The sequence below is a fragment of the Paraburkholderia diazotrophica genome, from assembly GCF_038900755.1.
In the GTDB taxonomy this organism is placed as follows: Bacteria; Pseudomonadota; Gammaproteobacteria; order Burkholderiales; family Burkholderiaceae; genus Paraburkholderia; species Paraburkholderia diazotrophica_A.
On record NZ_JBBPEN010000002.1, the window covers coordinates 229,027 to 342,921 of the forward strand.

101 protein-coding genes, 1 tRNA gene and 1 riboswitch (2 of these 103 cut by a window edge) are annotated in these 113,895 nt (G+C 64.1%); of the genes, 56 read left to right on the plus strand and 46 right to left on the minus strand.

What is annotated here, in order from left to right; all coding sequences use genetic code 11:
• A protein-coding gene (locus AABE10_RS06330) for an aminoglycoside phosphotransferase family protein (protein WP_342932449.1) crosses the window boundary here: on the minus strand, positions 1 to 1,004 show its 5' portion. Its footprint begins 91 nt before the window's first position; only the first 1,004 of its 1,095 coding nucleotides appear in the window; the start codon lies at positions 1,002 to 1,004; its stop codon lies off the left edge, out of view.
• Between the two features lie 226 nt (positions 1,005 to 1,230).
• Between AABE10_RS06330 and AABE10_RS06335 the strand changes: the two genes are divergently transcribed.
• From AABE10_RS06335 to gloA, 6 genes are all read left to right on the plus strand, one after another.
• Positions 1,231 to 3,597 carry an LPS-assembly protein LptD gene (locus tag AABE10_RS06335; RefSeq protein ID WP_342932450.1) on the plus strand — a complete coding sequence of 789 codons (2,367 nt, stop codon included), beginning with the start codon at positions 1,231 to 1,233 and terminating at the stop codon, positions 3,595 to 3,597.
• Between the two features lie 258 nt (positions 3,598 to 3,855).
• Positions 3,856 to 5,235, plus strand: coding sequence for a peptidylprolyl isomerase (locus AABE10_RS06340; RefSeq protein ID WP_342932451.1), 1,380 nt, complete (start codon positions 3,856 to 3,858; stop codon positions 5,233 to 5,235).
• 14 nt (positions 5,236 to 5,249) lie between these two features.
• Complete coding sequence (gene pdxA, locus AABE10_RS06345; protein ID WP_342932452.1) at positions 5,250 to 6,251, plus strand: 4-hydroxythreonine-4-phosphate dehydrogenase PdxA; 1,002 nt, start codon at positions 5,250 to 5,252, stop codon at positions 6,249 to 6,251.
• 20 nt (positions 6,252 to 6,271) lie between these two features.
• Entirely contained in the window at positions 6,272 to 7,102 is an 831-nt protein-coding gene (gene rsmA / locus AABE10_RS06350; RefSeq protein ID WP_342932453.1) for a 16S rRNA (adenine(1518)-N(6)/adenine(1519)-N(6))-dimethyltransferase RsmA, read from the plus strand.
• Between the two features lie 205 nt (positions 7,103 to 7,307).
• Positions 7,308 to 8,435: a porin gene (locus tag AABE10_RS06355; protein WP_342932454.1), complete on the plus strand. Its 1,128-nt coding sequence runs from the start codon at positions 7,308 to 7,310 to the stop codon at positions 8,433 to 8,435.
• Positions 8,436 to 8,544: 109 nt separating this feature from the next.
• Positions 8,545 to 8,931 carry a lactoylglutathione lyase gene (gene gloA, locus AABE10_RS06360; RefSeq protein WP_342932455.1) on the plus strand — a complete coding sequence of 129 codons (387 nt, stop codon included), beginning with the start codon at positions 8,545 to 8,547 and terminating at the stop codon, positions 8,929 to 8,931.
• A gap of 44 nt (positions 8,932 to 8,975) precedes the next feature.
• Here gloA and AABE10_RS06365 read toward each other — a convergent pair whose 3' ends face one another.
• From AABE10_RS06365 to AABE10_RS06420, 12 genes are all read right to left on the minus strand, one after another.
• Positions 8,976 to 9,833 carry a SprT family zinc-dependent metalloprotease gene (locus AABE10_RS06365; RefSeq protein ID WP_342932456.1) on the minus strand — a complete coding sequence of 286 codons (858 nt, stop codon included), beginning with the start codon at positions 9,831 to 9,833 and terminating at the stop codon, positions 8,976 to 8,978.
• Positions 9,834 to 9,902: 69 nt separating this feature from the next.
• Positions 9,903 to 10,661, minus strand: a complete 759-nt coding sequence (locus AABE10_RS06370; RefSeq protein ID WP_342932457.1) for a lysophospholipid acyltransferase family protein — start codon at positions 10,659 to 10,661, stop codon at positions 9,903 to 9,905.
• A 37-nt stretch (positions 10,662 to 10,698) separates the two neighbouring features.
• Positions 10,699 to 11,259 (minus strand): D-glycero-beta-D-manno-heptose 1,7-bisphosphate 7-phosphatase, encoded by a 561-nt coding sequence (gmhB, locus tag AABE10_RS06375; RefSeq protein WP_342932458.1) that lies wholly within the window; start codon positions 11,257 to 11,259, stop codon positions 10,699 to 10,701.
• Between the two features lie 10 nt (positions 11,260 to 11,269).
• Positions 11,270 to 13,369 carry a glycine--tRNA ligase subunit beta gene (glyS, locus tag AABE10_RS06380; protein ID WP_342932459.1) on the minus strand — a complete coding sequence of 700 codons (2,100 nt, stop codon included), beginning with the start codon at positions 13,367 to 13,369 and terminating at the stop codon, positions 11,270 to 11,272.
• Between the two features lie 15 nt (positions 13,370 to 13,384).
• On the minus strand, positions 13,385 to 14,392 hold the full coding sequence (glyQ, locus tag AABE10_RS06385) for a glycine--tRNA ligase subunit alpha (protein WP_342932460.1): 1,008 nt from the start codon (positions 14,390 to 14,392) through the stop codon (positions 13,385 to 13,387).
• A gap of 240 nt (positions 14,393 to 14,632) precedes the next feature.
• Positions 14,633 to 16,354, minus strand: coding sequence for an apolipoprotein N-acyltransferase (gene lnt / locus AABE10_RS06390; protein WP_342932461.1), 1,722 nt, complete (start codon positions 16,352 to 16,354; stop codon positions 14,633 to 14,635).
• A 37-nt stretch (positions 16,355 to 16,391) separates the two neighbouring features.
• Positions 16,392 to 17,288, minus strand: a complete 897-nt coding sequence (locus AABE10_RS06395; RefSeq protein WP_090865491.1) for an HlyC/CorC family transporter — start codon at positions 17,286 to 17,288, stop codon at positions 16,392 to 16,394.
• Positions 17,289 to 17,569: 281 nt separating this feature from the next.
• A complete protein-coding gene (locus AABE10_RS06400; protein WP_342932462.1) occupies positions 17,570 to 18,223 on the minus strand; it encodes a gamma-glutamylcyclotransferase in 654 nt (217 codons plus the stop codon).
• Positions 18,224 to 18,323: 100 nt separating this feature from the next.
• The gene (ybeY, locus tag AABE10_RS06405; RefSeq protein ID WP_342932463.1) at positions 18,324 to 18,785 is read right to left on the minus strand and encodes an rRNA maturation RNase YbeY; all 462 of its coding nucleotides are present in this window, start codon (positions 18,783 to 18,785) and stop codon (positions 18,324 to 18,326) included.
• A 30-nt stretch (positions 18,786 to 18,815) separates the two neighbouring features.
• The gene (locus AABE10_RS06410) at positions 18,816 to 19,901 is read right to left on the minus strand and encodes a PhoH family protein (protein ID WP_342932464.1); all 1,086 of its coding nucleotides are present in this window, start codon (positions 19,899 to 19,901) and stop codon (positions 18,816 to 18,818) included.
• A gap of 33 nt (positions 19,902 to 19,934) precedes the next feature.
• Positions 19,935 to 21,305 (minus strand): tRNA (N6-isopentenyl adenosine(37)-C2)-methylthiotransferase MiaB, encoded by a 1,371-nt coding sequence (gene miaB, locus AABE10_RS06415; RefSeq protein WP_342932465.1) that lies wholly within the window; start codon positions 21,303 to 21,305, stop codon positions 19,935 to 19,937.
• A 181-nt stretch (positions 21,306 to 21,486) separates the two neighbouring features.
• Complete coding sequence (locus AABE10_RS06420; protein WP_342932466.1) at positions 21,487 to 22,512, minus strand: LysR family transcriptional regulator; 1,026 nt, start codon at positions 22,510 to 22,512, stop codon at positions 21,487 to 21,489.
• A gap of 115 nt (positions 22,513 to 22,627) precedes the next feature.
• On the opposite strand from AABE10_RS06420, the gene AABE10_RS06425 reads away from it, so the two are divergent.
• From AABE10_RS06425 to ribB, 4 genes are all read left to right on the plus strand, one after another.
• The gene (locus AABE10_RS06425) at positions 22,628 to 23,023 is read left to right on the plus strand and encodes a VOC family protein (protein ID WP_342932467.1); all 396 of its coding nucleotides are present in this window, start codon (positions 22,628 to 22,630) and stop codon (positions 23,021 to 23,023) included.
• 20 nt (positions 23,024 to 23,043) lie between these two features.
• Positions 23,044 to 24,222: an MFS transporter gene (locus AABE10_RS06430; protein WP_342932468.1), complete on the plus strand. Its 1,179-nt coding sequence runs from the start codon at positions 23,044 to 23,046 to the stop codon at positions 24,220 to 24,222.
• A gap of 321 nt (positions 24,223 to 24,543) precedes the next feature.
• The gene (locus tag AABE10_RS06435; protein ID WP_342932469.1) at positions 24,544 to 25,302 is read left to right on the plus strand and encodes an XRE family transcriptional regulator; all 759 of its coding nucleotides are present in this window, start codon (positions 24,544 to 24,546) and stop codon (positions 25,300 to 25,302) included.
• A gap of 75 nt (positions 25,303 to 25,377) precedes the next feature.
• A riboswitch (FMN riboswitch) is annotated at positions 25,378 to 25,546 on the plus strand.
• A 170-nt stretch (positions 25,547 to 25,716) separates the two neighbouring features.
• Positions 25,717 to 26,454 carry a 3,4-dihydroxy-2-butanone-4-phosphate synthase gene (gene ribB, locus AABE10_RS06440; protein ID WP_342932470.1) on the plus strand — a complete coding sequence of 246 codons (738 nt, stop codon included), beginning with the start codon at positions 25,717 to 25,719 and terminating at the stop codon, positions 26,452 to 26,454.
• A gap of 110 nt (positions 26,455 to 26,564) precedes the next feature.
• Here ribB and AABE10_RS06445 read toward each other — a convergent pair whose 3' ends face one another.
• From AABE10_RS06445 to glpD, 3 genes are all read right to left on the minus strand, one after another.
• Entirely contained in the window at positions 26,565 to 27,251 is a 687-nt protein-coding gene (locus tag AABE10_RS06445) for an HAD family hydrolase (RefSeq protein ID WP_342932471.1), read from the minus strand.
• A gap of 166 nt (positions 27,252 to 27,417) precedes the next feature.
• Positions 27,418 to 28,917, minus strand: coding sequence for a glycerol kinase GlpK (glpK, locus tag AABE10_RS06450; protein ID WP_342933077.1), 1,500 nt, complete (start codon positions 28,915 to 28,917; stop codon positions 27,418 to 27,420).
• Between the two features lie 138 nt (positions 28,918 to 29,055).
• Positions 29,056 to 30,600, minus strand: a complete 1,545-nt coding sequence (gene glpD / locus AABE10_RS06455) for a glycerol-3-phosphate dehydrogenase (protein WP_342932472.1) — start codon at positions 30,598 to 30,600, stop codon at positions 29,056 to 29,058.
• A gap of 204 nt (positions 30,601 to 30,804) precedes the next feature.
• Between glpD and AABE10_RS06460 the strand changes: the two genes are divergently transcribed.
• Positions 30,805 to 31,194: a hypothetical protein gene (locus AABE10_RS06460; RefSeq protein WP_342932473.1), complete on the plus strand. Its 390-nt coding sequence runs from the start codon at positions 30,805 to 30,807 to the stop codon at positions 31,192 to 31,194.
• 236 nt (positions 31,195 to 31,430) lie between these two features.
• Here AABE10_RS06460 and AABE10_RS06465 read toward each other — a convergent pair whose 3' ends face one another.
• Together AABE10_RS06465 and AABE10_RS06470 are read right to left on the minus strand one after the other, a co-directional pair.
• Positions 31,431 to 31,628, minus strand: a complete 198-nt coding sequence (locus tag AABE10_RS06465; protein ID WP_342932474.1) for a hypothetical protein — start codon at positions 31,626 to 31,628, stop codon at positions 31,431 to 31,433.
• A 359-nt stretch (positions 31,629 to 31,987) separates the two neighbouring features.
• Positions 31,988 to 32,767, minus strand: a complete 780-nt coding sequence (locus AABE10_RS06470) for a DeoR/GlpR family DNA-binding transcription regulator (RefSeq protein ID WP_342932475.1) — start codon at positions 32,765 to 32,767, stop codon at positions 31,988 to 31,990.
• Between the two features lie 543 nt (positions 32,768 to 33,310).
• On the opposite strand from AABE10_RS06470, the gene AABE10_RS06475 reads away from it, so the two are divergent.
• Complete coding sequence (locus AABE10_RS06475) at positions 33,311 to 34,138, plus strand: ferritin-like domain-containing protein (protein ID WP_087734049.1); 828 nt, start codon at positions 33,311 to 33,313, stop codon at positions 34,136 to 34,138.
• Between the two features lie 172 nt (positions 34,139 to 34,310).
• On the plus strand, positions 34,311 to 34,835 hold the full coding sequence (locus tag AABE10_RS06480; protein WP_342932476.1) for a hypothetical protein: 525 nt from the start codon (positions 34,311 to 34,313) through the stop codon (positions 34,833 to 34,835).
• 56 nt (positions 34,836 to 34,891) lie between these two features.
• On the opposite strand, the gene AABE10_RS06485 is transcribed toward AABE10_RS06480, so the two are convergent.
• From AABE10_RS06485 to AABE10_RS06500, 4 genes are all read right to left on the minus strand, one after another.
• On the minus strand, positions 34,892 to 36,466 hold the full coding sequence (locus AABE10_RS06485) for a DEAD/DEAH box helicase (RefSeq protein ID WP_342932477.1): 1,575 nt from the start codon (positions 36,464 to 36,466) through the stop codon (positions 34,892 to 34,894).
• 195 nt (positions 36,467 to 36,661) lie between these two features.
• On the minus strand, positions 36,662 to 37,282 hold the full coding sequence (gene trhA, locus AABE10_RS06490; RefSeq protein ID WP_342932478.1) for a PAQR family membrane homeostasis protein TrhA: 621 nt from the start codon (positions 37,280 to 37,282) through the stop codon (positions 36,662 to 36,664).
• 191 nt (positions 37,283 to 37,473) lie between these two features.
• Positions 37,474 to 38,772: a c-type cytochrome gene (locus tag AABE10_RS06495; protein ID WP_152755479.1), complete on the minus strand. Its 1,299-nt coding sequence runs from the start codon at positions 38,770 to 38,772 to the stop codon at positions 37,474 to 37,476.
• Between the two features lie 21 nt (positions 38,773 to 38,793).
• On the minus strand, positions 38,794 to 39,525 hold the full coding sequence (locus tag AABE10_RS06500; protein WP_152755480.1) for a c-type cytochrome: 732 nt from the start codon (positions 39,523 to 39,525) through the stop codon (positions 38,794 to 38,796).
• A gap of 50 nt (positions 39,526 to 39,575) precedes the next feature.
• Here AABE10_RS06500 and copC point away from each other — a divergent pair, with 50 nt between their 5' ends.
• Entirely contained in the window at positions 39,576 to 40,391 is an 816-nt protein-coding gene (copC, locus tag AABE10_RS36375; protein WP_428983267.1) for a copper homeostasis periplasmic binding protein CopC, read from the plus strand.
• A complete protein-coding gene (locus AABE10_RS06510; RefSeq protein ID WP_342932479.1) occupies positions 40,388 to 41,317 on the plus strand; it encodes a CopD family protein in 930 nt (309 codons plus the stop codon). The genes copC and AABE10_RS06510 overlap by 4 nt, the downstream gene beginning before the upstream one ends.
• A 110-nt stretch (positions 41,318 to 41,427) precedes the next feature.
• Here AABE10_RS06510 and dgoD read toward each other — a convergent pair whose 3' ends face one another.
• Complete coding sequence (gene dgoD, locus AABE10_RS06515) at positions 41,428 to 42,576, minus strand: galactonate dehydratase (RefSeq protein ID WP_342932480.1); 1,149 nt, start codon at positions 42,574 to 42,576, stop codon at positions 41,428 to 41,430.
• Positions 42,577 to 42,840: 264 nt separating this feature from the next.
• Here dgoD and AABE10_RS06520 point away from each other — a divergent pair, with 264 nt between their 5' ends.
• Positions 42,841 to 43,533: a FadR/GntR family transcriptional regulator gene (locus tag AABE10_RS06520; protein WP_342933079.1), complete on the plus strand. Its 693-nt coding sequence runs from the start codon at positions 42,841 to 42,843 to the stop codon at positions 43,531 to 43,533.
• 19 nt (positions 43,534 to 43,552) lie between these two features.
• Here AABE10_RS06520 and AABE10_RS06525 read toward each other — a convergent pair whose 3' ends face one another.
• On the minus strand, positions 43,553 to 45,091 hold the full coding sequence (locus AABE10_RS06525; protein ID WP_342932481.1) for a DHA2 family efflux MFS transporter permease subunit: 1,539 nt from the start codon (positions 45,089 to 45,091) through the stop codon (positions 43,553 to 43,555).
• Between the two features lie 137 nt (positions 45,092 to 45,228).
• On the opposite strand from AABE10_RS06525, the gene AABE10_RS06530 reads away from it, so the two are divergent.
• Positions 45,229 to 45,672 (plus strand): MarR family transcriptional regulator, encoded by a 444-nt coding sequence (locus AABE10_RS06530; protein ID WP_342932482.1) that lies wholly within the window; start codon positions 45,229 to 45,231, stop codon positions 45,670 to 45,672.
• A gap of 612 nt (positions 45,673 to 46,284) precedes the next feature.
• Here the strand turns inward: AABE10_RS06530 and AABE10_RS06535 are convergent.
• From AABE10_RS06535 to AABE10_RS06550, 4 genes are all read right to left on the minus strand, one after another.
• A tRNA-Met gene (locus AABE10_RS06535) sits at positions 46,285 to 46,361 on the minus strand.
• Positions 46,362 to 46,444: 83 nt separating this feature from the next.
• Positions 46,445 to 48,103, minus strand: a complete 1,659-nt coding sequence (locus AABE10_RS06540) for an MFS transporter (protein ID WP_342932483.1) — start codon at positions 48,101 to 48,103, stop codon at positions 46,445 to 46,447.
• Between the two features lie 227 nt (positions 48,104 to 48,330).
• The gene (locus tag AABE10_RS06545; RefSeq protein ID WP_342932484.1) at positions 48,331 to 49,878 is read right to left on the minus strand and encodes a sensor histidine kinase; all 1,548 of its coding nucleotides are present in this window, start codon (positions 49,876 to 49,878) and stop codon (positions 48,331 to 48,333) included.
• Between the two features lie 9 nt (positions 49,879 to 49,887).
• Positions 49,888 to 50,679, minus strand: coding sequence for a response regulator transcription factor (locus AABE10_RS06550; protein WP_342932485.1), 792 nt, complete (start codon positions 50,677 to 50,679; stop codon positions 49,888 to 49,890).
• A gap of 248 nt (positions 50,680 to 50,927) precedes the next feature.
• Between AABE10_RS06550 and recA the strand changes: the two genes are divergently transcribed.
• The 8 genes from recA (at position 50,928) to AABE10_RS06590 (ending at position 59,598) form a co-directional block, all read left to right on the plus strand.
• Positions 50,928 to 52,007 (plus strand): recombinase RecA, encoded by a 1,080-nt coding sequence (gene recA / locus AABE10_RS06555; RefSeq protein ID WP_342932486.1) that lies wholly within the window; start codon positions 50,928 to 50,930, stop codon positions 52,005 to 52,007.
• A gap of 7 nt (positions 52,008 to 52,014) precedes the next feature.
• Positions 52,015 to 52,824, plus strand: a complete 810-nt coding sequence (gene recX / locus AABE10_RS06560; RefSeq protein ID WP_342932487.1) for a recombination regulator RecX — start codon at positions 52,015 to 52,017, stop codon at positions 52,822 to 52,824.
• Positions 52,825 to 53,033: 209 nt separating this feature from the next.
• Entirely contained in the window at positions 53,034 to 53,783 is a 750-nt protein-coding gene (locus AABE10_RS06565) for a DUF2889 domain-containing protein (RefSeq protein WP_342932488.1), read from the plus strand.
• A gap of 55 nt (positions 53,784 to 53,838) precedes the next feature.
• The gene (gene sucC / locus AABE10_RS06570; protein ID WP_090865524.1) at positions 53,839 to 55,008 is read left to right on the plus strand and encodes an ADP-forming succinate--CoA ligase subunit beta; all 1,170 of its coding nucleotides are present in this window, start codon (positions 53,839 to 53,841) and stop codon (positions 55,006 to 55,008) included.
• A gap of 110 nt (positions 55,009 to 55,118) precedes the next feature.
• Complete coding sequence (gene sucD, locus AABE10_RS06575) at positions 55,119 to 56,000, plus strand: succinate--CoA ligase subunit alpha (protein WP_342932489.1); 882 nt, start codon at positions 55,119 to 55,121, stop codon at positions 55,998 to 56,000.
• A gap of 159 nt (positions 56,001 to 56,159) precedes the next feature.
• Positions 56,160 to 56,882 (plus strand): TerC family protein, encoded by a 723-nt coding sequence (locus AABE10_RS06580; RefSeq protein WP_342932490.1) that lies wholly within the window; start codon positions 56,160 to 56,162, stop codon positions 56,880 to 56,882.
• 138 nt (positions 56,883 to 57,020) lie between these two features.
• Positions 57,021 to 57,638, plus strand: coding sequence for a pilin (locus tag AABE10_RS06585; RefSeq protein WP_428983268.1), 618 nt, complete (start codon positions 57,021 to 57,023; stop codon positions 57,636 to 57,638).
• Positions 57,639 to 57,804: 166 nt separating this feature from the next.
• Entirely contained in the window at positions 57,805 to 59,598 is a 1,794-nt protein-coding gene (locus tag AABE10_RS06590; RefSeq protein ID WP_342932491.1) for a PglL family O-oligosaccharyltransferase, read from the plus strand.
• A 49-nt stretch (positions 59,599 to 59,647) separates the two neighbouring features.
• Here the strand turns inward: AABE10_RS06590 and moaC are convergent, their stop codons facing one another.
• The gene (gene moaC, locus AABE10_RS06595; protein WP_342932492.1) at positions 59,648 to 60,124 is read right to left on the minus strand and encodes a cyclic pyranopterin monophosphate synthase MoaC; all 477 of its coding nucleotides are present in this window, start codon (positions 60,122 to 60,124) and stop codon (positions 59,648 to 59,650) included.
• A gap of 229 nt (positions 60,125 to 60,353) precedes the next feature.
• On the opposite strand from moaC, the gene AABE10_RS06600 reads away from it, so the two are divergent.
• Complete coding sequence (locus tag AABE10_RS06600) at positions 60,354 to 62,042, plus strand: M48 family metalloprotease (RefSeq protein ID WP_342932493.1); 1,689 nt, start codon at positions 60,354 to 60,356, stop codon at positions 62,040 to 62,042.
• On the opposite strand, the gene AABE10_RS06605 is transcribed toward AABE10_RS06600, so the two are convergent.
• The 6 genes from AABE10_RS06605 to AABE10_RS06630 all read right to left on the minus strand — a co-directional run bounded on the left by AABE10_RS06605 (position 62,039) and on the right by AABE10_RS06630 (position 67,045).
• Positions 62,039 to 62,653, minus strand: a complete 615-nt coding sequence (locus AABE10_RS06605; protein WP_342932494.1) for a DUF2946 family protein — start codon at positions 62,651 to 62,653, stop codon at positions 62,039 to 62,041. The two genes, AABE10_RS06600 and AABE10_RS06605, sit on opposite strands and share 4 nt — an antisense overlap.
• A complete protein-coding gene (locus AABE10_RS06610) occupies positions 62,646 to 63,731 on the minus strand; it encodes a hydrolase (protein WP_342932495.1) in 1,086 nt (361 codons plus the stop codon). Before AABE10_RS06610 ends, AABE10_RS06605 begins: the two co-directional genes overlap by 8 nt.
• A 66-nt stretch (positions 63,732 to 63,797) precedes the next feature.
• Positions 63,798 to 64,244: a nuclear transport factor 2 family protein gene (locus AABE10_RS06615; protein WP_090865533.1), complete on the minus strand. Its 447-nt coding sequence runs from the start codon at positions 64,242 to 64,244 to the stop codon at positions 63,798 to 63,800.
• A gap of 394 nt (positions 64,245 to 64,638) precedes the next feature.
• Positions 64,639 to 65,664: a lipopolysaccharide heptosyltransferase II gene (gene waaF / locus AABE10_RS06620; RefSeq protein WP_342932496.1), complete on the minus strand. Its 1,026-nt coding sequence runs from the start codon at positions 65,662 to 65,664 to the stop codon at positions 64,639 to 64,641.
• Positions 65,665 to 65,849: 185 nt separating this feature from the next.
• Positions 65,850 to 66,044: a zinc-finger domain-containing protein gene (locus tag AABE10_RS06625; protein WP_007590092.1), complete on the minus strand. Its 195-nt coding sequence runs from the start codon at positions 66,042 to 66,044 to the stop codon at positions 65,850 to 65,852.
• Between the two features lie 77 nt (positions 66,045 to 66,121).
• Positions 66,122 to 67,045 (minus strand): branched-chain amino acid transaminase, encoded by a 924-nt coding sequence (locus AABE10_RS06630; RefSeq protein WP_342932497.1) that lies wholly within the window; start codon positions 67,043 to 67,045, stop codon positions 66,122 to 66,124.
• Positions 67,046 to 67,329: 284 nt separating this feature from the next.
• Here AABE10_RS06630 and AABE10_RS06635 point away from each other — a divergent pair, with 284 nt between their 5' ends.
• From AABE10_RS06635 to AABE10_RS06675, 9 genes are all read left to right on the plus strand, one after another.
• Positions 67,330 to 68,076, plus strand: a complete 747-nt coding sequence (locus AABE10_RS06635) for an AzlC family ABC transporter permease (RefSeq protein WP_342932498.1) — start codon at positions 67,330 to 67,332, stop codon at positions 68,074 to 68,076.
• Positions 68,073 to 68,396 (plus strand): AzlD domain-containing protein, encoded by a 324-nt coding sequence (locus tag AABE10_RS06640; protein WP_087738778.1) that lies wholly within the window; start codon positions 68,073 to 68,075, stop codon positions 68,394 to 68,396. Before AABE10_RS06635 ends, AABE10_RS06640 begins: the two co-directional genes overlap by 4 nt.
• Positions 68,397 to 68,602: 206 nt before the next feature.
• Positions 68,603 to 69,796: a phosphoglycerate kinase gene (locus AABE10_RS06645; RefSeq protein WP_342932499.1), complete on the plus strand. Its 1,194-nt coding sequence runs from the start codon at positions 68,603 to 68,605 to the stop codon at positions 69,794 to 69,796.
• A 527-nt stretch (positions 69,797 to 70,323) separates the two neighbouring features.
• A complete protein-coding gene (gene pyk / locus AABE10_RS06650; RefSeq protein WP_342932500.1) occupies positions 70,324 to 71,760 on the plus strand; it encodes a pyruvate kinase in 1,437 nt (478 codons plus the stop codon).
• A 249-nt stretch (positions 71,761 to 72,009) separates the two neighbouring features.
• A complete protein-coding gene (fba, locus tag AABE10_RS06655; RefSeq protein ID WP_152755506.1) occupies positions 72,010 to 73,074 on the plus strand; it encodes a class II fructose-bisphosphate aldolase in 1,065 nt (354 codons plus the stop codon).
• Between the two features lie 164 nt (positions 73,075 to 73,238).
• On the plus strand, positions 73,239 to 74,129 hold the full coding sequence (locus AABE10_RS06660; protein WP_342932501.1) for a phosphoribosylaminoimidazolesuccinocarboxamide synthase: 891 nt from the start codon (positions 73,239 to 73,241) through the stop codon (positions 74,127 to 74,129).
• 28 nt (positions 74,130 to 74,157) lie between these two features.
• Complete coding sequence (gene purE, locus AABE10_RS06665; protein ID WP_342932502.1) at positions 74,158 to 74,676, plus strand: 5-(carboxyamino)imidazole ribonucleotide mutase; 519 nt, start codon at positions 74,158 to 74,160, stop codon at positions 74,674 to 74,676.
• A gap of 97 nt (positions 74,677 to 74,773) precedes the next feature.
• Entirely contained in the window at positions 74,774 to 75,982 is a 1,209-nt protein-coding gene (locus AABE10_RS06670) for a 5-(carboxyamino)imidazole ribonucleotide synthase (RefSeq protein WP_342932503.1), read from the plus strand.
• Between the two features lie 11 nt (positions 75,983 to 75,993).
• Positions 75,994 to 77,037 (plus strand): L-threonylcarbamoyladenylate synthase, encoded by a 1,044-nt coding sequence (locus AABE10_RS06675; protein ID WP_342932504.1) that lies wholly within the window; start codon positions 75,994 to 75,996, stop codon positions 77,035 to 77,037.
• A 183-nt stretch (positions 77,038 to 77,220) separates the two neighbouring features.
• On the opposite strand, the gene AABE10_RS06680 is transcribed toward AABE10_RS06675, so the two are convergent.
• The 3 genes from AABE10_RS06680 to dacB form a co-directional block, all read right to left on the minus strand.
• Positions 77,221 to 78,423, minus strand: a complete 1,203-nt coding sequence (locus tag AABE10_RS06680; RefSeq protein ID WP_342932505.1) for an SGNH/GDSL hydrolase family protein — start codon at positions 78,421 to 78,423, stop codon at positions 77,221 to 77,223.
• Positions 78,424 to 78,542: 119 nt separating this feature from the next.
• Positions 78,543 to 79,481 (minus strand): sterol desaturase family protein, encoded by a 939-nt coding sequence (locus AABE10_RS06685; protein ID WP_342932506.1) that lies wholly within the window; start codon positions 79,479 to 79,481, stop codon positions 78,543 to 78,545.
• A 203-nt stretch (positions 79,482 to 79,684) separates the two neighbouring features.
• Positions 79,685 to 81,310 carry a D-alanyl-D-alanine carboxypeptidase/D-alanyl-D-alanine endopeptidase gene (gene dacB, locus AABE10_RS06690; RefSeq protein ID WP_342933081.1) on the minus strand — a complete coding sequence of 542 codons (1,626 nt, stop codon included), beginning with the start codon at positions 81,308 to 81,310 and terminating at the stop codon, positions 79,685 to 79,687.
• A 398-nt stretch (positions 81,311 to 81,708) separates the two neighbouring features.
• Between dacB and AABE10_RS06695 the strand changes: the two genes are divergently transcribed.
• The 6 genes from AABE10_RS06695 (at position 81,709) to AABE10_RS06720 (ending at position 87,693) form a co-directional block, all read left to right on the plus strand.
• On the plus strand, positions 81,709 to 82,371 hold the full coding sequence (locus tag AABE10_RS06695) for a response regulator (protein WP_152755514.1): 663 nt from the start codon (positions 81,709 to 81,711) through the stop codon (positions 82,369 to 82,371).
• Positions 82,372 to 82,375: 4 nt separating this feature from the next.
• Positions 82,376 to 83,677 carry an ATP-binding protein gene (locus AABE10_RS06700; protein WP_342932507.1) on the plus strand — a complete coding sequence of 434 codons (1,302 nt, stop codon included), beginning with the start codon at positions 82,376 to 82,378 and terminating at the stop codon, positions 83,675 to 83,677.
• Positions 83,678 to 83,791: 114 nt separating this feature from the next.
• Positions 83,792 to 85,306, plus strand: a complete 1,515-nt coding sequence (locus AABE10_RS06705; protein ID WP_342932508.1) for a DegQ family serine endoprotease — start codon at positions 83,792 to 83,794, stop codon at positions 85,304 to 85,306.
• 236 nt (positions 85,307 to 85,542) lie between these two features.
• Positions 85,543 to 86,040 carry a carboxypeptidase regulatory-like domain-containing protein gene (locus AABE10_RS06710; protein ID WP_342932509.1) on the plus strand — a complete coding sequence of 166 codons (498 nt, stop codon included), beginning with the start codon at positions 85,543 to 85,545 and terminating at the stop codon, positions 86,038 to 86,040.
• A gap of 408 nt (positions 86,041 to 86,448) precedes the next feature.
• Positions 86,449 to 86,913 carry a DUF427 domain-containing protein gene (locus tag AABE10_RS06715; protein WP_342932510.1) on the plus strand — a complete coding sequence of 155 codons (465 nt, stop codon included), beginning with the start codon at positions 86,449 to 86,451 and terminating at the stop codon, positions 86,911 to 86,913.
• 33 nt (positions 86,914 to 86,946) lie between these two features.
• A complete protein-coding gene (locus AABE10_RS06720) occupies positions 86,947 to 87,693 on the plus strand; it encodes a CoxG family protein (RefSeq protein WP_342932511.1) in 747 nt (248 codons plus the stop codon).
• Between the two features lie 55 nt (positions 87,694 to 87,748).
• Here AABE10_RS06720 and AABE10_RS06725 read toward each other — a convergent pair whose 3' ends face one another.
• Positions 87,749 to 88,801, minus strand: a complete 1,053-nt coding sequence (locus AABE10_RS06725; RefSeq protein ID WP_342932512.1) for a helix-turn-helix domain-containing protein — start codon at positions 88,799 to 88,801, stop codon at positions 87,749 to 87,751.
• Positions 88,802 to 88,949: 148 nt separating this feature from the next.
• Between AABE10_RS06725 and AABE10_RS06730 the strand changes: the two genes are divergently transcribed.
• Positions 88,950 to 89,579: a cysteine hydrolase family protein gene (locus AABE10_RS06730; RefSeq protein WP_342932513.1), complete on the plus strand. Its 630-nt coding sequence runs from the start codon at positions 88,950 to 88,952 to the stop codon at positions 89,577 to 89,579.
• Between the two features lie 127 nt (positions 89,580 to 89,706).
• On the opposite strand, the gene AABE10_RS06735 is transcribed toward AABE10_RS06730, so the two are convergent.
• A complete protein-coding gene (locus tag AABE10_RS06735; protein ID WP_342932514.1) occupies positions 89,707 to 90,342 on the minus strand; it encodes a TetR family transcriptional regulator in 636 nt (211 codons plus the stop codon).
• A gap of 427 nt (positions 90,343 to 90,769) precedes the next feature.
• On the opposite strand from AABE10_RS06735, the gene AABE10_RS06740 reads away from it, so the two are divergent.
• The 5 genes from AABE10_RS06740 (at position 90,770) to AABE10_RS06760 (ending at position 97,886) form a co-directional block, all read left to right on the plus strand.
• A complete protein-coding gene (locus tag AABE10_RS06740) occupies positions 90,770 to 92,020 on the plus strand; it encodes an efflux RND transporter periplasmic adaptor subunit (protein WP_342932515.1) in 1,251 nt (416 codons plus the stop codon).
• Between the two features lie 18 nt (positions 92,021 to 92,038).
• On the plus strand, positions 92,039 to 95,233 hold the full coding sequence (locus AABE10_RS06745) for an efflux RND transporter permease subunit (protein ID WP_342932516.1): 3,195 nt from the start codon (positions 92,039 to 92,041) through the stop codon (positions 95,231 to 95,233).
• Between the two features lie 10 nt (positions 95,234 to 95,243).
• Entirely contained in the window at positions 95,244 to 96,761 is a 1,518-nt protein-coding gene (locus AABE10_RS06750) for an efflux transporter outer membrane subunit (protein ID WP_342932517.1), read from the plus strand.
• A 235-nt stretch (positions 96,762 to 96,996) separates the two neighbouring features.
• Complete coding sequence (locus AABE10_RS36380) at positions 96,997 to 97,383, plus strand: hypothetical protein (RefSeq protein WP_428983269.1); 387 nt, start codon at positions 96,997 to 96,999, stop codon at positions 97,381 to 97,383.
• Positions 97,362 to 97,886 carry a DNA-binding protein gene (locus AABE10_RS06760; RefSeq protein WP_342932518.1) on the plus strand — a complete coding sequence of 175 codons (525 nt, stop codon included), beginning with the start codon at positions 97,362 to 97,364 and terminating at the stop codon, positions 97,884 to 97,886. The genes AABE10_RS36380 and AABE10_RS06760 overlap by 22 nt, the downstream gene beginning before the upstream one ends.
• A 113-nt stretch (positions 97,887 to 97,999) precedes the next feature.
• Here the strand turns inward: AABE10_RS06760 and AABE10_RS06765 are convergent, their stop codons facing one another.
• Positions 98,000 to 99,415: a nucleobase:cation symporter-2 family protein gene (locus AABE10_RS06765; protein WP_342932519.1), complete on the minus strand. Its 1,416-nt coding sequence runs from the start codon at positions 99,413 to 99,415 to the stop codon at positions 98,000 to 98,002.
• A 444-nt stretch (positions 99,416 to 99,859) separates the two neighbouring features.
• Here AABE10_RS06765 and AABE10_RS06770 point away from each other — a divergent pair, with 444 nt between their 5' ends.
• The 3 genes from AABE10_RS06770 to fghA all read left to right on the plus strand — a co-directional run bounded on the left by AABE10_RS06770 (position 99,860) and on the right by fghA (position 103,465).
• Positions 99,860 to 101,284: a xylulokinase gene (locus tag AABE10_RS06770; protein ID WP_342932520.1), complete on the plus strand. Its 1,425-nt coding sequence runs from the start codon at positions 99,860 to 99,862 to the stop codon at positions 101,282 to 101,284.
• Between the two features lie 217 nt (positions 101,285 to 101,501).
• A complete protein-coding gene (locus AABE10_RS06775) occupies positions 101,502 to 102,608 on the plus strand; it encodes an S-(hydroxymethyl)glutathione dehydrogenase/class III alcohol dehydrogenase (RefSeq protein WP_007581381.1) in 1,107 nt (368 codons plus the stop codon).
• An 11-nt stretch (positions 102,609 to 102,619) separates the two neighbouring features.
• Positions 102,620 to 103,465 carry an S-formylglutathione hydrolase gene (gene fghA / locus AABE10_RS06780; RefSeq protein ID WP_342932521.1) on the plus strand — a complete coding sequence of 282 codons (846 nt, stop codon included), beginning with the start codon at positions 102,620 to 102,622 and terminating at the stop codon, positions 103,463 to 103,465.
• Between the two features lie 70 nt (positions 103,466 to 103,535).
• Here fghA and AABE10_RS06785 read toward each other — a convergent pair whose 3' ends face one another.
• Genes AABE10_RS06785 through AABE10_RS06800 form a run of 4 tightly spaced genes read right to left on the minus strand, consistent with a single transcriptional unit; the run spans position 103,536 to position 106,751 of the window.
• On the minus strand, positions 103,536 to 104,327 hold the full coding sequence (locus AABE10_RS06785) for a metal ABC transporter permease (protein ID WP_342932522.1): 792 nt from the start codon (positions 104,325 to 104,327) through the stop codon (positions 103,536 to 103,538).
• Entirely contained in the window at positions 104,320 to 105,261 is a 942-nt protein-coding gene (locus tag AABE10_RS06790; RefSeq protein WP_342932523.1) for an ABC transporter ATP-binding protein, read from the minus strand. The genes AABE10_RS06785 and AABE10_RS06790 overlap by 8 nt, the downstream gene beginning before the upstream one ends.
• Entirely contained in the window at positions 105,258 to 106,187 is a 930-nt protein-coding gene (locus tag AABE10_RS06795) for a metal ABC transporter solute-binding protein, Zn/Mn family (protein WP_342932524.1), read from the minus strand. The genes AABE10_RS06790 and AABE10_RS06795 overlap by 4 nt, the downstream gene beginning before the upstream one ends.
• Before the next feature lie 54 nt (positions 106,188 to 106,241).
• Positions 106,242 to 106,751 carry a Fur family transcriptional regulator gene (locus tag AABE10_RS06800; protein ID WP_342932525.1) on the minus strand — a complete coding sequence of 170 codons (510 nt, stop codon included), beginning with the start codon at positions 106,749 to 106,751 and terminating at the stop codon, positions 106,242 to 106,244.
• A gap of 279 nt (positions 106,752 to 107,030) precedes the next feature.
• Between AABE10_RS06800 and AABE10_RS06805 the strand changes: the two genes are divergently transcribed.
• From AABE10_RS06805 to AABE10_RS06830, 6 genes are all read left to right on the plus strand, one after another.
• Complete coding sequence (locus AABE10_RS06805) at positions 107,031 to 107,813, plus strand: L-iditol 2-dehydrogenase (RefSeq protein WP_342932526.1); 783 nt, start codon at positions 107,031 to 107,033, stop codon at positions 107,811 to 107,813.
• Positions 107,814 to 107,905: 92 nt separating this feature from the next.
• Positions 107,906 to 109,228: a sugar ABC transporter substrate-binding protein gene (locus tag AABE10_RS06810; protein ID WP_342932527.1), complete on the plus strand. Its 1,323-nt coding sequence runs from the start codon at positions 107,906 to 107,908 to the stop codon at positions 109,226 to 109,228.
• 183 nt (positions 109,229 to 109,411) lie between these two features.
• Positions 109,412 to 110,356 carry a sugar ABC transporter permease gene (locus AABE10_RS06815; RefSeq protein ID WP_342932528.1) on the plus strand — a complete coding sequence of 315 codons (945 nt, stop codon included), beginning with the start codon at positions 109,412 to 109,414 and terminating at the stop codon, positions 110,354 to 110,356.
• On the plus strand, positions 110,353 to 111,219 hold the full coding sequence (locus AABE10_RS06820; protein ID WP_342932529.1) for a carbohydrate ABC transporter permease: 867 nt from the start codon (positions 110,353 to 110,355) through the stop codon (positions 111,217 to 111,219). Before AABE10_RS06815 ends, AABE10_RS06820 begins: the two co-directional genes overlap by 4 nt.
• A complete protein-coding gene (locus AABE10_RS06825) occupies positions 111,216 to 111,911 on the plus strand; it encodes an HAD family phosphatase (protein ID WP_342932530.1) in 696 nt (231 codons plus the stop codon). The genes AABE10_RS06820 and AABE10_RS06825 overlap by 4 nt, the downstream gene beginning before the upstream one ends.
• Before the next feature lie 153 nt (positions 111,912 to 112,064).
• The gene (locus AABE10_RS06830) at positions 112,065 to 113,174 is read left to right on the plus strand and encodes a sn-glycerol-3-phosphate ABC transporter ATP-binding protein UgpC (RefSeq protein ID WP_342932531.1); all 1,110 of its coding nucleotides are present in this window, start codon (positions 112,065 to 112,067) and stop codon (positions 113,172 to 113,174) included.
• A 297-nt stretch (positions 113,175 to 113,471) separates the two neighbouring features.
• Here the strand turns inward: AABE10_RS06830 and AABE10_RS06835 are convergent, their stop codons facing one another.
• On the minus strand, positions 113,472 to 113,895 hold the 3' end of the coding sequence (locus tag AABE10_RS06835; protein ID WP_342932532.1) for a sugar-binding transcriptional regulator. The gene runs 554 nt beyond the window's last position; 424 of the gene's 978 nt are visible here — the last part of the coding sequence; the start codon falls outside the window, past its right edge; it ends in the stop codon at positions 113,472 to 113,474.

Below are 113,895 nucleotides of genomic sequence, written 5' to 3' on the forward strand. Positions count from 1 at the left end.
TTGCGCGCATAGCCGATGAAGCGCGGCAGGTCGGCCATGTAGTGCGGCTTGCTATCGCGATAGTTGATCCGGCAGAAAAGACCGAGCACCTTGATATGCCGTTGCAGACCCATCCATTCGATCTGGCGATAGAACTCGCCGAAATCGGCATCGACGGGCAGGCCGGCCTTCTTCGCGCGCTCCCAGTAGTACGCGAAGCAGTCCAGCTCGAACTCTTCGTCCCAGCTGATAAACGCATCGCGAAGCAGCGACGCGACGTCGTAGCTGATCGGCCCGTACACCGCATCCTGGAAGTCGAGCACGCCCGGGTTCGGGCTCGCGATCATCAGGTTGCGCGGCATGAAATCGCGCAGCATGAATGCCTGCGGCTGTGCGCGCGCGCTCGCGATCAGCAGCGCGAACGTGCGGTCGAGCACGCCGCGCGTGTTGTCGTCGACCTCGCGCCCGAGGTGCCGGCCGATGAACCACTCGGGCATCAACTCCATCTCGCGGCGCAAGAACGCTTCGTCGAACGGCGGCAGCACGTCTTCGCGCGAGGAAAGCTGCCAGCGGATCAGCGCGTCGAGCGCATCGCGCATCAGTTTTTTCGCGTCGCCGGGGCTGCCTTCCTTGAGCGCGCCCAGATACGACTGCGTGCCGAGATCCGTCACGAGCATGAAGCCCGCATCGAAATCGACTTCGAGCACGCGCGGCACATGCACGCCCGCATCGGCCAGCAGATGCGCGACCTGAACGAATTCACGGCATTTCTCGGGCGGCGGCGCATCGACGGCGATCACCGTCGCGCGGGCCGGATCGTTCGCGCCAAGGTCAGCGCCGCTGCCCGCGAGGCGGAAATAGCGGCGAAAGCTGGCATCGGCGGAAGCGGGCGCGAGCGTCGCGAGCTCGAGCCCGTAGCGGTCGGCGTGGGTGCGCAGCCAGGCGCTCAGAAGATCGAGGCGCTGATCCGCGCGCGAAGCTGCGGAGGCGGCAGAAAAAGCGGAAGAAGCAGGGGGAAGCGTCATGAAATGCTGGTGACAAAATCGGGGTGGGCAACGTCTTGCCATATAATACCCCACGACTTTTTTGACGCGACTCGCGTCAGTTCTTGCGCATCTCCCGGATCGCCCGCCTTACCGCTGCATGAATCGTCAATAGTTGTGCATTCGAAGCCCGACTGCACAGGCGGCAGCTTGTGATCGATGAGCCGGGTGGATGAACTGACCGCAGAGCCGATACGCCAAACGATACATGCCGCCTAACAAGCTTTTCCCAACCACTCCCTCCTCTGACGGCCTGCCGCGCAGAAGGCGGCTCGCAGCGGCGCTGGTCGCCGTGCCGGGCCTGCTGCCCGCGCTCTCGCACGCGCAGCTGGCGGGAGAGGCGGCGCAGGCGCAGCCGATAGACGCGCCGTGGGGCCTGCGGCTTGCTCCACAACTCGAAGAACACCCGACGCCCAACGGTCAGAGCCCCGCGACCTTCGTGCTCGGCGACTCGACGACGGGCACGGCCGATCAGGACATCGCCGCAAAAGGCTCGGCAGAAGTTCGCCGCGGCTATTCCGCGCTCAAGGCGGACGCGCTTCATTACGATCAGGATACGGACATGGCCGACGCTTACGGCAATGTCCATCTGTCGGGCAACGGCAGCGTGTTTACGGGGCCGGAAGCGCACATGAAGGTGGAGTCGAGCGAAGGCTTCATGACTTCGCCTAAGTACCACTTCAACGCGACGGGCGGCTCGGGCAGCGCGGAACGCGTCGATCTGCTCGACAACGAGCGCTCGGTGTTCACGCGCGGCACGTACACGGCGTGCCAGTGCACGGACGATCCGGCGTGGTACATCAAGGGCAGCGAGTTCGATTTCGATTCGGGCGCCGACGACGGCGTCGCGCACAACGGTGTGCTGTTCTTCCAGGGCGTGCCCGTGTTCGCGAGCCCGTGGCTGTCGTTCCCGCTGTCGGGCGCGCGGCGCAGCGGTCTGCTGCCGCCGACGGCGTCGCTCAGTTCGACCAATGGTTTCGAGCTGTCGCTGCCGTACTACTTCAACATCGCGCCGAACCGCGATCTGACGCTGACACCGCGCATCCTGTCGAAGCGCGGCGTGCAGACGCAAGCGAATTTCCGCTATCTGTCGCCCACCTATAGCGGGTCGATCACGGGCGAGTTCCTGCCCGACGACAAGATCACGAAGACGAACCGCTACGCGCTGTACATCCAGCACAACCAGAACTTCGGTTCGGGCTTCGGCGGGTACATCTACTACAACAAGGTCTCGGACAACACGTATCCGGAAGACCTGTCGTCGACGACGAACCAGTTCCTGAACGGCACGCAACTGCTGTATCAGCAGGAAGCGGGTCTCACGTACAACAACGGTCCGTGGTCCGTGCTCGCGCGCGAGCAGCACTGGCAGACGCTGCCGCCGTCCACTGCGCCGTACGGCCGCGAGCCGCAGTTGAACGTGAAGTACACGAAGTACAACGTCGGCGGCTTCGACTTCGGCGCGGAAGCGGACTACACGCGCTTCCGGATCACGACGGCTGACTCGACGGAAGGCGATCGCGTCGTCTTCAATCCGTATCTGTCGTATTCCGTCGTCGGGCCGGGCTACTTCGTCACGCCGAAGGTGCAGTGGCACTTCGCGTCGTACGACCTGAGCAACATCGGCACGGGCGCGCCCGCTGGCCAGCCGAAGAACTTCACGGAGTCGGTGCCGACGTTCTCGTTCGATACCGGCCTGATCTTCGACCGCTCGGTGCGCATCTTCGGCGAGGACTATATCCAGACGCTGGAGCCGCGTCTGTACTACGTCTACACGCCGTATCGCAACCAGAACTTCGCGCCGCTGTTCGATACGGCCGAGTCGGACTTCGGCCTCGCGGAAATCTTTACGCCGAACACGTTCGTCGGCAACGACCGCATCGCCGATGCGAACCGCCTGACGGCCGCGCTGACCACGCGTTTCCTGAACCCGGCGACGGGCGACGAACGCGCGCGCTTCGTGATCGCGCAGCAGTACTATTTCCGCGATCAGCGCGTGACGCTGAACCAGACGCAGACGACCGAACAGGCGACGCATTCGGACCTGATTCTCGGCGCGTCGCTGAAGCTCGGAGCCGGTTTCGCCTCCGAAACGGCGTTCCAATATAATGCGGACAACAACCAGCTGGTCAAAACCAGCGTCGGCTTCGGGTACAGCCCGGAGTCCGGTAAAGTCATCAACGTCGGATACCGCTACACGCGCGCCAACACGACGCTGGACAACCAGCCGATCAACCAGCTGCTGATCTCGGGCCAATGGCCGCTGACGCACCGCTTCTACGGCGTCGGGCGGATCAATTACGACCTGAAGGGACACCGCGCCGTCGACGCGCTGCTCGGCGTGCAATACGACGCGGATTGCTGGACGCTCGGCGTCGGCTTCCAGCGCTACGCAAACGGGATCAACTCGACGGGCGGCCAGTCGGCGGGCACGCGGGTGCTTGCGCAGTTGACGTTCAAGGGACTGTCGAGCGTCGACAATGGACTGATGTCCGCGTTCCGCGCGAGCGTGGCGGGCTATACGCCGCTGCCGCCTCCGCCACCGCCCGAATCGCAGTTCAACAACTACGAGTGACCGGGTCGCGAGCGATTGGGTCGCGAATGACCGGGTCGCGAACGACGGATGCCGCGTCGTTCGCAGAAGGGAAAGGCAACTGTGTTGCATAGGATCGGAGTAAGACGCTGGAGCGCCCACTTCCGTCGACCGCAACCGCGTTGCATGGGATCAGAGCAAGGCATGCGACGGGAATACGCGCCAAAGCGCCGACGTCCGCCGACACGCCGGCTCTGGTCGACAGACGGGCCGAGCGTGCCCGACATCATTGGAGTATCTGTGGCAATCATGAAAAAGCTTCGCCTGGCAACGTTCGCGACCGGCCTCGCTGCGGCCGCATCCATTCTGTTGGCGGCACCGGCGCACGCGCAGGCGCTGAGCAACGGCAACAACGCGCAAACCGTCGATACGATCGCGGCTGTCGTCAACAACGGCGTCATCACGCAGCGCGAGCTGGACATGCGCGTCGGCCTGATCACGAAGCGGCTGAACCAGCAGCACGCGCCGATTCCGCCCGCCGACCAGCTGCGTCAGCAGGTGCTCAACCAGATGGTGCTGGAGCGCATCCAGCTGCAAAAGGCGCGCGAAGACGGCATCACCATCGACGACGCGACAGTGCAGCGCACGCTCGAACGTCTCGCGCAGGCGAACAACATGCCGCTCGAAATGTACCGCGCGCGCATCGAGGCGCAAGGCGTGCCCTGGACGACGTTCACGGGCGACGCGAAGACCGAGCTGATCCTGTCGCGTCTGCGCGAGAAGGAAGTGGACAGCAAGATCACAGTGTCGGATGCCGAAGTGGCGAACTACATTGCGAGCCAGCGCGGGCCGACGGCGGGTCTCACGTCCGACCTGCACTTCGAGCACATCTTCCTGAAGGCGCCGCTCAATGCATCGCAGACGGACATTGAGGCCGCGCAGGCCAAGGCGAATTCGCTGCTCCAGGAAGCGTCGAACGGCGGCAACTTCGCACGGCTCGCGAAGGCCAATTCGCAGGCGCCGGACGCCTCGAAGGGCGGCGACATGGGCTTTCAGCCGCCGTCGAAACTGCCGGCTGAATTCGTGACGGCGGCTTCGACGCTGCGTCCGGGCCAGGTCAATCCGTCCGTGATCCGCACCAACGACGGCTTCGAGATCGTGCGCCTCGTCGAGCGCCGTTCGGGCCAGGGCGCCGCGACCGCCGATTCGACGAAGCTCGTGCAGACTCACGTGCGCCACATCCTGCTGCGCGTCGGCGAAGGCATGTCGGAACCGCAGGCACGCGAGAAGCTGGTCGAAATCAAGCGCGACATCCAGTCGGGCCAGGGCGACTTCGACAAGTTCGCGCGCACCTACTCGCAGGACGGCTCGTCGTCGCAAGGCGGCGATCTGGGCTGGATCAGCCCGGGCGAGACGGTGCCCGAGTTCGAGCGTGCGATGAACGCGTTGCAGGACGGCCAGATCAGCGAACCCGTGCGAAGCGAATACGGCTACCACCTGATCCAGGTGCTGGGCCGCCGCGAAGCGGAAGGCTCGGTTGCGCAGCAGATGGATCTCGCGCGTCAGGCCATCGGCCAGCGCAAGGCGGAACAGGCCTATGCCGACTGGCTGCGTGAACTGCGCGACACCGCGTATGTCGACTACAAAGTAGGCCCTGTCACGGGCACATCGATGCAATAAATTCCGGAGCCGTCATGACCGCTGACCAGCCCTCGAACGCACCGCTGAACATCGCGATTACCACGGGCGAGCCGGCCGGCGTCGGTCCTGAACTGACGGCACTGGCGCTCGCCGCGGCGGGCGCGCACTGGCCCGATGCGCACTTCACGGTGCTCGGCGACAGCGGCCTGCTGGCCGAGCGCGCGAAGGCCGTCGACATCGACTGGGCGGCGCAGCAGGGGCGCCGCATCGCGACGCAGCATCACGCGCTCGCCGTGCCCGCGCAGGCCGGCAAGCTCGATGCGAAAAACGGTCCGTATGTGCTCGGCCTGCTCGATGCCGCAATCGACGGCGCGCTCGCCGGCACATTCGATGCCATCGTCACCGCGCCGCTGCAAAAGAGCACGATCAACGATGCAGGCGTGCCCTTCACCGGCCACACCGAATATCTCGCCGAGCGCACGCACACGCCGCGCGTCGTGATGATGCTCGCGGGCACGGGCGCGCGGCCGCTGCGCGTCGCGCTCGCGACCACGCATCTGCCGTTGAAGGACGTATCGGCGGCATTGACCGTCGACGGGCTCGTCGATACGTTGCGCATCATCGATCACGATCTGCGTCATCATTTCGGCCTGCCCGCGCCGCGCATTCTCGTCACGGGCCTGAATCCGCATGCGGGCGAAAACGGCTATCTCGGCCGCGAGGAAATCGACGTGATCTCGCCCGCGCTGAAGCTCGCCAACGAGCAGGGCGTCGACGCGCGCGGACCGTATCCCGCCGATACACTGTTCCAGCCGCGCTATCTGAACGAAGCCGATTGCGTGCTCGCGATGTTCCATGATCAAGGCCTGCCCGTGCTCAAATACGCGACGTTCGGCGAGGGCATCAACGTGACGCTGGGCTTGCCCATCATCCGCACTTCCGTCGATCACGGCACGGCGCTCGATCTTGCGGGCACGGGCCGCGCGGATGCGGGCAGCCTGATCGCCGCGATCGACACCGCGGTTTCCATGGCGCGCAACCGCCGCGCCGCGTGATTTTTTCTTAAGCTTCTTCGATGTCCAACAGTTCAAGCAGACAGCACCAGGGCCACTTCGCGCGCAAGCGCTTCGGACAGAATTTTCTCGTCGACCTCGGCATCATCGATTCGATCGTCGACGTAATCCGTCCGCAACGCGGCGAACGCATGGTCGAAATCGGGCCGGGCCTGGGCGCGCTCACCGGGCCGCTGATCGAGCGTCTCGCGACGCCCGAAGCGCCGCTGCATGCAGTCGAACTGGACCGCGATCTGATTGGGCGTCTGAAGAAGAAGTTCGGCGATCTGCTCGAACTGCACGAAGGCGACGCGCTCGCATTCGATTTCGGTTCGCTCGCGGCGGAAGGCGACCAGCCGACGCTGCGCATCGTCGGCAATCTGCCGTACAACATCTCGAGTCCGCTGCTGTTCCATCTCGCCACGTTCGCCGGGCGGGTGATCGATCAGCACTTCATGCTGCAGAACGAGGTGGTCGAGCGCATGGTCGCGGAGCCGGGCAGCAAGGCGTTCAGCCGGCTTTCGGTGATGCTGCAGTACCGCTATGTGATCGACAAGCTGCTCGACGTGCCGCCCGAATCGTTCCAGCCGCCGCCGAAAGTGGATTCGGCCATCGTCCGCATGATTCCGTATGCGCCGCACGAACTGCCCGTCGTCGATGAGAAGACGCTCGGCAACCTCGTTACGGCGGCGTTCTCGCAGCGTCGCAAGATGCTGCGCAACACGCTGACGAGCTATCGCGATGTCGTCGATTTCGAGGCGCTCGGCTTCGATCTGCAACGCCGCGCCGAAGACGTGCCCGTAGAAGAATACGTAGCCGTCGCGCAGGCCGTCTCGCGCGCAGCGGGCGGTTAGCCGGAAGATCGTGCAACGCCCTCGTTGCATCGGCTCGGATCAGTGTAGACAGCCCGCAACACGCGGGCTTTCTTTTATCTTTCTGACGCATCGCACGGATTAATCTTACGCATTTGCCTGCGCTCGCCATTCGCGCTGGCCGCCGCACCGCTTGATGACTTTCCCGGGCAATTCAATTCGAATGCATGCTGGTTGAGGAGACGGTATGACGATGGTGAGCAAGAGGCTTCTGTTTAGCGCCTGCGCGGCGCTTGCGCCCGTATTGACGGCTACGACGGCGCACGCGCAATCGAGCGTCACGCTATACGGAATCGTCGACGAAAGCGTCCGCTATATGACGCACGTGAACACGAAGGGAGATTCGAGCGTGGGCCTCGGCAACGGCGGCATGTCGGAGAGCCGCTGGGGCTTGCGCGGCGTCGAGGACCTGGGCGGCGGCTGGTCCACCTTCTTCAAGATCGAAAATCGCTTCTTCATCAACAGCGGCCAGAGCGATCCGACGCTGCCGTTCTTCAACGAAGCGCAGATCGGCGTTCAGTCGTCGTCGTATGGCAAGCTGATCTTCGGGCGCATGCCGAACGTGCTGATCGAGGGCATCACGATCGGCGGCTACGGCAGCAATCCATGGATTCCGTACGACTTCAGCTTCCAGCCGGAAGTGACGATGTCGGGCGGCATCTGGACGAGCAATCAGGTGCACTATCAGGCACGCACGCATGACCTGATGTTCGCAGCGGCCTATGCGTTCGGCGGCGTCGCGGGGCATCCGTCGTATGGCTCGCAGTTCGGCGCGGCCGCCGCCTATGCGCCGCACGGCGGGCCTGTGAATCTCGGCGGCGCGTACGAGGAGACGCGCGATTCGGTGAACGGCAGCACCGCCAAAGCCTGGACGTTCGGCGCGTCGTACACATGGGATCAGACGCGCTTCGCGCTCGGCTATATCGTCAACCGCAACGACCCGGGCTTTTCGAACTTCGCGAACGGCCCGTTCACGGCGCCCGTGCTGGCCGCGCTCAAGTACACGGACTTCTCGCGCCGGCGCATGATACTGGGCGGCATTACGCAGCAGGTGGGCGCCGCATGGCATTTCGCCGCGAACGTGTGGCGGACCTTGCAGGACGGCAAGACGCATGCGCAGGACGGCTCCGCGTGGCAGTATCAACTGGTCGCCGACTACAACCTGTCCAAACGCACGGACGTCTATCTCGAAGCTGATTACGCGCTGTATCGCGGCGATCTGATCGGCGCGCAATTGCAGGGCGTCAACGGCGTCGGCCTCGCGCAGAAGGGCTCGCAGATCGGCATGATGGCGGGGCTGCGTCACCTGTTCTGAGCACGCGGCGCACGAGCGAGGATAGCGCCGTCATTGCATGGTCAGCGGGCGCGCGGGTTTTTCTGTAAATTGACGTCCTCGACATCATCAAGCAACAGGGGAGTACACGATGCGCCTTCTTCACACGATGCTTCGAGTCGGCAATCTCGACCGCTCGATCAAGTTCTACACGGAGCTGCTCGGCATGAAAGTGCTGCGCCGCAATGACTATCCGGAAGGCAAGTTCACGCTCGCCTTCGTCGGCTACGAAGACGAAAAAGACGGCACGGTGATCGAGCTCACCCACAACTGGGACACCGAGTCGTACGACCTGGGCAACGCATTCGGCCACCTCGCCGTCGAAGTCGACGATGCGTACGCCGCATGCGAGAAGATCAAGCAGCAGGGCGGCACGGTGGTGCGCGAAGCCGGTCCGATGAAGCACGGCACCACGGTGATCGCGTTCGTCACCGACCCGGACGGCTACAAGATCGAGTTCATCCAAAAGAAGTCGTGATGTAAAAACGAAAGCGCCGGATGATGAGTCCGGCGCTTTTTGCTTTACAGCGTAGGCAGCAATTCGGGCGGATGATGCTTGAGCGTCTGCCGCGCTTCCTTGAACTCGGGGAAGATCGATTCGACCGTCTGCCAGAAACGCGGACTGTGGTTCATCTCGCGCAGATGCGCGAGCTCATGCGCGGCCACATAGTCGATGATCGACAGCGGGAAGTGAATCAGCCGCCAGTTGAGCCGGATCTTGCCGTCGCTCGAACAGCTGCCCCAGCGCGTCGCCGCCGATGACAACGCATACGCGCGATACGTGACGCCCAGCTTCTGCGCATACACATTGAGACGCTCGCCGAAGATGCGCTTCGCCTCGCCTTGCAGCCAGCCTTGCACGCGGTCTTTGATCTGCTGCGGATCGGCGTGCGCGGGCAACGGCAACGCGAGCACGTTCTGTTTCGCATCGAATGCGACGAGGCCGTTCGGCGCGGCGAGCGTCACGCGCACGGTCTGTCCGAGATAGGGCAGCTCGGCGCCGTCTTTCCAGTCGACGCGCGGCATCACGCGCTGTTCGGTGCGCGTCTGCCATTCGGTGAGCTTCGTGAAAATCCAGCGCTGCTTTTCGGCGATTGCCGTTTCGATGTCGGCGAGTGTGACCCAGCGCGGCGCTGTGATCGTGAGCCCGGTGCTGTCGATCGCAAAGCCGATCGAGCGGCGCGACGAGCGCTTCAACGCGTAATACAGCGTGCGCGCGCCGAGCGTGACGCTACGCAGTTTCGAACCGTCGGGAGCAAGGGGAACGGCGGGCCTGGACTGCGGCGGCGCGGCAGACTGGCCCGGCTCGTCGAAGAGCGGCAGATCGAGTTGCCGGCTATCGAGCGCTGCAGCAGGCTGCGGCTTTGAAGACTTCTGCATCGGACTCACTTCGCGCTGATACGTCGCGCGGGGCACACATGCTGCACGTGCCCGTTGCGGCGTGGCGCGTCAGATACGGGCGGCGGCGGGCGTGTTCTGCTCGACGCCATAAGCGGCTGGATCGATGCGGCGCATTTCAGCTTCGATCCACGTTTCGACGCGCGTGTTCACTTCGTCGGGCGTGAGCCCGGTGGTGTCGATCGGTTTGCCGATCGACACTGTGACTATACCCGCATATTTCGTAAACGAGTTGCGGGACCACACGCGCCCCGCGTTGTGCGCGATGGGAACGACGACGGCGCCTGTCGCGACCGCGAAGCGAGCGCCACCCGTTTTGTACTTGCCCTGCTTGCCCGTCGGCGTGCGCGTGCCTTCGGGGAACATGATGATCCACGCGCCTTCCGCCAGGCGACGCGCGCCTTGCCTCGTCACCGATGCAAACGCGTTCTTGCCTTCCTTGCGGTCGATGTGAACCATCTTCAGCAAGCCGAGCGCCCAGCCGAAGAACGGCACGTACAGCAGCTCGCGCTTGAACACATAGCACAGCGGACGCGGCATCAGCGCGGGGAACGCGATCGTCTCCCACGCGGACTGATGCTTCGACAACAGCACGGCCGGACCGCGCGGCAGATTCTCCATGCCTTGCACTTCATAGCGAATGCCGTTCAGCACGCGCACGACAGCGAGCGTCACGCGACACCAGCCGACGGCCATCCAGTAACGGTTGTCGGCGCGCATGAACGGAAACGCGAAGAAGCACGCGGTCGCGTACGGAATCGTGAAGACCGCGAAGAAGATCAGCAGCAACAGCGATCGGATGAAGCGCATCGTTGTGGTCGGTGAGATGAGGGCGCGCTATTGCGCGTCATTCTTGTGCTTCGGCGAGGAAGTCGAGCGCGAAGGCGCGCAGGTCGTCGTGCACGCGCGTGCCTTCGGGCAGGCCGCCTGCCGCGAGTGTCTTCTTGCCCTTGCCCGTCAGCACCAGATGCGGGATGAAGCCGAGCGCGGCGGCCGCCTGCAAATCACGCAGCGAATCGCCGACTGCGGGCGTGTCGGACGGCTCGATCTCGAAGCGCTCGGCGACCAGCTTCAGCATGCCGGGCTTCGGCTTGCGACACTCGCAGTGATCTTCCGCCGTGTGCGGGCAGAAGAACACCGCATCGATGCGTCCGCCGACAGCCGCCGCCGCGCGATGCATCTTCAGATGCATCGCGTTGAGCGCGTTCATGTCGAACAGGCCGCGCCCGATGCCCGACTGGTTCGTCGCGATGGCCACGCGATAACCGGCCTGATTCAGCCGCGCGATCGCTTCGAGGCTGCCGGGCAGGGCGACCCACTCATCGGGCGACTTGATGTACGCGTCCGAGTCGACGTTGATCACGCCGTCCCGGTCGAGCACCACGAGTTTCTTTGCGCTGATAGGCATGATGTGGTGCTCAGGCGGCGAGGCGCGAAATATCGGCGACGCAGTTCATCTGCTGATGCAGCGCGCCGAGCAGCGCAAGGCGATTCGCGCGCAGCGCCGGATCTTCCGCATTGACCATCACGTCATTGAAGAACGTATCGACAGGTTCGCGCAGCGCCGCGAGCGCCGACAGCGCGCCCGTGTACTGACGCTCGGCCAGTTGCGACTGCACGCGCGGCGCGACCTGTTCGAGCTGCGCATGCAGCGCCTTTTCGGCTGCTTCGATGAGCAACGCGATATCCACGCCGTCGACCTTCGCGCCTTCCGACTTCTTCAGGATGTTCGAGATGCGCTTGTTCGCGGCCGCAAGCGATGCCGCTTCGGCGAGCGCCGCGAATTCGCGCACGGCATCCAGCCGCGCGACGATGTCGTCGAAGCGCGTCGGGTTGAGCGCGAGCACGGCATCGACTTCACCGACCGCATAGCCGCGCTCGCGCAGCAGGCCGCGCAGACGGTCGATGCAGAACTCGTAGATGGCCTGCGTCGAATCGGCGACGTTCGGCACGTTCGCGAATTGAGCGTAGGCGGCGCGCAGCAGTTCGACGAGATCGACGGGCAGTTGCTTCTCGACGAGAATGCGCAGCACGCCGAGCGCGTGACGGCGCAGCGCGAACGGATCTTTTTCGCCCGTCGGCTGAAGGCCGATGCCCCAGATGCCGACGATCGTTTCGAGCTTGTCGGCGAGCGCGACGACCGTGCCCGTCGCCGTCGACGGCAATGCGTCGCCGGAGAAGCGCGGCTGATAGTGCTCCGTGCACGCGAGCGCAACTTCTTCCGGCTCGCCGTCGTGGCGCGCGTAGTATGTGCCCATCGTGCCTTGCAGCTCGGGGAATTCGCCGACCATGTCGGTCAGCAGGTCGGCCTTCGCGAGATGCGCGCCGCGCTTCGCGAGTGCGACGTCCGCGCCGATCATCTGCGCGATGACAGCCGACAGTGCTTCGACGCGCTCGACGCGTTGCAGCGCCGAGCCGAGCTTGTTGTGATAGACGACGTTCGCGAGTTGCGGCACGCGCTCGGCGAGCGGCTTCTTCTTGTCGTGCTCGAAGAAGAACTTCGCGTCGGCGAGACGCGGACGCACGACACGCTCATTGCCTTCGATGATCTCGACAGGCGTCTTCGTCTCGATGTTCGACACGATCAGAAAACGCGAGCGCAACTTGCCGTTCGCATCGGTGAGCGCGAAATACTTCTGGTTCGTCTGCATCGTGAGGATCAGGCATTCCTGCGGCACTTGCAGGAACTCGTCCTCGAACTTGCATGCGTAGACGACGGGCCATTCGACCAGCGACGTCACTTCGTCGAGCAGCGATTCGGGCATCACCACCTGATCGCCGTTCGCGTGCGCGAGCAGATGCTCGCGGATCGTTTCCTTGCGGTCCGTGAAGCTCGGCACGACGTGGCCCTTGTGCATCAGCGTATCAGCGTAGTGATCCGCGTGCTGGATCTGCACGTAGCCTTCGGACAGGAAGCGATGGCCGAGCGTCGTGTCGTCGGCGTCGATGCCGAACGCGGTGACGGGCACGACATGGTTGTCGTGCAGCACCGTGAGTCGATGCACGGGGCGCACGAACTGCACGTTCGTGCCGTCCGGGCGCTGATACGTCATGACCTTCGGAATGGGCAACTTCGCGAGCGTTTCGTCGAGCGCGGCTTGCAGTCCTTCGGCGAGCGTCGCGCCGGGCGCCGCGTAGCGCAGGAAGAACGCGTCGGCCTTGCCGTCGTTCGCGCGTTCGAGATCGTTCACCGAGAAATCGGGGAAACCGAGCGCCGCGAGCTTCTTCGCGAGCGGCGGCGTGGGCTGGCCGTTCGCATCGAGCGCGACGGAGACGGGCAGCACTTTTTCGCGCACGTGTTTTTCCGGCGCGACGCTGCGCACGTTCTTCACGGTCACGGCAAGACGGCGCGGCGTTGCGTAACGCTGGAACGACAGTTGGCCTTCGATCAGATCGCGCGCCGCGAGGCGTTGCGCGATGCCTTCCGCGAACGCATCGCCAAGACGCGCGAGCGCTTTGGGCGGCAGTTCCTCGGTCAGCAGTTCGACGAGCAGGGTGGCTTGATGGAATTGCGTCATGTCTTCTTGGTCTCGTCAGTCCTGATCGATCTTGCGTTCGACTTTGAGCGGCGGCGCCCACGCGGGCAGCGCGGCGTCCTGTTCGTCGGTAGTGAGGCCGGGCACGCCGTGCACGGGATTGCCGAGCATCGGGAAGCCGAGCTTTTCGCGCGAGTCGTAATACGCTTGCGCGACGAGGCGCGACAGCGCGCGAATGCGGCCGATGTACGCCGCTCGCTCCGTCACCGAGATCGCGCCGCGCGCGTCGAGCAGGTTGAATGTATGAGCGGCCTTCAGCACGAGTTCGTAGGCGGGCAGCGCGAGCGGCACTTCGATCATGCGCTTCGCTTCGCTCTCATAGCTGTTGAAGAAGTTGAACAGCAGGTCGGTGTTGGCCTGTTCGAAGTTGTACGTCGACTGCTCGACCTCGTTCTGGTGATACACGTCGCCGTACGTGAGGCGGCGCAACTCGGGACCGTTCGGGCCTTCTTCTTCCCACTCGGTCCAGATGAGGTCATAGACGTTCTCGACCTTCTGCAGATACATCGCGAGACGCTCAAGACCATAGGTGATTTCGCCGAGCACCGGCTTGCAGTCGAGGCCGCCCACCTGCTGGAAGTACGTGAACTGCGTCACTTCCATGCCGTTCAGCCACACTTCCCAGCCGAGACCCCACGCACCGAGCGTTGGATTTTCCCAATCGTCTTCGACGAAGCGCACGTCGTTCTGCTTCAGATCGAAGCCGAGCGCTTCGAGCGAGCCGAGGTACAGGTCGAGGATATTTTCCGGCGCGGGCTTCAGCACCACCTGATACTGGTAGTAATGCTGCAGGCGGTTCGGATTCTCGCCGTAGCGGCCGTCTTTCGGGCGGCGCGACGGCTGGACGTACGCGGCACGCCACGGCTCCGGGCCGATCGCGCGCAGGAACGTATGGACGTGGGACGTGCCCGCGCCGACTTCCATGTCGATCGGCTGGAGCAGCGCGCAACCCTGCTTGTCCCAATAGGATTGCAGCGTCAGGATGATTTGCTGAAACGTGAGCATGAAGAGCCTTGAAGGTGCCTTTCAGGCAGGACGCGGATGCCGTGCGGCTGGCGTGATGCGATGGCTTGCTGGCCGTCGATCAATCAGCCGGCCGGTTGCGCGGCCCAGTGCTGTAAAACCCTGAATTTTACCGGATTGCCGCTGGCTTGAGACTTTCCGGGGCCTGGTGATTGCCTGGTGGTTCGACGGGGGCGCGCCGTTGTGCTTGTTGTCGTTGCGCCGCCCGCTGTTGCGAGCGTGTCAGGCGTCGCGATTGCGCTTTGGGTCGTCGCTCGCGCTGTTTTTACCGTTCTTGCCGTTCGACCGGTCGCGGCCCGGACCGAACGCGAAACCGAACGCGAGGAACAGCAGCGACGCCGCGAGCACCGTGTTGTTGCCGCTGGTCACGTACGGCGTCTTGCCCGTGGTGCCCTGGACGATGGTTTCGATCGAGCCTTCCGTGAACGTCGGCATGCGCGCGATCACGTTGCCGTGCGCGTCGATGGCGGCCGTCGCGCCCGTGTTCGTCGCGCGCAGCATCGGGCGTCCCGTTTCGAGCGAGCGCATGCGCGCGATCTGCAGGTGTTGGTCGAGCGCGATGGTGTTGCCGAACCACGCGAGATTCGTCGAGTTGACGAGCACGCCCGCGGGCGTGTCGCTTTCGCGCACCGTGCGCGCGATTTCCTCGCCGAAGATGTCCTCGTAGCAGATGTCGACGGCGATCGGCTGGTTGTGCACGACGAACGGCTTCTGCACGGGCGCGCCGCGCGCGAAATCGCCGAGGGGAATGCTCATCAGGTTCACGAACCAGCGAAAGCCCCACGGCACGAACTCGCCGAACGGCACGAGATGATGCTTGTCGTAGCGGTACACGCCCGCCTCGCCGGGCGTGATGCCGAACAGGCTGTTCGTGTAATCGACGACGTGGCCCTCCGCCGTGATCGTGCCGCCGATCGCGCCGAACAGGATCGACGTATTCGTCGAATCGGCGAAACGGCGCACGGCCACCGCGAACGACTCGGGAATGGCCTGCGCGAGCACGGGGATTGCGGTTTCCGGCGTGACGACAAGATCGGCGGGCTTTGCGGTGATCATCCGTTGGTATTCGTCGATGGCGGCCTTCACGCCCGACTCTTCGAACTTCATGTCCTGCTTCACGTTGCCTTGCAGCAGGCGCACGGTCAGCGGCGCATTGGCGGGCGTCGTCCACGAGACGAGCGGCAGCAGCAGACCCGCTGCGATCAGCGCGACGGCAATCGCGGCGGGCGTGATGACTCGGGCGGTGCGTGGCGAAGCGTTCGCATCGCCGTTCGACGCCGCGCGCGAGCGCAGCACGGCCTGCGCGATCAGCGCCGCGGCGAGCGCCATCACCCAGCCGACGCCATACACGCCCGCGATCGGCGCGAATCCCGCGAACGGGCCGTCGACCTGCGCATAGCCGCTCGCGAGCCATGGAAAGCCGGTGAACACCGTGCCGCGCAGCCATTCGCCGACGGCCCACGCGCTCGCGAAGGCGAACGCGCCGTGCCAGGTCGGCGAAAACGGCTGGAGATCGGCGAGCTTGCCGTTGCGCGCGTGTCCTGCGCAGAACGACCAGATGCCCGCGGCGAACGCCGGATAGACGGCCAGATACAGCGAGAACAGCACGAGTGCCGTGCCGGCGAGCGGCGCGGCCATTCCGCCGTAGAAGTGCATGCTCACGTACAGCCACCACACACCCGTCACGTAGTTGCCGAAGCCGAACGCGAAGCCGGTGAGGGCGGCGCTCCTCCAGCCCGTCGTGCGCGTGAGCCACGCGAAGAAGAAAGCGAAGATCGCCAGTTCGAGCCAGCCGCCGTGCGGCGTCGGCGCGAACGAAAGCGTGTTGAGCGCGCCGACGGCGGCGGCCGTGAGGTAGTGCCACCACGGCAGCACCCGTGCGCCTCTAACGGCTGCGTCGGGTGTCACGCCGCGGCGCAGACGGGAAGTGATCGGGTCGGCCATTGTTGCGTGGTCGGCTTGATGAAAACCAAAAGGGAAATCAGGTTTGCACGTGCTGCGCGTCGCGTTCTCGCTGTCCTGCGAGCGGATCGCGACGCACGAGCAGCATGTGGATCTGCCGTGCATCGGCGCGCAGCACTTCGAAGATCAGGTCGTCGATCTTCACCTTCTCGCCGCGATGCGGCACGCGTCCGAAATGATGCGTGACGAGCCCGCCGATCGTGTCGACTTCCTCGTCGGAGAAGTGCGTGCCGAACTCTTCGTTGAACTGCTCGATCTCGGTCAGCGCGCGCACGCGGAAGCGGCCGTCCGGCGACGCGATGATGTTGCCGCTTTCCTCGTCGAAATCGTATTCGTCCTCGATGTCGCCGACGATCTGCTCCAGCACGTCCTCGATCGTGATGACGCCCGCGACGCCGCCGTATTCGTCGACGACGATCGCGATGTGGTTGCGGTTCACGCGGAAGTCGTGCAGCAGCACGTTCAGGCGCTTCGACTCGGGGATGAACACGGCGGGGCGCAGCATGCCGCGCACGTCGGCTTCTTCTTCGGCGTAGTAGCGCAGCAGGTCTTTCGCGAGCAGCACGCCGATCACGTTGTCGCGGTTGCCTTCGTACACGGGATAGCGCGAGTGCGCTTTTTCCAGCATGTACGGGATGAATTCGTCGGGGGAGTCCGCGATGTTGATCGCGTCCATTTGCGCGCGCGGAATCATGATGTCGCGTGCGCAAAGCTCGGAAACCTGGAACACGCCTTCGATCATCGACAGCGAATCGGCGTCGATCAGATTGCGCTCGTGCGCGTCCTGCAGGATTTCGAGGAGTTCGCCGCGAGAATCGGGCTCGGGCGAGATGAAATCGGTCAATCGCTCAAGGAGCGAGCGTTTTTCCTGGGGTTTGTCGCTGGTATGGCGTCGACTGGGATACGTGTCGTTCATGGTGGTGCGCCCGAAAAGCTGGGCGCGCTGTTGCAGAGCGTTAAGGATACACCACGCTCATGGCAGGACCGTGTCCCGGCGCACGAGGCGGTGCAAAGCGCAGTTCCCGGCGCGCGGTTGTTGCCGTTCGATGGCAAAGACGTCCGGCGGGTGACGCTCGCTTTTATCCTAACTGATATCGGAGCGCCGGGGGGCGCATGGTCAAAATTGCCGCCGCTCCTGTTCGGCGAGCCGGTGTGCCTGAATTTTCGACGCATTTGCGGCGCGCGGCGGCGCAGCGCTCACTTGCGGCAACGCGCAAGCAGCGCCTCCAGCGCGCGATCGGGCATGCCGCTTTTGCGCAGCGCTTCGACGGTGCGGCTCACGTAGTCGAGCGTCGTGCCGTAGCGGCCTGATGCGCAGCCGAGCACCGTTCTCACCACTTCGTCGGAAAGCTTGCCCGTGTACGACGGCACGTCGCGGCGCATCACGAACGCGAGCGCTTCGATGCGCCGTCCGTCGGCGAGCACGCATGGCAGCCACGCGGGACGATACGAGCCCATTGCCATTTCGCGGCGCCACAGGGCTTCGAGATGCGGCATCGCGCCTTCGGCCGTGAGCCGGAACGCGATGCCGCTGCACGAGCCGCCGCGATCGAGCGCGAGCACGAGCCCCGGCTGCTCCGGCGTGCCGCGATTGACGCGCGACCACAGATACAGCCCGCGGTGATAGCCGTGCACGCGCGAGCGCATCGCTTCGACGGTCGGCAAGCCGGGGTTCCAGATCAGCGAGCCGTAGCCGAAGAGCCACAGGTCGCGCTTGCCATCCCAGTCTCGCAGCGAGCAATCGAGCGACGCGCGCAACTCGTCGTCCGTCAGCAGGCGCGATTCGCCGAGCGACGGCGGATAGCCGGGGCAGGGCTGAGGCGGCGTCGGTGAGGAAAGGGGCTGGCTCACGTTGGATTCGATCGATGGGCGGCTTGACGGGAGTTCGGAGCCTGCGATCTGCGGGATGGGGCGGCGATGAAGGCTCCGTCGCCTGCTGTTGCGTCGCGCGTCATTCGTACGGATCGGGGAAGCCGAGCTTGCCGAGCACTTCGGTTTCGATCGCTTCCATTTCTTCGGCTTCGTCCTCTTGCTCGTGGTCGTAGCCTTGGGCGTGCAGCGTGCCGTGGACGAGCAGATGCGCGTAGTGCGCTTCAAGCGGCTTGCCCTGTTCGCCTGCTTCTTTCTCGACGACTGGGCAGCACAGGATCAGATCGCCCGTCACGGGATCGTCTTCCGATTCCGCGTACGCGAAGGTCAGCACGTTGGTCGCGTAGTCCTTGCCGCGATACGTGCGGTTCAGCGTGCGGCCTTCGTCTGCATCGACGAAGCGCACGGTCAGTTCGGCATCGGCGAAAAGCGCGGCCTTGATCCACGCGGCGACGGTCGCCTTCGGCAACAGCGCCTTGTGCTCGGGCCACGCTTTTCCAGCGGGAAATTGCAGGTTCAGCGACAGTTTCGGGGCGCGGCTCATGCGAGGTTCTGGGTGCCTGTCATGTCCGTGTCACCGGGCCGTTTCGGCATCGGACGGGCTCGCTTCTTTCTTCGAGTGCGCGTCGTACGCCTCGACGATCCGCGCGACGAGGGGATGCCGCACGACGTCGGCGCTCGTGAAGCGCGTGAGCGCGATGCCGCGCACGTTCGCAAGCACCTGCTGCGCTTCGATCAGCCCGCTCTTCTGCCCGCGCGGCAAGTCGACCTGCGTCGTATCGCCCGTGACGACCGCCTTCGAGCCGAAGCCGATACGCGTGAGGAACATCTTCATCTGCTCGGGCGTCGTGTTCTGCGCCTCGTCGAGAATGATGAACGCGTGATTGAGCGTGCGGCCGCGCATGTACGCGAGCGGCGCGATTTCGATCATCTGCCGCTCGAACATCTTCGCGGTCTTGTCGAAGCCGAGCAGATCGTAAAGCGCGTCATAAAGCGGACGCAGATACGGATCGACTTTCTGCGCTAGATCGCCGGGCAGGAAGCCGAGCCGCTCGCCCGCTTCGACGGCCGGGCGCGTCAGCACGATGCGCTTGACCTGATCGCGCTCGAGCGAATCGACGGCACACGCGACGGCGAGATACGTCTTGCCCGTGCCCGCCGGGCCAACGCCGAACGTCACGTCGTGCGAGACGATCTGCTTCAGATACTCGCGCTGCGCGGGCGTGCGGCCGCGCAGATCGGCGCGCCGCGTGTACAGCTTCGGGCCGAGTTCTTCGACTTCGTCGTCGCCTTCATGCGCCGGTTCGTCGAACGGATGATCGGGGTCGCCGCGAAAACGCGGATCGAGTTCTTCCGTCTCGCCGTTCCCGCCGTTCGGGCGCCCGTTGTTGCCGGGATGACGCGCTTCGACGAGCGCAAGCTGGATGTCGTCGACGGAGAGCGGATCGCGCGCGCTGTTGTAGAAGTTTTCGAGCGCATTGAGCGCGACTTTTGCGCCGCGCCCGCGAATGCTGATGCGGTGTCCGCGGCGTTGCAGCGTGACGTCGAGTGCCTGTTCGATCTGCCTCAGGTTCTCGTCGAGCGGGCCGCAGAGGTTGGCGAGCCGCGCGTTATCGTCGCGCGGCGCGGTGAATTCCAGATGTTGCTGAGTGGTCTTCAAGGCTGATTTTCGATCCTGTCGGTGCGCTACGGCTTAGTGAGTGGCGGGCGCGTTGTCGTGAACCATCACGAGTTCGCCGCGCAGCGAGTGCGGGTACGCGTGCACGATCTTCACGTCGATCATCTGGCCGATCAGGCGCGCATGCGATTCGGGCGGCGCGGGGAAATTCACGACGCGGTTGTTTTCGGTGCGGCCCGCGAGCTCGTTCGGATCCTTGCGCGCCGGGCGCTCGACCAGAATGCGCTCGACCTTGCCGACCATCGCCGCGCTGATGCGCTGCACGTTTTCTTCGATGGTCGCCTGCAGATGCTGCAAGCGGCGCAGCTTCACTTCGCGCGGCGTGTCGTCGTGCAGGTTCGCGGCGGGCGTGCCGGGACGCGGGCTGTAGATGAACGAGAAGCTCGTGTCGTAGCTCATGTCGTGCACGAGCTGCATCATCTTGTCGAAGTCTTCTTCTGTTTCGCCGGGGAAGCCGACGATCATGTCCGTCGACAGTGACAGGTCCGGGCGGATCGCGCGCAGCCGGCGGATCACCGACTTGTATTCGAGCACCGTGTAGCCGCGCTTCATCGCCATCAGGATGCGGTCGGAGCCGTGCTGCACGGGCAGATGCAGATGGCTCACGAGCTTCGGCACTTTTGCGTAGGTGTCGATCAGGCGCTGCGTGAATTCTTTCGGGTGCGACGTCGTATAGCGAATCCGTTCGATGCCCGGAATCTCCGCGACGTATTCGATCAGCGTCGCGAAGTCGGCGATTTCGCTGGCGCCGAGCGTCATCGCGCCTCGATAGGCGTTCACGTTCTGGCCGAGCAGCGTCACTTCGCGCACGCCCTGATCGGCGAGGCCGGCGATTTCCGTCAGCACGTCGTCGAGCGGACGCGACACTTCCTCACCGCGCGTGTACGGCACGACGCAATAGCTGCAGTACTTGCTGCAGCCTTCCATGATCGACACGAACGCGCTCGGCCCTTCGACGCGCGCGGGCGGCAGGTGATCGAACTTCTCGATTTCCGGGAACGTGATGTCGACCTGCGGACGGCCGCTCGCGCGACGCTGGTCGATCATCTGCGGCAGACGGTGCAAGGTTTGCGGACCGAATACAAGGTCGACGTACGGCGCGCGGGAAACGATCGACGCACCTTCCTGGCTCGCGACACAACCGCCGACGCCGATCAGCAGATTCGGGTTCGCTTCTTTCAGCTCGCGCACGCGGCCCAGATCGGAGAACACTTTCTCCTGCGCCTTTTCGCGCACAGAGCATGTATTGAACAGAATGACGTCGGCGTCTTCGGGGTTGTCGGTCTTGACGAGGCCTTCAGCCGCGCCGAGTACGTCGACCATCTTGTCGGAGTCGTACTCGTTCATCTGGCAGCCAAAGGTCTTTACATAAACTTTCTTGGTCATCGAGTGTTCGCCGGTCGCAGTGGTTAATCTGGGGGCGTCAGTTAAAAGTGAAGAGACAAAAACGCGCGGCGCCGGAGGCGCGAGAATGGGGGCCTGGCCAGCCCGAAGCGCATTTTTACAGCGTAGTCCAACATTATAGCCCTTTGCGACGTGGGGCTTTGGCGGCTTGCCGCCGTGACGGTCATGCGTCCGGCGCCGCGTCTGCCGATGGCTTTCGCGTCCGTGCAGAGGTTTTCCGCGCGCCGCTGATGGGCGTCTGCACGCTGTCCGGCGGGTGCGGCAGGCCGAACTGCGCCTCCAGCTCGCCCGTCACCGTCGCGAAACGATCGGCGAGAAAATCGAGCAGCACGCGCACGCGCGGCGCCATGAAACGGTTGCGGTGATACAGCGCGTGCAGCGGCGCATCGGGATAGCGCCAGTCGGGCAGCAGCACACGCAGGCCGTCGCTTTTCAGGTCCGCTTCGACGTCCCACATCGACTTGATCACGATGCCGTAGCCGCGCAGCGCCCATTCGCGGGCGACGGCGCCGTCGTTGGTTTCGCGCGCCGATTCGAGCGGAACCGTGTAGGTGACGGTCTCGGCGCCGCGCGTGAAACGCCATTCGTTGACGGGCCCCGACGCCGTGCCGAGCACGATGCAGTCGAAGCGCGCCAGATCGAGCGGATCTTTCGGCTCGCCGCGCCGCGCGATGTATTCCGGCGACGCGCACAGCACGCGGGGATTCGGCGCGAGCGGGCGCGCGACGAGCGAGCTGTCTTGCGGCACGCCGAAGCGGATCGCGAGATCGATGTCTTCCTGCACCAGATTCGACAGCGAATCGGATAGCGTCAGCGCGAACGTGACGTCCGGGTAAAGCGCGTTGAATTCGTCGAGCCAGTGCATCAGCAGATTGCGGCCGAAATCGGAGGTCGCCGAAACGCGCACCTTGCCGCGCACCGCGTTCTGGCCTTCCTGCAACGCGGCTTCGGCGTCGTCGAGCGCGCGCAGCGCCTGCTGGCAGCAGCTCAGATAGAGGCGGCCTTCGTCGGTGAGACGCAGTTGCCGCGTCGTGCGCTCGAAAAGCCGCGCCTTCAATCCGCCTTCAAGCTTCGCTAAGCGCGCGCTGGCGGCGGCCGGCGTCAGCCCGAGCTTGCGCCCCGCCGCCGACAGGCTGCCCAGTTGCGCCGCTTCGACGAAGAGGCGAATGTCGCCCAGATTGTCGGTCATTATTCAGAACGGTTTGAAAATCCTTCAAATGGTACGCCAATTATCAAAAGCTCGATGCGCGCGGACAATTCCACGCTGAAAAACGCGAAATCCGCGTTTACCCGGAGTCCGCATCATGCATCTCGACCACGCGACCATCGTCACTCCCGATCTCGACCCCACACGCCGGTTCTTCGTCGATGTCGTCGGGCTGACGGAAAAGGCGCGGCCGCCGTTCGGCGTGGGCGGCTACTGGCTGTACGACGACGGCCGTCCCGTGATCCATCTCGTCGATTCGACGCTGCCGCACCACTCGGGCCGCACGAGTCCGCGCATCGACCACATCGCGTTCCGTCTCGACGGCGACGACGAGTGGCAAGCGCTGGTCGCGCGGCTGGAAGCGGCGGGCGTCGCGTATCAGACCGCGGATGTGCCGCTCTCGGGTGAAGTGCAACTGTTCGTCGCGCTGGCGCCCGGCGTCGTCATCGAATTCGTGACGGCGGCGCGCAATGTCCGGCGCGCGTCCTTCTGAATCGTCGTCTGGAGTCTCACATGCCTATCCCTTTGCTTGCGCTCGCGATCAGCGCATTCGCCATCGGCACGACGGAGTTCGTCATCATGGGCTTGCTGCCCGAAGTGGCGAAGGATCTGTCCGTGTCGCTTCCGTCCGCCGGGCTGCTCGTCAGCGGCTATGCGCTCGGCGTGGCCGTCGGCGCGCCGCTGCTCGCCGTCGTCACCAGCAAGATGCCGCGCAAGCTCGCACTGCAACTGCTGATGGGCGTGTTCATCGTCGGCAACGTGCTGTGCGCGATCGCATCCGACTATCCGATGCTGATGGTCGCGCGCGTCGTGACGTCGTTCGCGCACGGTTCGTTCTTCGGCATCGGCGCGGTGGTGGCCGCGTCGCTCGTGCCGCAGGAAAAGCGTGCGAGCGCGATCGCGCTGATGTTCACGGGACTCACGCTCGCGAACGTGCTCGGCGTGCCGTTCGGCACGTTCATCGGCCAGCAGTTCGGCTGGCGCGTCGCGTTCTGGATCGTCGCCGCGTTCGGCGTGCTGTCGTTTCTCGGCGTCACTGCGCTCGTGCCGAACGGGCACGACACGGGGCCGGCGGGGCTGGGTCACGAAGTGCGCGTGCTGAAAGAGCCGCAAGTGTGGCTCGCGCTGACGATGACGGTGCTCGGCTTCGGCGGCGTGTTCGTCGTGTTCACGTATATCGCGCCGATCCTCGAGCAGGTGAGCGGCTTCACGCCGCACGGCGTCACGCTGATTCTGGTGCTGTTCGGCGTGGGTCTGACGGTCGGCAACACGGTCGGCGGCAAGCTCGCGGACCGCTCGCTAATGCCGTCGCTGATGGGCATTCTGATCGCGCTCGCCATCGTGATGGCCGTGTTCGCGCATACGAGTCACTCGCAGATCGCGGCGGCCGTCACCGTGTTCGTGTGGGGCATCGCGGCGTTCGCGACAGTGCCGCCGCTGCAGATGCGTGTCGTCGAGAAGGCGAAGGCTGCGCCGAATCTCGCGTCGACGCTCAACATCGGCGCGTTCAATGTCGGGAATGCGGGCGGCGCGTGGCTCGGCGGCCTCGCGATCGGTCATGGCTATGGGCTCGATGCGCTGCCGTATGTGGCGGCGATCGTCGCGCTCGTGGCGCTCGCGGTGACGTGGATTGCCGCGCGGATGGATGCGCCTGCCGCCGTCGTTGCGCGTGAGGTGCGCGAGCGGGCTTGAGCAGCATGTTGCGAGCCGATGCGTGGCCATGATCATGGCCGCGCTTTTGCATTGGACGGTTCTGTCGACCGCGCCGAGTTTGGGCGCATTCGATCAGCGTCTTCTCGCGACATGCAGGACGCGCGGACGCGCTGCCAGCCATAAAGACGCGCCGGCCGCCGCCAGCGACACTTGCTGTTCGCATCGCACGCCAGCGCATAAGCGTCCTCTGCGATCGTGATAACAGTGTGAAGATAACTTCGTTGGGCGCGTGAAAGCCGGGTGCTAGGCTTGCCTCCATTCATGCTTGCTCCGCTTTGCCGCGGGGTTCAGGAGGCAACCATGCAATCACCGCTTGCGCTCGTGCGCGATCGCGCATCCGACGGTTCCAACGGTTCTAACGATCACCACGGTCAGGACGATGTGCCGCACGCACACGACGAAGCGCGCGCGCCGGAGTTCGATGCGCTCGAACATCGCGTCGGCGTGAATCTCGCGCGGCTGCGCGCCGAGCGTCAGTTGTCGCTCGATGCATTGGCCCGCGCGTCGGGCGTTTCGCGCGCGATGCTTGCGCAAATCGAGTCGGCGCGCAGCGTGCCGTCGATCAAGGTGCTGTGCAAGGTCGCGGCGGCGTTGAAGGTGTCGGTGGCGGCGTTCCTGCGGCAGCATGCCGTGAACGGCTTCGAGCACTTGCCCGCGGACAGCACCGCGCGCGTGGTCACATCGAATGGCCGCTTCTGGACGCGCGCGCTGTATCCCGACGCCGAGCCGTCGACGGCCGAGTTCCACGAGTTGCGCATCGCGCCGCTGCACACCGAGGCGGGCACGCGCCGCGCGCCGGGGACGACGGTGAATCTCGTTGTCAGCGTGGGGGCAATCGAGGTCAGCGTGCACGAGCGCCGCCAGTTGCTCGCGACGGGCGATTCGATTGTCTTCGATGCCGATCAGCCGCACAGCCTGCGTAATCCCGGCGACACGGAAGCGCGCGCGTTTCGCGTGACGGTGAACGCGGAGACGCCGCCGCGCTGGGCGGTCGCAAAAGAATCTGCGAAGGACGTCGTCACGGTAGAAGCCCCCGTGCGCGCTCATTCCGACGCGTGAACCATGCGGTACGCGCGGGCTGCACGCCGCGCGCGGTTGTTGTATGCTCTGCGAGCCGGATCGTTCCGGCAATCAGTACGTCTTCAGGGCGGGGCGAAATTCCCCACCGGCGGTATGCAGGCGGCGCGCAACGCGCGTGAGTCTGCGAGCCCGCGAGCGCCTGCATCGTCGTTTCGTCGCAGGGTCAGCAGATCTGGTGAGAGGCCAGAGCCGACGGTTAGAGTCCGGATGGAAGAAGATGTGCAGATAGTCATCTGACTGTTCCTGCGTGCCGTGCTGCTCTCGTTGTCGCGAGCGGCGCGGGTGTGTCGTCCGTCGCTGGATGGACGCGCGCTCGCGGCCCGCAGGGCGCGTTTGTCTGTTTGCAATGCCCTGAAACGTTTTTCGCCCACACTCTCGCGAGGAGCGTTTCACATGTCCGTTGTATCCCGGTCTGCTGCATCTGTCTGGCCCGCTTCGCCAATCGTCGCTGACGACGCGACGGCCGATCTTCCCCTGCTTGCCGCCGAACCCGTTCCGCCGCGCATCGCCGTTGCGCTCGCCGCGCTGCGCGAAGGCCGCGCCGTCGTGCTTCAGGACGACCATGATCGCGAGAACGAAGCCGATCTGATCGTTTCCGCCGAGCGGATGAGCGTCGAGATGATGGCGCTCTTCATCCGCGAATGCAGCGGCATCGTCTGCCTGTGCCTCACCGACGACAAGGTGCGCGCGCTCGATCTGCCGCCGATGACGGCCCACAACGAAAGCCGCAACACGACGGCGTTCACGGTGTCGATCGAGGCGCGCGAGGGCGTGTCGACGGGCGTGTCGGCGGCCGACCGCATCACGACGATCCGCGCCGCGATTGCGGATCACGCGAAGCCTTCTGATATCGTGCGTCCGGGCCACGTGTATCCGCTGCGCGCGATGCCGGGCGGCGTGCTGGCGCGCCGCGGCCACACGGAAGGAACAGTCGATCTGGTGACGCTCGCCGGGCTGAAGCCGGCAGGCGTGCTGTGTGAACTGATGAACGCCGACGGCACGATGATGCGCGGCGCAGACGTCGAACGGTTCGCGGCCAGGCACGATATGCCGATGCTGACGATCGCGGAGCTGGTCGAGTTCCGTCAGGCGCTGGCGGCGGCACGTGAGCTGTGCATCGACGAAGCGTGATCTAGCGAAGCGTTCAGTCGAAATGAAAAGGCCCGCGTGACGATACGCGGGCCTTCTTGCGCAAAGCGAGCGCGGTAGTCGACCGCGCGACGGCGTCGCATCAGAAGACGCTACGACTGCACGTCGCCAAACTCTCCGCGCACGCCTGCATCGATCAGCGCGGGCAGTTCGTCCATATGCTGCATGATCCGCGTGATGCCCATATTGCGCAGCACATCGGCGTAACCGTCTGGAATGTGGCTCGCGCCGACGAACGCAATCGTCTTCATGCCCGCCGCGCGCGCCGCGTTCAGGCCTGCGACGCTATCTTCGACGACGATGCAGCGCGACGGATCGACGCCGAGCTGCTGCGCGGCGAACAGGTACACGTCGGGGTAAGGCTTTGGGCGCGGGACCTGCTCGGCGCTGAACACGCGCGGCCCGAAGATCTCGGCGAGTCCGGCGCGGCTCACCGATGCGCTGACGCGCGCCATGTGGCTGTTCGACACGACGGCGACGGGAAGCGTCACGCGCTGCAAGGCATCGCGCACGCCGCTGATCGCGGAAAGCGACGAAGCAAACGCCACCTCGACGTTCGCCTCGATGGTTTGAAGAAAGTCGGCGGGCAGCACGATATCGAAGGCCGCTTCGACGCTTTTCAGAAAACGCGAGGTCTGCTGGCCGAAAGCCGTCTTGCAGATTTCGTGGAAATCGAGTGCCGGAAACGCGGTGGCGAGCGTGTCGTGCATCACGCGGTCGGCGATGACTTCGCTGTCGACGAGCACGCCGTCGCAGTCGCAAATGAGATGATCGATCATGCGGAAAAACTGAAGGAAAGCGCAGCCCGAAAGCGTCGGCGTATCGATGAAAACGACAGGCCGAGCGGCGGGCTGAAAGCAACATGATACGTGCTTCGCAGCGCCGCCGCGTCAAACGGGCGCGTGGGTTAATGCAAGCACGCGCGCGGGAAGAGGCCGCGCCGAATCACGGCGCGTCGGCCCACGCCTTGGCGGCGCGGATCGCGCGCTGCCAGCCGGCGAGGCAGGCTTTCGCTTCGTCGGCTGGCAGCGACGGCGAGAAGCGGTGTTCGAGCTTCCACTGGCTTTGCAGTTCGGCGATGTCCTTCCAGTAGCCCGTTGCGAGACCGGCTAGATACGCGGCGCCGAGCGCCGTCGTTTCGCTGACCTGCGGACGCACGGTATCGACGCCGAGAATATCGGCCTGGAACTGCATCAGCAGATTGTTCGCGCACGCGCCGCCATCGACGCGCAGTTCGTCGATGTGAATGCCGGAATCCGCTTCCATCGCCTTCAGCACGTCGACGGATTGATACGCGATCGAATCGAGCGCCGCGCGCGCGATATGCGCGGACGTCGTGCCGCGCGTGACGCCGAACAGCGTGCCGCGAGCGCGCGCGTTCCAGTGCGGCGCGCCGAGACCCGCGAACGCGGGCACGAGATACACGCCGTCGCAATGCGGCACGCCGCGCGCGAGCGCTTCGACCTCCGACGCGCTGCGGATAATGCCGAGCCCGTCGCGCAGCCATTGCACGACAGCACCCGCGATGAAGATGCTGCCTTCGAGCGCATAGTTGATCTGATCGCCGATCTGCCAGGCGATCGTCGTCACGAGATTGTTCTTCGATTCGATCGGCTTCGTGCCCGTGTTCATCACGAGAAAGCAGCCGGTGCCGTAGGTGTTCTTCACCATCCCGGAGCGCGTGCACATCTGGCCGAAGAGGGCCGCGTGCTGATCGCCGGCGATGCCCGCTAGCGGAATCGTCGACGCGAACACGGTCGTTTTCGTCGGCCCGTACACCTCGGACGACGGACGCACGTCAGGCAGCATGCTGCGCGGAATGTCGAACGCGTCGAGCAGTTCGTTGTCCCATTGCAGCGTATGGATGTTGAAGAGCATCGTGCGCGATGCGTTCGTCACGTCGGTGATGTGCAGCCCGTGTTTCGTGAAGTTCCACATGAGCCAGCTGTCGACCGTGCCGAACGCGAGCTTGCCTTGCTTTGCCTTCTCGCGCGCGCCTTCGACGTTGTCGAGAATCCAGCGGATCTTCGTCGCGGAGAAGTACGAATCGATGGGCAGGCCCGTTTTCGCGCGCACTATGTCTTCGAGGCCTTGCGCCTTCAGCTGGTCGCAGAAGTCGGCGGTGCGCCGGTCCTGCCAGACGATCGCGTTGTAGACGGGATGACCCGTTTCGCGATCCCAGACGATGGTCGTCTCTCGCTGGTTCGTGATGCCGATCGCGGCGATCGACGTGCCGTTCAGCCCGGCGCGCGTGACGGCTTCGGCAGCGACGCCTGCCTGTGTCGACCAGATTTCCTGCGGATCGTGCTCGACCCAGCCTGGACGCGGATAGATCTGCCGAAACTCCTTCTGCGCCACCGAGACGACATTGCCGTTGCGGTCGAACAGCATCGCGCGCGAACTGGTGGTGCCCTGGTCTAGCGCCAGGATGTATTGATCCTGCATTGTCTTCTCCATGCGTATCTTGTTGGACAGGCGCGGCTTCGCGCCCCCGTCGCGTGAAAGCGACGTGCTTGCGCGGATTGTTGCATGTGACGTGGCGGCGCGCGCAAGCGCTTTCGGTCGGCTACGGACAGGCTTCGTTCAGGCGTGCTGCTTCGACGGTTCGCGGGCGAACCATGCGTCGATTTCCCGCGTGACGCTATCGAGCGTGCCCGGCTCGACATGCAGCCCGAGCTTCGAGCGGCGCCACAGCACGTCGTGTGCCGTCGTCGCCCATTCCGCGTCGCGCAGATAGCGCAACTCCGCTTCATAGAGCCCCGGTGCGAACCGATGACCAAGATCGGCGAGCGAACGCGCGTTGCCTGTCACGCGTGCGGCACGCGTGCCGTATGCGCGCGCATAGCGGCGCGCGAGATCGGCGGGAAGCCATGCGTGCTGCTGCTGGAACTGCGACGCGAAGCGCTCGAAGTCGGCGTTCGCGATATCGCCGCCGGGCAGCGGCGCGCGCGCGGTCCACGACGGTTTGAGGTTGCCCAGGGCGCGCGTGAGTTCGTCGACGGCTTCTTCCGCGAGCTTGCGAAACGTCGTGATCTTGCCGCCGAACACCGACAGCAGCGGCGCTCCTGCGGAGGGCGCGTCGAGTTCCAGCCGGTAGTCGCGCGTCACCGCCGACGGGTTGTCCGCGTTTTCGTCCTCGAGCAGCGGGCGCACGCCCGAGTACGTCCAGCATACGTCGCGCGGCGCGACGGGCTGCTTGAAGTAGCGGTTGATCGAGTCGCACAGATACTGCGTTTCTTCTTCGGTGATCGCGACTTTCGATGGATCGCCGTCGTACTCGAGATCGGTCGTGCCGATCAGCGTGAAGTCGCGCTCGTACGGGATCGCGAAAATGATGCGCTTGTCCTGGTTCTGGAAGATGTACGCGTGATCGTGGTCGAACAGGCGTCGCGTGACGATGTGACTGCCCTTCACGAGCCGCACGCTGTAGTTCGCATCGCGTCCGCGTGCAAGCGGACCGCGCAGCAGTTCGCCGACCCACGGCCCTCCCGCATTCGCGATCGAGCGCGCGCGCACGTTGATCGTCGAGCCGTCTGCGCGCGCAAGTCGCGCATGCCATTCGCCGTTCGCGCCACTCGTCCTTTCGGCGCCGACCAGCTTCGTGCGCGTCAGGATCGTCGCGCCGTGTTCGCTCGCGTCGAGCGCGTTCAGCACGACGAGGCGGGCATCGTCGACCCAGCCGTCCGAATAGACGAAGCCGCGTCGGATCGAATCGACGAGCGGCTTGCCGGCCGGATGCCGGCGCATGTCGATGCCGCGCGAGCCAGGCAGCAATTCGCGGCGCGCGAGGTGATCGTAGAGAAAGAGCCCGGCGCGGATCAGCCATGCGGGACGCAGATCGGGCATATGCGGCATCACGAAGCGCAGCGGCCACATGATGTGCGGCGCCGCGCGCAGCAGCGTCTCGCGTTCCTGGAGCGCCTTGCGCACGAGGCCGAATTCGCGGTACTCGAGATAGCGCAAGCCACCGTGAATCAGCTTGGTGCTCGCCGATGACGTATGCGAGGCCAGATCGTCCTGTTCGCACAGGAGCACGGACAGGCCGCGCCCCGCCGCGTCGCGCGCGATGCCCGCGCCGTTGATCCCGCCGCCGACGACGAGCAGATCATAAATGGAATCGTGCGTCACCCGGAGCGCCCTTGACGGAGAGGAAAAGCTGGCATGTTTCGAAATCAAAATGTTCGTTTTCGAAACTCTAATGAACGTATACGAAAAAGTAAAGTTCGATTTGACGTAGGTTCGTGGGCGTTTTCGCATGCTGGTGGCGCGAATGCCGCGCCCGGACGATACTTTCGATGACCAGCCAACTAGCGGTTTGACGAGGTGAATTTCATGCGTGGACTCTGGACGACGGGCGCGGCGGCGCTGTCGATGGCAGTGGCGCTCACGGCATGCGTCAGCACGCCGAGCCTGAGCGGGACGATGGGCGCGCCTTCGTTCGCGGATATTCAGGCGATGTGCGGCACTCAGCGGGTCGATTACGGAAACGACGCGCAGTCCGTCTATGTGACGCTGTTCGATGCCTATGTGGCGAACAGGCGTGGCGGGCTCTCGAAAGCGGATTTCTGCGCGTTCCAGGCGTCGATCGCGCAGCGCTATGAATCACAGGGCGCGAGCAGCGATCCGCACGCGCGCAATCAATGGGTGGAGTTTTTCAACGCTCAGCGCGTGAAGGCACTGAGCTGGCGCGCGGCCGTCGATCCGACGCTGCGCAGCGGCTGAGCGTGCAGTCAGCCCGTTGAGCGTGCAGCAGAACGGATCTGCGCAACGTGAAGCGTAACGACGCGCAAAAACCGAAGCGACGCACAAAAAACTGAAGCCGCAAAAACGTAAAGACGGCCAGGCGGGCAAGGCCGCGTGACCGTCCAGGCGTCCGCATGTTTGCGCGTTCATTGCGAATACGCCAGCGGACGCGGAGGTTTGACAGGCAAGTCGTCGGTGAGCCCGATCGTTTGCCGTCAGGAAAAGCGCTTGATAGCGCGCAGAGCACTGTCGCCGGACTCCGTGATACGCCATTGCTGCAAGCCAGACGCGAGTTTTTCGAGCTGAACGAGCTGCCGTTCGAGCAGGGCATCGAGCTCCTCGCGTTCCATGTCGACCTGATTGGGGGCGTCCTTGACGAGCAACAACGTGGCGAATTCATGCGGACTCAGCATCGTTTCTCTCCGTGTCAAGCGTACTCGGGGTGCCTTTGCGCCAGCCGACGGCCCTGTCGGCGGCGGAGGATCCAGCGGGCGGCGATTCCCCTGGATCAGGCCTGAAGTTGTGCTTTATCGCCCCACATCCGTGCATTCGCTGCCGTCCGAGGACGTTTAAGGACGTTGGGGAACTGGAGTGTAGTCAATCGCCGCGGGAAGTCCAAATCGGCCCCCGAAAATTTTCCCGTTGACAGCACGACCACTGAGAGGCGGTCCGGGTTCGACGGCAACTCCTTGATTTCACTGGAGGTATTGCGTGCGGTGCAGCATGGCGGAAATCGGCTTGCGATCGCTCCGCGCGCATGCCTCCACGAAGGTCATTCTGCGACGTAGACCTGCGTGCCCGCGCTGGCCAGCGTGTCGGCCATGTCCGGGGGCGGCGGCGCGTCGGTGAAGAGCGAATCGATCTGGTTCAGATGTCCCTGGCGGACGAGGGCCGGACGGCCGAATTTCGAATGGTCGGCGGCGAGAAAGGTGGTGCGCGAGTGCTCGATGATTGCCTCCGCGACGCGCACTTCGCGCGTGTCGAAGTCTCGCAGCGTGCCGTCCGTCTCGATACTCGACGTGCCGATAATCGCGAAGTCGACCTTGAACTGCCGGATGAAGTCAATCGCGAGCTCGCCGACGATGCCCTTGTCCCACGGGCGCACGATGCCGCCCGTCACCAGCACCTCGCAATCCGGGTAGCCGCTCATCATGCTCGCGACGTTCAGGTTGTTCGTGATCACGCGCAGTCCGCGATGCCGGTTCAGTGCGCGCGCGACTTCTTCCGTCGTCGTGCCGAGGTTGATGAAGAGCGAGGCCTGATCGGGAATGTGCGTTGCCACGAGGGCCGCGATGCGCCGCTTCTCGTCATGGAACATCCGCTGCCGCGCGCTGTACGACACGTTCTCCGAGCTGGTCGGCAGACTGGCGCCGCCGTGATAGCGGCGCAGCAGATTCATGTCGGCGAGCCAGTTGACGTCGCGGCGAATCGTCTGCGGCGTCACGTCGAAATGCGAGGCCAGGTCGTCGACCGTCACGAAGCCGTCGCGCTGCACCCACTCGAGCATTTCCTGTTGACGTGCATTGAGCGTGAGGCGTGGGTCTCGTGTCATGGTGATTGTGTTGAGCGCCACGCGATGAGCGGGCGAAGGTTGGCTTGGCCGTATTGTAAGACCTTCGTCGGCGCGGGCCTTGGCGTCCGGCTCCCTCGCATGTCGTATCGGTCATGCTGCTTGCACGCGGCATGCTCGAATTGCTCAGGACGACAACGATTCGAAAGCTCGCATTGTGGTCGCAAAAGAAGGCGTTTGCGATAGCACTCGCGGCCCTTCTTACAGTCGATTACTGCAATGCGATTGTGTGTGCGAAGCCATCGCGCTGAGTTTGCGAGGCGTTGTGTTCACACGCCGCTTGTTCGTTTTGTGCGTCGCGTTGATCGTCGTCGGTATTTGCGCGTTTCGACTCATGCGGTTGTGGAACTGCGCCCCTTCGGCACGGTCTGTGCTGTGTTATCTGCGAAATTGCAGAGCAACGGCTAAGATGAAAGAAAGAAGTCAAATGTTGCAAGGCACTGTAGTGGTCACGGGCGGCGGTCGAGCCGGATTCATACGGATCAGCCCGCGCGCGGGGCGCTACGGTTTTCGGAGCGTACGTTTATGCACAACGAGGCTGCCCACGTGATGCCCTGGCGCATCGAAGACATCGATCTCAATCGCATCGACCGTCAACGCGCGGTCGCTAACGAAGACCTGCTGTTGCTGCTTTGCGCGGCTTCGTTCATCGAGAGCGGTACGGACCTCTACACCAGCAATCTGAGCAAGTTCTTCAACGGCGATCCCGAAGTGTCCGCGTGGCTCAACAACGAGTGGGAGCCGGAAGAGATGCAGCACGGCCGCGCACTGAAGGCCTATATCGCGCACGTGTGGCCGGAGTTCGATTGGGACACGGCCTTCCGCAACTTCTTCGAAGAGTATTCGAAGACCTGCAACGTCGAGGACTTCGAGAAGACGCGCGCGCTGGAGATGGTCGCGCGCTGCGTCGTCGAGACGGGTACGGCCACGCTGTATCGTGCTATCGGCGAATGTTCGGATGAACCCGTGCTCAAGGAAATCACCGACAACATCCGCACCGACGAAGTCCGTCACTACAAGCACTTTTTCAAGTACTTCAAGAAGTACAACAAGATCGAGGGCAATGGCCGTCTCGCGGTGCTGGGTGCGCTGATGCGCCGCGTGATGGAGATCAAGAACGAAGACTCGGAGATCGCGCTGCGTCATGTGTTCGCGATCCGCTATCCCGAGCGCGTCAACGATCCCGCGTATAACCGCGACAGGGCCGCGCGCGTGAACCGGCTCGTGCGGCACAACCTGTCGGCCGATATGTGTGTGAAGATGCTGCTCAAGCCGCTCGATCTGCCGGCGAAGATCCAGCCTGGTGTTCACTATCCGCTGGCGAAGATCACGCAGCACGTGTTCTTCCGCTGAATGTCGCGGCTATGGCCGCCACCTTGCCGGCCGGTTTCGACTGCTGCCGAACGACATACGACGAACGGATGGCCCGCTACGCGCGGGCCATTCGCATTGGGCACGTCAACTGCCATGAGGCGTGTGCGGCGACATCGCGACGGGCCCGAACCATCGACGGAGGAAAAGGTTCATGACTGCATCCGCGGATCAAAACCGCGCACTCGATCAACAGGTGTTCGACGAGTGGCCCGTCGAGTTGCGCGCGCTCTTCGATGGCGCTGCGCTCGAATCGAAAGTGGGATTCACCGCGTCGCTGCTGACCGTCGATACGAGCGGCGGACACGTGCGCACGTCGCTGCTCGGCATCGGCGAACTGTACGCGCCAGACTCGCGCACGCTATGTATCGCGCTATGGCCGCAGTCGCGCGCGGCGCGAGCGATCGGGCTCAACGGGCGTGCCGCATTGACGTTCGTATTCGACGATGCGTTCTATCAGATTCAACTCCAGCTTGCGCCGATGCACGCGAAAAGTGCCGGGCTTGCGTGCTTCGCGGGATCGATCGAATCGGGTGAAGCGCAGCGGGTGCGTTATGCGCGGCTCACGTCCGGCATCGCGTTCGAACTGCAAGAGGGGAGAGACGCGGTACTCGAACGCTGGACGCAGCAGATCGAGTACCTGAAGAAAGCCGCCGGCGGCGCGGCGGATGGGAGATAGCAGTCGGAAGCGCGTTCGATGCCCGCGAGGCATCGACAGAATCGCTTCGATTTGCGTTAGTTGCCGCGCTGACCGTCGCGCCGCGTATTTGGCGCATCGCTGCGCGGCTTGCCGCCGCCGAGCAGCGCACCAGGGTTCGCATTGCGCGGTTTGCGCGCCGCGTGCGGAGCATGCGCTGTGCCGTCATGCGCTGCCGCGCGCGGCTTGTCCTGATGACGCGTGCCGTCGTGACGCGCATGCGTCGGCTTTGCGTTTTGCGGCTTCGCATGCGGCTGGTGCTTCGGCTTATCGGCCGAACCGGAGCCCGAATGCGAACCGCGCTGACCCTCGCGCGACGCGCCGTTGTTCGCGCCCGCCGAGCCTTCGCGCTTCGGCTGACGCTGGCCTTGCCGTTGACCCTGGCCTTGCCCTTGCCCCTGGCTTTGACCCTGACGCGGTGCGCGGCCGCCACCGCCTTGTCCGCGGCGCTGGATCGGCTCGGGACGCGCATTCGGATCGGGCTCGAAGCCCGCGATTACTTCTTGCGGCACAGCGCGCTTGATCAGCTTTTCGATGTCCTTCAGCAGTTGCAGTTCATCGACGCACACCAGCGACACCGCTTCGCCCGTCGCGCCCGCGCGGCCCGTGCGGCCGATGCGATGCACGTAGTCTTCGGGCACGTTCGGCAGATCGAAGTTGACGACGTGCGGTAGTTGATCGATGTCGATGCCGCGCGCCGCGATGTCCGTTGCGACGAGCACCTGCAGCGTGCCGTCCTTGAACTCGGACAGCGCGCGCGTGCGGGCCGACTGGCTCTTGTTGCCGTGAATCGCGAGCGCGCTGATGCCGTCCTTCGTCAGCTGTTCGGCGAGTCGGTTCGCGCCATGCTTCGTGCGCGTGAACACGAGCACCTGGAACCAGTTGTGCTGCTTGATCAGGTGAGTCAGCAGTTCGCGCTTGCGGTCGCGATCGACGGGGTGAATCTTTTGCGCGACCGTTTCGGCCGTCGTGTTGCGGCGCGCGACTTCGATCAGCGCGGGCGAATCGAGCAGGCTGTCGGCGAGCGCCTTGATCTCATCGGAGAACGTCGCGGAGAACAGCAGGTTCTGTCGCTTCGGCGGCAGCTTCGCGAGCACGCGCTTGATGTCGTGGATGAAGCCCATGTCGAGCATGCGGTCCGCCTCGTCGAGCACGAGAATCTCGAGATGCGACAGGTCGATGGTTTTCTGCTGCATGTGATCGAGCAGGCGGCCCGGCGTCGCGACGACGATATCGACGCCGCGCTTCAACGCGTCGATTTGCGGATTGATGCCGACGCCGCCGAACATCACGGTCGACTTCAGCTTCAGATACTTGCCGTAAGCACGCACGCTTTCTTCGACCTGTGCGGCGAGTTCGCGCGTCGGCGTGAGAATGAGCGCGCGCACGACGCGCTTGCCGCCCGGCGCGGGCGGCATCGTCAGAAGACGTTGCAGGATGGGCAGCGTGAAGCCGGCCGTCTTGCCGGTGCCCGTCTGCGCACCCGCCATCAGGTCGCCGCCGTTGAGCACCGCGGGGATGGCTTGAAGCTGAATGGGAGTCGGGGACGTGTAGCCGAGTTCGTTGACGGCGCGGACCAGCGGTTCGGACAAGCCGAGAGAATCAAAAGACATAAAAGCTCTTTGCAATGCAATTGTGAGAACGGTGCGGACGCAGCCATCAGGCGCGCTCCCGGGCGATCGAGGCGATCGCTCGCCCGACACTCACCGTTCACGGAGAAATCGGCGGCACGCGCGATGCGTGCCGAATGCTCGACGCGCTATGCAGACACGTCGACTGGCATTAAGTTGCATCCGCCGCCGCGCGCCTTACGCGACATAACGCGCGACGCTGACGAATTGACACAGACTGCCGGCGAGTACGAACAGGTGCCAGATACCGTGTCCGTGCCGGATGCGCTCGTCGTTGACGAAGAAGTAGATGCCCGCGCTATAGATGATCCCGCCGGCCATGAGCCAGGCAGTGCCCGCGGCCGGCAACGCAGTGACCAGCGGGCGGATGGCGACGAGCGCAAGCCATCCCATCAGCACATAAAGCACCATCGATACGCTGCGGGTGCGTCGCCCGAGCGTCAGTTCCTGCACGATCCCGAGCGCCGCCAGGCCCCAGCTCACGCCGAACAGCGACCAGCCCCACGGACCACGCAGCGTGACCAGCGTGAACGGCGTATAGCTGCCAGCGATCAGCAGGTAGATAGCTGAGTGATCGCACTTCTGCAGGATCGCCTTCAGACGCGGACCGGTCACGCTGTGATAGAGCGTCGAGATGCCGTACAGCGCGCATAACATCGCGCCGTAGACGCTGAAGCTCACGACCTTGTACGCGTCGCCGTCGAGCGCGCCCATCGTCACGAGCGTTGCGAGCCCCGCCACCGACAACACGGCGCCGACGAGGTGAGTGATGCTGTTCAGACGCTCCCCGACGTGCACGGTACTTCCTCCCGCATGATGCCTGCGCCATCCGACAAACGACACTGAACATACGTTATACGCCCGATATGTCAGATTCCGTTACGTCGAAGACAAACGGGCTTCGAAACCGCGATGCTACACGATGCTACAAAAAGCGAAGGGCGCGGCCGCGATAACCGCAGGCCGCGCCCCGATACATCGACCGGCGCTTAGTCGAGCGGCGCCGAACGCAGATCGACCACCTGTTGCGGCGACACAGCCGTGCCGTGGTTGCCCCACGACTGGCGGATGTACGTCACAACGGCTGCCACTTCCTGATTCGACAGCGACTGCGCGAACGGCGGCATGCCATACGGTTTCGGATTGCCATCCGTGCTTGGCGGATAGCCGCCGTTCAGCACCATGCGAATCGGGTTGACCGCCGACGGCATCTGGATCGACTGGTTGTTCGCGAGCGGCGGGAAGTTCGGCGGCTGGCCGAGACCATTCGCTTCGTGACACTTCGCGCAGTTGTCCGCGTAAACTTTCTGGCCTTGCTTCAACAGTTCGCCGCCGAACTGCTCCGACGTCTCCAGCTGCAAATGCTCAGGCGCTTCGCTCTTCTGCGGGATCGTCTTCAGGTACGTCGACATCGCGTGGATGTCTTCGTCCGACATGTACTGCAGGCTGTTGTGAACCACTTCGGCCATCGGACCGAACACCGCGCCGCGCGGCGACACGCCTGTTTTCAGCAGATCGGAAATGTCCTTGATGTCCCAGTCGCCGAGGCCCGCTTCCTTGTTCGATGTCAGCGACGGCGCGTACCAGTTCTGCAGCGGGATCAGACCGCCGGCAAACGCAGCCGAGTTGACGGGGCCGCCCATTGCGTTGATCGACGTATGGCACATGCCACAGTGACCGAGGCCTTCGATCAGATACGCGCCGCGGTTCCATTCGACCGACTTGGTCGGGTCCGGCTTGTACTCGCCTTCACGGAAGAACAGCGTGCGCCAGCCGATCAGCAGATTGCGGTTGTTGAACGGGAACTTGAGTTCGTGCGGACGGCTCGGCACCGATGCGGGCGGGACCGAACGCAAATAGGCGTAGATCGCGTCAGAGTCGGCGCGCGAGACCTTCGTGTAGCTCGTGAAGGGGAACGCCGGATAGAGCAGGCTGCCGTCCTTCGAGCGGCCCGTGTGCATCGCGCGATAGAAATCGTCCTGCGACCATTTGCCGATGCCGTACTGGTCATCGGGCGTGATGTTCGGCGTGAACAGCGTGCCGAACGGCGTGGCCATCGGCAGGCCGCCGGCGAATATCTTGCCGCCGCGTACCGTGTGGCACGCGATACAGTCGCCGGCGCGAGCGAGGTACTCGCCCTTCTTGATCAGTTCAGCCTGGTCTGCCGGCGTGGCCGCCATCGCGGTGCCGTTGTGCAGGTTGTCGCCACCCGACCACAGGACGGGAACGAGTGCGGCAGCCGCAACGACGACGACAGCCGAAAGGGCGAACAAAGACTTGCGTTTCATTTGTTTGTCTCTCCCGGTGCCTTATTGCGGTTCGCTGCCGCAGGCAAGCGGAGTCTTCAACGATTTGGCGGGTACCGGCACGGGGTTCTGCGGCGCCTGCTGCGTGGACAGCCACGCGGCGACTGCGTTCACGTCGGCGTCCGTCAGACGCGTTGCGATCGTGTGCATGCAGTCAGGCTCGATTGCGTGGCGCGAACCCGAACGCCATGCGCCCAGCTGCGCGCTGATGTAGTCAGAGTGCAGTCCGACCAGGCCCGGAATAGCCGGTTCCATGCCCGTGAGGCCCTTGCCGTGGCAAGCCGCGCAAGCAGGAATCTGCTTCGATGCGTCGCCGTTCAGCACGATTTCCTTGCCGCGCGCGAGCGTCGCATCGGAGACGGTCGGCCTGGCCGGCGTCGGATACGGCGGACGCTGCTGTGAGAAGTACGTCGCGATCTGATGAAGGTAGTCGTCCGAGAGATACGTGACGAGGTAGTTCATCGGCGGATACTTCCGGCGGCCTTCGCGGAAGTTCTTCAACTGGTTGTACAGATAGTCGGCCGGCTTGCCAGCGAGACGCGGGAAGTAGTCGTTATCCGTGCCCTGGCCTTTCGAGCCGTGACATGCCGTGCAGCCTTGCACGCGCGCTTCCATCGTGTCCGGAGCTTTGGGCTGAGTTTGCGCTTTCGCAGCGCCAGATACGCCTGCACACCCGATCAACAGCAGGGCGAGCAAAGGGCGGAAAATGCGTCTTGAAGACACGCGTAACTCCATGATTATCGGGGACCTTGCCGAACTTCGAGCGGATCGGTGTGTGCAGCGCGATGGATACTTCAGACGCTGCGCGGCGACGCAGCATTCTATCATCGATGGGTAATGGTGACTATTTGACACATGCGACCAATTTCCCACCTGATGCGCCCTCACGACATCCGTCGATGCGACAAGTTGACGCAACCGATCGTCGTCGCATAAGGACGCGCGCTTGCTCACAAAATGCATCGCGGCCTGGCGGCAGCGCTTCCAGCTCATTTAAGATTGCGCATTTGCATCGGCGGCGGCCGCTTGCTTGCGATGTCTCGCGCTCCTCGCTTTCACGATCTTCGCGCGCGGCGCTGCTGCGCATAGTGATGCTGATGCCGCGCGGTGCGAACGAAAGGTCCGGCATCGTTGAACTGAGCCGGCCGCGAAATATCGAAGCGTACTATTCCGATCGTCCTTGCCGTCCTTGCGTTTTCCAGCGTTCCACTCATAGCCACCTTATGACTCTTTTTCAGCCATTGCGCACGCCACTTCGCTGGCTTGCGTCGTGCGGCGTGTCGCTCGTCGTCGCGTCGAACGCCTTCGCCCATGCGACGCCGACGTCGCGCCAACCCGCGCCCAATGCCGAGATCGCAGCGCCTTCCGCGGTGACGATCCACTTCAGCGAGCCGCTCGAGCCGGCGTTCAGCAAAATCGCGCTCGTCGATGCGCATGGCAAGCCGGCGTCATCCGCCGCTTCCGAAGTCGATGCAGCGGACACGAAGACCATGCATCTCGCTTTGCAGCCGCTCGCGCCTGGGCGTTACACGGTGCAATGGACGGCTGTTGCCGAAGACGGACACCGCACCAAAGGCAACTACGCCTTCAGCGTCAAATGAAAGTCGACGGATTGTGGATCGGGCAGGTCGCGATGGCCGCGCTCATGAACGTCGCGTTTGCGTTCGCCATCGGTTCGGCGTTGCTCGGCGCGTGGCTCGCGAACGATGCGCAGGCGAAGATCGCGCCCGCGCGCCCAGCGTGGTTGCGCGCGCAGCGGTCGATGCAGGCCGCCGCGATCGTGCTCGTGCTCGCCGACCTCGGCTGGCTGCTCTATCAGGCGGCTGAGATGGCGGGCGTCAGTCTGCCTGAAGCATTCGGCGTCGTGCCGACGATGCTGTCGCAGACGCATGTCGGTTTCGGCTGGAGCATCGCGTTCGTCGGCGCGCTCGTGCTGGCGCTCGTATCGTTCGCACGGCAGACCAACGTGCTGCGCAATGCGCTGCTGTGGCTCGCCGTGATCGCGATTGCGGGCGGCAAGGCATCGCTCGGACATGCGGCGGATGCGGGTGTTGCATCTGCCGCAATCGGCATGCAAACGCTGCACGTGTTCACGACTTCCGTGTGGGGCGGCCTCGTGCTCGCGGCGGGGTTCTCGGTGCTGCCGGCGCTCGGCACGTCGATCGCGCGCGGCGTGATGATCCGCACCGCGACGCAGTTGTCGAAGGTATCGCTCGTCGCTGTCGTGTTCGTGCTGCTCTCGGGCGTGTTCAATGCCGTGCGCGGCGCGGGCGGGTCGTTCGACGCGATCACGGGGAGCACGTGGGGACACGTGCTCGTGCTCAAGCTCGTACTCGTTGCGCTCGCGCTGGTGATGGGCGGACTCAACCGTTTCGTCGCGCTGCCGAGATTGCGCCGCACCGCCGCGACGATGGATGCGCATACGTTCTCAAATGTGCTGTATCTCGAGGCGCTTGCGATGCTCGGCATCTTCGCCGCTGCGGCCGTGTTGTCGCACAGCGTGCCGGGGTATGTCGCGTTGGGCTGAACGCTTGAAGCATGTGAAGTACATCGAGCGCCTGAGCGCGTTAAGTCAAATGACAAACGCCGCCCGAAGGCGGCGTCTGCTTTTTCATTCGCAATACGGCGCGAGCCCGCTTACCACTCGGCGACGCTGCCGTCTGCGTGACGCCAGACCGGGTTGCGCCAGCGATGGCCGATCTTCGCCATTTCGCGCACCTTGTCCTCGTTCACGTCGATGCCGAGCCCCGGACCTTGCGGAATTGACACGAAGCCGTCCTCGTACTTGAAGACTTCCGGGTTCCTGATGTAGTCGAGCAGATCGTTGCCCTGGTTGTAGTGGATGCCGAGGCTCTGTTCCTGGATGAACGCGTTGTAGCTGACGGCGTCGATCTGCAGGCATGTCGCGAGCGCGATCGGTCCGAGCGGGCAGTGCAGCGCGAGCGCGACATCATAGGCTTCCGCCATCGACGCGATCTTGCGGCATTCCGTGATGCCGCCCGCGTGCGATGCGTCCGGCTGGATGATGTCGACGTAGCCGCCCGCGAGAATGTGCTTGAAGTCCCAGCGCGAGTACAGCCGCTCGCCGAGCGCGATGGGCGTGCTCGTCTGATTGACGATGTCGCGCAGCGCTTCGACGTTCTCCGACAGCACCGGCTCTTCGATGAACATCAGCTTGAACGGATCGAGCTCCTTCGCGAGCACCTTCGCCATCGGCTTGTGAACGCGGCCGTGGAAGTCCACGCCGATGCCGACGTTCGGCCCGACGGCTTCGCGCACGGCCGCGACGTTGTTGATGACGCCTTGCACCTTGTCGAACGTGTCGATGATCTGCAGTTCTTCGGAGCCGTTCATCTTCACGGCCTTGAAGCCGCGCTCGACAACGGCGCGCGCGTTGTTCGCGACGTCGCTGGGCCGGTCGCCGCCGATCCACGAATACACCTTGATGCGATCGCGCACCTGGCCGCCGAGCAGCGTGTGGACTGGCACGCCGTGGAATTTGCCCTTGATGTCCCACAACGCCTGATCGACGCCCGCGATCGCGCTCATCGAAATCGGGCCGCCGCGATAGAAGCCCGCCCGATACATGACCTGCCAGTGGTCCTCGATGTTGCGCGGATCTTTGCCGATCAGATAGTCGGAAAGCTCGTCGACGGCGGCCGCGACGGTATGCGCGCGGCCTTCGACGACGGGCTCGCCCCAGCCGACGAGGCCTTCGTCCGTCTCGATCTTCACGAAACACCAGCGCGGAGGAACGATGAATGTTTCGATTCGGGTGATCTTCATGGGGTGTCTCCTTTGCTGGCAAAGCCGGTTGCAGTTGATGAGCGCCTCGTTTCACCGACGGGTCGAGCGCGGCGCGGCAGTCGAGGAGCCACATGCTACAGCAAAAATCGCTTTTAAGTAGTATTAATAGTATTATTCGGCGCAAGGTTTTGTTGGGCGGAACGGGATTCGCGTTGGGTTTCGCGCGCGCGATCGCTGATAATCGCAGGCGGTTCGCGCCGCTTCTGCACGCGGTGTCGCGTAACGGACCTGCCGCCAACCCGTATCAGGAGAACCGACATTCAGCGAGATCTGCACGGCCGCGTCGCGTATTTGCTGGCGACGGCCATTCTGCGCGGCGACTACGCGCCGGAATCCATTCTGCCGCGCGAAGCGGACCTGATGGAGACGTTCGGCGTGAGCCGCACGGTGCTTCGGGAAGCGCTGCGGACGTTGACATCGAAAGGGCTGATCGAGTCGAGGCCGCGCGTCGGTACACGCGTGCGTCGGAAGACCGCGTGGAACCTGCTGGATGCCGATCTGCTCGACTGGTATTCGCGCGTCGCGCCCGCGATGGATTTCGCGCTGAAGCTGCAGGAAATGCGCGAGATGATCGAGCCCTACGCGGCCGCGCTCGCGGCGGCGTCGCATGGCGACGAATCGTTCGGTGCGCTGGATGCTGCGCATTCGGCGATGGCGGCGGCGCGCACCGTCGACGAATGGGTGCGCGCCGACCTGCAGTTCCATCTGAGCGTGCTGGCCGCTTGCAGCAACGAATTGCTGATACCGCTCGGCACGCTGATCGAGCGCACGCTCGAAGCGCAGTTGCGTCTGAACGCGAAACGCGCCGACGTGTTCAATGCGTCGCTAGGCGAGCATACGGCCGTGTTCGAAGCGATCCGCGACCGCGATGCGCCGCGCGCGCGTCACGCGATGGCGTCGCTGCTCGGCGTGACGCGAGGGCGGATCGAAGGCTGACGCTTTTGGCTGCGCGGCCTCAGTCCATCGCCGCATGCGCGGCGGTTTCGCTGCTTGCTCCGCGCGACGGGCGAATCAGCAGCACGAGGGGAATGACGGCGAGCGTCGCGACGAACATCAGCTTGAAGTCGTTCAGATACGCGATCATCGCGGCCTGCTGCGTGATCGATGCATCGAGCACCGCCACGTCGACGCGTGAACCCGTCGCGAGTATCGGCTGGACGACGGGATTGAACATGTTCACGTTCGCCGCGAGGTCCGAATGCGCGACTTGCGTGTTGCGCGTGAGCAGCGTCTGCACGATCGAGATGCCGATACTGCTGCCGATGTTGCGCATCAGGCTATAGGTCGCGGTGCCGTCGGCGCGCAGCGCGGGCGTGAGCGTCGAGAAAGTCAGCGCGCTCAGCGGCACGAACACGAGCCCGAGGCCGAAGCCCTGGATCACGCCGGGCCAGACGATGTCCGATGCCGATAGCACGATCGTGTAATGCATCATCTGCCAGAGCGCGAAGGCCGATACGACGAAGCCGGTGAGCAGCATCGCGCGCGCGTCGATGTGCTTGAGCAGGCGCCCCGCGAGCAGCATCGCGAGCATCGTGCCGGCGCCGCTCGGCGCGGTGACGAGGCCTGTTGTGGCGACGGGATAGTTCATCAGGTTTTGCAGCATCGGCGGCAGCAGCGCGCGCGTCGCATACATCACCGCGCCGATGATGAAGATGAAGAACGTGCCCGTCGCGAAGTTGCGGTCCTTCAGCAACTCGTACTTGAAGAACGACGACTTGCCGACGGTCGCCGTATGCGCAATGAAGAACGCGAAGCTGATCGACGCGATCAGCGCTTCGGCGACGATTTCATGCGAGCCGAACCAGTCGAGCTGCTCGCCGCGGTCGAGCATCGCCTGCAGCGCGCCGATCGCGAGGCCGAGTGTCGCGAAACCGAAGGCGTCAAACTTCGCGTCGTGCTTCGGTTCGCGCGACGGCAGAAACGTCAGCACACCAAAGAGCGCAAATGCGCCGATCGGTAGATTGATGAAGAAGACCCAGCGCCAGTTATAGCTATCGGTGAGCCAGCCGCCGAGCGTCGGGCCGAGAATCGGGCCGACCATCACGCCCATGCCCCAGACGGCCATCGCCTGGCCTTGTTTCTCGCGCGGGTTGATGTCGAGCAGGATCGACTGCGACAGCGGCACGAGCGATGCGCCGAAGATGCCCTGCAGGAGGCGCGACGCGACGATCTGCGTGAGCGTCTCGGACAGCCCGCACAGCGCCGACGCGACCGTGAACCCGCCGATCGCGAACATCAGCAGCCGCTTGACGCTCAGCCTGTCGGACAGCCAGCCGGTGAGCGGCGTCGCAATCGCGGCCGCGACGATGTACGACGTGAGCACCCACGTGATCTCATCCTGCGACGCCGACAGACTGCCCTGCATGTGCGGCAGCGCGACGTTGGCGATGGTGCTGTCGAGCGTCTGCATCAACGTCGCGAGCATGATCGCGATCGTGATCATCGGACGGTTCAGCGCGACGGCGGGCTTTGCTGCCGGCAAATCGGGGGACATGAAGCGATAATTTTGGGATAGTAAGCATGCTTATTGTATAGGCAACCGATTTTTATGGAAACGCTGAATTTCCCGGATACCGCGGTTCGCCGCATGTCTCGGGCCGAAGAAGCGGAGCCTCTTCGTATAATCGCGCGATGAAAACCCATTTCGACGAGCGCTTCGGCTTTCTCATTTCCGATGTCGGCAGGCTGGTCGGCAAGCGGTTCGACGACCTTGCGCGGTTGTCGATCGACTTGACGCGGGCGCAATGTCGCGCGCTCGCGTATCTGTCGCACTACGGTGACATCAATCAGGCAAGGCTCGCGGATCTTCTGGAAGTCGCGCCGATTTCGGCTGGCCGGCTGCTCGACCGGATGGAGGAGGGCGGATGGATCGAGCGCATTGGCAATCCACGTGACCGGCGCGAGAAACAGATTCGCTTGACCGAGAAGGCCGAGCGGACACTCGATGACGCGAAGAGAGTCGGCGATCAGATCGCGGCGGAGGGGCTGAGCGGCTTGACCGACGACGAAGTGAAGCAACTCATCGCGCTGCTTCAGAAAGTGCGGGGGAATCTGACGAGGATCGTCGAGCGGTGAGACGGAGGGCAGACGCGGCTTCGACAATTGCCACGAGCGATATCAAGTGCTCGCGTCGCGCTGATCCCTGCCTTTGTCGATAGCAGACTCTATCGCAGTGAAAGAATCCAACAAATAGAAGGCGGATGGTCTTGTCGATAATCAACGAGGCGCTTTTAAATGACTGCGATGTCTTAATTGAGTTTGTCTCACGAAGTATGGGCAATGGGAGTTAGTTCATTGGCCAGTGATTCGACTTCATCCCGAATACGGTGGGTGTCAAATCTGAAACGCGCTACCGAGTGCACCCGAAACAAGATGGAGCACGAATATTCCGTTACGAGCAACGACATTACTGAGCGCCGAGTGTGTTATCGCAGCGTTAACCGATACACCACTGCTATCGCCGCTGGTCGTCGCCAAGGTTGGTTGAGCCGTGTCGAATCGAATGCCTGGCGTGGAAAGCGGGGCGAGCCTATGTGATCAAGATATGGACTGGTAACCACGGCAGATTCGCCTCAAACGATCAACCGGTCTCGTCCAGATTCAATTCAGGCGCGTTACAGGCCAATTATCGGTGGGCCAAGACAAAAAAGCCGCTGTCCTTGCGGAACAGCGGCTTTTTCTTGAAGCTGGTGGCGAATCAGGGACTCGAACCCCGGACCTGCGGATTATGATTCCGTCGCTCTAACCGACTGAGCTAATTCGCCGAAAGAAGCGAAATTATGAAGATGCCGACAGAGACTGTCAACCCCAATCGGCATCTTTTTGCGACTTCTCGTCTACGCGGCGCTCAGTCCTGCGCGTAGATGTTGGAGTCCTTTGTCTCCCGCACGAAAAGCAGGCCGATCACGAAGGTGCCCAGCGCGATCACGATCGGATACCACAGCCCCGAGTAGATGTTGCCCTTGGCCGCGACGATCGCGAACGCGGTCGCTGGCAGGAAGCCGCCGAACCAGCCATTGCCGATGTGATACGGCAGCGACATCGACGTGTAGCGGATGCGCGTCGGGAACATCTCGACCAGCATCGCCGCGATTGGCCCGTACACCATCGTCACGTAGATCACGAGGATCGTCAGGATCACGACCGTCATCGGCCAGTTGATCTGTGACGGGTCGGCCTTCGGCGGATAGCCGGCCGTCTTCAGAGCGGTGCTCAGCGTCTTGTCGAAGGTCGCGCCCGCCTCCTTGGCGCCTGCCGCCTTGCCGTCATACGTGTCGATCGTCGTGTCGCCGACCTTGATCTGCGCAAGCGTGCCCGCCGGCGCCGCCACGTTGTCGTAGTTCAAGCCGGCCTTCGACAGCGCGCCCTTCGCGATATCGCAGGACGTCGTGAACTTGGCCGTGCCGACCGGGTTGAACTGGAACGAGCACTCGTCCGGATTCGCGATCACGACGATGGGCGCCTTTTGCGTCGCGGCTTCGAGAGCCGGGTTCGCGTAGTGCGTCAGCGCCTTGAAGAGCGGGAAGTACGTCAGCGCCGCGATCAGGCAGCCCGCCATGATGATCGGCTTGCGGCCGATGCGATCGGACAGCGAACCGAAGAACAGGAAGAACGGCGTGCCGATCAGCAGTGCGAGCGCGATCAGAATGTTCGCGCTCGCACCGTCGACCTTCAGCGTTTGCGTCAGGAAGAAGAGCGCGTAGAACTGACCTGTGTACCAGACAACTGCCTGGCCGGCCGTCACGCCGATCAGAGCCAGGATCACGATCTTCAGATTCTTCCATTGACCGAACGCTTCCGAGAGCGGTGCCTTCGAGGTCTTGCCTTCAGCCTTGATGCGCTCGAATGCCGGCGACTCCCGCAGTTGCAGACGGATCCACACCGAAACGCCGAGCAGGAACAAAGATGCAATGAACGGAACGCGCCAGCCCCAGCTGCCGAACGCTTCTTCGCCCATCCACGTGCGCACGCCGAGAATCACGAGCAGCGACAGGAACAGGCCGAGCGTCGCCGTCGTCTGGATCCATGCGGTGTAGAAGCCGCGCCGGTTGGCGGGCGCGTGTTCTGCGACGTAGGTCGCGGCGCCGCCGTACTCGCCGCCGAGGGCGAGACCTTGCAGCAGACGCATCGCGATGAAGATCACCGGTGATGCGAAGCCGATCGCCGCATAACCCGGCAGGAAGCCGACCACGCACGTCGACAGACCCATGATGATGATCGTGATCAGGAAAGTGTACTTGCGGCCGACCATGTCGCCGAGCCGACCGAACACCAGCGCGCCGAACGGGCGAACCGCGAAACCGGCCGCGAAGCCGAGGAGGGTAAAGATGAAGGCGGCCGTCGGATTGACGCCTGAGAAGAAGCTCTTGCTGATGTAGGCCGCCAGGGAGCCGGCCAGGTAAAAGTCGTACCACTCGAAAACCGTGCCCAACGACGACGCGAAAATCACCCGTTTCTCGTCTTTCGTCATCGGCGCGTGCGAGATTTGCCCGCTTACGGTAGCCATATGTCGTCTCCAGTATTGATATAAGTCGCGGTTCGCCCGGACAGGCGTTGCCGTGTAGCGATTATTGGAGTGGAAACTTACGGCGTTCTGACTCGCAAGACATCTTATTAGGAGCGCTAGAATCGGGCTAACGTTGGCTAATTCGTTGTAACTTCGGCGATTCGTGTCCGAACGGCTTGAAAATCGTCCGCATTTGATTGCTGACGGAAACGAGCCAAACCGACGTGTTAGGGTAAGTCCCGTGCACGATCGATCATCCGCAGGCTGACACGCACGAGCGTCCCGGCGAGGCGAGGCGACGTCTGATACACGTTGTCTTCGATGCTGAGCTCGCCGCCGTGCATCGTCGCGATTTCGCGGACGATCGCGAGACCGAGACCGCTGCCGTCTCCTTCGCGTCCAAGAATCCGATAGAAGCGCTCGAGCACGCGCTCACGCTCCGCAGGAGGAATGCCCATGCCCGTGTCTTCCACTTCCAGATGGGCCATCCCCGCGACATCGTCGCGCCGCACGCGCACGGTGATGCGTCCGCCCGCGGGCGTGTAGCGGATCGCGTTGTCGATCAGGTTGGACAGCATCTCGCGCAGCATGACCGGATTGCCTTCCACTTGGACCGCTTCTTCAGGCGTTTCCGGTCCTTCGTAGCCGAGATCCATCTGCTTCGCGAGCGCCGCCTGGACCCAGTCGCGCACGGCGCTGCGAGCCACGTCACCGATTTCCACGGGCGTGAAGATCTGCCCGGACATGCGATTCTCCGCGCGCGCCAGCGCGAGCAGCTGCGTGACGAGCCGCGCGGCGTGCTCGGAACTGGTTGCGATCTGTTCGAGCGACCGATGCACTTCCGCCGATGCATCCTGCCGCAGCGCCAGTTCGGCCTGGGTGCGCAAGCCGGCGAGCGGCGTCTTCATCTGATGCGCGGCGTCGGCGATGAAGCGCTTTTGCAGCTCCATGTTCTGTTCGAGACGCGTCAGCAGGTCGTTGAACGACGTGACGAGCGGCTCGATTTCGGGCGGCGCGCGGCGCGCTTCGAGCGGCGACAGATCGTCGGGGCGGCGCGCGCGGATATGTGCCTGCAGCGCGTGCAGCGGCGCGAGGCCGCGCGACAGCCCGAACCACACGAGCAAAATGGCGAGCGGCAGGATCACGAACTGCGGCAGGATCACGCCTTTGATGATGTCGTTGGCGAGCGCGCTGCGTTTGTCGAGTGTCTCGGCCACCTGCACGAGCACCGGCTGCGCGCCGGGCGTCTGCGGAAACTCGACAGTCGTATAGGCCACGCGGATGTCATTGCCGCGCAGCAGGTCGTCTCGAAATTCGACGATGCCCGGCTGCGGCCGGTCCTCTTCACGCGGAAGCGGCATGTCGCGATCGCCGCCGACCAGTTCGCCGCGCGTCCCTAGCACCTGATAGAACACGCTGTCGATGTTGTCCGCGCGCAGGAAATCGCGCGTCGACTCGGGCAGCGTCAATTCGGCGACGCCGTTGACGGGATGAATTTGCCGCGCGAGCACATACGCGTCGGTTTCCAGCGCGCGGTCGAACGGCCCGTTCGCAATCGACTTCGCGACCAGATATGTGACGGCAAGACTCATCGGCCACAGCAGGAGCAAGGGCGCGAGCATCCAGTCGAGAATTTCGCCGAACAGGGAGCGCGGGCGCGTCTCCGCCGCCGCTTCGGTTTCGTCGGGCGGCGCGAACGGATTCGCGTAACGGGCGTCGCGGACTTCGTCGATATCCGCCGCGTGCGCCGTGGCGCGTGGTGCGCGGACGGACATGGAGCGCCTTTACTTGAAATGGTGGCTGGCGGGCATCGCCGCCGACGCGGTCGCCTCGGATTGCTGTCGCGCCGGCGTCTGCGGCGAAGCCTGCTCGCCGGCCGTTTGTGGTTGCGTTTGCGCCTGAGGCGACGGCGCGGCTTTCTCGAGACAATAGCCAAGCCCACGCACGGTGATGATGCGTACGCCGCTCGGTTCGATCTTCTTGCGCAGCCGGTGCACGTACACCTCGATCGCGTTGTTGCTGACTTCCTCGCCCCATTCGCACAGGTGATCGACGAGCTGTTCCTTCGAGACCAGCCGCCCGATCCGCTGCAACAGGACTTCGAGCAATCCTAGCTCACGCGCGGAGAGATCGATAACCTGATCATTGGCATAGGCAATTCGGCCAACCTGGTCGAACGACAGCGATCCGTGCCTGACGACGGTCGGTCCGCCGCCCGCGCCGCGCCGCGTCAGCGCGCGCACGCGTGCTTCGAGTTCGTTGAGCGCGAAGGGCTTGGCCATGTAGTCGTCGGCGCCGAGGTCGAGTCCCTTGACGCGCTCGTCGACGCTGTCGGCCGCCGTCAGAATCAGCACGGGAAGGTTCGAATTGCGCGCGCGCAGACGCCGCAGCACGTCGAGACCGGACATTTTCGGCAGTCCGAGATCGAGAATCAGGAGGTCGAAAGTCTGCATCGACAGCGCGGTATCCGCTTCCGCGCCCGTCTTCACATGGTCAACGGCGTATGCCGATTGGCGGAGTGATCGGACGAGACCGTCCGCGAGTATGCTGTCGTCTTCGGCAATGAGAATTCGCATGATGCGCCCTGCCCGGCCGGCACCGGGGCGCTCCGGCGCACAGCGTCTCCGAAAATTTTTTGTGGGTAGCGAGTGTAGCCCGCTTCGCACATGCGGACGTCCGCATGTGATTCGGGCTTGCCAAAACTACTGTTTTTTTATACAGTGTCTGCGTTTAGCGTGCTGGCTGTTCATACCGTGTTCAAAGCGGTGTCGAATCAGCCGGTGCACCTGCCTCAGACGCCGTTCATCATAGCAAAGGACGATTCATGGAAGAAAGCAAGAAAGGCTCGGCTGGACTGACTGCGGAAAAGAGCAAGGCCCTTGCTGCCGCGCTTGCGCAGATCGAAAAGCAGTTCGGCAAGGGGTCGGTCATGCGGCTCGGCCAAGGTGAGGCAGTCGAAGATATTCAGGTGGTCTCGACGGGATCGCTGGGTCTCGACATCGCGCTGGGCGTCGGCGGTCTGCCGCGCGGCCGTGTGGTCGAAATCTACGGACCGGAGTCATCGGGCAAGACCACGCTGACGCTGCAAGTCGTTGCCGAAATGCAAAAGCTCGGCGGCACAGCGGCGTTCATCGACGCGGAACACGCGCTCGACATCCAGTACGCGCAAAAGCTCGGCGTGAATGTGAGCGACCTGCTGGTCTCGCAGCCGGACACGGGTGAACAGGCGCTCGAAATCGCGGACGCACTGGTCCGTTCGGGCTCGATCGACATGATCGTGATCGACTCGGTTGCGGCGCTCGTGCCGAAGGCTGAAATCGAAGGCGAAATGGGTGATTCACTGCCTGGCTTGCAGGCACGTCTGATGTCGCAGGCGCTGCGCAAGCTGACGGGCACGATCAAGCGCACGAACTGCCTTGTTATCTTCATCAACCAGATTCGCATGAAGATCGGCGTGATGTTCGGCAACCCGGAAACCACGACGGGCGGCAACGCGCTGAAGTTCTACGCGTCGGTGCGTCTGGACATTCGCCGTATCGGTTCGATCAAGAAGAACGACGAAGTGATCGGCAATGAAACGCGCGTGAAGGTCGTGAAGAACAAGGTGTCGCCACCGTTCCGCGAAGCGATCTTCGACATCCTGTATGGCGAAGGCATCTCGCGTCAGGGCGAAATCATCGATCTCGGCGTGCAGGCGAAGATCGTCGACAAGGCCGGTGCCTGGTACAGCTACAACGGCGAGCGTATCGGTCAGGGCAAGGACAACGCGCGTGAATTCCTGCGTGAGAATCCCGACATCGCGCGCGAGATCGAAAACCGTATCCGCGAATCGCTCGGCGTGAATGCAATGCCGACGGACGCCGCAGTCGGTGCGGACGCGGAAGTCGCGGGCGAAGAAGAATAATCGTCGCGTGATACGCAAGGGCCGCCCCGTTTCTTCGCGCCCTGCTTCCACCAGGGACGCAGGACACGATGCGGGCGACCCGCGTGACGACGCAGCATTCGAATCGTCGTCACGCTCATCTTCATCATCTTCAGCTTCGTCTGCGTCTGTGGCCTCGTCGCATACACACGATTCATCAACGGACGATTCCGATCCGTTCGAATTGTTCGATGCCCACGATCGTGCCGCGGGGCTTGGTCCGTCTTCCCGTCCGTCTCCTTTCAACCGTTCAAGCGACGGCAGCGGCGAGACTACCTATACGCGATCACGTCGCCAGCCTGGCGAACCCAAATCCGCCGATACGGCAAGCCGCGCGTCACAACGTCCCATACGTTCGCTCAAAGGCCGCGCGCTCGGCTATCTTTCGCGCCGCGAATACAGTCGCGCGGAGTTGTCGCGCAAGCTGGCGCCCTACGCGGAGGAGGGCGAATCCATCGACGTGCTGCTGGATTCGCTCGAAAGCGAAGGCTGGCTATCCGATTCGCGTTTCGCGGAAAGCCTGATCAACCGGCGCGCGTCGCGCATGGGCGCGGGTCGCATTGTCGGCGAACTCAAGCGCCATTCGGTCGGACAGGCGCTGGTCGAAGAAGTGAGCGCGCAATTGCGCGAAACGGAACTGGCGCGCGCTCAAGCCGTGTGGCGCAAGAAATTCGGCCAACTCCCCGAGACGCCCAATGATCGCGCGAAGCAGGCGCGCTTCCTTGCCGCGCGTGGTTTTTCGCAGGCGATCATCGGGAAGATTCTCAAGGGTATCGACGAAGACTGGGCGTCGGAATAGGGCGAGTAAATGGGGCGAATGAGTCGGGCGAATGAGTCGGGCCAATAAGTCGGGCGCCCCGCGACAGCCCCGTCGGATGAAACGCTCCTGAGATCTATGCCGCAACTCCGCGCAAGGCCCGGTGGAACAAGCCCCCGCGGGCTTCGGCCAGTCTCAAATACCCAGTATGCTAAAATTCAACGGTTCTTCAATCCGGCCTTTTTTCCCGCATGCCGCTTTCCCCGCCAGTGTCCCGACAATTGCGCCATCGCCGCGCAATCCGAGTGGACGCATATGAGCGTGAAGATGGCCTGTGGGATATCGAGGCGTGCCTCACCGACGAAAAGCCACGTGACGTGGCGCTTGCGTCGGGTGTCCGGCCGAACGGCCTGCCGATCCATGAACTCTGGCTCCGCATCACGATCGATCGCAAGCTCAGTGTCGTCGACGCCGAAGCGTCGTCCGACTGGGTGCCGTATCCCGGTCTGTGTGAAGCCTCCAATCCCGCCTATCGGGCCCTCATCGGGCTCAATCTGTTCCGAAACTTTCGTCGTGATGCCGCCCGCTTGCTGGCCGGCACGGCTGGCTGCACGCATCTCACCGAGTTGTGCGCAGTCCTGCCGACGGCCGCCATCCAGGCGTTCGCCGGCGACGTGTGGAACACCGCGCGGGGAAATCCAGGGGATAGGCAGCAAACAGGTTCGCAAAACGGATCGGCAGACGGTTCGAGCCAGCATGCACAGGGCAGCAACGGACAGGACGCACAAAACAACGCTTCGAACGAGCACGCGAGCGGTCAAGCAAGCGAGCAATCAAACGACAAACCGCCATTCCAGTTGGGCCGCTGCCATGCGCTGCGATTCGACGGCGAGGCGGTGCGCCAGTTTTATCCGCGCTGGTATGGCCACGCGCCGCGTTCAGCGGATCGCGCGGACGCCGCGCCCGACGGACAGACCGTGAAGACGGCCCGTCCCGAGTAAGCGGTCCAGGCGGAAGCGAAGTTCAATCCAACTCTCAGACTGAAGGGAATCACGCATGAAGATTCACGAGTACCAGGGTAAGGAAATCCTGCGGAAATTCGGAGTCGCGGTACCGCGCGGCAAGCCGGTCTTCTCGGTGGACGATGCGGTCAAGGCCGCTGAAGAGCTGGGCGGCCCGGTGTGGGTCGTGAAGGCTCAGATCCACGCGGGTGGCCGTGGCAAGGGTGGCGGCGTGAAGGTCGCGAAGTCGCTCGACCAGGTCCGCGAATATGCGAACCAGATTCTCGGCATGCAGCTGGTCACGCACCAGACGGGCCCGGAAGGCCAGAAGGTGAATCGTCTGCTGATCGAAGAAGGCGCTGACATCAAGAAGGAACTGTATGTCGGTCTCGTGATCGATCGCGTCTCGCAGAAGGTCGTCGTGATGGCCTCGAGCGAAGGCGGCATGGACATCGAAGAAGTCGCTGAGAAGACTCCGGAAGCGATCCACAAGGTGGCAGTCGATCCGTCGAAGGGTCTGCAGGATTCCGAAGCCGACGATCTCGCGAAGAAGATCGGCGTGCCCGACGCATCGATTCCGCAAGCACGCGCGATCCTGCAAGGCCTGTACAAGGCATTCTGGGAAACGGACGCATCGCTGGCCGAAATCAACCCGCTGATCCTGACGGGCGAAGGCAAGGTGATCGCGCTGGACGCCAAGTTCAACTTCGACTCGAACGCACTGTTCCGTCATCCGGAAATCGTCGCTTACCGCGATCTGGACGAGGAAGATCCCGCTGAAGTCGAAGCATCGAAGTTCGACCTCGCGTACATTTCGCTCGACGGCAACATCGGCTGTCTCGTGAACGGCGCGGGCCTCGCAATGGCAACGATGGACACGATCAAGCTGTTCGGCGGCGAGCCGGCGAACTTCCTCGACGTCGGCGGTGGCGCGACGACGGAGAAGGTCACGGAAGCCTTCAAGCTGATGCTGAAGAACCCGAACCTGACGGCCATTCTCGTCAACATCTTCGGCGGCATCATGCGCTGCGACGTGATCGCGGAAGGCGTGATCGCGGCTTCGAAGGCGGTCGATCTGCAAGTGCCGCTCGTCGTGCGCATGAAGGGCACGAACGAAGACCTCGGCAAGAAGATGCTGGCTGACTCCGGCCTGCCGATCATCTCGGCGGACAGCATGGAAGAAGCTGCGCAGAAGGTCGTCGCGGCTGCCGCAGGCAAGGCCTGATCGCCCCGGCGCTTATCACCGGATTACGAATGGCGGCGTGCGAGCGGCGCGGGTAGAGAGTTGCCGCAAGACGCTAAAGCGCACGTCGCCAAACGAACAGAGGTCAATACATGTCGATTCTGATCAACAAAGACACCAAGGTCATCACGCAGGGCATCACCGGCAAGACCGGTCAGTTCCACACGCGCGCATGCCGTGAATACGCAAACGGCCGCGAAGCGTTCGTCGCGGGCGTGAACCCGAAGAAGGCTGGCGAAGACTTCGAAGGCATTCCGATTTACGCGAGCGTCAAGGAAGCGAAGGCAGAAACGGGCGCGACCGTCTCGGTCATCTACGTGCCGCCCGCAGGCGCTGCTGCTGCAATCTGGGAAGCCGTCGAAGCCGATCTCGATCTCGCGATCTGCATCACGGAAGGCATCCCCGTTCGCGACATGATCGAAGTGAAGGACCGCATGCGCCGCGAAGGCCGCAAGACGCTGCTGCTCGGACCGAACTGCCCGGGCACGATCACGCCGGACGAACTGAAGATCGGCATCATGCCGGGCCACATCCACAAGAAAGGCCGCATCGGCGTCGTGTCGCGTTCAGGCACGCTGACGTACGAAGCGGTCGGCCAGTTGTCGGCGCTGGGCCTCGGCCAGTCGTCGGCAGTCGGTATCGGCGGCGATCCGATCAACGGTCTGAAGCACATCGACGTGATGAAGATGTTCAACGACGATCCGGATACGGACGCCGTCATCATGATCGGTGAAATCGGTGGCCCGGACGAAGCGAATGCGGCGTACTGGATCAAGGACAACATGAAGAAGCCGGTGGTCGGCTTCATCGCCGGCGTCACGGCGCCTCCGGGCAAGCGCATGGGCCACGCCGGCGCGCTGATCTCGGGCGGCGCGGATACGGCTGACGCGAAGCTGGAAATCATGGACGCCTGCGGTATCAAGGTCACGAAGAACCCGTCGGAAATGGCCCGCCTGTTGAAGTCCATTCTGTAAGACGTATGGCGATAGCGCCGGAAACGCCCGCTGGTTGCGGCGTTTTTTGATACTCTTACGAAATTCTTTCGTAAGACGCAGTTCAAAGCGAGGGAGCGAGCGATTGCTCCCTCGCTTTTTTGTTGCCTGCCGCTTTCGCCACCTTTTATTCTGCTTTCCATGTTCGAGTTCCTCACCACGCTCCATTGGGGCGCTGTTTTTCAGATCATCGTCATCGACATCCTTCTCGGTGGCGATAACGCGGTCGTGATCGCGCTCGCTTGCCGCAATCTGCCGGCTGCGCAGCGCACGAAGGGCGTGCTGTGGGGCACATTGGGCGCGATCCTGCTGCGCGTGATGCTGATTGCGTTCGCCGTCGCGCTGCTCGACGTGCCGCTGCTCAAGTTCGCGGGCGGCTTGTTGCTGCTGTGGATCGGCGTGCGCCTGCTCGCGCCCGCACCGGACGCGCACGCGAACGTCAAGCCCGCCGACAAGCTGATCACGGCGATCAAGACGATCATCATCGCGGATGCCGTGATGAGCCTCGACAATGTGATTGCGATTGCGGGCGCCGCCGAAGCCGCCGAGCCGCATCACCGCATTGCCCTCGTCGTGTTCGGGCTGTTCGTCAGCATTCCGCTGATCGTGTGGGGCAGCCAGCTCGTTCTGAAGCTGCTGGACCGCTATCCGCTCGTCGTCACGATCGGCGGCGCGCTGCTCGGCTGGATCGCGGGCGGCCTCATCGTCAACGACCCGGCCGGCGATCGCTGGCCGATCCTCGACACGCCCATTGCCGAGTACGGCATGCGCATCGCGTGCGCGCTGTTCGTCGTGATAGCCGGCTACGCGATGAAGCGGCGAAATGCGGCGCGCATCACGGGCACGCCGCCCGGAATGCACTGACGCCATTCACTCTACCTATGCATTCGCGCGCGCACCATTAGCCATTCGGCCGACTGCCGGCGCCATTCGCGGCTCGCTACGATCGAAGCGCCTGTCCTGATTCCCGGGGCAGGCGCTTTCGTTTTGAGGAGTCTGCCGATGATCGCTACTGTTGCCGTTGCTTCGTTGTCCACGCTTCACGCCCCCGGGCGGCGCACCCGTTCGATGCGCCCATGGTCTGCCGCGCTTGCGCGCATCGGGCGCTTCTGGGGCTTTACGCTGATCGAGCTGATGATCGTGCTTGCGATCGTCGGCGTGATCGCCGCGTATGCTATTCCCGCCTATCAGGACTATCTCGCGCGCAGCCGCGTCGGCGAGGGGCTGTCGCTGGCGGCCGCTGCGCAGCTGACCGTCGGCGAGAACGCCGGCAGCGGAAATGCGTTCGGCAGCGGTTATGCTTCGCCGCCCGCCACGCGCAACGTCCAGTCGATCCACATCGACGACGACACCGGGCAGATCACCGTCGCGTTCACGACGCGCGTCGCCGAAGACGGCGCGAATACGATCGTGTTCGTGCCGTCCGCACCCGATAACGCGGACACGCCGACTGCGCGCGTCGCGCTTGCGAAGGGCGCGGTGCAGAAGGGCACGATCACGTGGGAATGCTTCGCGGGCGGCAAGGGCGCATCGTCGCTCCCCGCGCCGGGCGCCGGACCGATGCCCGTAGACGCTCCGACGTTGGCTTCGAATCTCGCGCCGCCGGAGTGCCGCGGCTGACGGGAACCCGACGACAGGCGGCGCGCCTTCAGTCTGTTGAACATCGTCAAGGGTCACGGCGAAAGCTTTCGCGCCGTGGCCCGATTCGAGGTTATTTCGGCCGGCCGGCGCACAGCGCAAGGATTTTTTTGTATAGTGCGCCGGTTGCTGAGATCCCCGGTTACTCATGTCCAACCCCTTTGCGCGTTACCTGTCCTTATTTCTGTTGGCTTGTGCGTTGATCCTGCCGTATGCCGTCGTCAACCACACGTACCCGATCCCGACGTTCTATGCCGAATTCACGGCGCTGTCGCTCTATCTGCTGCTGGGCGCGGGCGTCGTTTTTCTCGTGTCGACGGCCCGGCCGCGTGTGACGTTTGCGTCTCCCGTGGTGGCGCTGGTGCCTCTGGCGTTCGGGCTGGTGCTTATCGCGCAGTCCATCGTGCTGCCCGTCGCGCAGCCGTCGATGAACTGGCTCGGCGCGGGCTTCCTGCTTGCTGCGTTTATGGCGGTGCACGCGGGCTATGGGTTCAATCGCGCGAATCTGTCGGAGACCGTGGTGACGGTGGCTGCGTTCGCGCTGGTGGTCGGCGGGCTTTTTGCCGTCTTCTGTCAGGTGATCCAGCTGTTCCACCTGGAAGTGAAGGTGACTCCGCTCGTCGTCGCGTACAACGTGACGTCGGAGCGCCGTCCGTTCGGCAACATGGCGCAGGCCAATCACCTCGCAACCTACATCGCGTTCGCGACGGCAGGCGCGATGTACCTGGTGCAGACGCGGCGCATCAACGTCTTCATCTGGCTGCTCGTCTCGGCGATTTACTCGGGCGGGCTGGCGTTGACCGTGTCGCGCGGACCGTGGCTGCAAATGGGCGTGATCGTGGTCGCGGGCTTCTGGATGGCGTTCGCCGAGCAGCGCCGCGATGCGTCCCGACGTCGAAGCGGTCGCGAGTGGTTGTTGCCCGTCGTGCTCGCCGCGTTGTTCTTCGTGGTGAATGCTGCGATCCGCTGGGCGAACCTGCATTACGATCTCGGTCTCGCGCAGTCCGCGGCGGAGCGCATGAAGGACGCGAGCCAGATCGCGCCGCGTATCGCGCTGTGGAAATACGGCTTGACGATGTTCCGCACGCATCCGTTGCTCGGGGTCGGCTGGGGCGAATTCCCGCGCTATCAGTTCGATCTGGCAAAAGCGCTAGGCGGCGTGGAGATCGCGAACAACTCGCATGACATTTTTATCGATCTGCTCGCAAAGACGGGTCTGATCGGACTCGGCATCGTGCTGCTCGGGCTCGGTGCATGGTTTATGCGCGTCGTGCGCGTCCCGCACACGGCTGCGCGTGTGTTCGGCCTTGCGGTGATTGGCGTGCTCGTGATGCACGCGCTCGTCGAATATCCGCAGCAGTATATGTTTTTCCTGTTGCCCGCGATGTTCGTGTTCGGCCTGCTCGACACGAAGCCGCTGCGTCTGATTCCGGGCGGCGTGTCGTTCGGCGCTTTCGTCGTGATCGTATTCGGCGGGCTGGCTGCGCTGTATCCCGTCTATCGGGATTACGCGCGCTCGGAGGTGCTGTACTACGGCTCGCGTCCGTTCGACCAGTATCGCGAGGACCCGTCGTTCCTGTTCGGTGCATGGGGCGAGTACGGCATGGCGACGCTCTTGCCGATGAACGCGCAGGATTTGCCGCACAAGCTCGCGATGCATCGTCAGGCGATCGCGTTGCTGCCGGGCGAAACGGTGCTGCGTCGCTATGCGGTGCTGCAGGCGCTCGCCGGCGACACGAACGGCGCATTCGATACTGTCGAGCGCCTGAAGATTTTCGCGGAAGAGCTGCACGACTGGCCTTCGCAACTCGCGTATCTGTACGATCTGTGCGATCAGCAGAAGACGCTGGGCGAGTTCAAGGCGGAACTGATGAAGAAGTATGGAACGCCGCCGAAGGGCATCAACGACAACGACGAGGACGACGGCGACGACGAAAGTTGAGTCGCCTGTTCCATGTCGTAGAAACGTGAGCGGCGCGCTAAGCGCGCCGTCACTGCGCCACCCAATCCCCCGATTTCCCGCCGTGCTTTTCTAGCACCTTCACATCGGTGATCGTCATTCCGCGATCCACCGCCTTGCACATGTCGTAGACGGTCAGAAGGCCGACCTGAACGGCCGTCAGCGCCTCGATCTCGACACCCGTACGCCCCAGCGTCTCGACCTGAACGCGGCAATGCACGGCAGGCACCGTCTCGTCGAGTTCGAAATCGACGGCCACGCGCGTGAGCGCGAGCGGATGGCAGAGCGGGATCAGATCGGCAGTGCGCTTGGCGCCCTGGATCGCGGCGATGCGCGCGACGCCGATTACATCGCCTTTCTTCGCCTCGCCTGTGCGGATCAGCTCGAACGTCGCGGGCAGCATGCGGATCGATCCGCGCGCGACCGCGATGCGTTTGGTTTCCGCCTTGCCGCCGACGTCGACCATATGCGCCTGGCCGGCTGCGTCGAAATGAGTGAGTTCGGACATGGTTGGCTCCTTCAGAGGGCGCCTATCATAGCAGCGCAGAATGCCGTCGGGCTCCCGGGCGCGGATTGCCGTCAGTTCACGATAACCCACATCGCGCAGCAGCGTTCGATCGCGCGTGAGCCGCCGCCCACGCGTTTCAGGAAGTCCGTGCATCCGTTGCTCGGTACAATCGCAAGAGGCCCGTTCCATCCGGCTCTTTACGCCGCTTTCGATTTCGCCATCGTCCGCAATGCGTCTGAAACGGTTTATCGCTGCGTTGTTGTCCGTCACGCTCGCCGTTCCGCCCGCGATCATCGCGCAGCCGTCGAATACCTCGGAGCTGCCGCTCGTCACGGGGCCGCTCGACGCGTATGGCGATGCCTCCGTGCCGCACGACATCGCGCAAGGCGTGTTCGGCATGTATGGCGGCGCGCAGGCGCGCCTCTCCGGCAACCCGGGCGGCAACGCGAGCCTGCGCGCGCCGATGTCCACGCAACAGTTGCCGGACCTCGGCGACGGCTCGGGCGGAACGCTCACGCCTCAAGCCGAGCGCAAGCTCGGCGAGCGCGTGATGCGCGAAATCCGCAGCGATCCCGACTATCTCGACGACTGGCTGGTGCGCGACTATCTGAACTCGATCGCCGCGAAGCTCGGCGCCGCCGCGGCCACGCAGTACATCGGCGGCTATCGTCCGGACTTCGATCTGTTCGCGATGCGCGATGCGCAGATCAACGCGTTCTCGCTGCCGGGCGGTTTCATCGGCGTGAACACGGGCCTGATCGTCGCGACGCAGACGGAATCGGAACTCGCATCGGTGCTCGGTCACGAAATGGGCCACGTGCTGCAGCGGCACATCGCGCGCATGATCACGGCGGGCGAGCATAGCGGCTACGCAGCGCTGGCGGGCATGCTGCTCGGCGTGCTGGCGGGCGTCCTCGCGCACAGCGGCGATCTGGGCAGCGCGATCGCCGTGGGCGGGCAGGCCTACGCCGTCGACAACCAGTTGCGCTTCTCGCGCGCTGCCGAGCATGAAGCGGATCGCGTCGGCTTTCAGCTGCTCGCGGGCGCGGGCTACGATCCGTACGGAATGGTCGCGTTCTTCGAGCGGCTCGATCGCGCGTCGATGAGCGATGCCGGCGCGCCCGCCTATGCGCGCACGCACCCGCTGACGGGCGAGCGTATCGCCGACATGTCCGACCGTGCGCGCCGCTCGCCGTACCGTCAGCCACGCCAGTCGTCGGAATACGCGTTCGTGCGTGCGCGGGCACGCGTGCTGCAAGACCGCTCGCGCAGCGAATACGCGGACGACATTTCGCGCATGCGCTCGGAGCTCGAGGATCGTACCGCGATCAACGTGGCGGGCAACTGGTACGGCATCGCGTACGCGCAGACGCTGCTCGAGCGTTACGACGACGCGACCGCAGCGCTCGCCAATGCGCGCGCGGCGTTCGAATCGGCCGAGCGCGCGGAGGGCGACGCGACCCGTAGTTCGCCGAGCCTCGACGTGCTCGCCGTCGATATCGCGCGGCGCGCCGGCCGCAACGACGAAGCCGTGCGTCTCGCGGAACTCGCGCAAAAGCGCTGGCCGCGATCGCACGCGGCCATCGACATGCATCTGCAGACGCTCCTTACCGCGCGCCATTTCAGCGAGGCGCAAGCGCAGGCGCTGCGCGAGACGCGCGCCGATCCGCAGCAGCCCGTCTGGTGGCGCTATCTCGCGCAAGCGAGCGTCGGCACGGGCGATGCGCTGACGCAGCATCGCGCGCTCGCGGAGAAGTTTGCACTAGAAGGAGCGTGGCCGTCGGCGATCCGGCAGCTCAAGGAAGCGCGTGACATCAAGTCGGTCGGCTACTACGACCTGTCGACCATCGACGCGCGTCTGCATGAATTGGAGGCGCGCTACAAGGAAGAGCGCGACGACGAAAAGGACAGCAGCTAATGCGAGGACTTCTCCGAAGCGGAGGCTGCCTCTGTCGTGGCACGTGCAGCCGGACTTGCGACGAATCCGAAGCGCTTCTCGACCTCAGCCTTGCGCACCGGCTGTAGCGTCAACGCGATATCGTCGCGCCAGAGAAACTGGCCGCTACGGCCGTCGCCGGCGAGTTCGGCATGTTCGGAGAACAGGTCGAGATCGTGATCGTGCAGAACCGCGATGCGCGCGGGCGCGGATTTGTCCGTGAAGAGAATGCCGCCTTCGTCGTCGAGATACGCGGCGGCGGGTTCGAACGCTACGCCAGCCTGATCGGTCAGCGTGAGCTTGCCGGCCGCGTCGTCGGTGGAAAGCCGCACGACGAACGGCGTATAGACAAGTTCGACGTACACGCGCTGCGGGCCGTTCTGGAAGAACCATTGGCCCTGATCATCGGCTTCGTAATTGCGATTAATGAAGCCGAGCAGCGCCGTGTGGCGGATCGGCTCGCCGAGCGCGCCTGCCGCTTGCGCCGCTTCGTCGCGCATGCGCCAGTTGCCGCGCCTGTCGAGCAGCAGCCAGCCGGTGCAGTGCGGCACGTTCGGCCATTTGGCGAGTGCCTGCCTGACGATGTCATCCATGATGCGTGAACGGATCGAAGTAGCCGAAGACACGGCGCGAAAGCCAGTCGATACGGCCGGGGAAAGGGCCCGTCATGAAGCCGACGTGTCCGCCATGCTCCGGTTGATCGAGTTGCACCGCCGATGATACCTCGCTGCGCGATGGCAGCGCGGCGCCGGGCAGGAAAGGGTCGTTGCGCGCATTCAGCACGAGCGTCGGCACCGTGATTTCGGGCAGCAGCGGGCGGGTGCTCGCGCGGGTCCAGTAGTCGTCGGCATTGCGGAAGCCGTGCAGGGGCGCCGTCACGACGTCGTCGAACTCATACATCGTGCGGCTTGCGCGCACATCGTCGAGATCGAACAGGCCCGGGTATTGCGCGAGCTTTTGCTGCGCCTTCTGCTTGAGCGTCTTCAGGAAACTTCGCGTGTAGATCATGCCCAAGCCTTGCGACAGCGCGCGGCCCCCGGCGTGCACATCGAGCGGCGCGGAGATCGCGGCGGCCGCCGCGATGATCGACGCGTCCTCGCGGCGCTCGCCGAGCCAGCGCAGCAGCACGTTGCCGCCGAGCGACACGCCCGCCGCCACGATCGGCCCCGCGTGCATGTCGCGCAGACGGCGCAGCACCCAGTCGACTTCGTTGCTGTCGGCGAGATGATAGAAGCGCGGCAACAGGTTCATCGACCCGCTGCAACTGCGAAAGTGCGGCACGACGCCAAGCCAGCCCCGCGCGCAGGCGGCCGCCATCAGCGTGCGCGCGTAATGCGAATCCGAGCTGCCTTCCAGTCCGTGAAACAGCACGAAAAGCGGCGTGCCGGGGCGCGCGCGATAGCTGGTGAGAGGATCGGACGCGAGCCAGTCGAGATCGATGAAATCGCCGTCGGGTGTATCCCAGCGCTCGCGCCGGTACTCGACCACGGGACGGCGGCCGAACAGGGCGGGGACGATTGTCTGGATATGGTTGTTGGGCAGCCACAGCGGGGCACGGTAGAGCAGGTCGACGGTCGCCTCGACGGGCGCCTCCATCGCAGCCTCCAGGGCCGCCGCTGCTGCATCGAGGGCCGGCCTGGAAGAAGCTTTCTTGTCGTGGGTCGTGCTCATGCCAACACCGGTATTCGAGCGAAGCCCCGAGGCGCGGCTTCGGAAAAGCGGGTCTCGCGGAGCGCTTCAGTGCAGCGCGCCCTGACCATGTCTCATTTTGGCAGCAAACTGCGTGGCCGTTTCGTTCGGCATCGCACTCGCGTGGATATGCGCGATCTTCCACTCGCCGCGCTCGTGGACCATCACATAGGTCGTGAAGATCATCGACGGAATGGCTGCCGGGTCGGCCGGACGATGCGCTTCGGCAATCGCATAGACGACGGTGCCCAGGCTGTCGTAGACGCGAATGTCGAGCGGTTCGATAGACACAGGCTGCGCTTCGAGCTGAAGCGTGAGGCCCGCGCGGATCGCGTCGAGGCCGTGCAGATGCGAGCCATCGGCGCAGATGCAGCTGACGAACTCCTCGTCGATCCACAGGCCCATCAAGCTGTCGATATTGACCTCCGCGACGGCCTGGTAGTAGGCGTTCAACGTGTCCGCAGCGGCTTCGAAGATGTGGGCAAAACGTGGCATGGCTCGTCAGTCTCTTGCGCGCGAGGCGCGCGGTTGCGGGTCAGTGGTCGGCGTCTCGTGCCGTCGGCGGCACGGTTCGCGCAGGCTGGCTCGTGGCGCGGATGCACAGGCCTTTTCCACGCCTTTTGCAGAACAGTTCCGGGCCGCTTCCGGGTGAATCCCAAGCCGATCCCAAGTCAACTCTCCGGCCTGTTTTCAGGCGATTTTCCGGGCTTTCCCTACGCGCCTGCAAGGCCATTCGCCAGCATGCCCGCACTGCAAGACGCGAGCATGACGCATCGAGCGGACACGGCGCGCTTCGCACGAGACGTGACCGATGGCCGCCAACCTGCCCGCGATGCTTTCCAGCGAACACATGGCAGGCGTTTCGGCGGGCGGAGCGCGGCCCGAACGCTCAGCGTTGCGCGATCAGCATGCCGCGCAGATCGTCGAACACCTGCTCGGCGCTCAGTTGCCGCAGGCAGTTCAGATGACCCAGCGGGCACTCGCGCTGGAAGCAAGGACTGCACTCGAGATGCAGCCATTGTACCTTTGCGAGGTCCGACAAGGGCGGCGTGTGGCGCGGATCGGTCGATCCGTAGACAGCGACGAGCGGACGGCGCAGTGCCGCCGCGACGTGCATCAGCCCGGAGTCGTTGGTCACGACGGCGCTCGCCCGCGAGATCAGCGCGCTCGCTTCGCCGAGCGCCGTCTGGCCACAGAGGTTGCGCACGTTCGGCGCGCGGTCGGCGATCGCCTGGGCGATGGGCGCGTCTTTCGGCGAGCCGAGCGCGATGATCTTCGTGTACGGAAACGACTGGCCGACCATCTGCGCAAGCGCCGCGAAATGCTCGGGGGGCCAGCGCTTCGCGGGGCCGTACTCGGCGCCGGGGCAGAACACCAGCAGCGGCACGCGTGTGTCCAGGTTGAAGCGGGATGAGACGCGCGCCGCCTCGTTCAGGTCGGCGTCGAGCCGGGGCTGTGTCAGGTCGTCGGGCAGTTTCGCGCCGGGCGCGTAGGCGAGCGCGGCGTACTGGCCGACCATCGGCGGACGCTCGTCCTTGCGCGGGTTCGCGTGCCGCACGTTCAGCAAGCCGTAGCGGCTTTCGCCCGTATAGCCGATGCGCAACGGAATGCCCGCCATCCACGGAATCAGCGCGGACTTCAGCGAGTTGGGCAGCACATAGGCGGCGTCATAGCCGACGTCGCGCAGGTCGCTCGCCAGTTGCCAGCGGCGCAGCATTTGCAGCTTGCCGTGCGCGAGATCGGTCGCGTAGACGTCGCGGATTTCAGGCATCCGTTCGAGGATGGGCGCGACCCAGCTGGGCGCGACCGCGTCGATCGCGATACGCGGATGCAATTTCACGAGGCGCGCGAACAAAGGCTGCGCCATCAATGCGTCACCGATCCAGTTCGGTGCGATAACCAACGCGCGACGCATCAGGGGGAGTTTCCGATGTCGAAAATAAAGCGCCGCGCGCACGGGGCGCGCGGGGCCGGGGTTGTCAGGAACAATGGACTGCGGCTCGGGCTATACCGGCGTGCGCGGGAAGTGCGGCTTTCCGCGCGGATTGCCGCACGACGCGCGGCGCCGCGGCCCGTGCCGCGGACGAAGCGGCGCGCGGATCAGTGACCTTTGATCACTTCGCCGTCGCGCAGCTTGTAGCGCGTGCTGCAGTAAGGGCAGCGCGCTTCGCCGTGCGTCACGTCGATAAAGACGCGCGGATGGTTGCTCCAGCGCGGCATCGACGGGTTCGGGCAGTACGCAGGAAGATCCTTCGCCGACAGTTCGACCAGCGGCATTTCCTTGATTTCACTCATAGGGACTTTCTCGTTGTATGCAAAAAGCGGGTGCGGCTGGCGTTTGCCTTCACGTGTGGCCGCCGCGCCCGCGGAATTCAGATCTTCGTGAGCCAGTGCGCGTACTTCTCGCTCTTGCCGTTCACGATGTCGAAGAACGCCGATTGCAGCTTTTCCGTGATCGGGCCGCGCGTGCCCGAGCCGATCGTGCGGTTGTCGAGTTCGCGGATGGGCGTGACTTCGGCGGCCGTGCCGGTGAAGAACGCTTCGTCGGCCGTATAGACTTCGTCGCGCGTGATGCGCTTTTCGATCACCTCGATGCCGGCGTCCTTCGCCAGCGTGATGACCGTGTCGCGCGTGATGCCGTCGAGGCACGACGACAGGTCGGGCGTGTACAGCTTGCCGTTGTTCACGAGGAAGAAGTTCTCGCCCGAGCCTTCCGATACATAGCCGTCGACATCGAGCAGCAGCGCTTCGTCGTAGCCGTCGGCGGTAGCTTCCTGGTTCGCGAGGATCGAGTTGACGTACCAGCCCGACGCCTTCGCGCGGACCATCGACACGTTCACGTGATGGCGCGTGAACGACGACGTCTTCACGCGGATGCCCTTCTTGATGCCGTCTTCGCCCAGATACGCGCCCCACGGCCATGCGGCGATCGCGACGTGAATGGTATTGCCTTTCGCCGACACGCCCAGCTTTTCCGAGCCGACCCAGATGATCGGGCGCAGATAGCACGACTCCAGCTTGTTCTCGCGCACGACTTCGCGCTGCGCGGCGGCGAGCGTTTCGTGGTCGAACGGCACGTCCATCTGGAAGATCTTGGCCGAGTTGAGCAGGCGCTTCGTGTGCTCCTTCAGACGGAAGATCGACGTGCCGCCGTCGACCGTCTTGTACGCGCGCACGCCCTCGAAGACGCCCATCCCATAGTGCAGCGTATGGGTGAGGACGTGGATCCTGGCGTCGCGCCATTCGATGAGCTTGCCATCCATCCAGATCTTGCCGTCGCGGTCGGCCATTGACATACGGTTCTCCAGGCAGTGCGGGTTCGGGTTCTAACGTTCCAACGTGTACGGACTTGTTGTGACGCGCGATGCGCGTGGCGCGCCGACTACACAAAGCGCCGGGGACACGCGGCAAACGCGATATTTTACCGTCATTTGCACAGGCAACGGGCATTCGCGGGCACCCTGGACGCTATAATCCGGCGGTCGCTGAAAAGAAAGCCGCATGCGCCAGCGGCTGCCTCACGATCTGGCGCTGACCTCCAGCCGTCGCGGCGTCCATCGCGCCGCATTGCCTTCGCCTCATGCTCGCTCGCCTGTCCGATCTCGATCGCCGTGCCTTCTGTGATGGCATGCGCGCCTACTCGCCGACCTTGATGGCGATCTTCTCCTGGGGCCTCGTAACAGGCATCGCGATGAGCAAATCGGTGATGACGGTGCCGCAATCGCTCGGCATGTCGCTGCTGGTCTATGCGGGCTCGTCGCAACTGGCCGTGCTGCCGCTGATGCTCGCGAAGCTGCCCGTCTGGACCATTCTGCTGACGGCCGCGATGGTCAACACGCGTTTCGTTATCTTCAGCGCGGGTCTTGCGCCGCATTTTTCGTATCTGCCGCTGCACCGGCGGCTGCTCGTCGGCTATTTCAACGGCGACGTCATCTATCTGCTGTTCCAGAAGAAGGCCTTCGCGACGGGCTATGTACCCGGCAAGGAAGCTTATTTCTGGGGCATGGCCGTCTCCAGCTGGCTGTCGTGGCAGGTGTCGTCGATCGTCGGCATTCTGCTCGCGAGCCTCTTTCCCGATAACTGGGGCCTTTCGCTCGCGGGCACGCTCGCGCTGATTCCCGTGATGGTGTCGGCGATCTCGTCGCGCTCGACGCTCGCGGCCGTCAGCGTTGCGGGCATCGTCGCGCTGATCGCGTTCGACCTGCCGTACCGGCTCGCGCTGCCGCTCGCCGTCGTGATGGCGATCGTCGCCGGCGGCGCCGCCGATGCGATGGTCGAGCGCGCCGACTTGCGCCGCATCCGCAACAGCACGGAGAACCCACGATGACCACGCTGCAGATCTGGCTCGCGATCATCGGCATGACGTTTGTCACAGCGCTGACACGCGCGCTGTTTCTGATCGGGGGTGAGCGCACGGTTTTGCCCGAGCGCGCGCAACGGATGCTGCGCTACGCGCCCGCGGCGGCGCTCGCGGCCGTCGTCGTGCCGGACGTGCTGGTGACGGACAGCGGCGTGTCCGTCGCGCTGTCGAACCACGAGCTGTACGGCACGCTCGCGGGCCTCGCGTGGTTCCTCTGGCGGCGCACGATGCTGGGCACGATCGTCGTCGGGATGCTGGTGTTCACGGCGTTGCGGCTGATCTTCTGACGCGGCGCGCCGATGTTGCGGCGCAATAGCCTGTCGGGCCCCACTGGCGCCGCCAAATACCGGGATTCTCGCGCCACGGGTTAGATCGGCCTGTCGATCGGTTAAAATACCGGTCTCCCGGAACACGCGCGAAGCCGCCGGCACCGTTCGCGAGAGGCCGTTCGCGCAGCGTCCGCACCGCCTTCCAATCAACTCGCATACGAATCATGAAACAGGTATTGCGTCTCTCCGATCTGATCGCCGAAGGCAAGCTGTCCGGCAAACGCGTCTTCATCCGCGCCGACCTGAACGTGCCACAGGACGACGCCGGCAACATTACCGAAGACACCCGCATCCGCGCCTCCGTGCCCGCCATCAAGTCCGCGCTGGACGCCGGCGCGGCCGTCATGGTCACGTCGCACCTGGGCCGCCCGACGGAAGGCGACTTCAAGCCCGAAGACTCGCTCGCGCCCGTTGCGAAACGCCTGTCCGAACTGCTCGGCCGCGACGTGCCGCTCGTGTCGCAGTGGGTCGAGAACGGCGTGAACGTCGCGCCGGGCCACGTCGTGCTGCTCGAAAACTGCCGCGTGAACAAGGGCGAGAAGAAGGATTCCGACGAGCTCGCGCAGAAAATGGCGAAGCTCTGCGACGTCTACGTGAACGATGCGTTCGGCACCGCGCACCGCGCCGAAGCGACGACGCACGGCATCGCGAAGTACGCGCCTATCGCGTGCGCGGGCCCGCTGCTCGCGGCCGAGCTCGAAGCGCTCGGCAGGGCGCTCGGCTCGCCGAAGCGTCCGCTGGTGGCGATCGTCGCGGGCTCGAAGGTGTCGACCAAGCTGACCATCCTGAAGTCGCTGGCCGATAAAGTCGACCAGCTGATCGTCGGAGGCGGCATCGCGAACACGTTCATGCTCGCGGCCGGTCTGAAGATCGGCAAGTCGCTCGCCGAAGCCGATCTCGTCGACGAAGCGAAGGCGATCATCGAATCGGCGAAGGCGCGCGGCGCGTCGGTGCCGATTCCGAGCGACGTGGTTACGGCCAAAGAGTTTTCGCCGACGGCCAAGGCCGAAATCAAGAAGGTCGCCGATGTGCAAGACGACGACATGATCCTCGACATCGGACCGGAAACCGCAAAGACCCTCGCATCGCAGCTGGAAAGGGCGGGGACGATTGTCTGGAACGGCCCGGTCGGCGTGTTCGAGTTCGACCAGTTCGGCAACGGCACGAAGACGCTGGCTGAAGCGATCGCTGAGTCGTCCGCATACTCGATCGCCGGCGGCGGCGATACGCTCGCGGCCATCGCCAAGTACGGCATCCACGACAAGGTGAGCTATATCTCGACGGGCGGCGGCGCATTCCTCGAGTTCCTCGAGGGCAAGAAGCTGCCGGCTGTCGCCGTGCTGGAATCGCGGGCCTGATAATGGCGACGCGCTCCCCCAACAAGCCTCAGAAGACGCGCAACGCGTCGCGCACGGCAGCGGCAGGGGAGCGCGCAGCGCGCTCCGCGAAAGCGCTGCAACCCGAGGCCGCCGCGCAGGCGGCTTCGCAACCCTCCGGCAGCGCGCCAGCGGCACAGACCGCAGCCGTTGCCGCGGATCGCCCGGATCACTCAGATCGAGCAGAACAGAATACGGAACTGGCCATTGAAGCCGTCGCCGCTAACGCCGCGACGGACGCGCAAGCAGAGGCGGGTTCGAGTGCAACGGTGTCTCCCGCCTCGCACACCGAAGTCGACGATGAGTCTTTGCTCGCGGCCGATCAGCCGTCGCCGCGGGTTTATGTGCAGCTTAATGATTTCGCAGCAGTCCCCCACGATATGACGCCGGGCCTTCAAGGTTCGAAGGGAACGAACGGCGCACCACCCCATGTAGCACCTGTCGTTGCGCAGCCTCCGCATCCGACTCCTGACGTTCATCCCAGCGATCTCATCCAAACGAGGAGACTCATGCATCGCGCCACCAAGATTGTCGCAACCATCGGGCCGGCTTCCAGCACGCAGGAAATCCTGCAGCAAATGATCGAAGCGGGCGCCGACGTGGTGCGCCTCAACTTTTCCCACGGCACCGCTGACGATCACCGTCAGCGCGCGGAGTTCGTGCGCGCAGCGGCCCGGCAGGCGGGCCATGAAGTCGGCATCATGGCCGACCTGCAAGGTCCGAAAATCCGCGTCGGCAAATTCGAAAACGGCAAGACGACGCTCATCGCCGGCAACACCTTCATCCTCGACGCCGACTGCGAGCTCGGCAACGACGAGCGCGTCGGCCTCGACTACAAGGACCTGCCGCGCGACCTGAAAGCCGGCGACACGCTGCTCCTGAACGACGGCCTGATCGTGCTGAGCGTGCAGCGCGTGATCGGCAACGAGATTCACACCGTCGTGAAGATCGGCGGCGACCTGTCGAACAACAAGGGCATCAACCGCCAGGGCGGCGGCCTGACGGCGCCTGCGCTGACAGCGAAGGACATGGAGGATATCCGCACGGCGATGTCGCTGGGCGCGGACTACGTCGCCGTGTCGTTCCCGAAGAACGCGACGGACATGGAAATGGCGCGCCAGCTCGCGAACATCGCGGGCGCGCCGTACGGCATCAAGCCGAAGATGATCGCGAAGATCGAGCGCGCCGAGGCCATTCCGGCGCTGCAAGGCATTCTCGAAGCATCGGACGGTATCATGGTCGCGCGCGGCGATCTGGCCGTCGAAGTCGGCAACGCGGCCGTGCCCGCGCTGCAAAAGCGCATGATCAAAATGGCGCGCGAGGCGAACAAGTTCGTCATCACGGCCACGCAGATGATGGAATCGATGATCAATGCCCCCGTGCCGACGCGCGCCGAAGTCTCCGACGTCGCTAACGCGGTGCTGGACGGCACGGACGCGGTGATGCTGTCGGCGGAATCGGCGGCGGGCAAATACCCGGTGCAGACGATCGAAACGATGGCCGCGATCTGCGTCGAAGCCGAAAAGTCCGAGCACGTCGAACTGGACAAGGACTTCCTCGACCGAACCTTCACGCGCATCGACCAGTCGATTGCAATGGGCGCGCTCTTCACCGCGTATCACCTGGGCGCGAAAGCAATTGTCGCGCTGACGGAGTCGGGCTCGACGGCGCTGTGGATGTCGCGTCACTGGACGCACGTTCCTATCTTCGCGCTCACGCCGCGCGAGGGCAGCGAGCGCGCGATGCAGATCTACCGCAACGTGAACCCGCTGCATCTCGACACCAGCAGCGATCGCGACATCGCGCTCCAGCAGGCGCTCGAAGTGGTCGTCAGCAAGGGCTATGCGGCGCGCGGCGACATGGTCGTGTTGACGGTCGGCGAGCCGATGGGCCAGGCGGGCGGCACGAATACGCTGAAGATCGTCCGCGTCGGCGAGCCGGTCTGATTTCTGCCGGCACGCGATCGATCGCCGTCAGAGCGAAGAAACACGAGCCGTCGCGGATCCGTAAAGGAACCGTGACGGCGAGCCGAACGGCGCGCGTGAAGCAGAGCGCCGTGTCCCCGAAAGAGAGGCGGCGCACGCAGTTTGGGAAGGGTGCGCTCGGGACACGGTCTGCTTCACGATAAAATTGCACGAAATTGCATAAATAGATGCCGTCGGCACAGGATTCGTTTCAATCTAAGGAGTACATCAATGCCTCTCGTATCAATGCGTCAACTGCTGGACCACGCCGCCGAACACGGTTATGGCCTTCCGGCATTCAACGTAAACAATCTGGAGCAGGTGCAGGCGATCATGGCGGCGGCCGATCAGGTCAACGCGCCCGTGATCATGCAGGCATCGGCAGGCGCGCGTAAGTACGCCGGCGAGCCGTTCCTGCGCCATCTGATCGAAGCGGCCATCGAATCGTATCCGCACATTCCCGTCGTGATGCACCAGGACCACGGCCAGTCGCCGGCCGTCTGCATGGCCGCGATCCGCAGCGGCTTCACGAGCGTGATGATGGACGGCTCGCTCGAAGCCGACGGCAAGACGGTGGCGTCCTACGAGTACAACGTCGACGTGTCGCGCAAGGTCGTCGAAGCGGCGCACTCGATCGGCGTGACCGTGGAAGCGGAACTGGGCGTGCTCGGCTCACTCGAAACGATGAAGGGCGACAAGGAAGACGGCCACGGCGCGGAAGGCACGATGACGCGCGAACAGCTTCTGACCGACGTCGAGCAGGCAGCGGACTTCGTGAAGCTCACGCAGTGCGACGCACTGGCGATCGCGATCGGCACGTCGCATGGCGCGTACAAGTTCTCCAAGAAGCCGACGGGCGATATCCTGTCGATTCAGCGCATCAAGGAAATCCACCAGCGCATTCCGAACACGCACCTGGTGATGCACGGTTCGTCGTCGGTGCCGCAAGAGCTGCTCGCGGAAATCCGCGAATTCGGCGGCGACATGAAGGAAACGTACGGCGTGCCCGTCGAGGAAATCCAGGAAGGCATTAAGAACGGCGTGCGCAAGGTCAACATCGACACCGATCTGCGCCTTGCGATCACGGGCGCGATCCGCCGCTACATGGCCGAGAACCGTTCGAAGTTCGATCCGCGCGACTACCTGAAGCCGGCTCGCGAAGCCGCGAAGAAAGTCTGCGTGGACCGTTATCTGGCGTTCGGCTGCGAAGGCCAGGCGTCGAAGATCAAGCCCATCTCGCTGGACAAGATGGCTGAGAAGTACAAGGCGGGCGAGCTCGCGCAAGTCGTTCGCTAGGCGGTGGACGGGTGGGGTTCACCCCGCTCGAGCGCCGCACGAGCATCAGGCGCCTGGCCATCTGGCCAGGTTGTCGTCCGATCGCCGTTCCCGCATGATCCGGGGAACGGCGTTTCCCTTTTGTTCCGGGCCGTTTTTCAGCCCCATTTTAGTGAATCACGACGATGTCTACCCTTTACGAATCCACGCTTCGCTCGCTGCAGCTGCTCGGCCGCGGCAAAGTCCGCGACAACTACGCGGTGGGCAACGACCAGTTGCTGATTGTCACGACGGACCGTCTGTCCGCGTTCGACGTGGTGATGGGCGAGCCGATTCCGGGCAAGGGGCGCGTGCTGAACCAGATGGCCAACTTCTGGTTCGACAAGCTCAAGCACGTCGTGCCGAATCACTTGACGGGCGTTGCGCCGGAAACCGTCGTCGCGCCCGATGAAGTCGAGCAGGTGAAGGGCCGCGCGGTCGTCGTGAAGCGCCTCGAGCCGATTCTCGTCGAAGCCGTGGTGCGCGGCTATCTGGCGGGCAGCGGCTGGAAGGACTATCAGGCGACGGGCGCCGTGTGCGGCGTGACGCTGCCCGAAGGCTTGCAAAACGCGCAGAAGCTGCCGGAGCCGATCTTCACGCCGGCCGCGAAAGCCGAAATGGGCCACCACGACGAAAACATCACGTACGAAGAGATGGAGCGCCGTATCGGCACCGAACTCTCGGCGACGATACGCGACATTTCCATCCGCCTGTACAAGGAAGCCGCCGATTATGCAGCGACGCGCGGCATCATCATCGCGGATACGAAGTTCGAATTCGGTCTCGACGACAAAGGCCAGCTCTATCTGATGGACGAAGCGCTGACGGCCGATTCGTCGCGCTTCTGGCCGGCCGATCAATACCAGGTCGGCACGAACCCGCCGTCGTTCGACAAGCAGTTCGTGCGCGACTGGCTCGAAACGCAGCCGTGGAAGAAGGAGCCGCCCGCGCCGAAGCTGCCGGAAGAAGTCGTCGAGAAGACGGCGCAAAAGTATCAGGAAGCGCTCGAGCGCCTGACGGGCCAGAAGCTCGCCTGAGCGCCACGCACACGGAACAAGCAACATCATGAGTGAAGTTCAGACAGCACATACCCATGACGCACCGCTCGTCGGCGTGCTGATGGGTTCCAGCTCCGACTGGGAAGTCATGAAGAACGCGGTCGCCGTCTTGCAGGAATTCGGCGTGCCGTACGAAGCGAAGGTCGTCTCCGCGCACCGCATGCCGGACGAAATGTTCGCCTATGCTGAAAGCGCGCGCGAACGCGGCGTGCGGGCGATCATCGCGGGCGCCGGCGGCGCCGCGCATCTGCCGGGCATGCTGGCCGCGAAGACGACGGTGCCCGTGCTCGGCGTGCCCGTGGCCAGCAAGTATCTGAAGGGCATCGATTCGCTGCACTCGATCGTGCAGATGCCCAAAGGCGTGCCCGTCGCGACGTTCGCGATCGGCGAAGCAGGCGCGGCGAATGCGGCGCTGTTCGCGGTATCGATGTTGAGCGGCACGTCGCCGGAATATGCGGAGAAGCTCGCCGCCTTCCGCGTGCGCCAGAACGAAGCGGCTCACGCGATGACGCTGCCGCCGCTGTAAGCGCTCCTGATGCGCAGCGGCTAGCACCCGAAGAAGTTCAACGCAGTACAACGCTTTGACCGGCCGATCCCCACATCGGCCGCGACCGACCACCAAGATGAATCCAGATAACACTCCGGTATCACCGATTATGCCCGGCGCATGGCTCGGCATGGTGGGTGGCGGCCAGCTCGGCCGCATGTTCTGCTTTGCCGCGCAAGCGATGGGCTATCGCGTCGCCGTCCTCGATCCGGATGAAAACAGTCCGGCGGGCGCCGTCGCGGATCGTCATCTGCGCGCGGCCTATGACGACGAAGCGGCCCTCACCGAACTCGCGCGCCTGTGCGCGGCGGTGTCGACCGAGTTCGAGAACGTGCCGGCGGCAAGTCTCGATTTCCTCGCGCGCACGACGTTCGTGAGCCCTGCGGGGCGCTGCGTCGCCATCGCGCAGGACCGCATCGCGGAGAAGCGCTTCATCGCGTCGTCGGGCGTGCCCGTTGCGCCGCACGTCGTGATCGAATCATCGGACGCGCTTGCCGCGCTTGACGATGCCGCGCTCGAAGCCGTGTTGCCCGGCATCCTGAAGACGGCCCGGCTCGGCTACGACGGCAAAGGCCAGGTGCGCGTCGGCAATGCAGCTGAAGTGCGAGCGGCGCATGCGTCGCTGGGCGGCGTCGCTTGCGTGCTCGAAAAGCGCTTGCCGCTGAAGTTCGAAGTGTCGGCGCTGATCGCGCGCGGCACGAACGGCTCGTCGGCCGTCTATCCGCTTGCGCAGAACACGCATCGTCACGGCGTGCTGTCGCATACCATCGTGCCCGCGCCCGACGCCAACGCGACGCTCGTCGAACAGGCGCAACTGGCCGCGCTGCAGATCGCTGCCAAACTGGGTTATATCGGCGTGCTGTGCGTCGAGTTTTTCATTCTCGAAGACGGCACGCTGGTCGCGAACGAAATGGCGCCGCGTCCGCACAACTCCGGCCACTACACGGTCGATGCCTGCGCGACGAGCCAGTTCGAGCAGCAGGTGCGCGCAATGACGGGCATGCCGCTCGGCGACACGCGCCAGCATTCGCCCGCCGTCATGCTGAACATCCTCGGCGACGTGTGGTTCCCGGTCAACGCGAAGGGCGAAAGGCCGAGCGCAGCCGTCACGCCGCCGTGGCACGAAGTTGCGGCGATGCCGGAAGCGCGTCTGCATCTGTATGGGAAGGAAGATGCGCGTCCCGGCCGCAAGATGGGCCACGTGAACTTCACGGCCGCGACGCTAGAACATGCACGCACGGCGGCCCGCGACTGCGCGCGCCTGCTGCATATCCCCACCAGCTGAGCGTAGCCGTCATGCCGGATCAAACGAAACCTGCCGACACGGCGTCGCGCATCGGCGCCGATGAAATCGCGTACTCAGCGGCGCTGCTCGATGCGGGACAACTCGTAGCGTTTCCCACGGAGACGGTCTATGGGCTGGGCGGCGATGCGGAAAGTCCCGACGCCATCGCGCGCATCTACGCGGCGAAGGGCAGGCCGACGAATCATCCCGTCATCGTTCACCTCGCGCCGAACGGCGACCCGAATTACTGGGTCGAGCAACTGCCGTCCGATGCGCAGCGTCTGATCGATGCGTTGTGGCCAGGGCCGCTTACGCTGATTCTCAAGCGCGCCGCGCATATTCCGGCAGCTGTGAGCGGCGGCCAGGACTCGGTCGGGCTGCGCTGTCCGTCGCATCCTGTCGCGCAGGCGTTGCTCGAAGCATTCAGCGCGCTGCGCAACGGACATGGCGGCGTGGCCGCGCCGTCCGCGAACCGTTTCGGGCATGTCAGTCCGACGACGGCGCAGCATGTGCGCGAAGAGTTCGGCGATAGGATTCATGTGCTCGATGGCGGGTCGTCGGATGTGGGTATCGAATCGACGATCATCGACCTGTCGCGCGGTTTTCCCGCGCTGCTGCGCCCGGGTCACGTCACGCCGCAAGACATCGCCGACGTGCTCGGCGAGATGCCGCGTTTGCCGGATGGAACGGATGCGAGCGCGCCGCGCGCATCGGGCACGCTGAAGGCGCACTATGCGCCCCGCACGCCGCTCGCATTGCTGCCGTTCGACGTGCTCGAACCGATGCTCGTCGCGCGCGTGCCTGACGAGCGCGTCGCGCTGGTCGCGCGTGCGTCGCGCGCGGGACGCTGGGCCGAGGCCCAAGGCGTGCATTTCGTCGCCGCGCCGGAAGATCCGCATCTCTATGCGCGCGATCTGTATGGTTTGCTGCGTGCGCTGGATCGCGCGAACGTGTCGCGCATCCTGATCGAGAAGTTGCCCGATACGATCGAGTGGATCGCTGTCAATGACCGGCTCGGCAGAGCGGCGGCCGCGTTCGAGGCGCACGAGTCCTGACGGCTCGGCGGTTCGTCTTCGGCGCTTCGCGAGCAATGCCGGGAGCGAACGCGCAAACAAAGTCAACGCGCAAAAACAAAAAGCCCGACTCGCAAGGAGCCGGGCTTTTTCGTATCGAACCAAGCGGGATACGCGGGAGGCCGTCAGCGGGAGACGTGCTCCCGCCAGGCGCCGGATGTCCGCTTACTTGCCCAGACCCGTCGCTGCGATCTGCTGTTCGACAAACGTGGCAAACGCGGCATATGCGTGCGTCGTCGGATGGAGCGTATCGGCGAAGACGTACGACTGGTCCGCGCCCGCGACGGTCAGCGTCTGCGGCGAGCAGAACAGCGACGAGCCGAATTGCTGGCCGTACTGCTGCGCCGTCATGCCGCCGACCAGCACCGACGGATTCGCCGTCGCATAGGCCGTAGCGTTCTGTTCCATCTGCGTGAGGTTGCAGGCCGTGCCGGTCGCGTTGGTGAATCCTTGCGACTGGTAGCTGCCGAGCAACTGATGCAGCCAGTTGAACGAACTGACCTTGATCACCTTCGTGTCGATTCCGGCCGTCGCCAGGCCATTTGCGACCAGCGCGTTGTATGCGGACACGATGCCCGTGATCAGCGCGGGCAGTTGCGGCGCGTTGTTTGCTGCGGCTTCGGCCGTCGCAAGCGGCGTCAGGCCGATGTCCGGCACATCGATCACGACGACGTGCGTCGCGCCGTTCGACAGCGTGGTGCCGACGAGGCCCACGAAGCCCTGGATCGCTGGCTGAAGCTGCGTTCCAACCGCCGTCGCGATGATCAGTTGCTGTTGCTGTACCGATGTGGCCGTCGCGAGCTGCGTCTGGAGGTTGGTCATGAACTGCGTGTTCTGCAGCAGCTGCAAGATGTCGTTTGCGCCGCCGTTGATCAGCACGAGCTGGTTCGAGTTGAAGCTGCCGTGATCCGTCAGGTATTGCTTGACCTGTGACGCGACGGGCACGGTCGTGGCCGCCATGTTGTTGGGCGCGAAGCCGATGCCGGCCGGGTTCACCACATCGGAGCCGCCCTGCGCGTAACCGAAGCCGCCGTTGGCTTTCAGCGGCTGGCCGAACCCGCCGACCCAGGCGGGCGTCAACGTATCGCCGTAATATTCGGCGACCTTCTGCGTCCACACCTCACCGGGGTTCGTCGTGAAGCGCCCGCCGCCGAAGTTCGCGGCGATCACGGGCGTGTATGTACCGGCGTCCGACAGACTGTCCCCGAACGACACCACCTGCAGCTTGACCCCACCCGCCGGCGTGCTGCTCGCGTTGTTATTGTTGTTGTCACTGCCGCCGCACGCGACGAGCGTCGCGAATGCTGCGCACGCGACCGCGATCCGTGCCAGGCGCACGATGCCAGTGTTGTTCGATGCTTGCTTCATAAGGTCTTTATCTCCTCGTATGTATTTGGCCTCGAGCGATCCGTCTCTTGAGCCATCTGATGCAGGCTGTGACCAACGTCGTGTGGACGTGGCGACGGCTTTGCAAAAACTTTTCCCTGTCATTCGATTCGAGGCGGCCACACGGGCGCGTTCGTGTTCTGCTGCGTGTGTCCTGCCGTGTCAAAAGCGCTTTGGCCGCCGCGAAGGCTCGCGTGATACCGCGCAGCCCACGCAGGCGGCGCGAACAGCGCGTTCAACCGGTTGCGCCAGCCGCGCACGCGCGCGACATCGCGCGCCATCGACGTCCATTCGTGAAACGTCGCCTTCAACGGGTTATACGTGCGCAGCGGCTCGACGATACCGTACGTGGGCGCCTCGTTGGCGTCCTCGTCGACGTAGCTGCCGAACAGCCGGTCCCAGATCACGAGCACGCCCGCGTAGTTGCGATCGATGTAGCGGTCGTTGCGCGCGTGATGGACGCGATGGATCGACGGTGTATTCAGCACGTATTCGAGCCAGCCGAGCTTGCCGATCGCCTGCGTATGCACGAAGAACTGAAACGCCAGATTGATCAGCACGATGCCGACGATCTGCTTCGGCGGAAAGCCGAGCAACGCGAGCGGAATCCAGAAGAGCCACATGCCCGCGACGGGATACATGAGGCTCTGCCGGAACGCCGTCGAGAAGTTCATCCGCTCCGACGAGTGATGCACGACATGCGCAGCCCACAGCCAGCGCACGCGATGGCTGCAGCGATGGAACGCGTAGTAGAGCAGGTCCTGCGCGACGAACAGCACGGCGAACGACAGCCAGCCCGCGTGCCAGTCGAACAGACGGTAATGCCCGTAGCACCACGTATAGACGGGAATGACGAATAGCCAGGCGAGCTTGTCGGCGCCTTGATGCATCAGCGCGAGCGCTGTGTTGGACAACGTGTCGCGCCAGCTGTAGATGCGCGCTTCGGGATGCGTGCGCCGCACGTGCCACGCTTCCCAGCCGATGCACGCGAGAAAGACCGGCGCCATGGCGAGCAGGAGCAATTCGGCATCGAATTGCATTGACGTCTCCCTCCGAGGGTCCCTGCGGCCTCCTTCAGGAGGCCGGCATTGTCTTTATTGTTCGAATGCGGCGTCGTTGGACGAGCGGCGCGCATCATGTGCGGCTTGCGCGATGGTGCTTCGTTGCCCACGCCATTTTCATACTGCCCGACAGCGTACAACGCCTCGCGACGCGCCGCGCATCGCTTCGCTAGAAGGAATCCTCAGTGCGCGCCGCGCCGCTGAGGGTTTGTCCTGGTCTTTCGATGCGGCGCTGCGCTGCGCTCGGCAGCGACGGGCGCAGCCGTCTCAGCGAGCATCGCCGAAGGCCCCTGGTACACCCATTCGAGCAGCTCGTCATGCGCGGCGCGCGCCGCTTCCGCATGTGGATCGTTGATCAGGCTCACGACCACATAGCTCTCGCCATCGGCGGACGCAACGTAGCCCGCGATCGCGCGCACGTCGCGCAGCGTGCCCGTCTTGATGTGCGCATTGCCGTTGACGGGCTTCGACGTCAGACGGTTGCGCATCGTGCCGTCCACGCCGACCACGGGCAGTGAATCGACGAACACCTGCGCGACGGGACTCGCGTTCGCGCTTTGCAGCAGATCGGCGAGCGCGAGCGCCGTGACGTGCTCGTCGCGCGAGAGACCCGAGCCGTTGTCGAGCGACAGGTATTCCATCGGCATCGCGCTGCGATGCAGGAACGACTCGATGGCCGCCGCCGATTTCGCGGGCGTCGCGGGCGGCTTGTTCGTGACGGCGCCGATCGTCAGGAACAGATTGCGCGCCATCGTGTTGTTGCTGAACTTGTTGATGTCGTGAACGATGTCCGACAGCACCGGGCCCTGGTGCGTCGCGACGAGCTTCGCATCGATGGGCACGGCGCCTTCGCGCGTCGTGCCATTGAACGTGCCGCCCGTCTGCTGCCACAGCGCGAGGAAGCCGCCCGCGAAGAACGTCGTGTGATCGAGCACGGCCACGTTGACCGTACGCTCGCCACAGCGCAGCGGATAGTCGCCGACGAACGAAGCATTGACGACGCCATTCGATGCAGGCGTGACGGCCGGCGTCACGAGGTCGCCGCGACAGGGGCCGCGCGTCGCGTGCAGTTCGTTGTCGATCTGCAATTGCGCGAGCGCGGGCAGCACGTCGATCTGTACCTTGCCGTCGTCGTTCGGCGACATCGTGAACGAGAGCGACTTGAACGCATACAGCAGCGGATCGGGGCCGACGTTGTACGGCGCGTTCACGTCGTCGTCGAAGGCGGGCAGATCGCGCGTCGACGGATCGAAGAAGCGCTTGTCGAGCACGAGCGCGCCGTCGATACCCGTGATGCCCGCCTTGTGGATCTTCTGGACGAGATCGATCAGCTCTTCGGGCACGAGCTTCGGATCGCCCGTGCCCTGGATGTACAGATTGCCGTGCAGCACGCCGTTGCCGTCGACGTCGCCTTGCGCATAGGCCGTGGTTTTCCAGCGGTAGTCGGGGCCGAGCATCGACAGGCCCGCGTAGGTCGTGACGAGCTTCATCGTCGACGCGGGCATCATCGGCTGGCCGGCGTTCAGCGCGAGGACGGGCGTGCGGTCGCCGACCTTCTCGACGACGACGCTGATCGACGACAGCGGCACATGCGCGCGCTGCAAGCCCGCCATGACGGGCGCGGGCAACACCGTGCTGACGTTGACGGAGGGATGCTGCACTTTCTTGCGCGCTTGCGCGGGCGCGGCGACGGCGAGCGCGGAACAGGCGAACAGCGCGACGGCGGCGCGCGAGACCGTCAACGATCTGAAACGGCGCCCGAGCGAACGGGCATACGACGAAGCAGGTGAAACGAAGGCGAGCGGCATGTAGAAGAATTCGGCGAATGATCGGCAGCGCAAGTCGGTGTCCAGGCACACTCGCGGACGACGCAAAAGCAGCGCGGCAAGCACCATGACACGCAGCCTGGAACCAACGGCCCGGAAAGGCAAATGCAAGCACCGGCAAGCGGAAGAGACCGCACGCGCGATGCAAAAGCGCTCATTGTAGAGAGTTGCCGTGACGCCGAGAACAAAATGATGAGGCGCGCGCAGTGCGGTTCGGAGTGTGCCGCGTACCGCGCGCCACGCCGTGTTCGGCGGCGCATCGCGATGACATGCAGCGTGCATGCATCGGGTATCCGCTCAGCGCTCGGGCGCTAGAATGCTGGCATCGGAAAACCATCCCGGAATGCAACGGCCGGAACTGCCGGCACGGATACAAAGCGATGCGCATACTTCTCGTTGAAGACGACCGGATGATCGCCGAAGGCGTCCGCAAGGCGCTGCGCGGCGAAGGCTTCGCGGTCGACTGGGTGCAGGACGGCGAGTCCGCGTTGAGCGCGGCGGCGGGCGAGCCCTATGATCTCGTGCTGCTCGATCTCGGCTTGCCCAAGCGCGACGGCCTCGATGTGTTGCGCACGCTGCGCTCGCGCGGCCATCAGCTGCCGGTGCTGATCGTCACCGCGCGCGATGCCGTCGCGGACCGCGTCAAGGGACTCGACGCGGGCGCCGACGATTATCTCGTCAAGCCGTTCGATCTCGATGAACTCGGCGCGCGGATGCGCGCGCTGATTCGCCGTCAGTCGGGACGCAGCGAATCGACGATCCGCCACGGCAATCTGACGCTCGACCCCGCGTCGCATCAGGTGACGCTCGACGGCGCGCCCGTCGCGCTGTCCGCGCGCGAGTTCGCGCTGCTGGCGGCGCTGCTCGCGCGGCCGGGCGCCGTGCTGTCGAAGAGCCAGCTCGAAGAAAAAATGTACGGCTGGGGCGAAGAAATCGGCAGCAATACCGTCGAGGTCTATATCCACGCGCTGCGCAAGAAGCTCGGCGCGGAGCTGATACGCAACGTGCGCGGTCTCGGCTACATGATCGCGAAGGAAGCCTGACACGATGCGTTCGATTCGCCGTCAATTGCTGTTCTGGCTGCTTGCTATCGTGTTGCTCGGCGTCGGCATTGCGGGCTGGCTGATTTACCGTCAGGCGCTCGCCGAAGCCAACGAACTGTTCGATTACCAGTTGCAGGAAATCGCCGCCGCGCTGCCGGCCGAGCCGTTCTCGCAAGTGCTCAGCTCGCGCGATACGGGCGACGAGGGCATCGTGCTGCAAATCTGGAATCGCAACGGCGTGCTGATGTACTACTCGCATCCGCGCGCGCCGCTCGCGCCGCGCGCCGAGCTCGGCTTTTCGACCGAGCGCACCGAGCGCGGCGACTGGCGCGTGTACGGCGCAATCGTCGGCGATAACGTCGTGCAGCTCGCGCAGCCGGTGTCGGTGCGCAACCGGCTCGCGGCGAACGTCGCGTTGCGCACGCTGTGGCCGCTGATCGTTCTGCTGCCGCTGCTCGGCGTGGCCGTGTGGGGTGTCGTCGGGCGTGGGCTTGCGCCTTTGCGGCGCGTCACGGGCGCGCTCGACGCGCGCCACCCGGAAGCGCTCGACCCGCTGCCGGACTCTCGTCTGCCGCTCGAAGTGCAGCCGCTCGTGCGCGCGTTGAACGGCCTGCTCGAACGGCTGGCGGGCGCGCTCGATACGCAAAAGGCTTTCGTCGCGGATGCCGCGCACGAGTTACGCACGCCGCTTGCCGCCGTGCAGATTCAGGCGCAACTGGTGGCGCGCGCGCACGACGAGACGGAACGCCGCGAAGCGCTCGACGATCTGCAGACGGGCGTCACGCGCGCGACGCGTCTTGCCGAGCAACTGCTCGCGCTCGCGCGCTCCGAGCCGGACGGACACGCGGCGACGGCCACCGTCGATCTCGACGCGCTGGTCCACGAATGCGTGACGGCCTATCTGCCGCTCGCGCAGGAACGCCGCGTCGACCTCGGCATCGAGGCGAGCGAGCCGGCCACCGTCCCCGGCGATGCCGAAGCGCTGCGTGTGATGCTCAACAACCTGATCGACAACGCAACCAAATACACGCCGTGCGGCGGGCGCGTCGATGTGTGTCTGCGCGTCGATAACGACAGGCCCGTCGTGCAGATCGCCGACAGCGGCCCCGGCATTCCGCGCGACGAGCGGGAGCGCGTGTTCGACCGTTTCTATCGCGTCGGCGCGGGCGTGAATCGCGCGCGCACGGATGTGTCGGGCAGCGGTCTGGGGCTCGCGATCGTGCGGCGCATCGCGCTTCAGCATCATGCGTCCGTCGCGCTCGACGATGCGCCCGCCGGTGGACTGCAAGTCACCATTCGCTTTTGAGCCTGCCGCACGCGCAAGGCTTTCATCGCGTTAGCGTTATTTAAGATTGATTTAAGCGACGCCACGTACTCTTCGAGACATCAGAGTCCAATCTCTCCCAGTCAGGAGTACGCGATGAAAGCAAGAATGCTGACCCGTAGCGCCGTTGCAGCGGCTGTCGTTATCGCCTTGTCGGCGGGCTACGTGGCGGGCCACCGCAACGTGCCCGCTCCGCAGGTGATCTCGCCCGCGCAGGCCGCCGCGATGATGCCCGCCGAGGCTGCGGCGAAAACGGGCATTCCCGATTTTTCGGGCCTCGTCGAAACGTATGGTCCCGCCGTCGTCAACATCAGCGCGAAGCACGTCGTGAAGCAGGCGTCGATGCGCGGCAACGGTAATGGCAACGGCCAGTTGCCCATCGATCCGAGCGACCCGTTCTACCAGTTCTACCGCCACTTCTTCGGCCAGATGCCGGGCATGCAAGGCCCGAACGGTGGCGGCGACGACGGCGGCGATCAGCCGAGCGCGAGCCTCGGTTCCGGCTTTATCGTCAGCAGCGACGGGTACGTGCTGACGAATGCACACGTCGTCGACGGCGCGAACGTCGTCACCGTGAAGCTCACCGACAAGCGCGAGTTCAAGGCGAAAGTAGTCGGCTCGGACAAGCAGTCGGACGTGGCAGTCCTTAAGATCGACGCGAAAGACCTGCCGACCGTGAAGATCGGCGACCCGCGCGCAAGCAAGGTCGGCCAGTGGGTCGTCGCGATCGGCTCGCCGTATGGCTTCGACAACACGGTGACGTCGGGCATCATCAGCGCGAAGTCGCGCTCGTTGCCGAACGAGAATTACACGCCTTTCATCCAGACCGACGTGCCTGTGAATCCGGGTAACTCGGGCGGGCCGCTCTTCAACCTGCAAGGCGAAGTGATCGGCATCAACTCGATGATCTATTCGCAGACGGGCGGCTTCCAGGGCCTTTCGTTCGCTATCCCGATCAACGAGGCGATCAAGGTCAAGGACGATCTCGTGAAGACGGGTCATGTGAGCCGTGGACGTCTCGGCGTCGCCGTGCAGAGCATGAACCAGACGCTCGCCGATTCCTTTGGCATGAAGAAGCCGCAAGGCGCGCTCGTCAGCTCCGTCGATCCGGGCGGTCCCGCCGCAAAGGCGGGCTTGCAGCCGGGCGACGTGATCCTGTCGGTGAACGACACGGACGTCACGGATTCGTCGGATCTGCCGTCGCAAATCGCCGGCCTCAAGCCGGGCACGCAAGCTGATATCAAGGTATGGCGAGACAAGTCGACGAAGGACCTGAAGGTGACGATCGGCTCGTTGTCGGATGCGAAGGTTGCGTCGAACGACGAAAGCGGTCCGGCGCAGATGCAAGGGCGTCTCGGCGTCGCCGTGCGTCCGCTGACGCCGCAGGAGAAGAGCAGCGCGTCTGTATCGCACGGCTTGCTGGTGCAGAATGCGGGCGGCGCGGCGGCCAGCGCGGGCATCCAGCCGGGCGACGTGATTCTCGCTGTCAACGGACGCCCCGTGTCGAACGTCGATCAGCTGAAGCAGGCGGTGACTGCGGCGGGCAACAGCCTCGCGCTGCTGATCCAGCGCGACAACGCGCAGATCTTCGTGCCCGTCGATCTCGGCTGATGACCGGCTGACGATCGGCTAATGCTGGACTGCCGATCGGCTGTGACCGGTAAAAGCTGCCGCTCCTGGAAAAAGGGCGGCAGCTTTTTTCACGGGCGCGCGCAATGCGTGCCCGCGGGACGAGCCATATCTACGGTGTTGCAAGGCGGTGGCGGGAATGGCGAACGAACGGGCATACAGATTGCGTGCGTCTGCTCGTCAGGACTGTTTGGGATCGCCCAAAAAGGAGCCACGCAATGACTCATCGTCGTATCGTCGCACGCGCCATGACGGCCGCGGCCGCGACAGTTCTCACGCTCGGTCTCGCGGGCGGCGCCTTTGGGCAGCAGGCGAGCGAAGTGACGGGCGGCACCACCACGGACAACACGAGCGCGGGCAACGTCAACGGCGGCGGCCTGCCGCAGGTGCAGCAGCAGGGCGACGTGTCGTACACGTCGGGCGGCGTCGGTCTCGACGAATCGAAGGCGCTGCTCGCGGCCCAAAGCCAGTGGCCGTTGTCGCTGCGCTTCACGGGCCCCGGCTCCGACTACCTGGCGGACGTCAAGGTGAAGATCGTCGATGCGCATAGCGCCGACGTGCTCGACGTGACGTCGCGCGGACCGTACATGCTGGTCCGGCTGCGTCCCGGCCGCTACACCGTGCACGCTTCCTACAAGGATCGCGACCAGTCGAAGGCCGTCACGGTGCCGGCGAGCGGCACGGCCAAGGCGGGGTTCTACTTCGCCACGCAGTAAGCGGGCCGTAATCGCCCGCGAAGCTCGTCGGGAATGAGGCGGGCGGTCTGCGGGTTGTGTGACGCGCGGCCCCAAGCATGCCCGAACGTTCGCCGGAGACTGCGCCGAACGCCCTTTCCGCGCGCAGCGTGGGCGCGGCGCAACAGGTGCGCGTCGGCAATCGCGTCTGCAATCGGTAGAGACCCCATCCCGCCAACGAAGGTCGCGCAATCCCGCTGCGTTTGGTCAATAATGAAGCCACGAACACGCTCGTGGCTTCGTCGTATCGAAGCCGGCGCGGCGTGGCCGAGGGAGACGCGCACCGCAGAATCACAACGAGGCGGGGCGTGCCGCGCGTGCCGGGCTGACCCCTTCAGCCGGGCGGCCAGGCGGACAGGACAAGCATGTGCCATCAGCGGAGCGGACGACATGAACGATGCCCCAGCTAGCGGAAGCGCCGACGGCGCTGACGGCGCCGATGCCGTTCGAGGCGGCCCTCCCGGCGATGCGTCCGGTGGTGCGCCAGCGCACGGCGGGCACGGGCAGGCGCCTCATACGATCCGTATTACGACGAACCGGCACCGGGTGCGCGTGATCCATCAGGGCGTGACATTCGCGGATACGTCCGGCGCGCTCACGCTGAGCGAAACCGGCTATCCCGACGTGTTTTATTTTCCCCGCGCCGACGTGAACATGGCGCGGCTCGAACGGTCGAGTCATACGTCGCGCTGCCCGTTCAAGGGTGAAGCGTCGTACTTTCATCTTCGTACCGAAGACGAGGTCATCGAAAACGCAGTCTGGAGTTATGAAAGCCCGTTAGAAGAGGTCAAGCAGATCGCGGGCTATCTGGCGTTTTACGCATCGCGCGTCGACCGCATCGATCAGACGTCCTGATCCCGCAGTCGCGTGTATTTCGGGGAGGCTGCCATGGAATTGAACGACGCGTTGAGGGTGCCGCTCGCGCCGTCCGAAGTCTGGGACGCGCTGCAGGATCTCGCGTTGTTGCGCGCGAGTCTCGACAACTGCGAGTCGCTGCGCCGGCTCCAGGGCGGCGAATATCTGCTGACGATGACCGTGCCGCTCGGACCCTTGCGCGCGCATTACCAGATTCGCGCGCATGTCGCGAACGAGGACGGCCCGGATAGCGACAAGCCGCACCGCACGCTGAATTTCAAGGCGCGCGCGGAAGGCGTCGGCTCGTTGCGCGGACAGATCGACGTATCGCTGCGCACCGACGATGCGCTTCATTTGCCGGGACGCGGCCCAAGCACGCGCATCGACTATTCGGTGTGGGCGACGGCGACCGGGCCGCTTTCGGAACTGCCCGCGCGTCAGATCGAAAATGCGCTGCACGAACTCGCCGACGATTTCTTCACCGAGTTCTGCGCTGTCGTTCAGGCGAAGCACGGCAAAGGCCCGAATCGCGCGACGGCCACGCAGGGGCGCCGCCAGCATGTGTTTCTGCGGCCGATCAGCCTGAGCGGCGTCGCGCGCCGCGCGCGGCTGCACGACCAGCAGCACGGCGGCACGCTGACGGGCCGCGCCGCGCATTCGCTGCTGCACGGCTTGCATCACGAGCACGATCCGCATGTGCTGCCCAACTGGGCATGGGCCGCGATGATTTTCTTCGTCGCGCTGCTGCTCTATATCGCGCGGTACTTCACGCAGGGCTGACGGTCTCCAATTGCTGTTGGCCCGGCGGCGAATCGCGGGCCGCTTCCGCCGCGCATCACACGCCGCGAAACTCCCGCCGCCATGCGGACGGCGATGTCCTGAACGCGTCGGTGAAATGCTGACGCAGCGACGCCGTCGAACCGAACCCCGCCATCCCCGCAATCGATTCGATCGACGCGTCGGTGCTCTCGAGCAACTGCTGCGCGCGGGCGAGCCGTTGCGCGAGCAGCCACGCGCCGACGGTCGTGCCCGTCGCGGCCTTGAAGTGACGCGTGAACGTGCGGCGGCTCATCGCCGCGCGGCCGGCGAGCGAATCCAGCGTATGCGGCATGTCGAGCGCGCCGTTCACCCAGTCGAGCAGCGCGGCGAGACGATTGCCGCGCACGTCGCGCGGCATCGGCTGCTGCACATATTGCGCCTGTCCGCCCTGTCGATGCGGCGGCACGACGAGGCGCCGCGCGACATAGTTCGCGCTCTGCGCGCCGCACAGCTTGCGCACGACGTGCAGGCAGCAGTCGAGCCCCGCCGCCGTGCCCGCCGACGTGAGGATGTCGCCGTCGTCGACATACAGCACTTGCGGATCGACTTTCACCTCCGGGAAGCGGCGCGCGAAGTCGCTGGCCCACGCCCAGTGCGTCGTCGCGGGACGCCCGTCGAGCAGGCCCGCGGCGGCGAGCACGAACGCGCCGAGGCACAGGCCGACCAGTTGCGTGCCGCGCGCGTGAGCGGCGCGCAATGCGTCGAGCAGCGCTTCTGGCGGATCTTCGTGCGGATCGCGCCAGGTGGGCACGATGATCGTATCGGCATCGGCGAGCGCTTCGAGGCCATGCGTCGCGGCGATCGAGAAACCGGCTGTCGTCGACAGCAGGCCAGGCTCGATCGAGCAGACGCGAAAATCGAAAGCGGGCACGCCGCCGTCGCTGCGGTCCTCGCCGAACACGACACAAGGCACGGACAGATGGAACGGGCTGATGCCGTCGAACGCGATCGCGGCGATCACATGCCTGCGCGGCTTTTTCGCCGTGGCGTTGCGAGTGGCCGTCCTGACGCGTCGAGGCGCGCGGACGGGAGCGTGGGGAACAGCTGAACGGGAAGCATGGCGGGCCATTCGCGGCCTCCGGAGCGCAAATGCGAATGGCCCAATGCTAGCGAAAATTGTCATTCGGGTCACTGTCGCGCGGCGGCGGGAAAGCGAAGAATGCGGACATCGCGGCTGCAACCGCCAGCCGCTCAACGCCACCTCGAGGAGACCTGCCATGTCGACCCCCCGTCGCGCCCTGATCGTCATCGACGTCCAGAACGAATACGTCACGGGCGATCTGCCGATCGAATACCCCGACGTGCAGACGTCGCTCGCGAACATCGGCCGCGCAATCGACGCGGCGCGCGCCGCGCACATTCCCGTTGTCGTCGTGCAGAACCTCACGCCGCCCGGCGCGCCGGTCTTCGCGCGCGGCAGCGACGGCGCGGCGCTTCACTCTGTAGTGGCGTCGCGGGAGCGCGATCACTTCATCGAGAAAGCGCTGCCGAGCGCGTTCACGAACACGGACCTCGCCGGCTGGCTCGCCGCGCGCGACATCGACACGTTGACGGTGGTCGGCTACATGACGCACAACTGCGACGCATCGACGATCAATCACGCGCTGCACATGGGACTGGCCATCGAGTTTCTGCACGATGCGACGGGCTCGGTGCCGTACGAGAACAGCGCGGGCTTTGCGAGCGCCGAGGAGATTCATCGCGTGTTCAGCGTCGTGTTGCAGTCGCGCTTCGCGGCGGTGGCGAGCACGCAGCAGTGGATTGCGGCCGTGGAGTCGGGCGGCCAGCTCGAGCGCGGTTCGATCTATGTGTCGAATCAGAAGGCGCGCGCGAGGACGGCGGTCTGAACGAAGTCGAAGTGAATGTGAGCCGGTCGGCAGCGCCTGAGCCGGCTTTTTCGCGGCCGGTCAGGAGCGGTCTCAGTCGCCGGCGCAAATGGAGCGTTTGCGGCGCCCGTCGCTCAGGCACCTGCCCTCACGCGCCCAGCCGCAACGCCGGACTGCGCAGCGCGTCAATCATGCTTTCGACCATCTGCCGCGCGTGGTGGCCGAAGTCCAGCGCTTCGGGCACGAACAGCATGTCGCGCAGCGAGCCGCTGATGAACGCATGCACCATCGACGCGGCGACGGGCACGTTCATGTCTACCGGCAACTGTCCTTTGGAGATCGCATTGCGCATCGCCACCTGCATGTTGGCGAGACCCTCGCGCATGTTGTTCTGATAGCGCGCCATCACGGGGCCCATTTCCTCGACGAACTCGCACTTGTGAAACAGAATCTCGAACACGCGGCGGCGGTGCGGGTCGTTGGCCGTGTCGCGCAGACACACGGTGCAGATATCGATCAGGCGGCCGAGCGGATCGGCTTCGTTCGGGTCCACCGAGGCCGCCTTGAGTTCATCGAGCGGCAGCAGCACGCGGTCGAACATGACCGTGAAGAGTTCACCCTTGTTGGCGAAGTGCCAGTAGATCGCGCCGCGCGTGACGCCCGCCGTCTGCGCGATGTCGGCCAGCGAAGTGCGCGAGACCCCTTTCTCAAAAAAGACCTTTTCTGCGGCATCGAGGATGCGGGTGCGCGTCTCCTGCGCTTCTTCCTTGGTTCGACGGACCATGCGTGTGACCTGCGGTGATTACGGGGTTTCCCTGACGTTTTTAAACGTGTGTGATAAAGATCATTTCCCATGCAGGTTATTGCCTGGTCGATCTTTCGGGAGAACGCTTTTTTTCGGGCTGAACGCTCTTTTACGTGCATTCATGAATGTATATATAATAGCACCCCATCGATCGGATAGCTCATGTCGGAGTGAACGGTTAATATCCGTCACTGTTGCCTTTTACGGGTGCCTTGCGCTGTCTCAATTAATTGGGCGGTGCGGTGCTGCATTTCCGGCTTCGCGCATTTCGCAATGGGTGCATCCGCAGGAACGCATTCGTGAGCGTCCGGTCATGGCGTCGTCGTCGAGACGCCGATGTGCGCAGCCTTCTCCGAAGAGAGATGCACGCACTTTTTCCTTCTCAGTCTTTGACAGAGGTCGCTCCATGCGCGTCGAACGGGTTCCATTCCGCTTACTCACTGCCGCGACGGCTGCCGTAATGCTGGCAGCGTGCGGACAAAAACAATCAGCACCTCCGCCACAAACTCCTGAAGTCGGTGTCGTCACGGTTCAGCCGCAGTCCGTGCCTGTCGTCACCGAGCTGCCGGGCCGCACCAGTGCGTTCCTCGTTGCGCAGGTGCGCGCGCGGGTCGACGGCATCGTGCTGCGCCGGGAATTCACGGAAGGCACGCAGGTCAAGGCCGGCCAGCGTCTGTACAAGATAGATCCGGCGCCGTTCATCGCGTCACTGAACAACGCGAAGGCATCGCTCGCGAAGGCGCAGGCGAATCTCGCGTCGACGACCGCGCAGGCGAACCGCTACAAGGTGCTCGTCGCTGCCAACGCCGTGTCGAAGCAGGATTACGACAACGCCGTGGCCGCCGAAGGCCAGGCCGCCGCCGATGTCGCGGCAGGCAAGGCCGCCGTCGACACCGCGCAGATCAACCTGGGCTATACGGATGTCGTTTCGCCCGTGACAGGTCAGGTCGGCATCTCGCAGGTGACACCGGGCGCGTATGTGCAGGCAAGCCAGGCGACGCTGATGTCGACCGTGCAGCAACTGGACCCCGTCTACGTCGACGTGACGCAATCGAGCCTCGCGGGCCTGAAGCTGCGTCGCGAAATCCAGCAGGGCCGTCTGAAGACCAGCGGTCCCAATGCCGCCAAGGTCGAACTGATTCTCGAAGACGGCCGTGTGTATTCGGAGAAGGGCAAGCTGCAGTTCACCGACGTGACCGTCGATCAGACCACCGGCTCGGTGACGATCCGCGCAATTTTCCCGAACAAGGATCACGTGCTGCTGCCGGGCATGTTCGTGCGCGCGCGCATCGAAGAGGGCATGAACGACAACGCGCTGCTTGTCCCGCAAGTGGGCGTCACGCACGACCAGAAGGGCCAGCCGACGGCGCTCGTGCTCGACAAGGACGACAAGGTCCAGTTGCGCGTGTTGCAGACTTCGGCGACATATGGCCAGTACTGGGTGGTCGATAGTGGCCTGAATGCGGGTGACCGCGTGATCGTGCAAGGCACCGACAAGGTCCGTCCGGGCGCACAGGCGAAGGGCGTGCCGGCGCAACTGCCGCCCGCATCCTCTGCGTCGGACGCGGCAGCCGCGGGCACGCAGAACTCGCCGGCTCCGGGCGGCGCGCAGGCAGCCAGCGGCGCGGCTGCGGCCTCCGCTGCATCGGGCGCGTAATCAAAGGGAGCCTGTTTCATGGCAAAGTTTTTTATCGATCGCCCGATCTTTGCATGGGTGATCGCCATCATTCTGATGCTGGCGGGTCTGGCGTCGATCTTCACGCTGCCGGTCGCGCAATACCCGACGATTGCGCCGCCTGCCGTGCAGGTCAGCGCGACGTATCCGGGCGCATCGGCGAAAACGGTTGAAAACACCGTCACGCAGGTGATCGAGCAGCAGATGAGCGGCCTCGACCACCTGCTGTACCTGTCGTCGACGTCGGACGATTCGGGCACGGCGACCATCACGCTGACATTCGCGCCCGGCACGAACCCGGACATCGCGCAGGTGCAGGTGCAGAACAAGCTGCAGCTCGCGACGCCGCTTCTGCCGCAAGTGGTGCAGCAACTCGGCACGAAGGTGACGAAGTCGAGCAGCAGCTTCCTGCTGGTGCTGGCGTTCGTGTCGACGGACGGCAGCATGAGCAAGTACGACCTCGCGAACTACGTCGCGTCGAACGTGCAGGACCCGGTCAGCCGTATCGACGGCGTAGGTACCGTCACGCTGTTCGGCTCGCAGTACGCGATGCGGATCTGGCTCGACGCGCACAAGCTGACCAACTTTGGGCTCACGCCCGTGGATGTCGAAAACGCGTTGCAGGCGCAGAACATCCAGGTGGCGGGCGGCTCGCTCGGCGGCACGCCGTCGATTCCGGGCCAGCTGCTGCAGGCGACGATCACGGAAGCGACGCTGCTGAACACGCCGGAGCAGTTCGGCAACGTGCTGCTGAAGGTGAACCAGGACGGCTCGCAGGTCCGCATCAAGGACGTCGCGCGCATCGAACTGGGCGGCGAAAACTACAACTTCGACACCAAGTACAACGGTCAGCCTACTGCCGGCTTCGGTATCCAGCTGGCGACGGGCGCGAACGCGCTGGCGACGGCGAAGGCCGTGCGCGACAAGATCGACCAGCTGTCGAAGTACTTCCCGCACGGTCTCGTCGTGAAGTACCCGTATGACACGACTCCGTTCGTGCGCCTGTCGATCGAGGAAGTGGTCAAGACGCTGCTCGAGGGCATCGTGCTGGTGTTCCTCGTGATGTACCTGTTCCTGCAGAACCTGCGCGCGACGCTGATTCCGACGATCGCGGTGCCCGTGGTGCTGCTCGGTACGTTCGCGATCATGAGCGCGGTGGGCTTCTCGATCAACGTGCTGTCGATGTTCGGTCTCGTGCTTGCAATCGGTCTGCTGGTGGACGACGCGATCGTGGTCGTGGAGAACGTCGAGCGGGTGATGTCGGAAGAAGGCCTGTCGCCGCGCGACGCAACGCGCAAGGCGATGGGCCAGATCACGGGCGCGCTGGTCGGCGTGGCGCTGGTGCTCTCCGCCGTGTTCGTGCCCGTGGCGTTCTCGGGCGGCTCGGTCGGCGCGATCTACCGGCAGTTCTCGCTGACCATCGTGGCGGCGATGGTGCTGTCCGTGCTGGTCGCGCTCATCTTGACGCCGGCGCTGTGCGCGACGATTCTCAAGCCGATTCCGCAGGGCCATCACGAAGAGAAGAAGGGCTTCTTCGGCTGGTTCAACCGCAACTTCGACAAGAGCCGCGACAAGTACCACACGGGCGTGCACCACGTGATCAAGCGCTCGGGCCGCTGGCTCATCATCTATCTGGTCGTGATCGTCGCAGTGGGTCTGCTGTTCGTGCGTTTGCCGAAGTCGTTCCTGCCGGACGAGGACCAGGGCACGATGTTCGTGCTGGTGCAGACGCCGTCGGGCTCGACGCAGGAAACCACGGCGCGCGCGCTGAAGGACATCTCCGACTATCTGCTGAACGACGAGAAATCGATCGTCGAATCGACGTTCACGGTGAACGGCTTCAGCTTTGCGGGCCGCGGCCAGAACTCCGGTCTCGTGTTCGTGCGGATGAAGGATTATTCGGAGCGTCAGCATGCGGATCAGAAGGTGCAGGCGCTGGTCGGCCGGATGTTCATGCGCTTCTCGACGTACAAGAACGCAACCGTGTACCCGGTGAATCCGCCGTCGATTCCTGAACTCGGCACGGCGTCGGGCTTCGACTTCGAGCTACAGGATCGCGCGGGTCTCGGTCACCAAAAACTGATGGAGGCGCGCAACCAGCTGCTCGGCATGGCCTCGAAGGACCCGACGCTCGCACAGGTTCGTCCGAACGGCCTGAACGATACGCCGCAGTTCAAGGTGTCGATCGACCAGGAGAAGGCGTCGGCGCTGGGCGTGAATCTCTCGACCATCGACCAGACGTTCTCGATCGCGTGGGCATCGCAGTTCGTGAACAACTTCCTCGATACCGACAGCCGGATCAAGAAGGTGTATCTGCAAGCCGACGCGCCGTTCCGCATGACGCCGGAGAACCTGAACGACTGGTACGTGCGCAACACGGCGGGCGGGATGGTGCCGTTCACCGCGTTCGCAAGCGGCCAGTGGACCTACGGTTCGCCGAAGCTCGAGCGCTACAACGGTATTTCGGCGATGGAAATCCAGGGTCAGGCGGCGCCGGGCAAGTCGACGGGGCAGGCGATGACGGCGATGGAAGCCCTGGCGGCGAAGCTGCCGACGGGTATCGGCTACGAGTGGACGGGGCTGTCGTTCCAGGAACGTCAGTCCGGCTCGCAGGCACCGATCCTGTACGGCATTTCGATCCTCGTCGTGTTCCTGTGTCTCGCGGCGCTGTATGAAAGCTGGTCGATTCCGTTCTCGGTGATCATGGTCGTGCCGCTCGGCGTGCTGGGCGCGCTGCTGGCCGCGACGCTGCGCGGACTGGAGAACGACGTGTTCTTCCAGGTCGGTCTGCTGACGACGGTGGGCCTGTCCGCGAAGAACGCGATTCTGATCGTGGAATTCGCGCGCGAGCTGCAGCAGGGCGAAGGCATGGGCCCGATCGAAGCGGCGCTCGAAGCGGCGCGTCTGCGGCTGCGTCCGATTCTGATGACGTCGCTCGCGTTCATTCTCGGCGTGCTGCCGCTCGCAATCAGTAACGGCGCGGGCTCGGCGAGCCAGCACGCAATCGGTACGGGCGTGATCGGCGGGATGCTGACGGCGACCTTCCTCGCGATTTTCATGATCCCGATGTTCTTCGTCGTGATCCGCGCGAAGTTCACCGGCGAGAAGGAAGATCCCGACGAGGCGCTGAAACACTACAACGAACACCATCCGCATGACCCGCAGGGCGGCAGCGGCCCGGGCAACGCCAGCTGAGGACATTGAGATGCGTAAATATTCTTTGATGGCAGTGGCCGTCGCGCTTTTCGCCGCGGGCTGCACGATGGAGCCGAAGTACGAACGGCCGGCGGCACCCGTCTCCGGTGCGTTCCCGAGCGACGGCGTCTATGCGACGCAGCCTGCGCCCAGCGCGGGCGCGCGCTCGGCGAACGGCCAGGCGGCCGTCGACATCGGCTGGCGCGATTTCTTCGTCGATCAGCGGATGCAACGGCTGATCGATATCGCGCTGAAGAACAACCGCGATCTGCGCGTGTCGGTGCTGAACATCGAGGCTTCGCGCGCGCAGTATCAGATCGCGCGCGCGGCGCTGATGCCGACGCTCGACGCCGTCGCGTCGCAGACGAAGCAGCGCACGCCGAAAGACCTGTCGTTCTTCGGCAAGACGATTTCCAACGAGTACTCGGTCGGTCTGGACGCATCGTGGGAAATCGACTTCTTCGGGCGTATCCGCAGCCTGAAGGACCAGGCGCTCGCGCAATATCTGGCGACGGCGCAGGCGCGCAAGGCCGCGGAGATCGCACTGGTTGCATCCGTCGCGGATCAGTATCTGACGGTGCTCGCCTATGACGATCTGTTGAAGGTCACGCAGGACACGCTCAAGACCGCGCAAGAGTCCTATCGCATTACGAAGTTGCAGTACGACACGGGCACCGGTTCTGAACTCGATCTGCGTCAGGCTGAGACTGTTGTCGAACAGGCGAATGCGAATCTGCAGGCACAAGCGCGTCTGCGGGCACAGGCTGAGAATGCGCTCGTGCTGCTCATCGGCGAACCGTTGCCGACCGATATGCCGAGCGGACTCGCGCTCAACGACCAGAACCTGCTGACCGACATTCCCGCCGGTCTGCCGTCCGATCTGCTCACGCGCCGTCCCGACATCATGGAGGCCGAGCAGAATCTGCTGGCGGCCAACGCGAATATCGGCGCGGCGCGCGCGGCGTTCTTCCCGCGCGTTTCGCTGACGGGCAATTTCGGCACGTTGAGCCCGACGCTCGGCGGGCTGTTCAAGCCGGGTTCGGCGGCGTGGAGCTTCGCGCCGCAGATCACGCTGCCGATTTTCGAAGGCGGCCAGAACCGCGCGAACCTCGATCTCGCGAACGTCGAGAAGAACATCCAGATCGCGCAGTATGAGAAGGCGATCCAGACGGCGTTCCGCGAAGTGGCCGACGGGCTCGCCGCGCGCGGCACGTACGATCAGCAGATCAAGGCGCTCGAGCGCAACACGTTTGCGGAGCAGCGCCGTCTCGATCTGTCGGACCTGCGTTATCGAAACGGCGTCGACAGCTATCTCGCCGTGCTGACCGCACAGACGGATCTGTACACGTCGCAGCAGTCGCTGATCACGGCGCGCATGCAGCGTCTGACGAACCTCGTCGATCTGTACAAGGCGCTCGGTGGTGGATGGATCGAGCACGCGGGCGAGCGGCCCCGTCCCGCCGACGCGCCCGTCGACTACGGCGCGGCCAGTGCGCCCGTTGCGGCATCGGCTGCGACCTCGGGCTGAGTCCCCGGCCGCATCGACAGCGGCTTTTCCTTTCTCTACGCAAGACGCCACGGCATGCCGTGGCGTTTTTTATTGTTGTCCTGCAAACCTTGGCCGGATGGCTAATTCAGGTATCCAGATCGTTTATTCGCGTCGTCAGCCGCTAGTATCGACACCTGGTGGACGGAAACGGATGGTCCATTTAAAGGTTGTCATTTGACAACCATACGGCAAGCGCTATAGACTGGAGTTGTTCATGAATCGTCGAACTCATTCGAAGAAGGAAGTCGAGTCAGCACTCGGCTATGCGGAAGAAAACGGCTGGCGCGTCGTACCCGGCACGGGCTGCGGGCATGCGTGGGGGCGAATGTATTGCCCCTACAACGACAGCGATTGCCGATGTGGTGAGTTTTGCATCGCCAGCATCTGGTGCACGCCGCGCAATGCAGTCAGTCACGCAAGAACGTTGCGTCGCATCGTGGAGAATTGCGCGCCGCATCGGCACAAGGTCATTTCCTTGCACGTGATTGGCGAAGCAAAAAGGCGCGCGCGGGCGCAACCGCAGCACGGGCTGCAACAAGAGCAGCAGGAGCAGCAACCAGGGAAGGACAAGGAGCAAACATGGAATACACCTTCACACTGAAGTACCGTCTGAGTGCGGAAGATTGCGAGCACGACGACATCGTCGAGCGTCTTGCGGCGCAAGGTTGCGACGATGCAACCATCGGTGTCGGCCAACCGGGGCGTCTTGCGCTCGCGTTCGCGCGCGAGGCAAAAACAGCGACGCATGCGCTCGTCAGCGCGCTGAAGGACGTGCGTCGCGCGGTGCCGACGGCACAGCTGGTCGAGGCCGCGCCGGATTTCGTCGGGCTGACGGATGTGGCGGAAGTGGCAGGCGTGTCGCGCCAGAACATGCGCAAGCTGATGCAGTCACATGCCACGGAATTCCCCGCGCCCGTTCATGAGGGCAGCACGTCGTTGTGGCATCTGTCGGACGTGCTCGAATGGATGCACGATCGCGGCGGCTATGACATCGCGCCCGAGGTATTCGAAGTGGCGAGATCGGCGAAGCAGATCAATCTGATGAAGGAGGCTCGCGATCTTGAGCCGAAGGTGACGCGACACTTCAACAACCTGGTCGCTTAAGGCGGGGCGAAAGCTTCTGTTCTGCGGTTTGCGTGCGCACGACCGTAGTCATGCGCACGCGTAAGGCGGCGGTAGTTGCGGCCTGGCGCCTGGCGCTGCGTTTGGCGCGAGCTTTAGTGCATGTCGGCGGCGCGCAGCATTTCGTCGCCTGCGATGGTGTCGTCGTTGCCGCCGCGTCCGTCGAAGTCATGACCGGCGCGGTGAATGTCTCGCTTCGCTGCGCGTTCACCCTTCACCCCATTGAAGATCAGGTTCAGCACGACAGCCGAAACGGATGCCAGCAGAATCCCGCTGTGCAGCAGCGGCGACAGTGCGGGCGGCAGCTTCGAGAAGAAGTTCGGCGAGACCACGGGCACGAGGCCAAGGCCGATGCTGACGGCGACGATAAAGAGGTTGTGATGGTTCTTCACGAAGTCGACTTTCGACAGCACCTTGATGCCGTTTGCCGCCACCATGCCGAACATCACGATGCCCGCGCCGCCCAGCACGAAGGCCGGTACCGATGCGACCAGTTGCGCCATCTTCGGGAACAGGCCGAGCAGCACGAGGATCACACCGCCCATCGCACAGACGAAGCGGCTCTTGACGCCCGTCACGCCGATCAGCCCGACATTCTGCGAGAACGACGTATGTGGGAAAGAGTTGAAGATGCCGCCGATCAGCGTGCCGAGACCGTCCACGCGCAGACCGCGCACGAGTGTCTTCTGGTCGACGGGCCGGTCCACCATGTCGCCGACGGCGAGGAACATCCCCGTCGATTCGATGAACGTGACGAACATCACCGTGACCATCGTCGCAATGGAGAGCGGATCGAAGTGCGGCAGACCGAAATGGAACGGCATCACGAAGCCGACCCACGGCGCGTTCGTCACGCCATCCATGTTCACGCGTCCCAGCAGCGCGGCAATGATGAAGCCCGCCACGATGCCGAGCAGCACCGAAATATTCGCGACGAAGCCTTTGCCGAACTTGTTGATCAGCAGGATGAGCGTGAGTACGACGAGCGACAGCGCGAGGTAGACCGGGTTGCCGTAATCCGGATTGCCGACTCCGCCCGCCGCCCAGTTGATGCCCACTTCCATCAGCGAAAGACCGATCACCGATATCACCACGCCCACCACCACTGGAGGAAAGAAGCGCAGCAGCTTGCCGATCATCGGCGCGACGACGATGCCGATCACGCCGGCCGCGATCGTCGAGCCGAAGATGTCGAGAATGCCCAGGTTCGGGTTCGTGCCGATCGCGACCATCGGGCCGACTGCGGCGAACGTGCAACCCATGATGACGGGCAGGCGGATGCCGAAGATCCACAGGCCGAGCGTCTGAATCAGCGTGGCGATGCCGCACGAAAAGAGGTCGGCGCTGATGAGAAAGGCAATTTGCTCTTTCGGCAGCTTGAGCGCAGTGCCGATGATCAGCGGCACGGCAACGGCGCCTGCGTACATCACCAGCACGTGCTGGATGCCGAGCGTCAGCAACTGGCCGAAGGGCAGTCGCTCGTCGCACGGATGAACCGTGTTCGAGTGCATCTTGTCTCTCTCCACATCTGGTTTTGGGATGACTCCAAGGTATGCGGGACGAAAAAATGCGACAAGACCACGTCGTTCTATTTCAACCTTTGCCGCGACGATATGCGCGAGACGGATTTGGAGTCCACGTGCTATGCGGAATCGGAAGAATCTCGCCGCAGCCCTTGTGGCGTGGCACGTTGTGGGATTTTCGTCAAAGGGGCGCTCAATGGTGACGTATCGGCGGCCATATGATGTGTATTGCGGCTCGCACATAATGCGTTTTCGGACCGCGTTCTATCAGGGGCGGGTTAACCCGCGCGGGCGGCCGCCACGCATGGAAATGGCCGTTCGCAATCTGTCCCGTCTCGACGCAAGCTGTTCCAATTCGATGAGCGCAGCGAGCCCCGGAAGCACGGTTCTCTTCAACACACCCTTTCAAACCGCATTTAACCCATCGCATTCATGTCCTTTCTTGGCATCGATCTCGGTACAGGTTCACTAAAGCTCGCGATCATCGACGGCGATGGCCGCGAGCAATGCGCGGCGAGCGTCGCCTATTCGATCGACACGCCGCAACCGGGCTGGGCGGAAATTAATCCGGAGGTCTGGTGGCGCGCGCTGCGCGAAGCGGCTTCGCGCATGCCGCAGGCCCAACGCAACGCCGTTCGGGCGATCGGTTTTTCCGGTCAGATGCACGGCGTCGTGTTGAGCGACGCACAAGGCAATGCCGTGCGGCCCGCGATGCTCTGGCCCGATACGCGCGCGCTGTCATTGCTCGACGCGTGGCCCGCGCCTCAGCCGAACCCCGTCGCGCCGGGCATGGCGGGCCCGTTGCTGCGATGGATCGCGCTGCACGAGCCGCAGTCCATGCAAGCGGCTCGCTGGGCCTTGCAACCGAAAGACTGGCTGCGCTTCAAGCTCGGCGGGGCGATCGCGACCGATCCTTCCGATGCCTGCGCGACCGCGCTCGCCGATCCAGCCGGCATATGGGATCGCGCCTTGCTGGAACGGCTCGGGTTGCCGCTCGACCGCTTCGCGCCGCTCGTTGCGTCGTATGAGACGAGCGGCTCGCTGTCCGACGACGCGGCGCGCGTGCTCGGCTTGCGCGCTGGCATCATGCTTGCCACAGGTGCAGGCGACACGCCTTGCGCCGCGCTCGGCAGCGGCCTTGTGAACGACGGCGACGCGCTGCTTACCACTGGCACAGGCGGACAGATTCTCGTGCTCGCGACCGAACAGCCGAACGAGGCACAGGGTCTGCATCGCTATCGGGCCGCAACGGATCACTGGTATCGGATGGCCGCGATGCAGAACGTCGGTGTCGCGCTCGAAGCGGTACGGGGTTGGCTGTCTTACGAATGGCCCGATGCATATCGCGATGCGTTCGAGTCCGATCCAGCGTCGGGCATGACGTTCTTGCCGTATCTGACGGGCGAGCGCACGCCCTGGCTCAATCCCTCGGCGCGCGGCGGCTGGCTCGGGCTCGCGCTGGGCACATCGCGCGGCGCAATGATGCGGGCTGCGTTCGAAGGTGTCGCGTTTTCGTTGCGCGCGGGGCTCGACGCGATCAGGCAAAGCGGCGCCAACGTGTCGGCGCTGCGTCTCGCGGGCGGGGGTTCCGTCGATGCGCGCTGGCGCCAGTTGCTCGCGGACGCGCTCGAAGTGGAACTGCATGCCGTCGATTGTCCAAACGCGGCGGCGCGTGGCGCGGCGATGCTCGGCGCTATCGCGTGCGGTCATTGGCATGCAAGCGATCTGGCTACGCTCGCGCCCGCAGCGACACGCGTCGCGGGGCCGAAAAACGATACGGCGCTTGCCACGCGGTACGCGCGCTTTATCGATCTGTACGGCCGCGTCGAAGGCTGGTTCGCGCCGCCATGCGCGTGAGGCGCGCGCCACGCGTCGCATGACGACAATCGCGCGACGCGGCATGCCATGGACGCGTCGCGATTGTCGGCGATGATGTCCGAAGCGCGGCGCGCGAACATGCGAGACAATCCGGGCCGCAATCGTTCACGGCCATCAGGAACAGATTCAGGAACAGATTCGGATTCAAACTCAGATTCATGGAACCGCTTTGGCGAACCACAGGAGAGCATTCACGATGAAGACGAAAGCAGCAATTGCATGGAAAGCCGGCGCACCGTTGACGATCGAAGAAGTCGACCTCGAAGGGCCGCGTGCCGGTGAAGTGCTGATCGAAGTGAAGGCGACGGGCATCTGCCACACCGACTACTACACGCTGTCGGGTGCCGACCCTGAGGGCATCTTCCCGGCCATTCTCGGTCACGAAGGCGCGGGCGTCGTCGTCGATGTGGGGCCGGGCGTCGGCACGCTGAAAAAGGGCGATCACGTGATTCCCCTCTACACGCCGGAATGCCGCCAGTGCAAGTTCTGCCTGTCGCGCAAGACGAACCTGTGTCAGGCGATCCGCTCGACGCAGGGCAAGGGCCTGATGCCCGATGCGACATCGCGCTTCTCGCTCGACGGCAAGCCGCTCTTTCACTACATGGGCACGTCGACGTTCTCGAACTACATCGTCGTGCCGGAGATCGCGGTCGCGAAGATCCGCGAGGACGCGCCGTTCGACAAGGTCTGCTACATCGGCTGCGGCGTGACGACGGGCGTCGGCGCTGTCGTCTATTCGGCGAAGGTGGAGGCGGGCGCGAATGTGGTCGTATTCGGTCTGGGAGGCATCGGCCTCAATGTGATCCAGGGCGCCAAGATGGTAGGCGCTGACAAGATCATCGGCGTCGATATCAATCCGGGCCGCGTCGAACTGGCAAAGAAATTCGGCATGACGCACTTTATCAACCCGAAGGAAGTCGAGAACGTCGTCGACCATATCGTGCAGCTCACCGACGGCGGCGCCGACTATTCGTTCGAGTGCGTCGGCAATACGACGCTGATGCGCCAGGCGCTCGAATGCACGCACAAGGGCTGGGGCCAGTCGTTCATCATCGGCGTGGCGGCGGCGGGCGAGGAGATCAGCACGCGGCCGTTCCAGCTGGTGACGGGCCGTCAGTGGAAGGGCTCCGCGTTCGGCGGCGCGCGCGGCCGCACCGACGTGCCGAAGATCGTCGACTGGTACATGGAAGGCAAGATCAACATCGACGATCTGATCACGCATCATCTGAAGCTTGACCAGATCAACGAAGGCTTCGACCTGATGAAGAAGGGCGAGTCGATCCGCTCGGTGGTCATTTACTAAAGGAGCGCGCGATGCTCGAACTGATCGAATCGCATGCGTCGTTCGGCGGGATGCAGCGTATCTACAGGCATGAGTCGAAGGCCATCGGGTTGCCGATGCGTTTTTCCGTATTCATGCCGAAAGAGGCGTCGCAGCGGAAGGTGCCGGCGCTGTTCTACCTTGCGGGGCTGACCTGTACCGAAGAGACATTCCCGATCAAGGCGGGCGCGCAGCGCTTCGCCGCACAGCATGGCATCGCGCTGATCGCACCCGATACGAGCCCGCGCGGCGCGGGTGTGCCGGGCGAAAGCGCGTCGTGGGACTTCGGCGTCGGCGCGGGCTTCTATGTCGATGCCACGCAGGAGCCCTGGTCGAAGCACTACCGGATGTACTCGTACGTGCGGGACGAGTTGCGCGAAACGGTTGTGAATGAACTGCCCGTCGATGGTGAACGACTCGGCATCTTCGGTCACTCGATGGGCGGGCACGGCGCGCTGATGCTTGCGCTGCGCAATCCGGACATCTATCGGTCGGTGTCGGCGTTCGCGCCGATTGCCGCGCCGATGCGCTGTCCGTGGGGCGAGAAGGCGTTCAGCGGCTATCTCGGCGCGGACCGCGACGCATGGAAGCAGTACGACGCGAGCGAACTGGTCGGCAAGGCGACACGCAAGTTCGCGGAAGGCATCCTGGTCGATCAGGGTCTCGCGGATCAGTTTCTCGCCGAGCAGCTGAACCCGGACGTGTTCGAAGCCGCCTGCAACGCGGCGGGGCAGCCGCTCACGCTGCGTCGGCATGAAGGCTACGATCACGGTTATTTCTTTATCTCGACGTTCATCGAGGATCATCTCGCGCATCACGCGAAGGTGTTGCTCGGCTAATCGTCAAGGCGACAAGGCGAAGGCCGCTGGTGCCTGAAGCAAAACGGGGTGCTCGCAAGCCACCCCGTTCTTATCGGCGCATGTGTTGCGCCATCAGACTCGCGCCGTACACCAGCGCCGCGAGCAACGTGATCCAGAAGCTCGTCGGCCAGTCGGTGTAGAAAGCGAGCGTCACGCCGATCCACGCCTGCGCGAGCGCGAGCAGCGCGGCGACAACAAGCCCGACGGAAAGACGCGTCGACAGGTTCTGCGCTGCCGCCGCCGGCCCGACCATCAGCGTGAACACGAGCAGCACGCCGACGATCTGCGTGCACGCGGCTACTGCAAGCGCGGCAATTGCCAGGAACAGCACCGACACGAGCCGCAGCGACACGCCCTTCGCCTCCGCCAGTTCCGGCTGCAACGATGCGAACAGCAACGGCCGCATGATCGCCGCCAACGCGAGCAGGCTGACGATGCCGAGCGCGGCGAGCACTGCGAGCGTCGCCGAACTGACGCCGAGCACGTTGCCGAACAGCAAGGCCGTGACTTGCGTCGCGTACGCAGTGAAGAAGTGCAGGAACAACAAACCGAAGCCCAGCGCCAGCGACAGGATCACGCCGATCGCCACATCGCGGCCCGCGAGCTTTTCGCCGAGCGCGCCCATCCCGACGCCCGCCGCGAGCGTGAAGCCGATCATCCCCCAGATCGGCGAAATGCCGATCAGCACGGCGCCCGTCGCGCCCGTGAAGCCGACGTGCGACAGCGCGTGTCCCGCGAAGGTCTGTCCGCGCATCACGAGGAAGTAGCCGACGATGCCCGACAGCACCGCGACAATCCCCGACGCCGCGAAGGCGTTCACCATGAAATCGTATTCAAACATCGTGCGTGTGTCCGTCGCGTGACGCGTGATGGTGCGCATGTCCGTGGCCGTGCGCGTGGCCATGCGCATGCCCGTGGCTATGCGGCTCGCCGTGGTGATGGTCGTCGTCTTCGTGCTCGTGATCATGCTTCTCGACTTCGACGTCGCCGGACATCACGAAGATGCGGCCATTCACGCGCATCACTTCGATGGTCGAGCCATAGAGGCGCGAGAGCACCGGCTTCGTGATCACTTCATCGACGGTGCCGAGCGCGGCGACGCCATTGCCGAGATACAGCACGCGATCGAGCGCATGCAGCAGCGGATTGAGCTCGTGCGCGGAGAACAGCACGGCGATGCCGAGTTCCTGCTGCACGCGCTTCACCAGTTCGACGACCGACTTCTGGTGATGCGGGTCGAGGCTGATCAGCGGCTCGTCGAGCAGCAGCAGGCGTGGATTGCCGAGCAGACATTGCGCGAGCAGCAGCCGTTGCCGCTCGCCGCCCGACAGTTCGGACAACGGCCTCGCAGCCAGCGCGCTGCCGCCGACCAGATCGAGCACGCGATCGACATCGGCGCGTGTTTTGGCATCGGCGTGAGGCAGGCCCCAGCGATGTCCGTCCGCGGCCATTGCGACGAAATCGCGTCCGCGCACGCGCCGGCCCGCCAGCGCGCTGCGCGTCTGCGGCATGTAGCCAATCGACGGATTGCCGCGCACCACGGGCTCGCCGAGCACGCGCACCGTTCCGCTTGCAGCAGGGACGAGCCCGAGCACCGAGCGCATCAGCGTCGTTTTGCCCGCGCCGTTCGGCCCGAGCACGCCGATGAATTCGCCCTGGTTGATCGTGAGGCTGGTGTCGCGCAGGATGGTGCGGTCGCCGAGTTCGAGCGTCACGCGATCCAGTTCGAGCACGGGCGCGTTGCCAGGCGATGCGGCGCGGCGAGGTATGTTCATGGGGTCTTCCCTTGCTTCGCGCCGCCGCCGTTGCCTGCGGCCAATGCGTTTCCGAGCGCGTCGAGTTGCGCGAGCATCCATTGCTGGAAGGTCTTGCCGGCGGGTTGCGTCTCGGTGACGCTGACCGTCGGCACGTGCGATTGCTGCGCAAGTTTCAGCATGCGTTTCGTGATGGCTTCCGTTGCCTGGCTGTTGTAGATCAGAACGCGCACGCGTCGCTCGCGAAGATCGCGCTCGAATGCGGCGATGTCCGATGCGCTCGCTTCCGTGTCGTTCATTGCGGCAAGCTGAAAGCGCTGGTTACGCATATCGAGTCCGATCGCATCGGACATGTAGCCGAACACCGGCTCGGTCGCCGTCACGCTCGCATGCGCGTACTGGCTGCGCAGCGCGGCGAGCTTGTCGTTCATCGGCTTGAGCGAATCGAGGAACTTCGCGAGGTTTGCATCGTACACGGCCTTGTGCGACGGATCGGCTGCTGCCAGCGCCGCGCTCACCGCGCGGGCGACGGCGGGCATCGTCGGCGGGTCGTACCACAGGTGAGGATTGTCGCCGCTCTTCTTGCCGACGAGATCTGCCGCGACGATCACCTTGCGCTTGTCGTTCTTCGACGCGTTCAGCAGCTTCGCCATCCACGGATCGTAATCGGCGCCGTTGTAGACGACAAGGCTCGCGCGCTGCAACGCGCGCGCCGTCTTAGGGCTCGCTTCGAACAGATGCGGGTCCTGGTCGGGATTGCTCAGGATGCTGGTCACGTCGACGCGGTCGCCTCCCAGTTGCTGCACGACGTCGCCATAAAAATTCTCAGCGGCGACGATGGGAATTTTCGCATCCTGCGCGTGCGCGGCCTGAATAAATGCGACGGCCATCAGCGTCGAAGCGGCGGCGCGCGTCAGAAACTTCCACATCGAGATGTTCTTCTTCATATCGGGTTGACCTGTGGCTCGAGAGGCGTCGGGTTGAACGAAAAGGACGCGGCGTTACGGGTGAATGTGCTTGCAGGCGGCGCACAGCCCGCTCAATTCGACGACCTGGTGATGCACTTCGAAACCGGGTGCGCTGCGCGACAACTGCTCGGCTACTCCGTCGCCGGGAATCTCGACCGTTTCGCCGCACGCTTCGCACATCAGAAACTGGCTTTGATGCGGCTCGCCCATCTGGCAGCACGCGAAGAACGCATTCTTCGATTCGATCCGATGTACGAAGCCATGTTCGACGAGAAACTCGAGCACACGGTAGACCGTGGTCGGCGGCACGCGGCCGCGCTGTGGTTCGAGCGCGGCAAGCAGGTCATATGCGCCGACGGGGCGCTCGCTCTGCGCGATCAGCGTGTAGACCTGGCGGCGCAGCGTCGTCAGTGCGAGGCCGCGCTTGGCGGCGAGCGCATCCGCGCGGGCCAGCTTGCGCGCGAGCTTGTCCGCGGACGGCGCGGTCTGATCGCCGGGATGGGCGGCGCCATGAAAAGCGTGAGCATCGGATGAGCGGGCCATATCACGACCACCGGGCGGCATCGGAATCAACGAAGGCGCAATGATATAACGTATCTCGAAAAATTGTCATTGCCCGTTGCAAAGTCATCGCCGATTCTTAGAAAGAAGCGTCGTATTAGGAGCCTTTTGACGCTGCCGCGCTGCACCATCGAAATTGCGCGACGCGCCTTGACATGACCGGACGCGTATCCGATCATTCGATCACAACGAGAGCAATTGCTCGGCAATCGAGCGTTCGCTCATGCTGATTCGAAGAATCAAACGAACCGGAGACAGGTGGTGACAGCCCGACTGCAAGGCAAGGTGGCGATTCTGACGGGCGCAGCGAGCGGGATCGGCGAGGCGGTGGCCCGCCGCTATCTCGAGGAGGGAGCGCGCTGCGTGCTGGTCGACGTGAAGCCGGCTGGCGAGTTCGCGCACGCGCTGCGCGAAACGGATGACGACCGCCTGCTGACGATCAGCGCGGACGTTACGCGCCGCGAAGACATCGCACGCATCGTCGACGAGACGGTGCGGCGCTTCGGCCAGATTGACATTCTTTTCAACAACGCGGCGCTGTTCGACATGCGCCCGCTGCTCGACGAATCCTGGGACATCTTCGACAAGCTCTTCGCGGTCAACGTGAAGGGCATGTTCTTCCTGATGCAAGCCGTCGCGCAGCGGATGGTCGAGCAGGGGCACGGCGGCAAGATCATCAACATGTCGTCGCAGGCGGGCCGCCGCGGCGAGGCGCTCGTGTCGCACTACTGCGCGACCAAGGCGGCGGTGCTGAGCTATACGCAATCGGCTGCGCTGGCACTCGCGCCTCACGGGATCAACGTGAACGGCATCGCCCCCGGCGTCGTCGATACGCCGATGTGGGATCAGGTCGATGCCCTTTTCGCGCGTTACGAGAACCGGCCGCTCGGCGAGAAGAAGCGTCTCGTCGGTGAAGCGGTGCCGCTGGGCAGGATGGGGCTGCCCGCGGATCTGACGGGGGCGGCGCTGTTCCTCGCGTCTTCGGATGCGGATTACATCACCGCGCAAACCCTGAACGTCGACGGCGGCAACTGGATGAGCTGACCGTCATTCATTCACCGGCATTCAATTCCGGCGTCCTGCGCGCACCCGCCGGTCACGTACCAAAACGCAAGTACGAATAAAGGAGACAAACGATGAAGCCCACCTTCAAACCCGCGCTCAATGTGTTCGGCGCCGCGGCGCTCGCGTGCGCCGCGTTCAGCGCGAACGCGGCGACCGTGACGATCGCGACGTTGAACAACCCGGACATGATCGAGCTGAAGAAGCTGTCGCCGGCGTTCGAGAAAGCGAATCCCGACATCAAGCTCAATTGGGTGATCCTGGAAGAAAACGTGCTGCGCCAGCGCGCGACGACCGATATCACGACGGGCAGCGGCCAGTTCGACGTGATGACCATCGGCGCCTATGAAACGCCGCAATGGGGCAAGCGCGGCTGGCTCGCGCCGCTCACGGGCCTGCCCGCCGATTACGACCTGAACGACGTCGTGAAGACGGCGCGCGACGGTCTTTCGTACAACGGCACGCTGTTCGCGCTGCCGTTCTACGTCGAAAGCTCGATGACGTACTACCGCAAGGATCTGTTCGCGGCGAAGGGGCTGAAGATGCCCGACAACCCGACGTATGACCAGATCGCCCAGTTCGCCGACAAGCTCACCGACAAATCGGCGGGCACCTACGGCATCTGCCTGCGCGGCAAGGCTGGCTGGGGCGAGAACATGGCCTATGTGACGACGCTCGTGAATACGTTCGGCGGCCGCTGGTTCGACGAAAAGTGGCATGCGCAGCTGACCACGCCGGAATGGAAGAAGGCGGTTTCGTTCTATGTCGATCTGCTGAAGAAGGACGGCCCTCCGGGAGCGAGCTCGAACGGCTTCAACGAAAACCTCACGCTGATGTCGTCGGGCAAGTGCGCGATGTGGATCGACGCGACGGTCGCGGCGGGCATGCTCTACAACAAGCAGCAATCGCAGATCGCGGATAAGGTCGGCTTCGCGGCCGCGCCGACGCAGGCGACGCCGAACGGCTCGCACTGGCTGTGGGCGTGGGCGCTGGCGATTCCGAAGTCGTCGAAGCAGGCCGATGCCGCGAAGAAGTTCATCACGTGGGCGACATCGAAGCAGTACATCGAACTCGTCGCGAAGGATGAAGGCTGGGCTTCTGTGCCGCCGGGCACGCGCCAGTCGACGTATGCGCGCCCCGAGTACAAGCAGGCCGCGCCGTTCGCCGACTTCGTGCTGAAGGCGATCGAAACGGCTGACCCGAATCATCCGACGGCCAAGCCGGTGCCGTACACGGGCGTGCAGTTCGTCGGCATCCCTGAGTTCCAGTCGTTCGGCACGGTGGTCGGCCAAAGCATCTCGGGCGCTGTCGCGGGCCAGATGTCCGTCGATCAGGCGCTCGCAGCCGGCAATGCGACAGCCGACCGCGCGGTCAAGCAGGCCGGCTACCAGAAATAACGATGAAGTGAAAATGGGCGCGTCGTTTGCGTTTCCCCTGGCGCAAGCGGCGTACCCAGCCCCAGTTCGAAACCAGGCCGTAACGATGTAACGCGCCGGCTGACAGCGCACCGTCAGCCGGACTCTGCAGCACAGCGAGCCGCAAGCCCCGCGACCCGCGCACTACCGAAGAGGTGGTCCATCATGCGTATTCCTTTGCGTCTACCCCTCATGCACGCACAACCTCAGCCCAAAACAGAACACGAGCGAGAAGAGCGCAAGGCCGCGCACGCGCGCTGGCTCGTTTCGCCGTCTGTAGGCCTTCTCGTTCTGTGGATGACGATACCGCTCGCGATGACGATCTGGTTTTCGTTCTCGCGCTACAACCTGCTGAATCCGGATGAAAAAGGCTTCACGGGTATCGACAACTACAAGTTCCTCGCCAGCGATCCTGCATTCGGTCCGTCGATTCTGCACACGCTTCAGCTGATCGTCGCCGTGCTGGTCATCACCGTGGTCGGCGGCGTGCTGATGGCGGTGCTGTTCGACCGCAAGTTCTATGGGCAGGGCATCGCGCGGCTGCTCGCGATCGCGCCGTTCTTCGTGATGCCGACCGTGAGCGCGCTGATCTGGAAGAACATGATCCTGCATCCGGTGTATGGGCTCGTCGCGCAGGGCATGCGCGCGATCGGCCTCACGCCGATCGACTGGTTCGCCGACTATCCGTTGACGGCCGTGATCATCATCGTTGCGTGGCAGTGGCTGCCGTTCGCGTTCCTCATTCTGTTCACGGCGATCCAGTCGCTCGATCAGGAGCAGAAGGAAGCCGCGAAGATCGACGGCGCCGGTCCGTTCTCGATGTTCTTCTTCATCACGCTGCCGCACCTGAGGCGCGCGATCGCCGTGGTCGTGATGATGGAAACCATTTTCCTGCTGTCGATCTTCGCCGAAATCTACACGACGACGGGCGGCGGTCCGGGCAACGCGACGACCAACCTGTCGTATCTGATCTACGCGCTGGGCCTGCAACAGTTCGACGTCGGCCTTGCATCGGCAGGCGGGATTCTCGCCGTGGTGCTCGCGAATATCGTGTCGTTCTTCCTCGTGCGCATGCTCGCGAAGAACCTGAAAGGGGAGTACGAAAAATGAGCCAGGTTGCTGCTACACCCGTTACGACGACCCAGTCGTCGGCCGCTTCGCCGCTCGCCGTCATCCGGCGCAGCATTCCCGGCATCATCGCGTGGCTGCTCGCGTTGCTGCTGTTCTTCCCGATCTTCTGGATGACGATTACGGCATTCAAGACCGAGCAGCAGGCGTACGCGTCGTCGCTCTTCTTCGTGCCGACGCTCGACAGCTTCCGCGAGGTTTTCGCGCGCAGCAATTACTTCGGCTTCGCGTGGAACTCGATCCTGATCTCGGTCGGCGTCACGGTGTTGTGCCTGATCCTCGCCGTGCCGTGCGCGTACGCGATGGCCTTCTTCCCGACCCGGCGCACGCAGAAAGTGCTGCTGTGGATGCTGTCGACGAAGATGATGCCGTCCGTCGGCGTGCTGGTGCCGATCTATCTGCTGTGGAAGAACAGCGGGCTGCTCGATACCGTCACCGGTCTCGTGATCGTCTACACGCTGATCAATCTGCCGATTGCCGTGTGGATGGCGTTCACGTACTTCGCCGAAATACCGCGCGACATTCTCGAAGCGGGCCGCATCGACGGCGCCGCGACGTGGCAGGAGATCGTCTATCTGCTGATGCCGATGGCGCTGCCGGGGCTCGCTTCGACGGCGCTGCTGCTCGTGATCCTGTCGTGGAACGAGGCGTTCTGGAGCATCAACCTGTCGAGTTCGAACGCGGCGCCACTCACGGTCTTCATCGCGTCGTATTCGAGCCCTGAAGGATTGTTCTGGGCGAAGCTGTCGGCGGCGTCGCTGCTGGCCGTCGCTCCAATCCTGATCGTCGGCTGGGTTTCGCAGAAACAGCTGGTGCGTGGCCTTACGTTCGGGGCGGTCAAGTGACGGACACGAGAACCGAATCGAATCTCGCGCTCATCTGCGATTGCGACGGCGTGCTGATCGACAGCGAAGCCGTCGCGGCCGCGATGCTCGTGCACGAGCTCGAAGCGCGCTGGCCCGACGCCGACGTTGCGCCTGTCGTGATGCCATTGCTGGGCTTGCGCATCGAGAGCGTGCTGCAAGGCACGGCGACGCAGTTGGGCAAGACGTTGACGCCCACTGACATCGCCGCGATTCGCGGCGCTGTCGAAGCTGCGGCCGTGAAGGCGCCGATGGTCGACGGCATCGAGGCGGCGCTCGCGAACATTCCGCTCACGAAGGCGTGCGCGAGCAACAGCTTTCGCGCGTACGTCGAAGCGGCGCTGGCGCGCACGGGCCTCGTCCGGCATTTCGGCAACCGGCTGTTTTGCGCGGATGCCGTCGCGCAACCGAAGCCCGCGCCCGACGTCTATCTCGCCGCCGCGCGCGGACTGGGTGTGAGCGCCGATGCATGCCTCGTCATCGAAGACAGCGTGACGGGCGTCACGGCGGCGACGGCGGCGGGCATGACAGTGTATGGATTTATCGGCGGCGGCCATGCGAGCGACGAGCAGATCGGCGCGCTTCATCGCGTCGGAGCGCAACACGTATTCGACGACATGAGGCAATTGCCGGGACTGGTCGCGGACTGGATGCAGCGCATAACGGTCGCATGAAGGCCGCGTGATGGTTACGTCTGGCCGGACGGGCACCGCATGAAAGCCCGCTTTCCGGCATAGCGATTGAACGTAGTAGAGCAGCAGCAACTATTTTGCATGGGACGGAAGTAGACGCCGAAGGCCAACTCCCGTCGACAATGGAGACACATCATGGCAAGCGTAACTCTGCGCAACATCAGGAAAGCTTACGACGACAACGAGGTGATGCGCGACATCAACCTCGACATTCAGGACGGCGAGTTCGTCGTGTTCGTCGGGCCGAGCGGCTGTGGCAAGTCCACGCTGATGCGGATGATCGCCGGCCTCGAAGACATCACGGGCGGCGATCTGCAGATCGACGGCACGCGCATGAACGACGTGCCGCCCGCCAAGCGTGGCATTGCGATGGTGTTCCAGTCGTACGCGCTGTATCCGCACATGACGCTGTACGACAACATGGCGTTCGGCCTCAAGCTCGCGGGCACGAAGAAGCCGGAGATCGACGCCGCCGTGCGCAACGCCGCCAAGATCCTGCACATCGACCATCTGCTCGAACGCAAGCCGAAGCAGCTGTCGGGCGGCCAGCGGCAGCGCGTCGCGATCGGCCGCGCGATCACGCGCAAGCCGAAGGTGTTTCTGTTCGACGAACCGCTGTCGAACCTCGATGCCGCGCTGCGCGTGAAGATGCGCCTCGAATTCGCGCGTCTGCACGACGAGCTGAAGACGACGATGATCTACGTCACGCACGATCAGGTCGAAGCGATGACGCTCGCGGACAAGATCGTCGTGCTGTCGGCGGGCAATCTGGAACAGGTGGGCAGCCCCAACACGCTGTATCACGCACCCGCGAACCGCTTTGTCGCGGGCTTCATTGGCTCGCCGAAGATGAATTTCCTCGAAGGCGTCGTGCAGTCGGTGTCGGCGAAAGGCGTGCTCGTGAAGTACGAAACGGGCGAGACGCAGCTCGTGCTGGTCGAGCCAGGCCGCGCGAAAGAGGGCGACAAGGTGACGGTCGGCATCCGGCCCGAGCATCTGCATATCGACGTGCCGGACTATGGCGTGTCGGCGCGCATCATGACGGTCGAATCGCTCGGCGATGCGGCGTATCTGTACGCCGAAAGCGGCGTCGCGCCCGATGGCCTGATCGCGCGCATTCCGCCGCTCGAGCGGCACGAGAAAGGCGCGACGATCCGCCTCGGCGCAACGCCTGATCATTGCCATCTGTTCGACAGCAACGGGCAGGCGTTCCAACGCAAGATCGTCGAGGTGCTTGCGGCCTGATTCACCGATAGAAAGAGCGCTGCACGGGCGCCGTTGTTCCGCCGTTGTCGGCAAAGATGACGGTGGAGCAACGGCGCCTTGCGTTTGCGGACGCGGACTCGTCCGATAAGCTGCGCATCGTCCGACGGGGCGCGTCGGGCCGGCCAGTCCAGCGCGTTCCGCCGGTTCTCCGTGCATCCCGTCGAACGCGCCGTCAACGCGATTGCAGTCCGAATCGCGCGCGTCAGCGTGCCGCCGCCGACCTACGACGCCATGCCGAGCGCTTGATGCGCTCCATGCCGCGCTAGCGTGCTCGCATCAAGCGCGTGACGCGACGGCCACATCCGCGCCGTGATTAAGCGCGGCGCGCGCGCAAAGTTCGTCGGTGACGAGTCCCGACAGCCAGCCGCCCTTGAGCGCGGCGATCACTGCATTGCGCTTGCGCTCGCCGCCCGCAAAGCCGATCACGGGACGCTTCGGCGGCGAATCGAGCCGCAAGCTCGTCACGCGGCGGCCCGTCGGCGATTCGACGCGCGCGCCGTCGGCATCGATGGGCAGGCCGAGCAATTCGGCGACGGCGCCCAGCGACACCAGTTCCTCCACCTCATCCGACGTGATGAAGCCATCCTCATGCAGCGGACAATGCAAGCCGATATTGCCGATGCCGACGAACGCCACGTCCGCTTCGCCCGACAGCGACTCGACGATCCGGTACAGACGGTGATTGCACCACTGCGCGCGT

What these genes read in the sequence shown, in the direction of transcription:
- AABE10_RS06335 (WP_342932450.1), top strand. Translation starts at nt 1,231, where the DNA reads ATGCCGCCTAACAAGCTTTTCCCAACCACTCCCTCCTCTGACGGCCTG.
- pdxA (WP_342932452.1), top strand. Translation starts at nt 5,250, where the DNA reads ATGACCGCTGACCAGCCCTCGAACGCACCGCTGAACATCGCGATTACC.
- rsmA (WP_342932453.1), top strand. Translation starts at nt 6,272, where the DNA reads ATGTCCAACAGTTCAAGCAGACAGCACCAGGGCCACTTCGCGCGCAAG.
- AABE10_RS06355 (WP_342932454.1), top strand. Translation starts at nt 7,308, where the DNA reads ATGACGATGGTGAGCAAGAGGCTTCTGTTTAGCGCCTGCGCGGCGCTT.
- gloA (WP_342932455.1), top strand. Translation starts at nt 8,545, where the DNA reads ATGCGCCTTCTTCACACGATGCTTCGAGTCGGCAATCTCGACCGCTCG.
- AABE10_RS06365 (WP_342932456.1), bottom strand. Translation starts at nt 9,833, where the DNA reads ATGCAGAAGTCTTCAAAGCCGCAGCCTGCTGCAGCGCTCGATAGCCGG.
- AABE10_RS06370 (WP_342932457.1), bottom strand. Translation starts at nt 10,661, where the DNA reads ATGCGCTTCATCCGATCGCTGTTGCTGCTGATCTTCTTCGCGGTCTTC.
- gmhB (WP_342932458.1), bottom strand. Translation starts at nt 11,259, where the DNA reads ATGCCTATCAGCGCAAAGAAACTCGTGGTGCTCGACCGGGACGGCGTG.
- glyS (WP_342932459.1), bottom strand. Translation starts at nt 13,369, where the DNA reads ATGACGCAATTCCATCAAGCCACCCTGCTCGTCGAACTGCTGACCGAG.
- glyQ (WP_342932460.1), bottom strand. Translation starts at nt 14,392, where the DNA reads ATGCTCACGTTTCAGCAAATCATCCTGACGCTGCAATCCTATTGGGAC.
- lnt (WP_342932461.1), bottom strand. Translation starts at nt 16,354, where the DNA reads ATGGCCGACCCGATCACTTCCCGTCTGCGCCGCGGCGTGACACCCGAC.
- AABE10_RS06395 (WP_090865491.1), bottom strand. Translation starts at nt 17,288, where the DNA reads ATGAACGACACGTATCCCAGTCGACGCCATACCAGCGACAAACCCCAG.
- ybeY (WP_342932463.1), bottom strand. Translation starts at nt 18,785, where the DNA reads ATGAGCCGCGCCCCGAAACTGTCGCTGAACCTGCAATTTCCCGCTGGA.
- miaB (WP_342932465.1), bottom strand. Translation starts at nt 21,305, where the DNA reads ATGACCAAGAAAGTTTATGTAAAGACCTTTGGCTGCCAGATGAACGAG.
- AABE10_RS06420 (WP_342932466.1), bottom strand. Translation starts at nt 22,512, where the DNA reads ATGACCGACAATCTGGGCGACATTCGCCTCTTCGTCGAAGCGGCGCAA.
- AABE10_RS06425 (WP_342932467.1), top strand. Translation starts at nt 22,628, where the DNA reads ATGCATCTCGACCACGCGACCATCGTCACTCCCGATCTCGACCCCACA.
- AABE10_RS06430 (WP_342932468.1), top strand. Translation starts at nt 23,044, where the DNA reads ATGCCTATCCCTTTGCTTGCGCTCGCGATCAGCGCATTCGCCATCGGC.
- AABE10_RS06435 (WP_342932469.1), top strand. Translation starts at nt 24,544, where the DNA reads ATGCAATCACCGCTTGCGCTCGTGCGCGATCGCGCATCCGACGGTTCC.
- ribB (WP_342932470.1), top strand. Translation starts at nt 25,717, where the DNA reads ATGTCCGTTGTATCCCGGTCTGCTGCATCTGTCTGGCCCGCTTCGCCA.
- AABE10_RS06445 (WP_342932471.1), bottom strand. Translation starts at nt 27,251, where the DNA reads ATGATCGATCATCTCATTTGCGACTGCGACGGCGTGCTCGTCGACAGC.
- glpK (WP_342933077.1), bottom strand. Translation starts at nt 28,917, where the DNA reads ATGCAGGATCAATACATCCTGGCGCTAGACCAGGGCACCACCAGTTCG.
- AABE10_RS06460 (WP_342932473.1), top strand. Translation starts at nt 30,805, where the DNA reads ATGCGTGGACTCTGGACGACGGGCGCGGCGGCGCTGTCGATGGCAGTG.
- AABE10_RS06465 (WP_342932474.1), bottom strand. Translation starts at nt 31,628, where the DNA reads ATGCTGAGTCCGCATGAATTCGCCACGTTGTTGCTCGTCAAGGACGCC.
- AABE10_RS06470 (WP_342932475.1), bottom strand. Translation starts at nt 32,767, where the DNA reads ATGACACGAGACCCACGCCTCACGCTCAATGCACGTCAACAGGAAATG.
- AABE10_RS06475 (WP_087734049.1), top strand. Translation starts at nt 33,311, where the DNA reads ATGCACAACGAGGCTGCCCACGTGATGCCCTGGCGCATCGAAGACATC.
- AABE10_RS06480 (WP_342932476.1), top strand. Translation starts at nt 34,311, where the DNA reads ATGACTGCATCCGCGGATCAAAACCGCGCACTCGATCAACAGGTGTTC.
- AABE10_RS06485 (WP_342932477.1), bottom strand. Translation starts at nt 36,466, where the DNA reads ATGTCTTTTGATTCTCTCGGCTTGTCCGAACCGCTGGTCCGCGCCGTC.
- AABE10_RS06495 (WP_152755479.1), bottom strand. Translation starts at nt 38,772, where the DNA reads ATGAAACGCAAGTCTTTGTTCGCCCTTTCGGCTGTCGTCGTCGTTGCG.
- AABE10_RS06500 (WP_152755480.1), bottom strand. Translation starts at nt 39,525, where the DNA reads ATGGAGTTACGCGTGTCTTCAAGACGCATTTTCCGCCCTTTGCTCGCC.
- copC (WP_428983267.1), top strand. Translation starts at nt 39,576, where the DNA reads ATGGATACTTCAGACGCTGCGCGGCGACGCAGCATTCTATCATCGATG.
- AABE10_RS06510 (WP_342932479.1), top strand. Translation starts at nt 40,388, where the DNA reads ATGAAAGTCGACGGATTGTGGATCGGGCAGGTCGCGATGGCCGCGCTC.
- dgoD (WP_342932480.1), bottom strand. Translation starts at nt 42,576, where the DNA reads ATGAAGATCACCCGAATCGAAACATTCATCGTTCCTCCGCGCTGGTGT.
- AABE10_RS06525 (WP_342932481.1), bottom strand. Translation starts at nt 45,091, where the DNA reads ATGTCCCCCGATTTGCCGGCAGCAAAGCCCGCCGTCGCGCTGAACCGT.
- AABE10_RS06530 (WP_342932482.1), top strand. Translation starts at nt 45,229, where the DNA reads ATGAAAACCCATTTCGACGAGCGCTTCGGCTTTCTCATTTCCGATGTC.
- AABE10_RS06540 (WP_342932483.1), bottom strand. Translation starts at nt 48,103, where the DNA reads ATGGCTACCGTAAGCGGGCAAATCTCGCACGCGCCGATGACGAAAGAC.
- AABE10_RS06545 (WP_342932484.1), bottom strand. Translation starts at nt 49,878, where the DNA reads ATGTCCGTCCGCGCACCACGCGCCACGGCGCACGCGGCGGATATCGAC.
- AABE10_RS06550 (WP_342932485.1), bottom strand. Translation starts at nt 50,679, where the DNA reads ATGCGAATTCTCATTGCCGAAGACGACAGCATACTCGCGGACGGTCTC.
- recA (WP_342932486.1), top strand. Translation starts at nt 50,928, where the DNA reads ATGGAAGAAAGCAAGAAAGGCTCGGCTGGACTGACTGCGGAAAAGAGC.
- AABE10_RS06565 (WP_342932488.1), top strand. Translation starts at nt 53,034, where the DNA reads ATGCCGCTTTCCCCGCCAGTGTCCCGACAATTGCGCCATCGCCGCGCA.
- sucC (WP_090865524.1), top strand. Translation starts at nt 53,839, where the DNA reads ATGAAGATTCACGAGTACCAGGGTAAGGAAATCCTGCGGAAATTCGGA.
- sucD (WP_342932489.1), top strand. Translation starts at nt 55,119, where the DNA reads ATGTCGATTCTGATCAACAAAGACACCAAGGTCATCACGCAGGGCATC.
- AABE10_RS06580 (WP_342932490.1), top strand. Translation starts at nt 56,160, where the DNA reads ATGTTCGAGTTCCTCACCACGCTCCATTGGGGCGCTGTTTTTCAGATC.
- AABE10_RS06585 (WP_428983268.1), top strand. Translation starts at nt 57,021, where the DNA reads ATGATCGCTACTGTTGCCGTTGCTTCGTTGTCCACGCTTCACGCCCCC.
- AABE10_RS06590 (WP_342932491.1), top strand. Translation starts at nt 57,805, where the DNA reads ATGTCCAACCCCTTTGCGCGTTACCTGTCCTTATTTCTGTTGGCTTGT.
- moaC (WP_342932492.1), bottom strand. Translation starts at nt 60,124, where the DNA reads ATGTCCGAACTCACTCATTTCGACGCAGCCGGCCAGGCGCATATGGTC.
- AABE10_RS06600 (WP_342932493.1), top strand. Translation starts at nt 60,354, where the DNA reads ATGCGTCTGAAACGGTTTATCGCTGCGTTGTTGTCCGTCACGCTCGCC.
- AABE10_RS06605 (WP_342932494.1), bottom strand. Translation starts at nt 62,653, where the DNA reads ATGGATGACATCGTCAGGCAGGCACTCGCCAAATGGCCGAACGTGCCG.
- AABE10_RS06610 (WP_342932495.1), bottom strand. Translation starts at nt 63,731, where the DNA reads ATGAGCACGACCCACGACAAGAAAGCTTCTTCCAGGCCGGCCCTCGAT.
- AABE10_RS06615 (WP_090865533.1), bottom strand. Translation starts at nt 64,244, where the DNA reads ATGCCACGTTTTGCCCACATCTTCGAAGCCGCTGCGGACACGTTGAAC.
- waaF (WP_342932496.1), bottom strand. Translation starts at nt 65,664, where the DNA reads ATGCGTCGCGCGTTGGTTATCGCACCGAACTGGATCGGTGACGCATTG.
- AABE10_RS06625 (WP_007590092.1), bottom strand. Translation starts at nt 66,044, where the DNA reads ATGAGTGAAATCAAGGAAATGCCGCTGGTCGAACTGTCGGCGAAGGAT.
- AABE10_RS06630 (WP_342932497.1), bottom strand. Translation starts at nt 67,045, where the DNA reads ATGTCAATGGCCGACCGCGACGGCAAGATCTGGATGGATGGCAAGCTC.
- AABE10_RS06635 (WP_342932498.1), top strand. Translation starts at nt 67,330, where the DNA reads ATGCTCGCTCGCCTGTCCGATCTCGATCGCCGTGCCTTCTGTGATGGC.
- AABE10_RS06640 (WP_087738778.1), top strand. Translation starts at nt 68,073, where the DNA reads ATGACCACGCTGCAGATCTGGCTCGCGATCATCGGCATGACGTTTGTC.
- AABE10_RS06645 (WP_342932499.1), top strand. Translation starts at nt 68,603, where the DNA reads ATGAAACAGGTATTGCGTCTCTCCGATCTGATCGCCGAAGGCAAGCTG.
- pyk (WP_342932500.1), top strand. Translation starts at nt 70,324, where the DNA reads ATGCATCGCGCCACCAAGATTGTCGCAACCATCGGGCCGGCTTCCAGC.
- fba (WP_152755506.1), top strand. Translation starts at nt 72,010, where the DNA reads ATGCCTCTCGTATCAATGCGTCAACTGCTGGACCACGCCGCCGAACAC.
- AABE10_RS06660 (WP_342932501.1), top strand. Translation starts at nt 73,239, where the DNA reads ATGTCTACCCTTTACGAATCCACGCTTCGCTCGCTGCAGCTGCTCGGC.
- purE (WP_342932502.1), top strand. Translation starts at nt 74,158, where the DNA reads ATGAGTGAAGTTCAGACAGCACATACCCATGACGCACCGCTCGTCGGC.
- AABE10_RS06670 (WP_342932503.1), top strand. Translation starts at nt 74,774, where the DNA reads ATGAATCCAGATAACACTCCGGTATCACCGATTATGCCCGGCGCATGG.
- AABE10_RS06675 (WP_342932504.1), top strand. Translation starts at nt 75,994, where the DNA reads ATGCCGGATCAAACGAAACCTGCCGACACGGCGTCGCGCATCGGCGCC.
- AABE10_RS06680 (WP_342932505.1), bottom strand. Translation starts at nt 78,423, where the DNA reads ATGAAGCAAGCATCGAACAACACTGGCATCGTGCGCCTGGCACGGATC.
- AABE10_RS06685 (WP_342932506.1), bottom strand. Translation starts at nt 79,481, where the DNA reads ATGCAATTCGATGCCGAATTGCTCCTGCTCGCCATGGCGCCGGTCTTT.
- dacB (WP_342933081.1), bottom strand. Translation starts at nt 81,310, where the DNA reads ATGCCGCTCGCCTTCGTTTCACCTGCTTCGTCGTATGCCCGTTCGCTC.
- AABE10_RS06695 (WP_152755514.1), top strand. Translation starts at nt 81,709, where the DNA reads ATGCGCATACTTCTCGTTGAAGACGACCGGATGATCGCCGAAGGCGTC.
- AABE10_RS06700 (WP_342932507.1), top strand. Translation starts at nt 82,376, where the DNA reads ATGCGTTCGATTCGCCGTCAATTGCTGTTCTGGCTGCTTGCTATCGTG.
- AABE10_RS06705 (WP_342932508.1), top strand. Translation starts at nt 83,792, where the DNA reads ATGAAAGCAAGAATGCTGACCCGTAGCGCCGTTGCAGCGGCTGTCGTT.
- AABE10_RS06710 (WP_342932509.1), top strand. Translation starts at nt 85,543, where the DNA reads ATGACTCATCGTCGTATCGTCGCACGCGCCATGACGGCCGCGGCCGCG.
- AABE10_RS06715 (WP_342932510.1), top strand. Translation starts at nt 86,449, where the DNA reads ATGAACGATGCCCCAGCTAGCGGAAGCGCCGACGGCGCTGACGGCGCC.
- AABE10_RS06720 (WP_342932511.1), top strand. Translation starts at nt 86,947, where the DNA reads ATGGAATTGAACGACGCGTTGAGGGTGCCGCTCGCGCCGTCCGAAGTC.
- AABE10_RS06725 (WP_342932512.1), bottom strand. Translation starts at nt 88,801, where the DNA reads ATGGCCCGCCATGCTTCCCGTTCAGCTGTTCCCCACGCTCCCGTCCGC.
- AABE10_RS06730 (WP_342932513.1), top strand. Translation starts at nt 88,950, where the DNA reads ATGTCGACCCCCCGTCGCGCCCTGATCGTCATCGACGTCCAGAACGAA.
- AABE10_RS06735 (WP_342932514.1), bottom strand. Translation starts at nt 90,342, where the DNA reads ATGGTCCGTCGAACCAAGGAAGAAGCGCAGGAGACGCGCACCCGCATC.
- AABE10_RS06740 (WP_342932515.1), top strand. Translation starts at nt 90,770, where the DNA reads ATGCGCGTCGAACGGGTTCCATTCCGCTTACTCACTGCCGCGACGGCT.
- AABE10_RS06745 (WP_342932516.1), top strand. Translation starts at nt 92,039, where the DNA reads ATGGCAAAGTTTTTTATCGATCGCCCGATCTTTGCATGGGTGATCGCC.
- AABE10_RS06750 (WP_342932517.1), top strand. Translation starts at nt 95,244, where the DNA reads ATGCGTAAATATTCTTTGATGGCAGTGGCCGTCGCGCTTTTCGCCGCG.
- AABE10_RS36380 (WP_428983269.1), top strand. Translation starts at nt 96,997, where the DNA reads ATGAATCGTCGAACTCATTCGAAGAAGGAAGTCGAGTCAGCACTCGGC.
- AABE10_RS06760 (WP_342932518.1), top strand. Translation starts at nt 97,362, where the DNA reads ATGGAATACACCTTCACACTGAAGTACCGTCTGAGTGCGGAAGATTGC.
- AABE10_RS06765 (WP_342932519.1), bottom strand. Translation starts at nt 99,415, where the DNA reads ATGCACTCGAACACGGTTCATCCGTGCGACGAGCGACTGCCCTTCGGC.
- AABE10_RS06770 (WP_342932520.1), top strand. Translation starts at nt 99,860, where the DNA reads ATGTCCTTTCTTGGCATCGATCTCGGTACAGGTTCACTAAAGCTCGCG.
- AABE10_RS06775 (WP_007581381.1), top strand. Translation starts at nt 101,502, where the DNA reads ATGAAGACGAAAGCAGCAATTGCATGGAAAGCCGGCGCACCGTTGACG.
- fghA (WP_342932521.1), top strand. Translation starts at nt 102,620, where the DNA reads ATGCTCGAACTGATCGAATCGCATGCGTCGTTCGGCGGGATGCAGCGT.
- AABE10_RS06785 (WP_342932522.1), bottom strand. Translation starts at nt 104,327, where the DNA reads ATGTTTGAATACGATTTCATGGTGAACGCCTTCGCGGCGTCGGGGATT.
- AABE10_RS06790 (WP_342932523.1), bottom strand. Translation starts at nt 105,261, where the DNA reads ATGAACATACCTCGCCGCGCCGCATCGCCTGGCAACGCGCCCGTGCTC.
- AABE10_RS06795 (WP_342932524.1), bottom strand. Translation starts at nt 106,187, where the DNA reads ATGAAGAAGAACATCTCGATGTGGAAGTTTCTGACGCGCGCCGCCGCT.
- AABE10_RS06800 (WP_342932525.1), bottom strand. Translation starts at nt 106,751, where the DNA reads ATGGCCCGCTCATCCGATGCTCACGCTTTTCATGGCGCCGCCCATCCC.
- AABE10_RS06810 (WP_342932527.1), top strand. Translation starts at nt 107,906, where the DNA reads ATGAAGCCCACCTTCAAACCCGCGCTCAATGTGTTCGGCGCCGCGGCG.
- AABE10_RS06815 (WP_342932528.1), top strand. Translation starts at nt 109,412, where the DNA reads ATGCGTATTCCTTTGCGTCTACCCCTCATGCACGCACAACCTCAGCCC.
- AABE10_RS06820 (WP_342932529.1), top strand. Translation starts at nt 110,353, where the DNA reads ATGAGCCAGGTTGCTGCTACACCCGTTACGACGACCCAGTCGTCGGCC.
- AABE10_RS06830 (WP_342932531.1), top strand. Translation starts at nt 112,065, where the DNA reads ATGGCAAGCGTAACTCTGCGCAACATCAGGAAAGCTTACGACGACAAC.